The sequence below is a fragment of the Natronotalea proteinilytica genome (assembly GCF_055379935.1).
Genome location: NZ_AP043947.1, coordinates 3,286,184 through 3,401,526 on the forward strand (window position 1 = coordinate 3,286,184; position 115,343 = coordinate 3,401,526).

93 protein-coding genes and 1 tRNA gene (2 of these 94 running past the window's edge) are annotated in these 115,343 nt (G+C 57.0%); 55 read left to right on the top strand and 39 right to left on the bottom strand.

Annotated elements, in window-relative coordinates; translation table 11 throughout:
* On the top strand, positions 1–581 hold the 3' portion of the coding sequence (locus ACZ5AL_RS13075; protein ID WP_464510932.1) for a site-specific integrase. The gene continues 319 nt to the left of window position 1, outside the view; 581 of the gene's 900 nt are visible here — the last part of the coding sequence; its start codon lies off the left edge, out of view; its stop codon occupies positions 579–581.
* A gap of 66 nt (positions 582–647) precedes the next feature.
* Here the strand turns inward: ACZ5AL_RS13075 and ACZ5AL_RS13080 are convergent, their stop codons facing one another.
* Both ACZ5AL_RS13080 and ACZ5AL_RS13085 read right to left on the bottom strand, forming a co-directional pair.
* Entirely contained in the window at positions 648–1,367 is a 720-nt protein-coding gene (locus ACZ5AL_RS13080) for an SDR family oxidoreductase (RefSeq protein ID WP_464510933.1), read from the bottom strand.
* A gap of 129 nt (positions 1,368–1,496) precedes the next feature.
* Positions 1,497–2,348 (bottom strand): LolA-like protein, encoded by an 852-nt coding sequence (locus ACZ5AL_RS13085; RefSeq protein ID WP_464510935.1) that lies wholly within the window; start codon positions 2,346–2,348, stop codon positions 1,497–1,499.
* Between the two features lie 144 nt (positions 2,349–2,492).
* Here ACZ5AL_RS13085 and ACZ5AL_RS13090 point away from each other — a divergent pair, with 144 nt between their 5' ends.
* Together ACZ5AL_RS13090 and ACZ5AL_RS13095 are read left to right on the top strand one after the other, a co-directional pair.
* Positions 2,493–3,302 carry a TrmH family RNA methyltransferase gene (locus tag ACZ5AL_RS13090; RefSeq protein WP_464510936.1) on the top strand — a complete coding sequence of 270 codons (810 nt, stop codon included), beginning with the start codon at positions 2,493–2,495 and terminating at the stop codon, positions 3,300–3,302.
* A 76-nt stretch (positions 3,303–3,378) separates the two neighbouring features.
* A complete protein-coding gene (locus tag ACZ5AL_RS13095; RefSeq protein WP_464510937.1) occupies positions 3,379–3,990 on the top strand; it encodes an SAM-dependent methyltransferase in 612 nt (203 codons plus the stop codon).
* A gap of 3 nt (positions 3,991–3,993) precedes the next feature.
* Here ACZ5AL_RS13095 and ACZ5AL_RS13100 read toward each other — a convergent pair whose 3' ends face one another.
* The gene (locus ACZ5AL_RS13100) at positions 3,994–4,653 is read right to left on the bottom strand and encodes a peptidylprolyl isomerase (protein WP_464510939.1); all 660 of its coding nucleotides are present in this window, start codon (positions 4,651–4,653) and stop codon (positions 3,994–3,996) included.
* 308 nt (positions 4,654–4,961) lie between these two features.
* On the opposite strand from ACZ5AL_RS13100, the gene ACZ5AL_RS13105 reads away from it, so the two are divergent.
* Both ACZ5AL_RS13105 and ACZ5AL_RS13110 read left to right on the top strand, forming a co-directional pair.
* A complete protein-coding gene (locus ACZ5AL_RS13105) occupies positions 4,962–8,105 on the top strand; it encodes a transglycosylase domain-containing protein (RefSeq protein ID WP_464510940.1) in 3,144 nt (1,047 codons plus the stop codon).
* Between the two features lie 75 nt (positions 8,106–8,180).
* On the top strand, positions 8,181–10,424 hold the full coding sequence (locus ACZ5AL_RS13110) for an amino acid permease (protein ID WP_464510941.1): 2,244 nt from the start codon (positions 8,181–8,183) through the stop codon (positions 10,422–10,424).
* A gap of 439 nt (positions 10,425–10,863) precedes the next feature.
* Here the strand turns inward: ACZ5AL_RS13110 and ACZ5AL_RS13115 are convergent, their stop codons facing one another.
* Complete coding sequence (locus tag ACZ5AL_RS13115; protein ID WP_464510943.1) at positions 10,864–11,895, bottom strand: DUF6588 family protein; 1,032 nt, start codon at positions 11,893–11,895, stop codon at positions 10,864–10,866.
* 171 nt (positions 11,896–12,066) lie between these two features.
* Between ACZ5AL_RS13115 and ACZ5AL_RS13120 the strand changes: the two genes are divergently transcribed.
* The 4 genes from ACZ5AL_RS13120 (at position 12,067) to ACZ5AL_RS13135 (ending at position 17,018) form a co-directional block, all read left to right on the top strand.
* Positions 12,067–12,390: a hypothetical protein gene (locus ACZ5AL_RS13120; protein WP_464510944.1), complete on the top strand. Its 324-nt coding sequence runs from the start codon at positions 12,067–12,069 to the stop codon at positions 12,388–12,390.
* Between the two features lie 173 nt (positions 12,391–12,563).
* On the top strand, positions 12,564–14,927 hold the full coding sequence (locus tag ACZ5AL_RS13125) for a TonB-dependent receptor (protein WP_464510945.1): 2,364 nt from the start codon (positions 12,564–12,566) through the stop codon (positions 14,925–14,927).
* Between the two features lie 97 nt (positions 14,928–15,024).
* Entirely contained in the window at positions 15,025–15,681 is a 657-nt protein-coding gene (locus ACZ5AL_RS13130; protein ID WP_464510947.1) for a hypothetical protein, read from the top strand.
* An 86-nt stretch (positions 15,682–15,767) separates the two neighbouring features.
* A complete protein-coding gene (locus ACZ5AL_RS13135; protein WP_464510948.1) occupies positions 15,768–17,018 on the top strand; it encodes a hypothetical protein in 1,251 nt (416 codons plus the stop codon).
* Between the two features lie 116 nt (positions 17,019–17,134).
* Here ACZ5AL_RS13135 and ACZ5AL_RS13140 read toward each other — a convergent pair whose 3' ends face one another.
* The gene (locus tag ACZ5AL_RS13140) at positions 17,135–18,292 is read right to left on the bottom strand and encodes a carboxypeptidase regulatory-like domain-containing protein (RefSeq protein WP_464510949.1); all 1,158 of its coding nucleotides are present in this window, start codon (positions 18,290–18,292) and stop codon (positions 17,135–17,137) included.
* Between the two features lie 235 nt (positions 18,293–18,527).
* Between ACZ5AL_RS13140 and ppc the strand changes: the two genes are divergently transcribed.
* From ppc to ACZ5AL_RS13170, 6 genes are all read left to right on the top strand, one after another.
* Positions 18,528–21,386: a phosphoenolpyruvate carboxylase gene (gene ppc, locus ACZ5AL_RS13145; protein ID WP_464510951.1), complete on the top strand. Its 2,859-nt coding sequence runs from the start codon at positions 18,528–18,530 to the stop codon at positions 21,384–21,386.
* Positions 21,387–21,516: 130 nt separating this feature from the next.
* Positions 21,517–22,086: a Panacea domain-containing protein gene (locus ACZ5AL_RS13150; protein ID WP_464510952.1), complete on the top strand. Its 570-nt coding sequence runs from the start codon at positions 21,517–21,519 to the stop codon at positions 22,084–22,086.
* A 128-nt stretch (positions 22,087–22,214) separates the two neighbouring features.
* Positions 22,215–23,084: a glucose-1-phosphate thymidylyltransferase RfbA gene (gene rfbA, locus ACZ5AL_RS13155; RefSeq protein WP_464510953.1), complete on the top strand. Its 870-nt coding sequence runs from the start codon at positions 22,215–22,217 to the stop codon at positions 23,082–23,084.
* A gap of 96 nt (positions 23,085–23,180) precedes the next feature.
* Positions 23,181–23,624, top strand: coding sequence for a hypothetical protein (locus ACZ5AL_RS13160; protein WP_464510955.1), 444 nt, complete (start codon positions 23,181–23,183; stop codon positions 23,622–23,624).
* Between the two features lie 28 nt (positions 23,625–23,652).
* Complete coding sequence (locus ACZ5AL_RS13165) at positions 23,653–24,843, top strand: NHL repeat-containing protein (protein ID WP_464510956.1); 1,191 nt, start codon at positions 23,653–23,655, stop codon at positions 24,841–24,843.
* Positions 24,844–24,910: 67 nt separating this feature from the next.
* Positions 24,911–25,909, top strand: coding sequence for a YVTN family beta-propeller repeat protein (locus tag ACZ5AL_RS13170; RefSeq protein ID WP_464510957.1), 999 nt, complete (start codon positions 24,911–24,913; stop codon positions 25,907–25,909).
* Positions 25,910–26,007: 98 nt separating this feature from the next.
* On the opposite strand, the gene ACZ5AL_RS13175 is transcribed toward ACZ5AL_RS13170, so the two are convergent.
* Positions 26,008–26,781 (bottom strand): DoxX family protein, encoded by a 774-nt coding sequence (locus ACZ5AL_RS13175; RefSeq protein WP_464510959.1) that lies wholly within the window; start codon positions 26,779–26,781, stop codon positions 26,008–26,010.
* A gap of 252 nt (positions 26,782–27,033) precedes the next feature.
* On the opposite strand from ACZ5AL_RS13175, the gene ACZ5AL_RS13180 reads away from it, so the two are divergent.
* Together ACZ5AL_RS13180 and ACZ5AL_RS13185 are read left to right on the top strand one after the other, a co-directional pair.
* Positions 27,034–27,552, top strand: a complete 519-nt coding sequence (locus ACZ5AL_RS13180) for a hypothetical protein (RefSeq protein ID WP_464510960.1) — start codon at positions 27,034–27,036, stop codon at positions 27,550–27,552.
* 9 nt (positions 27,553–27,561) lie between these two features.
* Positions 27,562–28,509, top strand: coding sequence for a L,D-transpeptidase (locus tag ACZ5AL_RS13185; RefSeq protein WP_464510961.1), 948 nt, complete (start codon positions 27,562–27,564; stop codon positions 28,507–28,509).
* A gap of 141 nt (positions 28,510–28,650) precedes the next feature.
* Here ACZ5AL_RS13185 and glgP read toward each other — a convergent pair whose 3' ends face one another.
* The 6 genes from glgP to ACZ5AL_RS13215 all read right to left on the bottom strand — a co-directional run bounded on the left by glgP (position 28,651) and on the right by ACZ5AL_RS13215 (position 36,161).
* Positions 28,651–30,717: an alpha-glucan family phosphorylase gene (gene glgP, locus ACZ5AL_RS13190; protein ID WP_464510963.1), complete on the bottom strand. Its 2,067-nt coding sequence runs from the start codon at positions 30,715–30,717 to the stop codon at positions 28,651–28,653.
* A 48-nt stretch (positions 30,718–30,765) separates the two neighbouring features.
* Entirely contained in the window at positions 30,766–31,452 is a 687-nt protein-coding gene (locus tag ACZ5AL_RS13195) for an SDR family oxidoreductase (RefSeq protein ID WP_464510964.1), read from the bottom strand.
* Positions 31,453–31,475: 23 nt separating this feature from the next.
* The gene (locus ACZ5AL_RS13200) at positions 31,476–32,930 is read right to left on the bottom strand and encodes a glycoside hydrolase family 13 protein (protein ID WP_464510965.1); all 1,455 of its coding nucleotides are present in this window, start codon (positions 32,928–32,930) and stop codon (positions 31,476–31,478) included.
* A 64-nt stretch (positions 32,931–32,994) separates the two neighbouring features.
* A complete protein-coding gene (locus ACZ5AL_RS13205) occupies positions 32,995–34,017 on the bottom strand; it encodes a ring-cleaving dioxygenase (RefSeq protein ID WP_464510967.1) in 1,023 nt (340 codons plus the stop codon).
* A 55-nt stretch (positions 34,018–34,072) separates the two neighbouring features.
* Complete coding sequence (locus ACZ5AL_RS13210; RefSeq protein ID WP_464510968.1) at positions 34,073–34,522, bottom strand: hotdog fold thioesterase; 450 nt, start codon at positions 34,520–34,522, stop codon at positions 34,073–34,075.
* A gap of 1,105 nt (positions 34,523–35,627) precedes the next feature.
* Entirely contained in the window at positions 35,628–36,161 is a 534-nt protein-coding gene (locus tag ACZ5AL_RS13215; protein WP_464510969.1) for a hypothetical protein, read from the bottom strand.
* 298 nt (positions 36,162–36,459) lie between these two features.
* Here ACZ5AL_RS13215 and ACZ5AL_RS13220 point away from each other — a divergent pair, with 298 nt between their 5' ends.
* From ACZ5AL_RS13220 to ACZ5AL_RS13230, 3 genes are all read left to right on the top strand, one after another.
* Positions 36,460–36,777 (top strand): hypothetical protein, encoded by a 318-nt coding sequence (locus tag ACZ5AL_RS13220; RefSeq protein ID WP_464510971.1) that lies wholly within the window; start codon positions 36,460–36,462, stop codon positions 36,775–36,777.
* A gap of 62 nt (positions 36,778–36,839) precedes the next feature.
* Positions 36,840–37,664: a lipoyl(octanoyl) transferase LipB gene (gene lipB, locus ACZ5AL_RS13225; RefSeq protein WP_464510972.1), complete on the top strand. Its 825-nt coding sequence runs from the start codon at positions 36,840–36,842 to the stop codon at positions 37,662–37,664.
* A 57-nt stretch (positions 37,665–37,721) separates the two neighbouring features.
* On the top strand, positions 37,722–38,078 hold the full coding sequence (locus tag ACZ5AL_RS13230) for a hypothetical protein (protein WP_464510973.1): 357 nt from the start codon (positions 37,722–37,724) through the stop codon (positions 38,076–38,078).
* A 12-nt stretch (positions 38,079–38,090) separates the two neighbouring features.
* Here the strand turns inward: ACZ5AL_RS13230 and ACZ5AL_RS13235 are convergent, their stop codons facing one another.
* Complete coding sequence (locus ACZ5AL_RS13235; RefSeq protein WP_464510974.1) at positions 38,091–38,753, bottom strand: class I SAM-dependent methyltransferase; 663 nt, start codon at positions 38,751–38,753, stop codon at positions 38,091–38,093.
* A gap of 158 nt (positions 38,754–38,911) precedes the next feature.
* Between ACZ5AL_RS13235 and porX the strand changes: the two genes are divergently transcribed.
* The gene (porX, locus tag ACZ5AL_RS13240) at positions 38,912–40,483 is read left to right on the top strand and encodes a T9SS response regulator signal transducer PorX (RefSeq protein ID WP_464510976.1); all 1,572 of its coding nucleotides are present in this window, start codon (positions 38,912–38,914) and stop codon (positions 40,481–40,483) included.
* Positions 40,484–40,500: 17 nt separating this feature from the next.
* On the opposite strand, the gene uvrA is transcribed toward porX, so the two are convergent.
* The 12 genes from uvrA to ACZ5AL_RS13300 all read right to left on the bottom strand — a co-directional run bounded on the left by uvrA (position 40,501) and on the right by ACZ5AL_RS13300 (position 53,465).
* Positions 40,501–43,404 carry an excinuclease ABC subunit UvrA gene (gene uvrA / locus ACZ5AL_RS13245; protein ID WP_464510977.1) on the bottom strand — a complete coding sequence of 968 codons (2,904 nt, stop codon included), beginning with the start codon at positions 43,402–43,404 and terminating at the stop codon, positions 40,501–40,503.
* A gap of 121 nt (positions 43,405–43,525) precedes the next feature.
* Positions 43,526–44,077 carry a cell division protein ZapA gene (locus ACZ5AL_RS13250; protein ID WP_464510978.1) on the bottom strand — a complete coding sequence of 184 codons (552 nt, stop codon included), beginning with the start codon at positions 44,075–44,077 and terminating at the stop codon, positions 43,526–43,528.
* Between the two features lie 12 nt (positions 44,078–44,089).
* Positions 44,090–44,458 (bottom strand): hypothetical protein, encoded by a 369-nt coding sequence (locus tag ACZ5AL_RS13255; RefSeq protein ID WP_464510980.1) that lies wholly within the window; start codon positions 44,456–44,458, stop codon positions 44,090–44,092.
* A gap of 200 nt (positions 44,459–44,658) precedes the next feature.
* Positions 44,659–47,118 carry a phenylalanine--tRNA ligase subunit beta gene (gene pheT / locus ACZ5AL_RS13260; protein WP_464510981.1) on the bottom strand — a complete coding sequence of 820 codons (2,460 nt, stop codon included), beginning with the start codon at positions 47,116–47,118 and terminating at the stop codon, positions 44,659–44,661.
* A gap of 54 nt (positions 47,119–47,172) precedes the next feature.
* The gene (gene pheS / locus ACZ5AL_RS13265) at positions 47,173–48,183 is read right to left on the bottom strand and encodes a phenylalanine--tRNA ligase subunit alpha (protein WP_464510982.1); all 1,011 of its coding nucleotides are present in this window, start codon (positions 48,181–48,183) and stop codon (positions 47,173–47,175) included.
* Between the two features lie 148 nt (positions 48,184–48,331).
* Positions 48,332–48,685 carry a 50S ribosomal protein L20 gene (rplT, locus tag ACZ5AL_RS13270; RefSeq protein ID WP_464510983.1) on the bottom strand — a complete coding sequence of 118 codons (354 nt, stop codon included), beginning with the start codon at positions 48,683–48,685 and terminating at the stop codon, positions 48,332–48,334.
* Between the two features lie 156 nt (positions 48,686–48,841).
* Positions 48,842–49,036 carry a 50S ribosomal protein L35 gene (gene rpmI, locus ACZ5AL_RS13275; protein ID WP_464510985.1) on the bottom strand — a complete coding sequence of 65 codons (195 nt, stop codon included), beginning with the start codon at positions 49,034–49,036 and terminating at the stop codon, positions 48,842–48,844.
* A 228-nt stretch (positions 49,037–49,264) separates the two neighbouring features.
* Positions 49,265–49,849 carry a translation initiation factor IF-3 gene (gene infC / locus ACZ5AL_RS13280; protein WP_464510986.1) on the bottom strand — a complete coding sequence of 195 codons (585 nt, stop codon included), beginning with the start codon at positions 49,847–49,849 and terminating at the stop codon, positions 49,265–49,267.
* A gap of 64 nt (positions 49,850–49,913) precedes the next feature.
* Positions 49,914–51,887 carry a threonine--tRNA ligase gene (thrS, locus tag ACZ5AL_RS13285; RefSeq protein ID WP_464510987.1) on the bottom strand — a complete coding sequence of 658 codons (1,974 nt, stop codon included), beginning with the start codon at positions 51,885–51,887 and terminating at the stop codon, positions 49,914–49,916.
* Between the two features lie 119 nt (positions 51,888–52,006).
* Positions 52,007–52,080 (bottom strand) — tRNA-Val (locus ACZ5AL_RS13290).
* A gap of 353 nt (positions 52,081–52,433) precedes the next feature.
* Entirely contained in the window at positions 52,434–53,048 is a 615-nt protein-coding gene (gene coaE / locus ACZ5AL_RS13295) for a dephospho-CoA kinase (protein ID WP_464510989.1), read from the bottom strand.
* 69 nt (positions 53,049–53,117) lie between these two features.
* Positions 53,118–53,465, bottom strand: coding sequence for a histidine triad nucleotide-binding protein (locus ACZ5AL_RS13300; RefSeq protein WP_464510990.1), 348 nt, complete (start codon positions 53,463–53,465; stop codon positions 53,118–53,120).
* Positions 53,466–53,963: 498 nt separating this feature from the next.
* Here ACZ5AL_RS13300 and ACZ5AL_RS13305 point away from each other — a divergent pair, with 498 nt between their 5' ends.
* The 4 genes from ACZ5AL_RS13305 (at position 53,964) to ACZ5AL_RS13320 (ending at position 56,579) form a co-directional block, all read left to right on the top strand.
* On the top strand, positions 53,964–54,377 hold the full coding sequence (locus ACZ5AL_RS13305; RefSeq protein ID WP_464510991.1) for a 6-pyruvoyl trahydropterin synthase family protein: 414 nt from the start codon (positions 53,964–53,966) through the stop codon (positions 54,375–54,377).
* Between the two features lie 33 nt (positions 54,378–54,410).
* Complete coding sequence (gene folE / locus ACZ5AL_RS13310) at positions 54,411–55,085, top strand: GTP cyclohydrolase I FolE (RefSeq protein ID WP_464510993.1); 675 nt, start codon at positions 54,411–54,413, stop codon at positions 55,083–55,085.
* Positions 55,086–55,139: 54 nt separating this feature from the next.
* On the top strand, positions 55,140–55,841 hold the full coding sequence (locus ACZ5AL_RS13315) for an SDR family oxidoreductase (protein WP_464510994.1): 702 nt from the start codon (positions 55,140–55,142) through the stop codon (positions 55,839–55,841).
* Between the two features lie 186 nt (positions 55,842–56,027).
* Positions 56,028–56,579 carry a YiiD C-terminal domain-containing protein gene (locus ACZ5AL_RS13320; RefSeq protein WP_464510995.1) on the top strand — a complete coding sequence of 184 codons (552 nt, stop codon included), beginning with the start codon at positions 56,028–56,030 and terminating at the stop codon, positions 56,577–56,579.
* 6 nt (positions 56,580–56,585) lie between these two features.
* Here the strand turns inward: ACZ5AL_RS13320 and ACZ5AL_RS13325 are convergent, their stop codons facing one another.
* Genes ACZ5AL_RS13325 through ACZ5AL_RS13340 form a run of 4 tightly spaced genes read right to left on the bottom strand, consistent with a single transcriptional unit; the run spans position 56,586 to position 59,705 of the window.
* The gene (locus ACZ5AL_RS13325) at positions 56,586–57,044 is read right to left on the bottom strand and encodes an N-acetyltransferase family protein (protein ID WP_464510997.1); all 459 of its coding nucleotides are present in this window, start codon (positions 57,042–57,044) and stop codon (positions 56,586–56,588) included.
* A gap of 45 nt (positions 57,045–57,089) precedes the next feature.
* The gene (locus tag ACZ5AL_RS13330) at positions 57,090–57,860 is read right to left on the bottom strand and encodes an aspartyl/asparaginyl beta-hydroxylase domain-containing protein (protein WP_464510998.1); all 771 of its coding nucleotides are present in this window, start codon (positions 57,858–57,860) and stop codon (positions 57,090–57,092) included.
* 33 nt (positions 57,861–57,893) lie between these two features.
* On the bottom strand, positions 57,894–58,751 hold the full coding sequence (locus ACZ5AL_RS13335; RefSeq protein WP_464510999.1) for an aldo/keto reductase: 858 nt from the start codon (positions 58,749–58,751) through the stop codon (positions 57,894–57,896).
* A gap of 60 nt (positions 58,752–58,811) precedes the next feature.
* Complete coding sequence (locus ACZ5AL_RS13340; RefSeq protein WP_464511001.1) at positions 58,812–59,705, bottom strand: 1,4-dihydroxy-2-naphthoyl-CoA synthase; 894 nt, start codon at positions 59,703–59,705, stop codon at positions 58,812–58,814.
* Between the two features lie 255 nt (positions 59,706–59,960).
* On the opposite strand from ACZ5AL_RS13340, the gene leuS reads away from it, so the two are divergent.
* On the top strand, positions 59,961–62,570 hold the full coding sequence (gene leuS / locus ACZ5AL_RS13345; RefSeq protein ID WP_464511002.1) for a leucine--tRNA ligase: 2,610 nt from the start codon (positions 59,961–59,963) through the stop codon (positions 62,568–62,570).
* A gap of 168 nt (positions 62,571–62,738) precedes the next feature.
* Positions 62,739–63,575: a hypothetical protein gene (locus ACZ5AL_RS13350; RefSeq protein ID WP_464511003.1), complete on the top strand. Its 837-nt coding sequence runs from the start codon at positions 62,739–62,741 to the stop codon at positions 63,573–63,575.
* A gap of 434 nt (positions 63,576–64,009) precedes the next feature.
* Here the strand turns inward: ACZ5AL_RS13350 and ACZ5AL_RS13355 are convergent, their stop codons facing one another.
* Together ACZ5AL_RS13355 and ACZ5AL_RS13360 are read right to left on the bottom strand one after the other, a co-directional pair.
* Positions 64,010–65,527 carry a calcineurin-like phosphoesterase C-terminal domain-containing protein gene (locus ACZ5AL_RS13355; protein ID WP_464511004.1) on the bottom strand — a complete coding sequence of 506 codons (1,518 nt, stop codon included), beginning with the start codon at positions 65,525–65,527 and terminating at the stop codon, positions 64,010–64,012.
* A gap of 149 nt (positions 65,528–65,676) precedes the next feature.
* Positions 65,677–65,943: a hypothetical protein gene (locus tag ACZ5AL_RS13360; RefSeq protein ID WP_464511006.1), complete on the bottom strand. Its 267-nt coding sequence runs from the start codon at positions 65,941–65,943 to the stop codon at positions 65,677–65,679.
* A gap of 146 nt (positions 65,944–66,089) precedes the next feature.
* On the opposite strand from ACZ5AL_RS13360, the gene bshB1 reads away from it, so the two are divergent.
* The 7 genes from bshB1 (at position 66,090) to ACZ5AL_RS13395 (ending at position 73,598) form a co-directional block, all read left to right on the top strand.
* Entirely contained in the window at positions 66,090–66,845 is a 756-nt protein-coding gene (gene bshB1 / locus ACZ5AL_RS13365; RefSeq protein WP_464511007.1) for a bacillithiol biosynthesis deacetylase BshB1, read from the top strand.
* Between the two features lie 214 nt (positions 66,846–67,059).
* Positions 67,060–67,626 carry an elongation factor P gene (gene efp / locus ACZ5AL_RS13370; RefSeq protein WP_464511008.1) on the top strand — a complete coding sequence of 189 codons (567 nt, stop codon included), beginning with the start codon at positions 67,060–67,062 and terminating at the stop codon, positions 67,624–67,626.
* Positions 67,627–67,784: 158 nt separating this feature from the next.
* Positions 67,785–68,381: an acetyl-CoA carboxylase biotin carboxyl carrier protein gene (gene accB, locus ACZ5AL_RS13375; protein WP_464511009.1), complete on the top strand. Its 597-nt coding sequence runs from the start codon at positions 67,785–67,787 to the stop codon at positions 68,379–68,381.
* 66 nt (positions 68,382–68,447) lie between these two features.
* Positions 68,448–69,803 (top strand): acetyl-CoA carboxylase biotin carboxylase subunit, encoded by a 1,356-nt coding sequence (gene accC / locus ACZ5AL_RS13380; RefSeq protein ID WP_464513301.1) that lies wholly within the window; start codon positions 68,448–68,450, stop codon positions 69,801–69,803.
* Between the two features lie 73 nt (positions 69,804–69,876).
* Positions 69,877–70,254, top strand: a complete 378-nt coding sequence (gene gcvH / locus ACZ5AL_RS13385) for a glycine cleavage system protein GcvH (protein ID WP_464511011.1) — start codon at positions 69,877–69,879, stop codon at positions 70,252–70,254.
* A 68-nt stretch (positions 70,255–70,322) separates the two neighbouring features.
* Entirely contained in the window at positions 70,323–71,897 is a 1,575-nt protein-coding gene (guaA, locus tag ACZ5AL_RS13390; protein WP_464511012.1) for a glutamine-hydrolyzing GMP synthase, read from the top strand.
* Positions 71,898–71,960: 63 nt separating this feature from the next.
* Entirely contained in the window at positions 71,961–73,598 is a 1,638-nt protein-coding gene (locus tag ACZ5AL_RS13395; protein WP_464511013.1) for an ABC transporter substrate-binding protein, read from the top strand.
* A gap of 152 nt (positions 73,599–73,750) precedes the next feature.
* On the opposite strand, the gene ACZ5AL_RS13400 is transcribed toward ACZ5AL_RS13395, so the two are convergent.
* Positions 73,751–74,542 (bottom strand): queuosine precursor transporter, encoded by a 792-nt coding sequence (locus ACZ5AL_RS13400; RefSeq protein ID WP_464511015.1) that lies wholly within the window; start codon positions 74,540–74,542, stop codon positions 73,751–73,753.
* Between the two features lie 694 nt (positions 74,543–75,236).
* Positions 75,237–76,253 (bottom strand): NAD-dependent epimerase/dehydratase family protein, encoded by a 1,017-nt coding sequence (locus ACZ5AL_RS13405; protein WP_464511016.1) that lies wholly within the window; start codon positions 76,251–76,253, stop codon positions 75,237–75,239.
* 233 nt (positions 76,254–76,486) lie between these two features.
* On the opposite strand from ACZ5AL_RS13405, the gene lgt reads away from it, so the two are divergent.
* Complete coding sequence (gene lgt / locus ACZ5AL_RS13410; RefSeq protein ID WP_464511017.1) at positions 76,487–77,293, top strand: prolipoprotein diacylglyceryl transferase; 807 nt, start codon at positions 76,487–76,489, stop codon at positions 77,291–77,293.
* Positions 77,294–77,313: 20 nt separating this feature from the next.
* Here lgt and ACZ5AL_RS13415 read toward each other — a convergent pair whose 3' ends face one another.
* The 3 genes from ACZ5AL_RS13415 to ACZ5AL_RS13425 all read right to left on the bottom strand — a co-directional run bounded on the left by ACZ5AL_RS13415 (position 77,314) and on the right by ACZ5AL_RS13425 (position 82,501).
* Positions 77,314–78,099: a tetratricopeptide repeat protein gene (locus tag ACZ5AL_RS13415; RefSeq protein WP_464511019.1), complete on the bottom strand. Its 786-nt coding sequence runs from the start codon at positions 78,097–78,099 to the stop codon at positions 77,314–77,316.
* 139 nt (positions 78,100–78,238) lie between these two features.
* Positions 78,239–81,796 carry a chromosome segregation protein SMC gene (gene smc / locus ACZ5AL_RS13420; RefSeq protein WP_464511020.1) on the bottom strand — a complete coding sequence of 1,186 codons (3,558 nt, stop codon included), beginning with the start codon at positions 81,794–81,796 and terminating at the stop codon, positions 78,239–78,241.
* A gap of 48 nt (positions 81,797–81,844) precedes the next feature.
* A complete protein-coding gene (locus ACZ5AL_RS13425) occupies positions 81,845–82,501 on the bottom strand; it encodes an outer membrane beta-barrel protein (protein WP_464511021.1) in 657 nt (218 codons plus the stop codon).
* Positions 82,502–82,740: 239 nt separating this feature from the next.
* On the opposite strand from ACZ5AL_RS13425, the gene ACZ5AL_RS13430 reads away from it, so the two are divergent.
* From ACZ5AL_RS13430 to ACZ5AL_RS13440, 3 genes are all read left to right on the top strand, one after another.
* Positions 82,741–83,406: a sigma-70 family RNA polymerase sigma factor gene (locus tag ACZ5AL_RS13430; protein ID WP_464511022.1), complete on the top strand. Its 666-nt coding sequence runs from the start codon at positions 82,741–82,743 to the stop codon at positions 83,404–83,406.
* A 58-nt stretch (positions 83,407–83,464) separates the two neighbouring features.
* Positions 83,465–85,867 carry a protein kinase domain-containing protein gene (locus ACZ5AL_RS13435; RefSeq protein WP_464511024.1) on the top strand — a complete coding sequence of 801 codons (2,403 nt, stop codon included), beginning with the start codon at positions 83,465–83,467 and terminating at the stop codon, positions 85,865–85,867.
* A gap of 191 nt (positions 85,868–86,058) precedes the next feature.
* Positions 86,059–86,508 carry a hypothetical protein gene (locus tag ACZ5AL_RS13440; protein WP_464511025.1) on the top strand — a complete coding sequence of 150 codons (450 nt, stop codon included), beginning with the start codon at positions 86,059–86,061 and terminating at the stop codon, positions 86,506–86,508.
* A 184-nt stretch (positions 86,509–86,692) separates the two neighbouring features.
* On the opposite strand, the gene ACZ5AL_RS13445 is transcribed toward ACZ5AL_RS13440, so the two are convergent.
* From ACZ5AL_RS13445 to pulA, 3 genes are all read right to left on the bottom strand, one after another.
* The gene (locus tag ACZ5AL_RS13445; RefSeq protein ID WP_464511026.1) at positions 86,693–87,202 is read right to left on the bottom strand and encodes an RDD family protein; all 510 of its coding nucleotides are present in this window, start codon (positions 87,200–87,202) and stop codon (positions 86,693–86,695) included.
* 50 nt (positions 87,203–87,252) lie between these two features.
* Positions 87,253–87,609, bottom strand: a complete 357-nt coding sequence (locus tag ACZ5AL_RS13450) for a DUF5684 domain-containing protein (protein WP_464511028.1) — start codon at positions 87,607–87,609, stop codon at positions 87,253–87,255.
* A gap of 205 nt (positions 87,610–87,814) precedes the next feature.
* Positions 87,815–90,664 (bottom strand): pullulanase-type alpha-1,6-glucosidase, encoded by a 2,850-nt coding sequence (gene pulA, locus ACZ5AL_RS13455; protein WP_464511029.1) that lies wholly within the window; start codon positions 90,662–90,664, stop codon positions 87,815–87,817.
* A 239-nt stretch (positions 90,665–90,903) separates the two neighbouring features.
* Here pulA and ACZ5AL_RS13460 point away from each other — a divergent pair, with 239 nt between their 5' ends.
* From ACZ5AL_RS13460 to ACZ5AL_RS13540, 17 genes are all read left to right on the top strand, one after another.
* On the top strand, positions 90,904–94,668 hold the full coding sequence (locus ACZ5AL_RS13460; protein ID WP_464511030.1) for a multifunctional oxoglutarate decarboxylase/oxoglutarate dehydrogenase thiamine pyrophosphate-binding subunit/dihydrolipoyllysine-residue succinyltransferase subunit: 3,765 nt from the start codon (positions 90,904–90,906) through the stop codon (positions 94,666–94,668).
* Positions 94,669–95,123: 455 nt separating this feature from the next.
* Positions 95,124–96,242, top strand: a complete 1,119-nt coding sequence (locus ACZ5AL_RS13465) for a vWA domain-containing protein (RefSeq protein WP_464511031.1) — start codon at positions 95,124–95,126, stop codon at positions 96,240–96,242.
* Positions 96,243–96,531: 289 nt separating this feature from the next.
* Positions 96,532–98,082, top strand: a complete 1,551-nt coding sequence (locus ACZ5AL_RS13470) for an acyl-CoA carboxylase subunit beta (protein WP_464511033.1) — start codon at positions 96,532–96,534, stop codon at positions 98,080–98,082.
* Between the two features lie 93 nt (positions 98,083–98,175).
* Positions 98,176–98,493 (top strand): ArsR/SmtB family transcription factor, encoded by a 318-nt coding sequence (locus ACZ5AL_RS13475; RefSeq protein ID WP_464511034.1) that lies wholly within the window; start codon positions 98,176–98,178, stop codon positions 98,491–98,493.
* Between the two features lie 268 nt (positions 98,494–98,761).
* Positions 98,762–98,995: a hypothetical protein gene (locus ACZ5AL_RS13480; protein WP_464511035.1), complete on the top strand. Its 234-nt coding sequence runs from the start codon at positions 98,762–98,764 to the stop codon at positions 98,993–98,995.
* 3 nt (positions 98,996–98,998) lie between these two features.
* Entirely contained in the window at positions 98,999–101,722 is a 2,724-nt protein-coding gene (locus ACZ5AL_RS13485; RefSeq protein WP_464511037.1) for an ATP-binding protein, read from the top strand.
* A gap of 12 nt (positions 101,723–101,734) precedes the next feature.
* Positions 101,735–102,097, top strand: coding sequence for a response regulator transcription factor (locus ACZ5AL_RS13490; RefSeq protein ID WP_464511038.1), 363 nt, complete (start codon positions 101,735–101,737; stop codon positions 102,095–102,097).
* A gap of 18 nt (positions 102,098–102,115) precedes the next feature.
* A complete protein-coding gene (locus ACZ5AL_RS13495; RefSeq protein ID WP_464511040.1) occupies positions 102,116–103,099 on the top strand; it encodes a nitrogen regulation protein NR(II) in 984 nt (327 codons plus the stop codon).
* Positions 103,100–103,320: 221 nt separating this feature from the next.
* On the top strand, positions 103,321–105,330 hold the full coding sequence (gene acs, locus ACZ5AL_RS13500; RefSeq protein WP_464511041.1) for an acetate--CoA ligase: 2,010 nt from the start codon (positions 103,321–103,323) through the stop codon (positions 105,328–105,330).
* A 281-nt stretch (positions 105,331–105,611) separates the two neighbouring features.
* Positions 105,612–106,835 (top strand): hypothetical protein, encoded by a 1,224-nt coding sequence (locus ACZ5AL_RS13505; protein ID WP_464511042.1) that lies wholly within the window; start codon positions 105,612–105,614, stop codon positions 106,833–106,835.
* A 70-nt stretch (positions 106,836–106,905) separates the two neighbouring features.
* Positions 106,906–107,205: a DUF4212 domain-containing protein gene (locus tag ACZ5AL_RS13510; RefSeq protein ID WP_464511043.1), complete on the top strand. Its 300-nt coding sequence runs from the start codon at positions 106,906–106,908 to the stop codon at positions 107,203–107,205.
* 50 nt (positions 107,206–107,255) lie between these two features.
* Positions 107,256–108,992 carry a sodium:solute symporter family protein gene (locus ACZ5AL_RS13515; RefSeq protein WP_464511045.1) on the top strand — a complete coding sequence of 579 codons (1,737 nt, stop codon included), beginning with the start codon at positions 107,256–107,258 and terminating at the stop codon, positions 108,990–108,992.
* A gap of 123 nt (positions 108,993–109,115) precedes the next feature.
* Positions 109,116–110,306 carry a hypothetical protein gene (locus ACZ5AL_RS13520; RefSeq protein ID WP_464511046.1) on the top strand — a complete coding sequence of 397 codons (1,191 nt, stop codon included), beginning with the start codon at positions 109,116–109,118 and terminating at the stop codon, positions 110,304–110,306.
* Between the two features lie 588 nt (positions 110,307–110,894).
* Positions 110,895–113,135, top strand: a complete 2,241-nt coding sequence (locus tag ACZ5AL_RS13525) for a TonB-dependent receptor (RefSeq protein ID WP_464511047.1) — start codon at positions 110,895–110,897, stop codon at positions 113,133–113,135.
* Positions 113,136–113,248: 113 nt separating this feature from the next.
* Positions 113,249–114,088: a tetratricopeptide repeat protein gene (locus ACZ5AL_RS13530; protein ID WP_464511049.1), complete on the top strand. Its 840-nt coding sequence runs from the start codon at positions 113,249–113,251 to the stop codon at positions 114,086–114,088.
* Between the two features lie 97 nt (positions 114,089–114,185).
* On the top strand, positions 114,186–115,322 hold the full coding sequence (locus tag ACZ5AL_RS13535) for a sensor histidine kinase (protein WP_464511050.1): 1,137 nt from the start codon (positions 114,186–114,188) through the stop codon (positions 115,320–115,322).
* A gap of 13 nt (positions 115,323–115,335) precedes the next feature.
* Positions 115,336–115,343: the beginning of a LytR/AlgR family response regulator transcription factor gene (locus ACZ5AL_RS13540; RefSeq protein WP_464511051.1), read on the top strand. It continues 742 nt past the right edge of the window; the window shows 8 of its 750 coding nt (coding positions 1–8); its start codon is at positions 115,336–115,338; the stop codon falls past the right edge of the window.

The following is a 115,343-nucleotide window of genomic DNA, read 5'->3' on the forward strand; positions in this document are numbered from 1 at the left end:
ACGAGTGTCTGCTTCAGCAAACAATCCAAGATGACGGTTTCCGGCTTGCCACGCTTACCGATCATGAAAAAGAAAAGCTAATCTCACGACTCGATGGCCCAGAGAACGTCTTGGCTCGCATTGTCTGTAATACCGATTTGAACCTAAAAGAAGCATTGCGCCTACGTGTCGGAGACGTAGACCTTAAGAAGCAGAGTATTTTAGTATCTTCGTCTACTGGTTGTGCTGATCGGGTCGTTTCGTTTCCGGCTTCAATGAAGCCATCGCTTCAACAACAACTGGATCGTGTAAAGGAGTTGCACGAGTCGGACTTAGCAGACGGCTACGGTTCCGTTGATGTACCTACCGAGGTAACACGCCAGTTTCCATGGGCTGCTAAACAGCTTGTGTGGCAGTATCTGTTCCCCAGCCGCGAGCGTACGCTCGACATGCGAGCGGGCACAGAACGCCGTTACCCGATGACTCCCAAACGTATATTCAACGCCATCGAATATGCGGATGCCCCTCTTACCACAGCATTTCGTGCTTTCAAGACCACTAGATATACCAACCCTCCGTCAAGTAACGGTTCATCGGTATGATGGATCTCGTTGCTGCAGTGTGGGTCGTGCTGTATCTCCCCTGCAAGCCTGTTTAGGTTTTGGTGGTTACCCACGTGGGCGCAGCGGACGCAGCACAACTTCGGAGATGAGATGGTTTTCGGGCGCCTGCACAACATGCAATACGGTAGCGGCAACATCGTCGGCTTGTAGCGGCTGATCCGTAATGTCGGCACCCGCACGGTCGAAGAACTCGGTTTCGATCGAACCTGGATACAAACACGATACCCGGATCCCGGCACTACGCACCTCTTTCATCAGCGCCTGACTAAAGCCACGCACACCAAACTTGGTGGCATTATACGCAGAGATGTTGGGGTTTCCAATCAACCCCGCAATGGAGGCAATGTTAACAATGTGCCCGCCAAACCCTGTGTCCTCGTTCTGGGCACGCATAACGGGCACCACAGTCCGCGTGCACAAATACAGCCCCCGCAAGTTGGTATCGTGCTGCACATCCCAATCCTCAACGGGCATCTCATCCACAGCGCCAAAACGCCCAAGTCCGGCATTGTTGACAAGAATATCGAGACGCCCTGCGTCCGACTTGATGCGCTCAACGATCGCTTCAACAGCTTCTTGATCACGCACATCTGCTGGACAAGGGACAAATGCATCGCCGTGGGTATCGTGAAGGCTGTCTAGCCGGTCTTTGCTGCGTGCAAGCCCATATACGGTTGCACCGGCCTCAATGAGCTGTTCAGCGATGGCTTGTCCAAGTCCCGTACTGGCCCCGGTGACAAGGGCAACACGATTTGCGAGCGTCATAAGCAGTGTATAGACAGGTTGTGGAAGAAACACAAAACACATGATGCGCAGCGTCTACGAAGCATACGCTTCATAGATCGCTACGCATCACAAAAATGGCGTAACGGATGCCCAGAATGGATACAGCAGCTATTCGTTTACCGTCAGGCTTTTAACCTCTATACGCATCCCGGTGTCGCCTCCCATCATCGCTTCCATTTGTGCAATCTGATCGCCCATTTGCTCTTCCATCATCTGGCGTTGCTCGGGCGGCATTTGCTCCATCTGCTGCTGAAACTGCTCATAAGCTTGCTCCATTTGTTGCTGCATCTGCTGCCGCTGCTCTGGGGGCAGCTGGTCCATCATGTCGTTTCTCATTTCAGTTACAAACGGGTACGTGAGCCCATCCACCGTACGGTAGTCGCTGAAATCAACCTCGAAGGTAACTGGACCATCGAGTTGAAACGGAGCCCCTTCCATGTCCTCCTCTGACATGGTCGCTACAAACACAAAGCGGACAGGCATCAGGTCGTCTGCACGGATGAAGATGCGCATCGACTCAAGCGACTCAAAGTCTTGGGCGTCCAGATCGGCGTAAGCGCTGAAGGCTTCGGTATCGGCAATGTTCAAGACATGCGTGTCTGCGCCATCTACCGTCTCCATGCCCTCGTACTCGGCGGCTTCTTTCAACGCATTAAGGTATGACGCCTCTAAAAACCCAACCATGGGCATGTCTTCGGCACTGGCACCCGCACCGGCCCCCACATCACGGAATACAAACCGACCGTCTACCTCTTGACGCTCAAACCGATTGGTTTCGTAGTCGGTCTCCACAGTAAAAGATGTCACGTTCTGCGCCATCGCCTGGTGGGCCGCGTCCATCTCGTCGATAATGTCGGCGGCTGACTGGGCCACGCTGGGCGTACTTGCAAAGCCCGTCAGGGCAATTGCAAACAGGCCAATCCATACATATCGAAATACAACTGAAGGGGAAGTTGTCATAGGTACAGGGAAGGTAGAGTAAAAAGGATGCGAACAGGTTGTACTAATCCTCATGTAGTATACGAATGAACCCGGACATATCGTATCACCAAGACGTTATGAGCTCGTATTGAGTCTCGTATTTTCTGGTCTGGCTGTTTTTGTATGCCCGAATCAAACCCGTCTGAAGCACAAAAGACCATGCATCGGCTCATTGGGCCCGATGCCTCGCCCACCCATCCCCCTCGTCCTGATGCGCCCCAGGCGCCTCTTCAGATAGGCGACCATCAACTGGCGCCCGAACGGGTCGTTGAACTGCTTGCGCCGTTCATGCGGGATCGACGCTTAAACGCGCTACGACAGATTGTTGCACAGCGTACACGTACCGTTGTGCCGGTCATTGAAGGCATCGTAAACACGGGCAACGTAAGCGCGGTCATGCGATCGACTGAAGCCTTGGGCTACCAGGATCTACATGTCATTGATACAGGCGGACGCTACAAACATTCCGAGCGAACGGCCAAAGGCGCCCAGCGGTGGCTGGATGTGCATCAATGGCAACACCCCGAGCCGTGTGTATCTCACTTGCAGAAGCATGGATATCGTGTACTGGCTATGCACCTAGACGCCCAAGCGGCGCCTATAGACACCGTTGACTTTACCAAGCCCACTGCTCTTGTGTTTGGAAACGAACGCGATGGCGTATCCGAGGCGTTGCGTGACGCTGCCGATGGGACATGCATCATCCCAATGAACGGGTTCACCGAGAGCTTTAACATTTCGGTAGCCGCAGCAATTGGGCTTTACCATGCACGTCAAGATCGCCTCAAACGGCAAGGCCACCATATCGATCTTTCAGAAGCCGCGCAGCAGCGCTTGCTTGCACGGTTTTGCCTGCGCAGTGTCAACCGGGCTGAGGCCGTACTCAGCCGAGCATTACGCGACGCCGAAGCCGCTTCGGACTCTACTTCATGAGGCCGATGGATCTGTCTGGAGCGGCGAGAATACATTGCCCCCGTGTACTTTTTCGTTTTGTTCAATCAACGTTTATATGGATCCTTCCTTTTGGAATAGCCGCTTCAACCGCGATGAACCGGTGTATGGCACTGCTCCCAATGCGTTTATTGCAAAACACATCGACCGGCTTCCTAAAGGGGGCACGGTGCTTGATTTAGGAGGAGGCGAAGGCCGAAATGCGTTGTTTTTGGGCAGCCAAGGATACGACGTAACACTCCTTGACTATTCGGAGGTAGCCCTCGAAAAAGCAACGACCTGGGCCAAACGCGAAGGCGTTCCTCTTCAAACACTACATGCCGACATCACCACCTGGACTCCCGAACGCACCTGGCAGGCTGTTGTGGCTACGTTTGTGCATCTGCCGGTGCAATGGCAGCCGCGGCTGTACGACATCATGAAAACAGTGCTGGATCCGGGAGGCATCTTGTTGGCCGAATGGTTTCGTCCGGCCCAACGTGCTGAGGGCTACACCAGCGGCGGCCCGCCCGACATCAACATGATGGTAACCGCCAATGACCTGCGTTCGGCGTTCGATCCACAGGGCATTGTGCACTTGAACTCTACCCTGGTTGAGCTTGACGAAGGTCCTGGTCATCAAGGCACCGGGGCGGTGGTGCGGCTGATCTGGGAGAAACCGACCCCATAGCCACTATTCCACAATGCGAGCCCGTTCAATGACATCCAGCTTGGGATGCTCTCGCTCCAGATACGGGGTACCTACCGTACGAATGGAGTCCTGACTGACTGCCTCTCCATACCCACTGTACCACGCGTCAACCGTCTCCATCCCATCGGTTACGCGTCCAAGCGGGGGAAAGCCCACCACGCCGTCAAAATCGACCGTGTCGAGCGGGGCATTATCGGATAGGTTGATGAACAGCTGAGCCGATCGGGTATTCGGACCGCTACGCGCAAAAGCGATCGTTCCGCGTTCGTTGGAGGCGCGTACCGGTTCATCTGGAATACCCGCTTCAGCCCACAGCGAATCGGTCTCCGGATCGCCCGTGAGTCCGAACTGCGCGACAAACCCTTCAACGACGCGAAAGACGGGCAGCCCTTCGAAATGGTTATGCTCCACCAGGCAGTGCATGCGATCGACGCCGGTGGGCGCCCACTCGCGGTATAGTTGAAGTATAACAGGACCCTGAGTGCTTGTCAGTTCCACGGTGAACGAATCGGGGGCAGCAGGGGGGTCTTCGAATGGACACGGTACCAGATTGGACGGGGCTGCATACCAGTGCGCACCAAGCCCGACGAGCAACGCACAGGGCAGAAGCAAGGCGATGATCCAATGAGAGGGCGTAGCCATGTTCGATAAGAGATCGGGTCCGTACATTTGGTGAGGGAGCCTTCAATATCGAACGACTGCCATGAAAGCGCAACTCCAACAGACGACGTTCCATCGGTTTGCATCAACCACTATCGGCCCAAAAGCGTGTCCCAACGTCAAAATACATCGCGCACTATGCAACATCGTCCTTTCTAACGAATAGTGAAGAAAGCATAAACACAATTATATGGGTGCTCCTTGGAGCTTAATAATGGACGAGGTGCCTTCTATACATGCATTTTCACTGTTGGAGGTAGACAGCATTACATGCTGCAGTAAAGGATACCATGAACGAATGGGTAGATGCATCTAAGCACAGGGCATCCGACATATGGGAGGCCCTGTACGTACGGCTTGTCCAGTTTGGTAAGTGGGCGATAGTAGGCGCACGGCGCGTGCCGCGGTGGGTCTGGCTAGCAGGAAGCGGCGTGCTGGTTGTGCTTGTACTCGTACTGTTGATTCGGGCGGAGTTGCGCACCTCGTGGTTGCAATCGACGTGGCTGTCCAGTTATGCTTCCGGGCTCACGTATCAGGTAGAGGCAGGACCGAGTTCCTCGGTTGTGTTTCCGAGCACGGGGCCGTACAACGTACGCCTCGGGTACACCGCCTTTCCAGCTATCATCGACAGTCTTACAACGCGTAACCGCTTTGCCATTGCCGAACAGGCGCGAGCTACGGATGCCCTGGTGACCCACATGGAGCGGGGCCTGTCTCCGCCCTACGTGCCCAAGCAACAATCAGGACTCGATGTGCTAGACCAGCACAGCACCCCCCTCTTCTCGGCTCGCTACCCGCGCCGCGTGTATACCGATCCTGACTCTATTCCGCGCCCCGTGCGCGAAACGCTGCTCTTTATCGAAAACCGTGCCCTGCTCGATACCGATCAGCCCCGCAAAAACCCAGCGATTGAATGGAATCGGTTTGCCCATGCTACGGGTCACCAAATCACAGATGCGTTAGGACTTACCGAAGGCGGCCCCGGTGGCAGCACGCTGGCTACGCAACTCGACAAAGTGCGTCATGCCCCCGGCGGACTCACTACGGGTCCCACCGAAAAGCTTCGCCAGATGGCTTCAGCCTCGGTGCAAAGCTACCTGGACGGTCCCTACACGACTGCGCATCGGCAGCGCCTAGTGGCCGAGTATCTGAATCTGCTTCCGCTTGCAGCCATAGCGGGGCATGGGGAGGTGAACGGGTTGGGCGATGGCCTCTGGGCCTGGTACAACACCGACCTGGATTCGGTAAATGTGCTGCTATCGGATCCTACTTTGGATACTGCTCCGACAGAGGCGCAGGCACGTGCCTATCGGCAGGTGCTGCATCTGGTACTCTCCACGCGTAGCCCTACGCGCTACCTGCGGTCGGAGGCCGGGCACGACGCGTTGCATGCACTTGCTGATGCGCATCTTCCGCTTCTTGTTGAGGCCAACATCATTTCGCCTGAACTCCGGGATGCCGTCCTTGCCGTACGTTTAGACCATCGCAAGCGGGCGATCGATACCCCCAAAGAGTCATTCATAACCCGTAAAGCGGCAACCGCAACGCGCATAGAGATGCTCCAGCAGATGGGACTTCTCTCGTTATCTACGCTCGACCGCTTCGACCTGGCCGCTCACACCCACTACGATGCCGAGGCCCAACGGGCGGCCGCCAAGTTGCTCGAACAACTTAAGGATCCGGCGTTTGTGCGCGCCAATGGATTGATGGCTCGGAATCTTCTGGATCGGGGCGACCCAGCGCTTGTGGAGTACGCAATGGTGTTGTATGAACGTGACTCCACAACCAACGTCGTACGCTTGCAAGCCGACACGTTCGACGGCCCGTTCGACTTAAACCGTGGCTCGATGCTTGAGCTGGGCTCTACCGCGAAGCTGCGTACGCTCGTTACCTACCTCGAATTGATGGAGGAGCTGCACACAGCCTACGCCGGGCAGCCCGCCGACTCGCTGCGCAGCGTGCCCGTGGCCCGCAACGACGCGCTGACCGCGTGGGCTCTGAAGGAGTTGCGCCGCACGCCCAACGTGTCGCGCGTCGATTTCCTGCAGGCCGCCATGAATCGACGGTATTCAGCGAGTCCGTACGAGCGCTTCTTTACCGGCGGCGGCCAGCATCGCTTCAGCAACTTTACCACCAGCAGCGACAGCCTACGCCCCACCGTAACCACCGCGTTTCGGCACTCCATCAACCTGCCGTTCATTCGGATGATGCGCGATATTGTGAACTACCACACCGCGCGGCTGCCGGGCCAGCCCGGCGATATGCTCTACGATGCTTCCGACGAACGCCGTGCCGAATACTTGGCCCGCTTTGCCGATCAGGAAGGACGTGAGTTTCTGCGGCGGTTCTACAACGCCTATCCCGCATCGCCCAACCGTGATGTGCTTGCGGTGTTGGGGGAGCGACACACTCGCTTGTCAGCCCAACGCCTGGCGTGGGCATATCGATCGGTCGATCCGGATGCCGATATAGAAACGATTGTTTCGTTTTTGCAGCGCCACGCAAGCGATGGCGGCGCCCTTACGGAGGCTCAACTCATCGCACGCATCAACCGGGCCGATGCCGAGACATTTTCATGGCAAGACCGAGGCTACCTGGCTGGGATCCACCCGCTGGAATTGTGGCTCGCACATTACCTGCAGAACCATCCTGAGGCCACGCGTACCGACATCTTCAACGCCAGCGCAGATGTGCGTCAGGACGTGTATCAGTGGCTGTTTCAGCGCCGTCCGGCGGGCCAAGACTCGCGAATACGCACCATTCTGGAGCAGGAAGCATTCGTGCAGATCCATGAGCGATGGGCCCGTGTGGGGTACCCGTTCGAGCGGCTCATCCCCACGTATGCCACCGCTATTGGCAGCTCTGCCGATCAGCCCGCGGCGCTTACCGAGCTGGTCAGTATCCTGTTGCGCGACGGGGTGCGGTACCCCACCGAACGTATCCATACGCTGCATATTGGGGCAAACACCCCGTTTGAAACGCGCCTTGCATCTACCCCCGCTGCTCCAGATACTGTGCTTTCGCCCGAGGTGGCGACCATAATCCGCGAGGCGATGATTGATGTGGTAGAGCGCGGCACCGCCGTACGTGCACGCGGCGCAGTGCTGGATGCCGAAAACAATGCGCTTCCAATTGGCGCCAAAACAGGAACCGGCAATAACCGGATTCGCACCGCGCAACGCGATGTGGCGTTGAACCGCACCTCTACCCTGGTTTTTTTCATTGACGATCGCTTCTTTGGCACACTCACCGCGTACGCGCCCGGCGAAGCCTCAGAAACGTACCGCTTTACAAGTTCGCTGCCGTCACAAATTCTAACGCTAATAGGTCCTTCGCTTACATCGCTTGTGGACCCTCAAGCAGATCCTACGCTGCAGGTCCTGGCCCTCGATGACCGTGCCATTCGCTCAACGGCCTACCGGCACATCCCGTAAACGAATCGTGTTGATGGATGCGACGGCTGCCCATCAGAAGCGGCCCAATCATGCATTTTGCCTCCGTACCTTTACATGCCCCCTTCGTCCGAATCAACCGCGCCAGAGGCCCCCTCGGAATCAGACTCGTCCTCCGTTCCAGAATCGTCTATCAATGCAACTCCGGGGCTGGGTACGTTTGCCGGGGTATACCGGCCTACGGTACTCACCATTCTGGGGCTGATGCTCTATGTGCGTGAAGGCTGGGTAGTGGGCCAAGCTGGATTGCTGGGCACGGTGCTTATTCTTGTGGGCATGTTTGTGATTACCGGCACCGCAGCGCTTTCGCTTGCGTCCATCACGACCAACATTCATATTGGGGCTGGAGGTGTTTTCTCGATCATCTCCAAGTCACTCGGACTGGAAACAGGCGGTAGCATTGGTATCCCGCTGTATTTAGGACAAGCGCTGTCGGGGGCGCTGTACATTTATGGCTTCACCGAAGGGTGGGTGTACCTGTTTCCCGAACATCCTCCGATGCTGGTCGCCTACCTAGTGTTTGCCTGCACCTTTAGCATCGCCCTGATTTCTTCGACTCTCGCGTTTCGCGTGCAGGGCGTCGTGTTAATTGTCATCCTGGTATCGATGACCTCGATTGTGCTGGGAGCTACAGAGATCGGCGGCGGCGCGGGAGCGGTGCACACGCCGGAGCTCTGGGGCTCGTTTGAGGAGGTGCCCTTTTGGACCCTTTTTGCCATCTTCTTTCCCGGGGCTACAGGCATTAAAGTGGGAGCCAGCATGTCGGGAGCGCTTGCGGAGCCACGGCGCAGCATTCCACGCGGCACGCTGGCAGCCGTGGCCACCGCGTTTGTGGTGTACGTGAGCATGGCCGTTTGGTACAGTACCGTGGCCACGCCCGAAGAGCTACGTGCCGACCGGCTGATCGTGATCGAGCGCGCGGCTGTTGGCGAACTGGTGCTTATCGGACTCCTCGCCTCCACTTTCACCGCCACCATCAGTTCGATGGTAGCAGCTCCCCGTGTGCTGCAAGCCCTGGCGGAGCAAAAGATCACGCCCCAGCATCACTGGCTGGGTCAACTCACCACGCAAGGCGATCCGCGCAACGCAACACTGGCTACCGGCCTGCTCGTTGCCTCGGCCCTCCTCCTAGGTGGCCTCGATAATGTGGCGGTGCTCATCACCATGTTCTTCCTCGTCATCTACATCACCATCAACTCGGTGGTGGCGCTGGAGCAGAGTCTGGGCCTGGCCTCGTTTCGCCCAACATTCCAGATTCCACGTGCCATTCCGCTGGTGGGTGTGGTGGCCTGCACCATCGCGCTCTTCGTGATAAACCCCCTCTTTGCGATCGCATCACTGCTGATTGTGATGGGTATTTACGCGTACCTGGTGCGCCGTCAGCTTACCACACCGTGGCAAACCGTGCGTAGTGGTATTTTTGTGTCCCTGGCCAACTGGGCCTCGAAGCATGTGGCGCGCACGCTCGACGAACCAAATGAGCGGGCCTGGAAGCCCGACCTGTTGGTGCCCGTTACCTCGCGCACTGAACTCGACGGCGCCTTTCGATTTCTGCGCACCCTGGCCGAGCCCAAGGGTTCGCTGCGCATCATCGGCGTAGAATGTGATAACGCCTCCCCCGATGATGCCGAAAGCCTGTCTCGGCTCGACTCGGTCACGCAAACCTTTCGTAATGAAGAACTGCTCGCGGTGTCGTCGTTTATTCGTGCGCCTTCACTGCTCGAAGGCGTAGACATCAGTGCCTCGGTATTGCGGGCTACCACTGCCCGTCCCAATATCTTGTTTGGACGCGCCCACCGCTACGACGATGCCACGGTTCAGGGTTTCATCGACATTGCCGACCGCCATGACATGGGAACGGCGCTACTGTACGAACACCCCGAAGCGGCCCTCAGTCAGGAACGCCGCGTCAACGTGTGGATCACCGACCAGAGTCCTGGCTGGGAGCTAGGACTTCGGCTACCCAACATTGACCTGCCGCTGCTTATGGCACTGCAAATCCACAGCGATTGGAACTGCGCGCTTCGTCTTGTCACGGTCTGTCAACATGCTGACGAGATGCCGAATGCCCGTACCTTTCACGAGCGCCTGAAGGTTGATGCGCGCCTTCCCGAACACACATCGTCCTTTGTCATGCAAGGCGATTTCTTCGAAAAGCTGCCCAAAGCCCCAGAGGCCGACCTCAACATTGTAGGCTTGGCTCGCACCACCGACCGGACCTTCATGCAACGCGTAGTAGATGTGACCACCACCTCCTGCCTCTTCATCCGCGATTCGGGCCGTGAAAGTGCACTGGCGTAAGACAGGCACACACCACACCTGATTGATAGGGGAGCGGGAGATCAGATCAAGCTCTGCGGCCCATTCCCCTCCAAAAAAACTGTCATGGTGAGCACGCGACGGGCACGCCGAACCATCTCCCCGGCGTTCAGCAGGTTCTGTCGAATCAACGGTTCTACCAGTCTCGGGGGAGATCTTTCGGCTTCGCTCAAGATGACAAGCAATACGTGATGGTGTTGGTAAGTGAATACCAGCGGAGGCGCCCCTCCAAAAAAGCTGTCATGGTGAGCAAGCGAAGGCCCCCCAGGGCCGGAGCGCGTCGAACCATCTCCCCGGCGTTCAGCAGACTCTGCCGGATAAACGGTCCTGCCCATTTCGGAGGAGACCTTTCGGCTTCGCTCAAGATGACATTGTATAAACGGGACAGGTTGTCACCCGACCGTTGACTTGTGACACAGCACTACAACCGCAGTCCCATACCCAGAGTGAACACGTTGTGCGTGCCGATGGCGTAATCGGCATTGATTTGCACAAATGTAAAGCCAAATGACATACCGGCAAGCGCACGAGTTTTGTTGGCTCCCGTCTGGTCGAGGCTGATGTCCTGCTCAACGCCGCCCCGCTCAAAAGTGTAGCTGTAGCTGGTGCTAAACCGCTCATACTGCACGCCTCCGTAAAAGGTGATCGGCAGGAGCGGAACGCTGCGACTAGCATGTAGATTTAGCGCCCAGCTGGTCGCATCAATGACCTCTTCGTTCGATACGCTTCCGTTGGCATCCACCTCGTTTTCGAGGGTGAAGTTATTCCAGGCGCCTTGCACAGCAATCTTGAACGGAATAGGCGCTGGAATCCACTGGTTGATGTCATGCCGCACCGCAACCCCCGCAAGTCCTACACGTCCGTAGCTACCGCCGAAGCCAGACAGGGTGCTGGTTGGAAAGTAGCGCACCAGCACGTCTGTACCGAAAAGCGACCCAACTTGCGCTTGGGGAACGACGAGCGGAGCAACCGAGGCGCTTACGAGTCCTGGAGGCGCTGCAATGCGGTCAATCTCATTACCATTCTCATCACGCAACACCAGAAAAGCATCGTCGGGCGTGTCGGTGGAGCCAACAATGGTAGGGGCCCGATCGCCTTCAAACTCGATGGTGGATCCATCGGACAAGGTTTCGGATGCAGGCGGGGTGAACGTGCTATTGAGCGACCCCGTGGGCACGCCCGATACACTCACGCCCACGTACACGCTCACCGGAATGAGAGGCAAAAACCCGGCATCCACATCGGCATCACGAAAGAAGCCGCTGTTCATGTTGGCGCCAAAGGCATCGGTGATGGGTTGCAGATAGCCATCGGCATACGCGCCCCCCATGAACTCAAGGGTATTGCGCAAATCGCGCAGGTCTTCAAAATCGTCGTACTGCGCCTGGGCCGATGGAGCCGCTGCACATCCAATACAAATGATAAAAGCAAGGGCGTAGCTAAGGCGCGTCATGAAAGCTGGCAGGTTATCGGAAAGGAAACAGGCTACATCATACCACGCGCGAGGCACATCCTCAACCGGCCACCCCTGCAAAGGTGAATACCACGGAAAGTAAAGGAACAGCCGTATGTAGCAGGCATTGAGGAATATGTACGCTCAATACACACTCATGCGCACCTGATCATGTACACGCGCCGCCACGTGCTGGCTACTGTACTGCTTGCCGTATTTACGGTGGGTGGGGTGCTCGTACCCAGTGTGCATGCCGTACATCATATCCACGACGATTCACATGCTCCTGCAACAGCGGTGCATGTGATTGGTGAAGCACACCATCATCTGGCTGATTGCCAACTGTGCGAAGCCGTATTCCAAGGCACCTCTTCTTCGGCGTTGTCCATTTCGATTGTACGCGTTGCCTCCCCATCATGGGTGGAAACGCTGTCTACCCATTGGAATGCTCCTCTCCTGGCGTTACACGCCATCCGAGGACCGCCTCAGGGATAATTGAGCTTGCAGACATGAAACGATGGGCCGGCCCCATTCTGCTCCATCGGTGACAAGCTCAATCCATTACGTAGCATAACACGCCCTAAAGTGTGCAAACGGCGACTCGCGTCGTTATTCTGCACGGATTAGCCTGTTTTGCTACCGCTTTCCTAAGAATAGTTATGTCCAGAATGAGTTGGAATCGATTGGCTTACGCCAGCGCCCTCGCGCTTCTCACCGCTATGATGTGGAGCCTGCCCGCTATCGCCCAAGATACGGGAACGCTGGTCGGGTATGTGTCTGATGCGACCGATGAGTCGCCTTTGCCCGGCGCAACCGTGCAACTGGTAGAGGCAGGCGAGGGGCAGGCTACCAATGAAGATGGCCGCTTTTCCTTCGGACAGGTTGAGGCCGGCAGCTACAATCTGCGGGTCAGCTTTGTGGGCTACCAGTCCCAAACGGTTTCTGTCGACGTGATTGAGGGCCAGGAAACCATCGTATACGTCGACATGGAGCCTTCGCGCACCGACCTGCCCGATGTGGTGGTTACCGGCACCTTTCGAGCACGTGCAGCGTCAGAGGTGTATCGTCCCACTTCTGTATTGACTGGAGAAGCCTTGCAAGAGCGTCTTCAAAGCAGCGTGCCTGCCACGCTGGAGCGTGTCCCTGGCTTTTCGATGGAGTCGTTCGGCCCCGGCGCGGCGCGTCCCAACATCCGAGGCATGGGCGGCGACCGTGTGCTTATGCTTGAAGATGGGCAGCGCACCGGCGACCTGTACGCCACCGCATCCGACCACGGCGTCATGGTCGAGCCTCTCAGCGCAACCCGCATGGAGGTCATTCGCGGGCCTGCCACACTATTGCATGGCCCCAATGCGCTGGGCGGCGTAGCTAACGTAATCCGCAATGACATTCCCCGCGAGCAGCCCGACCGCGTAACGGGCAATGTTTCTGCACAGGCCGAGTCGGTAAACAACGGATGGGCCGGCGGCGGCACGGTAGAAGCACCGCTTGGGCCGCTGGCCGTACGGGCCGAGTTTACCCGGCGGGGTGCAGATGACATCCAAACGCCTCAGGGCCCGCTGGAACGCACAGACATGAACGTGCTCAACTACAGTTTGGGCACCAGTTGGGTGAACAACTGGGGGCTGGTTGGCGCTTCATACCGGTTCTATGACAATGTGTATGGCATTCCCGGCGAGTTCAACGGGGAGTTGATTCCTGGAGGCCATGCCGGTGGAGTAGACATCGAGGTCCGGCGTCACGTGGGACGCTTTCGTGCGCTCTACGACGCTCCCCTCTGGATCTTCGATGGCATCGAGTTCGATGCAAACGTAACGCGCTACATCCATGACGAAATTGAGGTGCGCCGAGACGAAGGGCGTGAAGACTTTTTCGGGGCCCGCTTCGACCAGTATGTGGGCGAGGCCAACCTGCTGCTGCATCACGAGCACACGCCCGGCCAGCTCCGTGCCGAAGGGGCTTTTGGAATGACGCTGCGTGGCGTGGCCATCGACGCGTTCGGCAACTCACCGGGCATGCGTTCTGGATATGAGCAGGAAGCGGCCCTCTACGGATACGAAGAGCTCAGCATAAACGCACTGCGTGTTCAGTTGGGATTGCGCTATGACCACCGGCGTACGGAACCCGACGACAAAAGCACTATCCGGCAATTCACGCGCGAGCAGCGTGCTGAGAGACTCCCTCCTTTCGAAAAGCCGGTGAGCGCGCGCACGTTCAATGGTCTGTCGGGCTCGCTGGCCACTCTTTACGATGTGCACGAAGACTGGACCATCGGGCTGGGGCTGTCGCGTTCATTCCGGAGCCCGCACCTCCAGGAGCTCTACTCGGATGGCCCCCATCTGGCTGACTTCTCGTTCGACATCGGGGAGCCCTCCCTTGACCCCGAATATGGCTACGGAGCAGAACTGTTTGTGCGTAGCCTCCAAGACCGGTTTGAGGTGGAGGTGACCGGATACGTCAATCATGTGCAAAACTACACCTTCTACGAAAATACAGGCCAGACCGTACTGGTTGATCGGCGTGGCGATCTGGAGCGCATCACGCCGGTGTTTGAGGCCGTGGGTACCAATGCTCGTTTCCTGGGAATCGAAAGCCGCGTGGAGTGGGAGGCGCTGCCTAACTTCACGATTGACGCTACGGCTACCTATACACGCGCCTCTCGCATCGAAGACGGAGACGACCCTCTGCCATACATTCCCCCACTCAACGGCGAAGTCGATCTTCGGTACGACCACGATTCCGTCTTCGCAACAATAGGTCTCGAAGCCGCCGCTGCCCAAAATCGCGTCCCCAATCCGGTTCCCATTCCAGGAACAGACCAGCAGGCTACACCGCAATCGACCACCGATGGCTATGGGCTGCTCAATGCAAGCATCGGATATCGCTTTGGGGTACAGAACACTCGCCATACCCTCACCCTGAATGGACACAACCTTGCCGATACCACCTGGCGCAACCACCTTTCGCGCACTAAAGAGGTAGCCCCAGAGCCAGGCCGTAACCTCCGTCTTACGTACCGAGTCGGGTTCTGAGCCTACGTGACCTCCGTTTACCTGTTTATCCGAAAACCCTCATAGCACCCTAAAGAATATCATGCGCTTACATACAACAGTATCCCGTTGGAGCACCATGCTTCTACTGGCTTCCCTGCTTGTCGTCAGCACCGGATGCGACTCGCTCGTTGGCAGTGATGACGACGATGACGTCGGCGAGCACCTGGATGCAGACCGCGTCGATATTTACCTCGATGACGATGGCGAACGCGGCGAATTGATCGCTATCTATTCCGACGATTTAGGCTGGACCGATGCCGACAATGAGCCCATCGATGCACTTGAAAACCCCGTTTTACATGAGAACGGAGAACGGGGTCCGCTGCAAGAAGGCGGCGAGCCTGCCCGCCTGCGCCCGGTTTTTTACGATAACCAGGGCGAGGTTGACAGCTTCGTTGATGAAGTAGTTGCTCTCGATACCGAAGAGCCTGGCGTGCAAGAGCAGTACATCTGCAGCGAATATACCAGTCGATTTGCTACCGAAAATGACCCCGATCAGTTTGCAAAAATTGCATTCCCAAATGAGGTCCATCCTGATGCACAAAACGACCCACAAAACAACCAATTTGCCCAGCTTAGTACCGGCGAGTGGGTCCTCACGCAGGGATGTGACCACGTGAACATCTATCCAGAGGAGGCGGGCGACCTAAACCTGCGCTTCTTGCTCTGGCATGTCGATCACTCGGACGATGACACAGACTTTATCGAAATGACAGTGGAGCCTGCTGAGTAGGCCGGCTCTCTGCATACGACTGCGGAGAAGTCTTCTTCGCAATCAACAATCACTCTTTTTGATCACGATTCTACATTCGTGTAGTTATGGATTACTCTGCATTTGTATCACGCGCTGGGGTTTACGCTACGGCACTCGTGCTGGTGCTTTTCATGGTCGCCTGCGACAGTGATGACGACCCCGTCAGTGACGACCCCACTGAGGATTTTGAAGTCGAAAACCCAGAAGGGGAGCAAATTGTCATTGAGACACGCGGCGACCTCGAATTCATCATCGGTGTGTGGCGCCCTGACACAGGCTGGACTGATGAGGAAGGAAACGAAATCGAGTCGCTAGCTGGCCCGATTGAAGCCGACGGAGGCGAGCTTCAGCCACTCACCGTGGGTGGACAAAACGCATCGTTGACCGTTCGTGTGTTCGACGAAAACGGCGAGGACATCGAAATTTCCACGGATGAACGTCCAGAATTTGAAACACTCTTTGCAGGGGCTACCAGCGTACGCAGTTGTGAATCAAACATGGGCGAAGTGGGCGCTCAGTTTGATATTGTGAGTGGCCAGGACCTGGTTTCGTGGCCCTCAACCTCGCATCCCGATGCCCCGATGGATACAGAGCAGTTCGCCTTCGGGAAAGACGGAAGCTATCCGGCCATTTTCCACTGCGATCACATCCACTTTTACCCCGAGCAGGCTGGTCTTTTTGAAGCCACCTTCTCAACTACCGATGGATCCATCGAAAGCGACCCCATCGCTGTTGAGATCGAAGACACAGACGCCATTAGCCGAGCCGAGATTGAGACGCGCGGCCAGTTTGGCCCAACCATTGCTGTGTGGACTCCCGAAGATGGCTGGACCGATGAAGACGGCACCAGCATCGACACGCTCGAAGACCCAATCGAGCAAGATGACGGCACCCGTCGTCCGCTTGTAGAGGGCGACGACGCCAATGCCTCGCTCACCGTCCGTTTCTTCGATGCTGATGGAAGTAAGTACGACATCGAAACGCTGGGACGTGAAGACATCCCCACCTCTGCGGACGGCGCCGATCGCGAACGCGAATGCAGTGCTGTGGAGTCGCGCTTTGCCATCCCCGGGGGAACCGACGTTCTTTCCTGGCCCTCGCAGGCTCACCCCGATGGCTTTGGTGCCCATCACTTTGCGCAGTGGGCCGCCCAGGGTGACGAATGGATTGCCAACTTCCATTGCGACCATACTCACTTCTACCCTGAAACAGCCGGAAGCGTTGACGTAGAGTTTGCGCTTTACGACAATGGGTTAGGCCGCAGCATCGCCTACACCGATCCGATTACAGTGGAAGTGGTTGACGAGCTTCCGTAACCACGGACTCTTGTGTATAGCTGCTTCGCGTAGCCTATAACAATCAACAGCACGCCACCGGACCGCTCCGGGGCGTGCTGTTGCTATGTTAGGAGCAATGTTGAGGAGCCGACCGCTTAAAACAGTGGACTTACAACCGGTGATTTGGTGCCAACGGGCTGTGCGAACGTATCCATGTCGCTCGATCTGCTGGCCTGAACGTATCCAAGGGTATCGCCATTCGCATCATCAAGCGACACAGAACCGTTGCTGACGTTCAGTTCGAATACGCGCCAGGTGTTACCATCGCCTTCATCGGCAGGTGGGGCCGTATACGAAGCCACACGTCCGTTTTCGTCGTATAGCGACACCTCGGTGGGCGATTCGTAAATACCTACGCCTCCATTTTCGCTCTGGTTGCTAAAGTTATATACCGAATAGCGGTACATGCCATCGCGCAGCGCCGTAATGGTAATGGTTTCAGGGCCGAAACTGCTCACGTCGTCGCGGTCGAGTTCGGCGTTTGAGCCACTCGGGCTACGGTTGGCAAAGTACACATGAAAGCGGCTGTCGGTGTTAGCCAGCGGACCCGTCAGGTGGGCATCCAGATCGCGCGGCTGCTCGCCCCACGACAGTACAATGCGGACTTCGCCCTCTTGCAATGACTCACTGATAGGGCGCGGAGCAATTTCGTTGGAGCCCTCACCTACCACGACGTTGTTGAACACGGCCTCTTGATAGCCATCCCGTCGAATGATAAGCTGAAAGGAGCCCGTTGGGGCATCGGCAATAGTGTACGTGCCGTTTTCGTCGGTTTCAATGAGGAGGTCGGCAATCTCACTGTCGTCAAGCAGCGCCTGTGAGCGAAGCGCCGACGATGAACCGGATTGCTGAATAAAGATGACAGTCGCTTCGCTAGCTCCTTGGCCGGTCTGCGCATCTACTACGGTGCCGCTAATGGTTGCCGATCCCAGCAACGTAACGGCATCGAGCGTAGTCCCCGAACTGCCTACATTGATGGACTCGCTGACCGACGTATAGCCGGGGGCGTCGTAGGTGATCGTGTATGAACCAGCGTCCACATCCGTAAATGTGAATATGCCTTCGTCGTTGGTTGTGGTCTCACGGTCGGCAAGAGACACGGTGGCATTTCGAACGGGCCGATCGGTGGCATTAACCAGTTGCCCTTCAAGAAGAGCGCCATCATCCATCGCATCGGTGGAGTCGCAGGCCGTAATGGCAAACAGGCCCATGAAAAGAAGCGTGCTTAAGGTAATGTATCGGAGGGTATGCATAACAAAGCAACAGTAAAGGTGAGTAATAGAGCTTGCGTACAGGCGGCGCTGCGCCGATCATACATCAGCTTTCCCAAGGTAGCGTATTGAAGTTGAACTAGAGGACACTCCTCGGATCGATTTTTTTGAAAGCAACTCTACACTGCCTTCATGCGTTGGGGCTACGGGTTGTCGTGATGCATTGGTATCATGACACCGCCGCATATTCTTCTGTATATCTGGCTTGCTCCCGCTTATGATACGCTGGCATGGACTTGACATCGAAGCTGAAGGCACTGGCATCTCTAAACCCTTGAGTCGGCAAGTCAACCTGCTCGGCCATATGCTGGGGGAGGCGACCCGTGCGCATCTGGGCGAGGAGGTGTTCGACCGCGTAGAACAGTTTCGGGTAAAGTGCAAGCAGAGCGTCGAAACGGGCACCCCCGAACCGCGTGAAGCGGTAGCCGACGCCATGGCCAACCTCTCTACGCGCGAGCTAAAAGACCTGCTGCACGTCTACACCACCTTCTTCCATCTGGTGAACCAGGCGGAGCAGCGCGAGATTATCCGCATCAACCGGGAGCGCGCACGTCACTCCGGCCCCGCCGACTGGCCGCTGGGTCCGGGATCGAGCAACGGATACACGCCGGAGCCTCGCCCTGAATCCATCGAAGCCGCCATTAAGACGATGGGGAGCGAAGACGTTCCGCTCGACAAGGTCGAACACATCCTCAATCAGATCGATGTGCAGCCTACCCTCACCGCCCACCCAACCGAAGCGCGTCGCCAGACGGTGCTGCACAAGCAGCGCGATATGGCCAAGCAGCTTACGGTGCTTCACTCTACCGAGGCGACGCCCGACGAACGAGCCGAGGCACTCGACACACTCTACGCACACATTGTCTTCTTGCTCGGCACCGACGAGATCCGAGCAGCGCGCCCCACTGTGCACGATGAGGTGCAGCAAGGCCACTACTTCCTCTACAGCACCATCTGGGACACCGTCCCGCGCATCCACCAGGATGTGCACCATGCCCTGCGGAGTCACTACGGCGAGACGACCGAACTCCCGGCATTTATAAAGTACCGCTCGTGGATCGGGAGCGATCGCGATGGTAACCCCAACGTAACGCCCGATGTAACGCGGTGGACGTTCAAACGACAGCGCCTCAAAACACTTACCCACCTACATGACGAACTCAAGGACCTGCGCGACGAACTCAGCCTGTCGGTCCGCCAGTACGGTCTGCCCGAGGTGCTCCGCGATTCGTTGGAGACTGACCGCGCCAATGACCGCTTGCCGGATGCGATTGCCGATCGCTACGATCGCGAACCGTATCGCGAGAAGATCAGCTACATGATGGCGCAGCTCGAACAGCTGCAGGAGGCCACCGAGTACGAAACCCTCGAAGCCTGCCGCCTCGACCCACGCACCTCAGCCTACCGCCCTGACGACCTACTGACCGACCTGGAGGTGCTTGTAGACAGTCTCAATGAGCAGGGCTTTGCTGATGCCGCATACACCGGTCAACTTCATCGTACCCTGGTTCTTGTACGCACGTTTGGTTTTCACCTGGCCGCGCTCGATGTACGACAGCACAGCAAGATCCATGAGTCCGCTGTTGCAGCGATGCTACGGCAAGCCGGCGTTACCGAAGACTACGCGTCGCTTTCCGAGAGCGAGAAGCAAGCCGTTCTTACCGAAGAACTTGCCAATCCGCGTCCGCTCCTGCGTAGCACCGAAAACCTGCCCGATGATGCCGCTACGCTCCTGGAGGTGTTCGACCTACTGCACACCATCCACCAAATCGACCCCAATGCGGTGGGCAGCTACATCGTGAGCATGACGCACTCGATCAGCGACGTGCTAGAGCCAATGCTGCTGGCCAAAGAAACCGGCTGGGGGCAGCATACCGAGTCCGGCTTCCAAGCCCCGCTTGACTTTGTGCCGCTCTTTGAGACCATCGATGACCTCGAACATGCGCACGAACGCATGATCGACCTGTACACGCACGACGCGTATCGCCCCCATCTGAAAGCACGGGGCCGCTTTCAAGAAGTCATGCTCGGTTACTCCGACAGCAACAAAGACGGCGGCTACTGGATGGCCAACTGGGCGCTGCATCAGGCGATCGATCGGCTGGGGCAAACCGCCAACGACCACGATGTGGACCAGCGCCTGTTTCACGGGCGCGGCGGCAGCGTAGGACGCGGCGGCGGCCATACGCATCAGGCCATCCGCGGACTGCCGCAAAGCGTGCATAACGGGCGCATCCGCTTTACCGAGCAGGGCGAGATCATCTCGTTCCGCTACGGACTGCCCGAAATCGCCCGCCGGCATGTGGAGCAGATCGTGAACGCGATGATCACGACCACGGCCGAGCCCGACCGCGACGCCCCGCATCACGATGAGGAGGTTGTTGCCGTGCTCGACACCCTGGCCGAAACCGCCCAGACGGCCTATCGCGACCTGATCGATGATGAGGACTTCTGGTCGTGGTACACGCAAACCACCCCGATTGAGCACATCAGCCAGCTGCCGATTGCTTCGCGCCCGGTATCGCGCTCCGATGAGGGCGACGTGGCGTTCGACGACTTGCGGGCTATCCCGTGGGTCTTTGCCTGGACGCAAACGCGCTTCAACGTGCCGGGCTGGTATGGCACCGGAGCCGGTATCGCCGAAGCAATGCGTACGCACGAAAACGCACACGACATCTTGCAGCGCCTCTACCGCACCTGGCCGTTCTTTCGCGGCACGGTCGATAGCGCTCAGCGCGAAATGGCTCGCGCCCGGCTTGTGATTGCAGACATGTACGCCGATGCAGGCCCCGACGCCCCATTTCCCAACCGACTGCGAAAGGACTTCGACGCCGCGCACGCTGCCCTGCTCGACTTGACAGGACAGCGCAAACTCTTTGACAGCAGTCCTGTACTCAAAAAGTCAATTCGCCTGCGCAACCCCTATACCGATGTCCTTAACCTGATTCAGATTGAACTCATGCAGCGCCACAAAGACGCCTCTAAGAACGGCGTATCCAACGAGAAAGGCCTGCTGCAAGAAGCACTCCTGCTAAGCATTAACGGCATAGCCGCTGCTATGCAGAGTACGGGGTAGGATCTCATTCCCTGCACGAGAAGTACAGGATTGTGCTTGTTCATCACACAATTACTTCGCCATGAACGGTGCAAGCCAGCTTATTCAATATGTTGCCGCGAAGGGCCATTCGTACGGCGACGTTACCCCGATGAAGTTACAGAAGCTTCTGTATTATGTGAAAGTATGGGGCCTGGTCGCCGGATACCAAACCGTGCCTTTGCTCTTCGAAAAGTGGGACTATGGCCCGGTGAATCCCTCTGTTTACTACGAATATCAGGACTACGGCGCCGACTCCATTCCAGTGTCGCAGGTAGTGGATCCGCCTGATACATGGAGCCCGCCGATGTGCGACCTTGCAGATATGGTTATAGTAAGCTATGCGCCATTCAGTGCGTTTGTGCTCTCTGCCATGACTCACGAGGATACGCCCTGGCAGGATACACCCAAAAATGAGGTGATTTCAGAAGCCAAGATGCGGCAGTATTATAAAACGCAGCGGTTTGCTAAAAACTTTCCCTTCGACGCGAAAGAGGGGCCGTTCTACCCCGTCGAAAGCAATCTGACCTATGCCTACATCCTCGACATGAACAAACGGGACGCTGAAGCTGTCACGGTGTATCCCTCCTTTGAGGCGTATCATCGTCATCTCCGCGAGGCGGATTCGCACGCCAAGCAGGCTCTAGCCTCTTTCACCGACGCACTCGCTTCCGGGGAATAGACCAACAGCTATCCATCTCGCACGAACGCAACTATTGACGCCTTTCAGAAAGGAACGTAACCGAAATGCGTGAATCGAGCGCACTGAAGTAGCATCCACTGACCTCTTTCCACTGGTTTCACTTTCGTATGCGTGGCATTGTACTGGCGGGCGGGCGCGGCACGCGTCTGTATCCGGCGACCGAGGCGCTTAGTAAACAGTTGCTTCCGGTGTACGACAAGCCGATGATCTATTACCCGCTGTCGGTGCTTATGCTGGCCGGGATTCGCGACATCTTGCTCATCACAACGCCTCGCGACCGCCCCCACTTCGAGGCGCTCCTGGGCGACGGCACCGATCGCGGGCTTCGGCTGCAATACGCCACGCAAGACGCCCCCCGAGGCATTGCCGACGCCTTTCGCATCGGGGCCGACTTCATTGGGGATGCGCCCGTCATGCTCATTCTCGGCGATAACCTCTTCTACGGCGATGGCTTGCAGCGCCGCTTAATGCGTGCAGCCGATACGCTGCAGGGCGGCACCATTTTCGGATATCCAGTGAGCGACCCCGAACGCTACGGCGTCGTCGACTTTGATGCTGACGGCACGGTGACGGACATCATCGAAAAGCCCGAAACACCACCCTCCAACACGGCAGTCACAGGGCTCTATCTGTACACATCTGATGTCGTGGATATTGCCGCCTCGCTCACGCCCTCCGATCGGGGCGAGCTGGAAATCACCGATGTGAACCGCGCCTATCTGCAGCGCGGCACGCTTACGGTAGAGCGCTTCGGACGCGGCATGGCCTGGCTGGATACGGGCACCCCCGATGCCCTCTGGCAAGCCACCAACTTCATCGCCACGATCGAGCGGCGACAGGGGCTGAAGGTGGCCTGCCTGGAAGAGATTGCCTACCGCCAGGGCTGGATTGATGCAGAGGCCGTTGCGAAACGCGCCGAGATCTGCGGGAATAGTCCATACGGCGCTTACCTGAAGCGGCTCGTCACGGGTACGTGATCGGCGAAAGCATCAGCCAGGCTTGCACTCCAGGTCCGTTCACGCTACATTCTAAAGCATATCGTTCCGCGCGTTCATGCACTGGTTGCCCTACCCATGACATCGATTCGGTACCAACATACGCAAGTCGGCACCGTCATCTTGAGTGTTGTCGGGTTTGCCGCCGTTGGACTGGCCAGCCTGATAACCACAAACGAAATTTCCTGGCTGGTTGGAGGACCGGTGCTTGGGTTGGTCGTCCTTACGCTCAGCATCTTCTACGCGCTGACCATTGAGGTGACGCCCACCACCGTTCGCTGGTATTTCGGATGGGGCGTTTGGTCGAAAGAGATCCCGCTAGCAGCGCTCCGCAAGGTCGAGCCCGTCACGTATCCCTGGTACTACGGCTACGGTATCCGCTATACGCCCGAAGGCTGGCTCTACAACGTATCGGGCACGCAAGCGGTAAAGCTCGTGCTTCGGAATGGCACCCCGCTTTTGGTGGGCACCGACGATCCGGAGGGTCTCGTGCGTGCGGTCCGCCAGCATGCTAACTTATAACTGCTATCGTATTAAAACACCACTTCTCATGATGACTCATTATCACCCTATCAGTATAACGCACTGTTTTTACGTCACGCTCATCCTGGCTTTTGGGGCACTGCTCGTGGTGGGGTGCCAAAGCGACGCGCATGAGGTTTCCATCGAAGAGCGCGATGGGGTGCTTCATATCCGCAATGCCGGGCCTGGACTGTGGGTCGATCGCGACGCATCACCTATCGCCTTCGATCTTGAGCAGACCTACGGCGCCGACGATGGTACCGACGCAATGCTGGGCGATGCACGCACCTTCGTTGCAGACGATACAGGCCATCTGTACGTCTTTGACCGCCAAACCAGCCAACTCAAGGGCTTTGCCCCCGACGGCACGCTCCGCTGGACTGCCGGTCGTCAAGGCGAAGGGCCCGGCGAGTTTCAGAACACATTCCAAGAGCGCGTGCTTGCCCTCGGTGGAAGCAACCTATACGTGCTCCACCAGATGGGCACCCGCATCGAACACTTCGATACCGACGGCTCCTACATCGACTCGTACTCTATCGGTGAAGACACCCAGGTTAACGCGCTTGTAGGGACTTCACCAGAGGGCCACCTTCTGCTGGCTGCTCCTATTTGGGGGCACGTAGGTGAGCACATCTACCGCTTTGATCTTGACACACAAACGATCGTTGATGACACAGAGATCGTGCTCCACGATGACCCCGTTGATGAAGAGGGATTAGCACACAGCGCAGGACTAACGGTCCACGGCGACTCCCTGGTTGGGCGGCTTGGCATTGGCCAGTATGCATTGTGGAGCCTCGACGCTGTGGGCACGCCAGCGCGTACGATCACTCGCGAAGTTGACTACATGGTGGGCGTTGGGCGCTACGACATGGACGGGGGCTTTCGCATCCGTGGATACAGTACCCTGAAGGGCCCCTTCGTCCTACCAAGTGGGCACTGGCTCGCATTTACGTATCACGCGCCCGAAGTGCGCGACCCGGATGAGCAGCTCCAACGTGAGATCAACGAGAACGCTCCGTCCCCCACGTACCGCGCCACCATCGATCTTTTCGATTCAGATGGACGCTTTCTGGATGCAATGGTCTGGGAAGACACGCAGACCCCAGACATTGGCGAGCCTGCTCAGGTGGATGCGGAAGGCCGCCTATACACCATTGCGCAGGAGCCCTATCCGCAGCTGAGACGCTATGCTGTACGCGTGGCCGCCCCGCAATGAATCGACCTGTGCGGTGTTGTGTATGAAACCGTTGTCACAGCATCTATTCTCAAATTGAGTGGTCAGTATGCGATACAGAGCGTTTTTCATTGGTGGACTGTTGCTTTTGTGCGGTGTACTCGTCGCCTGCAACGGGGAGCCCGATCAGGATTCAGAGGCTGATTCGGCAGAGGCGGGCACGGTACTTATTGCCGATAAAGACAACGATGTGCTATACTTTGTGGATCGCGCTACCCGGAGCGCAGAAGACAGTGTAGAGGTGGGGCGCGGTCCGCATGAGGTTGCGGTCCATCCCACGGAGCCCCGTGCTTTCGTAGCCAACTATGAGGGAGAAGGCAGCATCTCCGTAATCGATCTGAAGGAGCGCACCGAGATTGAACGGGTCGCCCTTGAACCCGGTAGTGCTCCCCACGGCATTGAGGTCGGAGCAGACGGCGTAGCGGTATACATTACGGCAGAAGGCATCGATAGCGTGATCGAAATGAATACCGAAAGCCATGAGATTGTGCGTACGATGCCCACCGACCAAGACGGCTCTCACATGCTTACGCTTTCGCCCGATGGCATGCGCGTGTACACGGCCAACCTGAGCGCCGGAACAGCCACCGCGATCGATATTCCATCCGGCGCGATCACAGAGCATATTGAAACTGGCGAGGGCGCTGAAGGCATTGCTATGACACACGATGGAAGCGAGCTGTGGGTATCGAACCGTGCCGAAGATACCGTGTCGATCATCGATCCGCAAACGTTGGAAGTGGTTGACACCTTTGAAGTCGAAGGATTTCCGCTACGCGTGTATATGGCCCCCGATGGACGCACCGCACTGCTTTCGTGTGCACAGGCCAACGAAGTAGCGTTTGTGGACATCGGCACGCGCGAAGTTACCGACCGGGTACCGACCGGCGAAACGCCTGTAGGCATCCAAATCACACCTGACGGCGAAGAAGCCTTTGTGGGCAACATGAACGATGGAACGGTTACCATTATCGATATGGACGCCCGCACCGTTGATGAAACGTTGGAGTTGGGAAGTGGCCCAGACGGGATGGCTTTTGTTGAGTAACAGTGTGCCCCCTGTAATTGGGTGCCTCCATACACCCAGAAAAGGGCCTCGCGACAAGCGAGGCCCTTCTTTTTTGTGTGTGACAAAAAGTAGATACATCAACCGGTGTGCCAGCGGTACTGGCGAAGCATGGCTGGATCTTTCGTCCGCTTCATAATGGTTCCACACTCCTGACAGTAAAACACGACCTCACGCACCGGAGCCGAGATGCCAAGCATGAAGAAGAATCCGGCCCATATCGAATAACGAGGTTCAGCCACCACACGCTCATGGGTTAAGTCGTTTCCACAACTGCACTCTTTGTGTTTGATATCGGCAGTCGAAGTAGAAGCCATAGCCGCGGCGGCCCCTTTTTCGGCCACTTTCTCCTGAAAGCGGCGTGCAGCAGGCTTTACTTTATCTTGTAAGAAAGCCGGCTTCTCCGTTGACTCTTCCTCGGTTTCACGCACGAAAACATAATAATCGAGCGAGAACCGGCCTGCGCCAAAGGCAAACACAGCCACGAGCAAAAAGAGCACCAATGCCGAAAACTCCAACGACTGCCCGGCCGTAAGTAAGCCTTCCTGAATATGAACAAAGCCCACGGCTCCAATCAGCACCGGTATCTGCAGGGCCGCAGCCAGTCGGGTAAGCAATCCCACTGCAAGAAGCAACCCGCCAATAAGGTGAGCAAATGTGACGTAGTGGGCAATGGCCGCAGAGGCCAGCGAGAACTCTGAAAGATCCACAAGGGTAGTTACGCCTTCGGCAAACGAAATGAAGAGCACCCCTCGGATAAAGAGTCCAATTCCCAGATAAATACGCACCAGATCAATCACAGCATCTGGGTTGTCCCGGAGCCAGTTGGTCCAAACTTGAATACGATGCATCATGAGTCTGGTGGATATCAATGGCGTGTGCAGAAATTATGGTGATTCGTTAAAACCTCCTCCCGTGTTTGTGTTTGCTTAGTGAAGGGCATGAGGCCACATGTTACGCCTTATGGACACATTTACACATCGTTCACATAACGGAGTACGTATAGACCATTGAAAAAAGGCTTGTAGTTGCAACCCCGCAGCATTGTATGCTTACTACACGTATACACGCAGCGTAACCCTTTCCTCATTTATTTTGTCTGTTTGATGGCATACACTACGATGTTTCCCGATCAGCCCGATACGGCTCGTTTGTGGATTCAGGGGGCTACGCACTCCGTAGATGCAGCGGTGCAAGAGCGCACGTTAGCTGATCTAAAGCCATTTTTTGACGACTGGACAGCACACGGACATCCCGTTACGGGTGCGGCTCGCTGGCGCGACAATCGGTTTCTGTTCGTGGCTGCGCATTGCAAATCACCCAACGCGTCTATTTCTGGATGTGCTATTGATGCGTTCATGTCGGCCGTTAGAGAGATTACAGCTACCCACAGCATTGCGTGGACTCCCTCGCTATCTGTTATGTATCGTGGCGAGGGTGGAGCAGTAACGATGTGTACGCGTAACGACTTTGCCCAACGGGCAGAGAACGGAACGGTGGATGCCACCACCTCCGTTTTCGATTCCAGCCTCACTCAACTGAGCGAGCTACGTCAAGGCCTGTTTGAGCAACCGGCCTCTGAGACCTGGCATGCTCGTGCTTTTTCGCTTGTTCAACCCGCTTGACTTGTGCCTATGTATCGCTTAGTTTTCTTACTTGCTGGCCTATTACTGCTTCCGCTGTCAGCAGATGCTCAACGGTATATCGACCAGTTCGCCGTTGTTGACCTTCTGGAAAAGCGGGGGGAAGCGTTGAACGCTCTTCCAGAGGTACACTACGAGTACTACGAGTTCGACCATCCTCGCAAAAACTCGGTTGTCGCACGCGCCTCGATGTATCGCGAACTGGGTGAGGGCGACTCGGACCTCGGACGCAAACGAGCCCAGCTGGTAGAGCTTCTTAACCGTACCTCGCTCGGCCAGCTAGCACTTGGCGACACGATCGTTGTGCCTACGGAGTTTGAGGTGGATTTTCGGGCGTACTCGCCCTTTCCGCGGTATTACCCGGGTGCGCGGAATGAAGACAAGCTGTTTGTCATCCACAAAGAGGTGCAGGCGTTTGCTGCGTATGAGTATGGCGAACTACAGCGCTGGGGGATTATCAACACAGGAGACCCGGAAGAGTATCCAACACCCAATGGCCGGTTTAACTTTAACTGGAAAGAGGAATATCGGATCTCCTCGCTGAGTCCTGAAGACGAAGACTGGGAGATGTATTGGGTCTTCAACTTCCACGATGCGCGCGGCATTCATATCCACCAGTACCCGATGCCAACCGGAGGCCCCACCAGCCGAGGATGTGTACGTATGGTGGATGCAGATGCCGAGTGGATATACAATTGGGCCGATGCGTGGACGGTATCGAATGGCCGCACTGATGTTACCTCTCGCCAAGGCAGATTGCTTGAACCTGGATCTATGGTACTTGTGCTGGGGGATGACCCCGAGGGCGACCCTGACATTTTCGAGTATGGACGCCGGTATCCCGTGCTCAATCGCGTTACGTTGCCCCGCAACCCGTACGACGTAGAGCCAGGGACACGTCAGCAAGAGATCACCGATCGCTGGCGCGCAGCAAACTAAATGATGTCTTAAACAAATGATGTCTTAAACATCGGCATTGCCGCCGCGCATTTGTAAACAAGCCTACCCTACAACACAAAAAGGCAGCCCCGATAACGGGCTGCCTTTTTGGATTTTACGTGCTTGGTAGAACGTGTGCAGTTACACCTGTTCTACTGGCTGGCGGTACATGGTATTTACGTAATCAATCACCATGCGCTTAGCCGAGAATGGAGCCGGCAAATCGCCAATAGCGCGTCGCATGCGAGCTACCCACGCTTCTGGAATGCCTGCGCTGTTGCGCGTGTAAAACTCGGGAACGACCGAGGTTTCCAGTTGCGTGTAAAGCGATTCGGCGTCTTGCGCGTCCTCTTTTTTCTGGCCTTCGGGGCCGCGTGGCGCAAACTTGCCGGTGGGTTCTGGACCAATAGCCCAGCCGTTTTCGCCGTCGTAGCCTTCGGGCCACCATCCGTCGAGAACAGACAGGTTCAGGCCGCCATGGGCAGCAACTTTCTGGCCACTGGTGCCGCTTGCTTCCATGGGACGGCGTGGGTTGTTTAGCCACACATCAGACCCCGACACGAGCATACGACCCACTTCCATGTTGTAGTTTTCGAGAATCAGTACGCGTCCGGCAAAGCCTTCTTCTTGACTGATCTCGTAGATCTTTTTGATGAACGCTTGTCCGCCTTCATCAGCAGGGTGAGCCTTTCCAGCAAACAGAATCTGGATGGGCCGGTCTTCATCAGCGAAGAGCGCGCGAGCCCGCTCCAGGTCGGTAAAGATGAGCGGGGCCCGCTTATAGGTGGCAAAGCGCCGGGCAAACCCAATCGTCAGCACATCCGGATCTAAGTCTGGCTGCATGGGCAGCGACTGGCTTTCTGCATGCTCGGTGGCATAGTTGAGTAGACGCGCACGCAGTTTATTACGATACTTCCAGAGCGTGGCATCATCGAGGTCGGCCAGTGGTGCCCAGAACTCGGGTGTATGACGCTGGGTGGCCCAGTCGGCATCGACATGCGTATCAATGAAGTCGCGCGCGGGTGGGGCTGTCCAGGTAGGCAAGTGCACGCCATTGGTGATTGACCCAATCGGCACCTCGTCGACCTCCAGGTCGGGATACATGTCTTGCCACTGCTGCTGGGCTACGCGTCCATTGATCTTGGATACGCCGTTAGAAGCGCGTGCCAGATTCAGTCCTAGCACCGTCATCACAAACTCGTCGGTTTCGTCATCGGGATCGACGCGTCCATAGCGAGCCAGATCCTCCAAATCGAGAGGATGTTCGGCGGCGTACCCCTTCATTTCGGTGGTGAAGAGCTTCGGCGCAAAGCGATCGTGCCCGGCAGGCACAGGCGTGTGTGTGGTAAACACGCAGTCGGCGCGCACAGCAGCTTCAGCTTCGGCAGGAGAGGCCCCGTTTTCGATGTACTCCCGCATCAGTTCGAACATGAGGAAGGCGCAGTGGCCTTCGTTGGCATGGTACACCTCGGGTGTTTCGCCAAGCTCGCGCAGGAGGCGAAGTCCAGCCACTCCAAGCACCAGTTCTTGCCGGATGCGCTCTTGGTCGCCGCCCTGGTAGAGGCGCCGGGTAAGGCTGCGCAGCGGCTCATCATTGCCATCGTGATCGGTATCTAGCAGGTACAGCGGGATACGTCCCAGTTCTACCTTCCAGGCCTGCACCTGCACAGTTTCGCCAGCAATGGGAACGGGAATGCGCAGGGGGGCTCCATTGGCATCGGTGACCAGCGTAAGTGGGTTGTTTTCAGGATCCAGCGGAGGATAATTCGCCTGCTGGTTTCCGTTTTCGTCAAACGACTGGTGGAAGTAGCCTTCGCGTAGCAAGAGCCCAACCGCAGTAAACGGAAGGCCCAGGTCAGAGGCCGCTTTGGCATGATCTCCGGCCAAAACACCGAGCCCGCCCGAATAGAGCGGCATGCTTTCATGCAGGCCATATTCCATACAGAAATACGCCGTATCGGGCGCATCGTCGATTTCAGCAGGGGTGTTCAGATAGTCCTGCAAATCGTCATAGACCGCATCGATATCGCGGCGCAGTTCCGGATCAGTAAGTCGGTCATCATCGGCAGCACGCAACGCGGCATACGGACTATTTCCAGCGGCGGCGTACGCTTCCGGATGCACACGCTCAAAAAGAGCGCGGGCGCGGGGCGTCCAACTCCACCAGAGATTATTAGCGATCGCTTCGAGTTTTTCCGTTGTGGTCATGAGCGAACAAAAATGAGGATAGAATGGCAGTCGAGAAAGCCAAAAGAGTTACGTGGCGGCGTACACCTTAATCGCCGGAATGTGCCCACGGCGCGTGCGGGTAGCCGCATGTAACATGCTTTCGGCCAGTTCAACAGGAGAAATCCAGGTGTTAGGGTCGCTGTCGGGCATTGCCGATCGGTTAGCGGGCGTATCAACAACGCCCATGGGATACAAGGTAGACACACGGATGCCGTCATCGCGTAATTCGGCATCGAGCGATTTTAAATAGGCGGCGACGGCGCCTTTCGAGGCAGCATACAGGCCCATACCGGCGCCTCCATCCTCGGCTGCGGGAGCAGAAACTCCTAGAAAGAAGCTGTTGTCCACAGTTTGAAGATGAGGAAGGGCTCCCTGCGCAGTTGCAAAGAGCGTGCGCATGTTTAGATCCATCATGTGGGCGTAGTCCTGTGCGGTGGCTTCGGTTGCGCCTTGCATGGCAAATCCGCCTGCAATGGCGAGCACCGCGTCGGGGGCGCCAAGCGCATCAGCCAGCGTGGCAAACGCCGCGTTGGCCGCATCCACGTCGGTAAGATCTGCGGAGGCCGTCTTCGCGTTGGGATAGGCCGAAGCGACGGAAGCAAGGGCATCGGTATCGTAGTCAATGAGACCAAGCGTCCATCCGGCATCGGCAAAAACCTGGGCTGTGGCGCTGCCAATGGCTCCTGCAGCTCCAGTAATAAATACAGTAGACATAACCAGTTAAGGGATTAGGGGGATTATGCGATTGATCGGATCCAAACTGCAGCGCTGCGAGCAGGGAGCGAGACGGTAGGATCGGAAGGGTCGAGGGAAGCAGATCGTTCAGGGGGCCACACAGCGCGATATGAGACCCCCTCAAGAGCCGGAGCGGGGAGCGTAAGGTGGGCAAGCTCAGGGGCCGTGTTAAAGGCGACCACCGCTTCATGGGTGTCGGTATGACGCAGAAAGATGGCTTGACGGTCCGTGGTATGGAGCACACGAATATCTCCTACACGTAACACTGGGTGCGCGTGTCGTAGGGCAATGGCTTTCTGAAAGAATGATAGCAACTCCTCATCCCACGCTGAAGGGCGATCCCAGGGGAATGCCTCGCGGCAATGCGGGTCGCCCGCACTGCTCATGCCAATTTCGTCGCCGTAGTAGATACAGGGAGCACCGGGCATGGTCATGAGAAAGAGTACCGCCAAACGCAGCGCTTCTCGGTTCTCGCCAAGGGTCCACAAGGCGCGAGGCGTATCGTGGCTGTCGAGCAGGTTAAACTGGGCTTGCTGGATGGCGCGTGGGTAGCGCGTGAGTGTTGTCATAACCTCGCGCGTAAACTGGTGGCCATTGCGCGGTTCAAAGTCGAAGTGGATGTGGTCAAAGCCGCGTAGCGTGTTAGGGGCCACGAACCCAACGAGTGAGTCTACAAGCGGGTAGTTCATCACCGCATCGAATTGATCGCCCTGCAGCCACCGGTCGGCGGGTGTCCAGATCTCGCCGCAGATGTATGCCTCTGGGTTGACGGACTTTACACGTGTGCGAAACGTGCGCCAGAAATCATCATCGTCGATTTCGTTGGGCACGTCCAGGCGCCATCCGTCTATGCCCTGTTCGACCCAGTGCGTGGCTACGTCGAATATAAACGAGCACACGGCGGGGTGGTTGGTGTTTAGCTTAGGCAGTGCGGGAAGATTGGCCCACGACTTGTATCCACACGAATCGCCATCGGCAGAATACGGGCGGAGCGGATCGCCAGTCAGATAAAACCAGTCGGTATAGGGTGAATCAGTACCGTTTTCCAGGACATGATGAAACGGCCAGAACCCGCGACTGGCATGGTTGAATACACCATCGAGAACGACCCGCATGTCGCGGTGGTGAGCAGCATCAAGCAAGGCATCGAGCGCTTCGTTTCCACCCAGCAGCGGATCTACGGTGTAGTAGTCAAACGTGTGGTAGCGGTGGTTGGCAGCCGAGGCGAAGATTGGATTCAGGTATAGCGCGGTGACGCCCAGCTCTTGCAAGTAGTCTATCCTCTCAATGATGCCCCACAAGTCGCCCCCTTGAAACCCTTGCTCTTCCGGAGGATGCCCCCATGGTTTGAGTGTTACCGTGCGATGCGCATCGACCGTTCCGCTTCGAGCAAAGCGGTCGGGAAAGATCTGGTAGAACACGGCATGCTTGACCCAGTCGGGGGTGGAGGGTGTCATAGAGACAAAGGAATGGAGGGAAGGAATGGAGGGTGAGTATGGCCGAAACGAGCCTGCGAGATGATCAGGCGGTATGGGGGTTTACATCAGGATCGGCAAGAGGGGGATGATCAACCACGGTGCGATCAAGACCAGGGAGAACGGATTCGAGTTCGGGCCGCCGTTCTTCTAAATCGGGCGGCAGTTGAAGAGTGCTTCCTAGTTGCTGGAGCGGTTCATCGACGGTGAACCCGGGCTCATCGGTAGCAATCTCGAATAAGACGCCTCCTGTGCGTGTTCGATCGCGAAAGTATATCGACTTAAAGTAGGTGCGGTCGCGCACATCGCTGACGTCCAGCCCCATGCTGCGCAGATGATCTTGCCACGTGCGCTGCATCGCCGAGGTAGCAACACGAAACGCAACATGATGCACCGTGCCGTATCCATTGCGTCCATCACCGGGCGGAGTACGCGCCGACAGGTCTATGTATCGTCCGGGTTCGTTGCGTGGGGATTGCAAACTCCGGTTCGCAGGCGCCTTCAGACGACGCAGTGTGCCTTGTTCATCTGTAACTTTCCACCCAAAGGTGTCGGTGAAAAAGGAGGTCGTGGCATCCAGATCAGGAGTTGGCAACGTAATGCTGTGTAGGCCCTGCAAGGCAACGGCGTCATTAAATATGGAGCCTGGGCTCCACGGTGTGGAGGTACCTTCCGCAGCCGGTACCAATGCCAGAGAGAGCATGTCGTGGGCCTGAAAGCGAATCACCGAGGTGCCAAATCGATGCGTAGACACGGGGGTGTACCCAAGTTCACTCAGCCGGGTACGCCAAAACATAAGCGCGTCTGGATGAATGACAAAAGCAACAGGAGCGGGGGTTCCTAACCCGATTTGACCAGGCATAGAGCGCGGCCATGGAAAGAGCGTGAGCAACGTACCTGGGGAGCCCTGCATATCCCCAAAGTACAGATGGTGTGTGGAGGGATCGTCAAAGTTGACGGTGGTTTTGACAAGGCGCATCCCAAGGATTCCGGCGTAAAAGTCGATTGCGGTTTGCGCAGCGCCCGTAATCGCAGTAATGTGGTGGAGGCCAGCAATAGGAGCAGGCATGGTGGGGCAAACGCATGGAGGGCAATAGGTGAAAAGGGAGCGTTCCACAATGCTGCTAAGAACCTGTCTCTTGATCGGAGGCGGCCGCGTCTTCAGAGGCCGGTGACGCATTTTGAGCTATAACAGCAAGCGTACAACGGCTCACACAAACGAGACGGTCCGCGTCGTCATAGATCTTTACGTCCCAGACCTGTGTGCTTTGGCCCACATGAAGCGGAGTGGCCTGTGCATGTACAGTTCCATCGGAGACCGCCCGTACATGGTTTGCATTGATCTCAACGCCCACGGCAGTATGGCCGGAGGGAGCCGCCAAATAGCCGCCCACACTCGCTACGCTTTCGGCAAGAACAACGCTTACGCCTCCGTGCAATTGTCCAAATGGCTGATGGTGGCGTGGCGTAACCGGCATTGAGGCGGTAACTTGACTGGAAGTAATCACCTCAAATGTAATGTCAAGAAGTTCGGCGGCACCGCCCATAGAAGACGGAAGCGGCTTTTCGGGCATAGATGCAACAGATGCAAGTAGAAGCATTGTGAAAGACAGCCCACATAACCTACATGATTCTACAGAGAAATGCGACCCCAGGGCTATATCTACCCATGGGCCCTCATTGATGAGGTGGGTTGAGGTGGTACGATTGGTGATGGCAAAGCATTAAATGACGGTAGCGGTAAGGTATTAAGTGATTGACATGTGGTTTACATCATCGCAACCAGTTCAAATCCCCTCTGTCTTCGAGCTTCGCCGCAGGCGTGATCCTGTGGGCACCTCCCACTTGGCCAACTAGTCCTTACACATAACTTTCTCTCTGATATTTCGTTGATGGGAAATTTGACTTCCCCACCGTCTGTTCAATGAGAGACTGGTGGCCCCCACAAAAAGAACCCACCTGAAGAGCCCACCTGAGCGTCTGCTCGGGCGAGTGGATCCTGAATCAAGTTCAGGTACATGTTTAGCGTGTTTCAACGGCCGCCCGGGATATCCGCACCCCAGGAGTACTCGGTCGCGGTGCTCCCAGCGCTCCGCTCCTGATCCCGGGCTACAGAGCGGCTCGGTGTGAGCAAAATCCATAGCCGGGGACCGCTTGCGTCCCCGGCGATCTGGAGCACGTCGCTAAACACGTACAAGTTCAGGATGACGTGTCGGGGGGACGGTGCTGGAGACGAAGGCCCCTTTCAACCCAAATGCCACCCCCTCGAATGTCATCCAGATCCTAAATCGAGTTCAGGACAGGCAAGCGATCATCAACGATTATCACCATCTCAGGTTGTGTGCATAGACTAGCCTTGGCCAAGTGAGAGAAACCCAACACGAGCCCGGAGGGCGACTGATGGAGCGAAGCGGAATAAGGGAGAGGGGGTTAAGCGGGCTCCGATTGATGTTGCGCACGTGACAATCAGAATGCAACCGCCAGAATGCAACCGCTGAGTCAACGACACGAAAACATCAGAAAAGGCAAAGGTGCGGCGTCACCGAAGCTATGTCCATGCACATAGCTCCGGTGACGCTGCATGGTATCGTCGCATAGCACCCAATCAGTGGAGAGCGTAGCGATGATCAGTGGATTGCAGACGTACGTAGAGAGGCAGTTCGTGCGCCCTGGTGTATCCTATTGGTCCTCACTACTGGCCGTATGCTCCCCATTGTCTTCAAGTAAAGCCGTTTGGGCCACTAACTGCATGTCGGGACGTTCGGGAAGTTGAAAGGACTCATTTCCAACCGTGATACGCACCTCATCCGCATTGGCAATGCGCTGAAAGACCGACTGTGAGAAGTGTGTCTCCTTGACCTCCATGATTTCATTGTCATCGAGGGCTCGTGTGCGCGTATTCACTTCTAACGGACGCAATGTGCTACCATTGATCTCAACCGTCACGTCGTTTGAGGTAGAGAGAGTGGTTTCCTCATCGGTAAACCCATACAGAATAAGCATCCACTGGTCGCTCCCCGTCACCGGGTTCGACACGTAACGAGCGATGTACGCCCCGTAGTCGCCAGCATAAGAGTCGATCCAGAGGTCGTTCATGTTGTCACTGGAGATGCGGTACTCTCCTGTCACATCACTAATATCCTCGGTGATTTGAGCCATGCTGACGGGGGCCCACAATAACGCCGCGAAAAATAGTATAAGTAAACGTTTCATAGTATGATATAGGCATGGATGTAGGCATGGAATGAAAACCTGCAGGATGCAAAAGCACAATACCCTTTCGGAAGCGCTTCTGTGCCATGCGTTTTATGTTAATGTTAGGACGCGTAAATGATCCGAAAGTAGACAAGCTAATCATCCAATGGTGCAACGAATCAAGCATAGGCCATCGGATACGTACTTTTTCAACCGTTACCACCCTGACACAAAATGTGGATATTGTGAACCAGAAAGAGAGGCAAATGTGCGAGAACGCGATTCGTGTTTCCGTCTCACTCCCTCTGTCTTCGTTATGACGCTTAATCAACCTGCCCAAACGCTTGCCCAACAGCACAATCTTGACCGGGCTCAGCTGCTGGTTGGCGCGAAAGCCATTGCACAGGAAATCATTGATGAGAGCCAGGCATCCGATGCACCTTTGCAAGGCTTGGTGTATGACGTATCGGGTCTATACAATGAAGGAGAACCGCGTTGTACGTTCGATTCCCCCGATAGCGAGACCTTCTCCTTTACCGGGGAGTTTCGTGCGGCCAATGACGATATTCACAAAATTGAGCGGTCGTCGATTGCACTTGACCGGTTCAAAGAACTGTGTAAGCCGCGGGCCTGAATCCTAAACGACCGGTTTTTGTTCAGAGCCGTCCATTGGCTTTTATTAAACCACGTGCTGTTGTGTCTTCCGAATCCATCGTTGTGTGCCATCTGGGGCGCGTGCCATATACTCGCACATGGTCGCTCCAGCAACATATTCAGGCCGCTCTCATTGCCGCAAAGCGCGCCACGCCACAACGCACTCCTCCGCATGTGCTGCTGCTACTGGAGCATCCCCATGTGTACACGCTCGGAAAAAGCGGCAATGCCGATCATTTGCTCCTTTCAGATGAACACCTGGCTAACGTGGAAGCCACGTTTCACCGCATCGATCGAGGGGGCGACATCACATACCACGGACCCGGGCAGCTTGTGGGATATCCTCTGCTGGATCTTGACCGCTTCTCTACCGATCTGGGCTGGTATCTGCGTACACTCGAAGCAGTGATGATCCGGACGTGTGCAACATACGATGTAACAGCCTCACGCGTGGAGGGACGCACCGGCGCGTGGGTAGGCCCCGATGCGAAGGGGCACGAACGGAAAATCTGTGCCATGGGGGTGCGCTGTAGTCGATGGGTGACGATGCATGGCTTTGCGCTGAATGTAAGCACAAATCTAGACTACTTCGGACATATCGTGCCGTGTGGCATTCAAGATCGAGGCGTTACGTCGTTAGCCCGGGAGCAAGAAGACCCGGTCTCTGTCTCCGAAGTCGCACCGGTGTTGACCGACCATCTAACGAATCTGTTCAAAGCCGTACCTACAACCCTGTATGGACCCGATGCCTGGGATTATCTTCGGTCGTGGTTACCCGAACCAGCCCAAGACGACATTGATGTCCTTGCAGAGACCGCTCGTTTTCCTGCACCATCAACTCAAACAGCGAGCCGTTTGGAATCGTAGACTGGGCTGCGTATCTTACAGCCTGTTTCCCGCTTGCGAACCAACCTCTGTATCCACATGGCCGATTTCGACGCCGAAAACTTTACGCTTCGCCTCCTCACCGAAACGCTTTTCTACGACACCGAATATGGACTGACAGGCATTGTTAGTTTGGTCAACCCGCGCAAACGGCGCGAACAGTACTTGGCGTCTTATTCTCCAGAAGACGATGCTTTTCTTATCGAAGAAGCTACCGCCTGGGAATCCGACGTAGAGGATGAGGACGAAGAGGATGTTGCGTATGCTTTGGCCACCGAAGGGGATGTCCACGGCACGTACGATCTACCCGAAGAGGCGGCTATTGAACTCTTCAAACTCGCAGCTGAGCATGGGCTACTTCCTAGCTTCACACCGTATTACGAGGATGCCGAATGATCATCTGTAGCGTTATTTTTTGAGCGCCAGCGTGATGCCATCCGCGACAGGGATGAGACTTACGTACACCCGGTCGTCGTTGGATAACTTCCGGTTGAGGGCTTGAATCGCCTGTGTGTTATCATCTGAGGCATTGTCATCAATCACGCGTCCCTCTTGCAGCATATTGTCGAATAGAATGAGCCCACCCGATCGCAGCAGCGCCAGGCTGTGCTCGTAGTAGGCGGCATAGGACGTCTTGTCGGCATCGATAAACGCAAAATCGAAGGTACCTTCTGCTTCGTCGGCTCGAAGGGACTTGAGCGTTTCTATCGCTGGAGCTATCCGCAGGTCGATCCGATCGGTCACACCGGCTGCTGCCCAGTAACGTTCGGCAATACCGGTATAGTCGGTGTTTATATCACATGCTACAAGTGTGCCGGTCTCAGGCAGCGCATAGGCAATAGCAAGCGCGCTGTATCCGGTGAACACTCCAATTTCAATCGCCCGTTCTGCCCCCATCAGACGAACCAGCACCTCCATAAACTGGCCCTGCTCTGGAGCAATTTGCATGTCATGGTGCGGGTGTTGCATCGTTTCATGACGCAGCCGCTCCTGCACCTCCGTCTCGTCTACCGACACATCCAACAAATAACGATGAAGCGCATCTGAGAGCCCAATAGATTGGTTTGACATGGAACGTTGGTGACAAGTGAGCAGGACAAACGAATGGACCATTCATTACGCGGAACCAGGCGTACGTATCCAGGCCCCACCGGAAGCGAATCAAAACCATGTAGCGTGGGGTAGGAGCCTGCGTATCCCTTTTCCCCTTGCTTAACGACGAAGTGCGTATGGCTGCTGCACAGCGGTTGCTCTGGATTGACGATGAGGTCGATTTTTTGCGTCCTCACGTGCTCTTTTTGGAGGACAAAGGCTACGAAGTGGAGACGGTCTCGAACGGGGCCGACGCGGTAAGCCTTGTCGAAGACGCGCCTTTTGACCTCGTCTTTCTGGATGAGCAGATGCCCGGCATGGACGGGCTTGACACGCTGGTGCAGCTCAAAGACGCCCGCCCCGAAATGCCGGTAGTCATGGTCACCAAGAGCGAAGAAGAGCAGCTCATGGAAAAAGCACTGGGGCGACAAATCACAGACTACCTAACCAAGCCAGTAAACCCAAGTCAAATCTTGCTTACGTGCAAGCGCGTGTTGGAGCGCACCGAAATCGAACGTGAGTCGCAATCGCAGCAGTACTTGCAATCATTTGGGCAGATTGACCGACGGCTCAACGACGCCCGTTCGTACGACGACTGGGTTGACCTCTACCGGAAGCTCGTCAATTACGATTTGTCGCTCACCGACGACGAGGGCGCCCGTCAAATCTTTACGGATCAGTTCCAAACAGCCAATCGCTTGTTTGGCGAGTTTGTAGAAGATATCTATCCGGAATGGATTGCGGCAGCTGATCGGTCTCCGCACACGGCGGAGCGCCCCGTGCTCTCACACGAGGTGTTACCCGAGTTTGTGTTTCCGCAGCTGGGCGAGAAGCCGGTCATCTTCTTCGTCATTGACTGCATGCGGTACGATCAATGGCTTTCCTTTGAGACAATCCTGCGTCCGCACTTTCACATCGAAACCGCCTTCCACTGCAGCATTCTACCCACCGCAACCCCCTACTCGCGCAACGCCATTTTCAGTGGGATGCTGCCCATTGACTTGGATGACCGCTTTCCGAATCTGCGCCGCAAGGCTGAGGAGGAAGAGCACAGCCGCAATCAGTATGAAGAGGCGCTGCTCCACGACTTTATGGAACGCCGTCGCCTCGACGACATGAGCATGCGATACGATAAGCTGATTGCCACCGAAGACGGACAATCGTTTGCCAGTCAGGCCCAAAACCTAACGCAGCACGACCTGAGCGCTGTAGTCGTAAACTTCGTCGATATTCTGGCCCACAGCCGCTCCGACTCGGACGTGCTGAAGGAGCTAGCTCCCGATGAGGCGGCCTATCGTTCACTCACCCATACCTGGTTTGCCCACTCGTGGCTGCTTGACGCCCTCAAAACGCTTTCGGAACGCGACTGCACCATTGTACTGACTAGCGACCACGGAGCCATCCGCAGCCTGCGCTCCTCTAAGGTGATTGGCGATCGCGAAACGTCCACGGCACTGCGCTACAAGCATGGACGCAACTTGCAGTGCGACGAAGAGGATGCCATCTATGTGGAGGAGCCGGAAACGTACGGCCTCCCTCCCGACGCGCTCAACACCAATTACATCATCGCCAAAGAGGATTTCTATTTCGTGTACCCCACGAACTTTCATCACTACGAAAACCTCTACCGCGACACCTTCCAACACGGCGGCGCCTCGCTCGAAGAAATGGTTCTTCCGGTGGCTACGCTCACGCCCAAAAGTGCGTGAGTCTAGCTGATTTCTGTTTACAACACCTCGCGCAAAAACCGTCCGGTATGGCTGGCTGGATGCGCGGCGATGTCTTCGGGCGTGCCGGTGACGACCACCTCGCCCCCACCCGTGCCCCCATCCGGTCCCAGGTCGATGATGTGATCGGCATACTTGATCACGTCCAGGTTGTGCTCTACGATGACTACCGAGTGCCCGTGCTCCACCAGTTGATCGAAGGCGTTTAGGAGTTTGCGAATATCGTCGAAGTGGAGTCCCGTCGTGGGCTCGTCGAAGATGTAGAGCATACGATCGGTGTGGCGCCCGCTCAAGTGCGAGGCCAGCTTGATGCGCTGCGCCTCGCCGCCGGAGAGCGTGGTAGAGGGCTGCCCGAGCGACAGGTAGCCGAGCCCGATGTCTTGAAGCACCTCCAGCTTGTTCGTCACTGCGCGCTGGCCTTCAAAGAAGTCGGCGGCCTCGTCAACAGTCATTTCCAGCACCTCGGCGATGTTCTTGCCGTTGTACGTCACGTTCAGCACCTCCTGCTTGTAGCGCCGCCCGTTACATGCCTCACACTCCAGGTAGATATCGGCCAGGAACTGCATCTCCACTTTGACAACGCCCTCGCCCTTGCAGGCTTCGCAGCGCCCACCCGCTACGTTAAAACTAAAGAAGCCCCGCTCGTAGCCGTGAATCTGCGACTGCCGCGTTTCGGAAAACAGCTTGCGGATGCCGTCGAACGCTTTCGTATACGTGGCCGGATTCGACCGTGGGGTGCGCCCGATGGGCTGCTGGTCGACCATCTCAACACCATCGACAAATGCATGGCCGCGAATATCGTCGTGCGCGCCGACCGTACCATCGCCGCTGCCTCCTTTGAGGCGGTGCAGTCCCTCGTAGAGCGTCTGCTGTATAAGCGTCGACTTGCCCGAGCCCGACACACCCGTCACACACACAATGCTATCGAGCGGAATCTCAACATCGATGTGGTTTAGATTGTGCTGCCGTGCGTTCGTCACAACCAGTTTTCGGTCGGATTCGGGGGTGCGCCGTGCTTTGGGCACCGGGATGGCCGTGCGACCGCTTAAGTACTTGCCGGTGAGCGAGTCTGCATCGTCGAGCACCTCGTCATAGGTGCCCTGAAACACCACCTCGCCGCCAAACTGTCCGGAGGCCGGGCCCATGTCGATAAGATGATCAGCCGCCTCCATCGTAACAGGGTCGTGCTCAACCACCAGCACGGTGTTGCCCAGGTCGCGCAGGCGCTGCAAAATACCCACGAGCCGATCATTGTCGCGCGGATGCAGCCCGATGGTCGGTTCGTCTAGCACGTAGAGCGAACCCACAAGCGAGGACCCGAGCGAGGTCGACAGATTGATGCGCTGGCTCTCGCCACCACTGAGTGTCTGGGCCAACCGGTCGAACGTGAGGTAGTCGAGTCCTACATCGACCAGGTATTCCGTGCGGGTGCGCAGCTCTTCAAGCACACGCCCGGCTACCTCCTCTTCATAGCCGGAGAGCTCGATACCCTGAAAGAAGTCGAGCGCCTCGCGGGTCGTCATGGCACATACCTCTCCGATCTGCCGGTCGTTGATCTTGACGTAGTACGCATCCTCGCGCAGGCGGTAGCCGTCGCACTCCGGACACGTAGAGTAGCCCCGAAAGCGTGCCCGGAAGATGCGGTAATGCGTCTTGTACGAACGCTCATCCAGAAACTCAAAGAAGCCGTTTAGTCCGATGTAATCGTCCTTGCCTTCCCAAACGATGTCAAGCTCCCAATCGTCGAGGTCGCGGTAGGGGCAGTCGATGTCGAGTCCCGTTTCTGCAGACACACGGATGAGCTTGCGAAAGTGCTTGCTCCACTTATCGGTGCGGAACGGCGCCAGCGCGCCCTCGCGAATCGAGAGCCCTTTGTTGGGCACAATCAGATCCGGGTCGAGTCCGGGTACGCGCCCGAAGCCCTGGCACTCGGGGCATGCCCCCACCGGACTGTTAAAGCTAAACATGAGCGGTGTGGGCTCCTCGAACTCCATTCCGTCGCGCTCAAAGCGGGCACTGAAGTGGAGTTGCGGAGCCGGACCGCTGGCGTCATCACTCCGGCGGCGGGCCACCTGCACGACGCATCGGCCTTCCCCCACATCGAACGCTTGCTCGACGGATTCGGCCACGCGGGTGCGAGTAGACGCATCGCCGTGCTTCACCTTGAGCCGGTCGATAAGCACCAGCAGTCGCTTGCGCCCGTAGTTGTTGACTTTGCTCGGCGGGGTGTCGTTCAGGTCGAGGATCTCGGGGCGCTCGCCACGCTCGGCCTGTTTTTCGGTAGGCATCAATAAAATGCGGAAGAACCCGCGCTCGCGCAGGCTCTTGAGCTCGTCGCGCAGCGCGCGGCTGCGGTCGGGCACCGGGCAGCACAGGTAGTAGCGGGCGCCGTCGTCCAGCTCCTCTTCGATCGAAAGCGCTACGCTCCGCGGCGTGTCTTTGGTGACGGGCTGCCCGCTCACCGGCGAGATGGTCGTGCCGATGCGCGCGTACAGCAGCCGCAGATGGTCGTAAACTTCCGTTTGCGTGGCTACGGTCGAGCGCGGGTTGTTCGCAGTCGTTTTCTGCTCAATGGCAATGGCCGGTGCAAGCCCTGTGATCAAGTCGGCATCTGGCTTGTCCATACGTTCTAAGAACTGCCGGGCGTAGGCACTGAGGCTCTCTACGTAGCGCCGCTGGCCCTCGGCATAGATGGTGTCAAAAGCCAGGCTCGACTTTCCGGATCCCGACGGCCCCGTAATCACCGTAAGGGTTTCGCGCGGCACATCCAGATCGATATCTTTCAGGTTGTGCTGGCGTGCACCGCGCACAATGATATGAGTGCGCGCCTTCTCGCGAGCCTCGGGCGAGGCATTGGCGATGACAGGATCTTGCGGGGGAGCGGTGTCGAGTGTTTTGGTCATGAGCGCAGGCTGAACAGAACAGACGGAGACAACACCGTTCCAAACGACGACGCCGGGAGACAGGTGCCCCGCCTTATCCGTGCGCCTTGACGATGTCGTAATGATGGGTTAGCCGTGCCCGTTAATCCGGCGAGGGCGCGTCGGTGTGCTCGCGGGGTACAATCGCCGGAGATGCATCGGTGTCAGCATGCCCATCGGAGGCCGATGGAGGGAGCCTCGACGGTACAGATACATCAGAGTCCGCATCCGAGTCTTGAAGAGACGAAGCCTCCTCATCCGTCTCGGGGTCAGGTGTATCGGCAGCATCTGTGTCGGATGGCGCCATATCGAGCAGGTCTTTGCGTGGAAGAGCGCCTGCGGGAAGGGCGTCGGTGAGGTGGTCGGAAAGCAGGCGTAACGTTTGGTGGACCGTTTCTCGGTGCGTATGGTCTTGGTTGCGCTCCGTCTCTAACTCGCCCTTCAAGTCGCTAATTTCTTCTGCCATGGTGAGCGCCGTAATAACGGCGGTTGTGAGCTCATCTTGCTCGGGATGAGCATCCTTGAATGCTTCCATGCGCGCGTTTACCTGCGAGGCGAGGTTTCGAGTCGTCTTCTCCTCACCCTCGCGCACACGCAGGGCATACTCGCGGCCCAGGATGTGTACCCGAATGGATTTCATATCATCAGTAGCCATAACCGGACCTTGCTAAGAAGAGGAGGCATCGGTCGCTGAGCGCTCCTTCAGCGGAGGAGGAAGGTCGGCGAGTGCGGTGTCGAGCGCATTGATGTATTGATCGAGCTGGGGACGCAGGTCTTCAGCCGTCGTTTCTTCGAGGGTAATAACGAGCGCGTCTTTCGGTACATCCGGGCGCTGTTCCAGCGTCTGAATGCGCTCACGCAGCGCATTGTTTTCTGCTTCGAGCTCGTGCAACCGTTGTGTGGCAGCATACACTTGGTCAACCAACTGGTTGAGTACACCACGCATATCGTCTGGCAGCTCTTCAAGAGCAGCGCGTGTTTCAGACACGGCTGCGGAATTAGTTTCAGAGGTGTTGTTGGAAGCGGACTGGCTCATAGCGTGTTAGTCACCTTAGAATCCGGTTCGAATCCGGCTGCCCAGAAAGCACGGATGGAAACGCAACATAGTTCAGGGTACAAGGCAGTGCACTCAAACACAAACGAACATGCGGATGTACTGTGCAATCTATACGCTGTTGTGAAGTGGTGTACGCTTTATCGTGCAGTGTGTGCCGATGTTTTTTATAGGTCGCGGCATTACTCTTGGCGCAGGGTAGCACCATGGTTCTCTTGCAACGCATTAAGCACGCGATTCAGGCAGGTTTCGATTTCGTTTTCAGTCAGCGTATGGTCTGCAGCCATCCGCAGGCTTAACGCGATACTTTGTTTCCCTTCGGGGATGCCGGAGCCATCATACCGGTCAAAAAGGTCTACCTGCTGAACGAGAGGGCGTCCGGCCTTCGAGGCCGTATCCAAGAGCGGCCCTACCGATGCATCGGCATCTACCAACACGGCCAGATCGCGCTCTACAACCGGCACACGCGGTACTGCTTCGTAGGTTGTCGTTTCAGCAAGCGTATGCACGACCGCCTCCCAGTCCAGTTCAGCCACCAGCACGGCATCAGTGAGGTCGTACGCGTCGGCGGTATCGGGGTGCAAGCAAATGAGCCTGCCCAGATCGGTATCTGCCGTGTGGATGCGCAGCGCATACGCCACGTAGGACGGCGTGTCGTTCGTCACCGGATCAAACTGCACGGAGGGCGTACCCATTTCTTCGAGCAGATCGGCGACGGTACCCTTCAGATCGTACACATCGGTGCGGCGTGCGGCACGATCCCAATGAAGGGGGGCATGCGCGCCCGTAGCAGCAATCAGCAGCGACTCGTGTTCTACAATGCCCGGAACCTGGGGCGTCTCGTCGGCAGTGGCACGGCGCATTACACGGCCAAACTCGAAGATGCGCTGCGCATCTTGTCCGTGGTTGTGGTTGTGCTGCAAGACATCGAGTGCACCGGGCAACAAACGAGGACGCAGTGCGGCCATCTGACGAGAGATGGGGTTCTGCGTTTCTACTACAGGAGTCTGATGCGGATTGAACTGCTGGGCCGCCTCAAAGGGCAGCATGCTGTTGGTGTAGATCTCGCGGAAGCCGTATCCACGAAGGAGGCTGCGGACTTCCTTGCGACGCGTGCGGGTGGGCGCCTCGCTCTGTACACGAGCGGGAATCTGGATGTGCGAGGGGCGCGGCAGGGCGTCGTATCCGTAGAGCCGCGCAATCTCCTCGATCAGGTCCTCTTCAATCGCCAGATCCGGACGCCATGTTGGCAGCGTGCACTGCAGGGCATCATCTTGCACATCCACCTGAATGCCCAGTGCGGACAGGTGTGCTTGCATGGCATCGGACGATAGATCGGTGCCGAGCAGGGCGTTGGCGCGGTCCGGGCGCACCGTGGCGGTGCGAGGCTCGGGCGGGTGCGGATGCGCGTCGATCATGCCCTCGACGAGCGTGCCGCCCGCGAGTTCGACCATCAGTTCAGCAGCACGGGCAGCGGCCCACACCTGTCCGTCGCGGTCTACCCCGCGCTCGAAGCGATACGACGAGTCGGTCTGCAGCGCCAGCGCTTTGGCGGTACGACGGATGTGCGACGGATCGAAGTAGGCGCTTTCGATCAGTACGCTGGTGGTCGCTGTGGTGACCTCTGTCTCGGCTCCCCCCATAACGCCGGCGATGGCAATGGGGCGTTCGGCATCGCGAATGAAGAGCGTGCCCGCCGGACAGGTGCGTTCCTGGTCGTCGAGGGTCGTGAAGGATGTCTCGATGCTGGCAGTGTCCACGCGGATTTCGTTGCCCTGCAGGGTATCGGCATCGAAGGCGTGCAGCGGCTGGCCACACTCGTGCAGCACAAAGTTGGTGATGTCTACAATCACGTTGCGCGGACGCAATCCGATACGCTCCAGGCGCTGTTGCAACCAGCGGGGCGAGGGCCCCACGGTGACGTCTTCCACACGCAGCGCCACGTAGCGCGGACAGGCCTCGGGGGCATCGAGCGTTACGTTGAACTGGTCGACAAAGGGACCGCCGGGCTCGGGCAGCGACACCGTCGGACGATTCAGCTCCGCACCGGTACACGCAGCCACGTCTCGGGCTACGCCAAGGTGGCTGGCGGCATCTGAGCGGTTGGGCGTCAGGTCAATGTCGAGCACGGTGTCGGTGGGAGTGAGCCCATTCGCCTCCACGTACGAGGCAAACGACGCGCCAACCGGGGCTTTTTCTTCGAGCACCAGGATGCCCTTGGCGTCAGCAAACAGTCCCAACTCATGAGCCGAGCAGATCATGCCATGCGACGTTTCGCCCCGAATCGTAGCAGATTTTATCGTAAACGGGGCACGTGTGTCGCCGCCTTTTTCTTCGGGCAGTTGAAGTGTCGTGCCCACCGGAGCCACCGGCACGTGCTGGCCCGCCGCTACGTTCGGCGCACCGCACACGATTTGCTGCGGCTTGCCATTGCCCAGGTCCACATCGCAAAGCACAAGGCGATCGGCGTTGGGGTGGTCGCGTACAGTGGTGACCTTGCCGATTACGATGTCGTCGAGGGGCTGTCCGTGAGAGGCCACGCCGTCCACTTCGAGCCCGGCCATGGTGAGGGTATCGGCCAGCTCAGCATTGGAGCAGTCTGGATCCACGTAGGAGCGAAGCCAGTGCAGCGAAATATCCATAACAAACAGGGGGATGTGAAGTATCGGGACGTAAGCAGCGGCAGGAGACTCCGTCTAAAACTGCTGCAGGAAGCGGACATCATTTTCGTAGAACACGCGGATATCGTCGATGCCGTGGCGCAGCATCGTCATGCGCTCTACGCCCATGCCGACGGCGTATCCGCTGTACTGTTCGGGATCGACCTCGGCGGCACGCAGCACGTTGGGGTGTACCATGCCACAGCCCAGGATTTCGAGCCAGCGCCCCCCGTCGGGATGATCGGGGTCGGCCCACCAGATATCGACTTCAGCGCTTGGTTCGGTGAACGGAAAGTAGCTGGGTCGAAAGCGCAAGTCTACATCGTCGCCAAAGAGGGCCTGCGCCAGCTGATACAGCACCTGCTTTAGGTCGGCCATGGCTACGTTGGTATCCACATAGAGCAGTTCCACCTGATGAAAGAGGCAAAACGACTTGTATGAGATGGCCTCGTTGCGGTACACGCGTCCGGGCACCATTACGCGAACGGGCGGCTCGGTGGCTTCGAGGACGCGAATTTGGGCAGGCGACGTGTGGGTGCGCAGCAACGTGGGCATATCGGCGGGCGGATCCTTCACGAAGAAGGTATCCTGCATGTCGCGCGCGGGGTGATCGGGCGGAAAGTTGAGTGCGGTGAAGTTGTACCAGTCGGTTTCAACCTCGGGCCCTTCGTATGTGGCAAAGCCCAGGCGCTGCAGAATGTGCAGGATTTCCTCCAGCGTTTGCGTAAGCGGGTGGAGCGAGCCCTGTGGATGCCGGCGTCCGGGTAGCGTAAGGTCAAGATCGGTGCCCGTGCCGCCGGTAGCTTCTTGCTGGAGACGCTCCTGGGCGTCGTCGAGCTTGGCCTGCGCCTCCGCCTTAAGCGCGTTGAGGCGGCGCCCGAACTCCGGACGTTGCTCGGGGGGCTGTTCGCTAATTTGGCCGAACAGGTCGGGGATGCGCCCCTGGTTACGGCCCAGGTATTTGATGCGAAACGATTCAGCTTCCTCTTCGCTGGTGATAGTTTCCGCTTCGAGGTCGGCGCGCAGTGCGTCGATGGGGTCGGCCATGGCAGGTAGGCAATGAGGGTGAGACGAAGACACAGGCGGATGCCGCTGGAGGCACAAAAAATCCCGCCGAGTCTGCAGAACGCAGCGGCGGGATTGATGGGGATGCAGCACAGTATGCACCAACAAAAAGCGGCACCTGAGCCAGCCGTTACGCATGCTCCATGGTGTGATCCACCACTTCAGCAAAGGCATCGGGGTCGTGTACAGCCAGGTCTGCCAGTGCTTTGCGATTCAGGTCGAGGTCTGTTTTCCGGTACGCCCCCATGAAGCGCGAGTAGCTTACGCCATGCTGGCGCGTGGCGGCGTTGATGCGCGTAATCCAGAGCTTGCGGAAGTTGCGCTTGCGCTGGCGGCGGTCGCGATAGGCGTATTGCAGGGCACGTTCAACCGTGTGCTTAGCCGAACTGTATGTTTTGCTTCGGCGGCCCCAATAGCCTTTGGCCATATTCAGAATTTTCTTGCGACGCCGACGCGTGGCCGGCTTATTTGTTGCGCGTGGCATGGTGGATGCGTGGTTAGAGAAAAATACAATGGGGAGTGTACACAGGAGAGGCGCTTGCCCTGCACGCGTCGTGCAAAGCAGCGCCTACAATAGATCCTGTACGTTAGCGATCAACGGCGCAGTGCGCGTTTTTCGCAACCGCAGTGCGGTAGCCATTTAGCTACTCAGCATCTTTTTGATGCGCTTCTCCTGCGTTTCGTCAACCGTGGTGTCTTTGCGCAGTTGACGCTTGGTCTTAGGGGATTTCTTCGTGAGAATGTGACGGCGCCCGGCTTTTTTGCGCTTCACTTTGCCGCTTCCGGTTTTTTTGAAGCGTTTTTTCGCGCCGCTGTGGGATTTCATCTTAGGCATAGTAGGCAGAGGTCATATCAAAAAGAGAGCGCAAACAAAGGCTCCGCCGCACCGAATCGCTCCGTATAACAAAACAGGGAGCATCCGAACAAAACGGATGTGACCGAATGGCCAACCCGAGGCGATCGTTCCCTGGGAAGAGATACCAGAGAAAGCTTCAGCAAAAATGTGCAGAGCAGGGTGCTGCTAAGCAACAGAACCGATGCACTGCTCACTTTTGATGGGCGCCTACTTGTTTTTATGCGGAGCCAGAATGGTCGTCATGCGGCGCCCTTCCATCTGCGGGGCCTGGTCAATACGTGCGATATCTTGCAGATCCTCAATGAGGCGGCGCAGCAAGTCCATGCCCTGATCTTTGTAGATAATATCGCGGCCACGAAATTGGACGTAGGCCTTGACTTTGTTGCCGTCTTCGAGAAAGCCACGCGCATGACGCCGCTTGAAGTTGAAGTCATGGTCGTCGGTGCGCGGGCGGAAGCGCAGCTCTTTCATCTGCATCGACTTCGACCGCTTCCGCTGGCGTTTCTCTTGCTTCTGTTTTTTGTAGCGGTACTTCCCGTAGTCAATAATTTTGCATACGGGCGGGTCGGCATCAGGAGCAATTTCGACCAGGTCAAGGTCGTGCTCGCGGGCGCGTTCCAGGGCCGTATCAACATCAACGACCTTGTGCTCGCCGTCGGGTTCGACGACGCGCACGGTATCTGCAGTAATCTCTCGATTTACGCGAACTTTATCAGCTTTAGCGATGGTCGGGGTTGGGGTTTGTTCACAAGAATAGTTGCGGGAATACGTAAGTTCGCACGCATCCCGCAAAGCGTGGGTTCCACGCAATGCGTAACAGATGTTGTATGAGGAGCGATGCGTGCACGGGGACGTTTTACGACCAGGCCGCCTCCATTTCGGCTTCCATTTTTTCGATAAATGCCTCCACCGAAATAACCTCTTGTTGCCCTTCGCCGTGGGCCCGTACCGCTACGGTTCCGGCATCCCGTTCGCGGGCTCCCACAACGAGCATGTATGGAATCTTTTGTGTTTCGGCTTCTCGGATTTTGTAGCCAACGGTGTCGTCGCTGGCGTCCACCTGAACACGCAGATCGGCATCGCGGAGCTGGTTAGCTACCTTGTGAGCGTAATCGTTAAAGTCGGCCCCCACCGGAATGATAGTAGCTTGCACCGGAGCCAGCCACGAGGGGAAGTCGCCTCCACAGTGCTCGATAAGCACGCCAATGAAGCGTTCCAGCGAGCCAAACGGAGCGCGGTGAATCATGACAGGGCGTTTCCGCTCGTCGTTGGCATCTACGTACGTAAGTTCGAATCGCTCGGGCAGGTTGTAGTCAACCTGAATAGTGCCGAGTTGCCAGGCGCGGCCCAGCGCATCCTCTACCATGAAGTCGAGTTTGGGTCCGTAGAATGCCGCTTCGCCCGCTTTTTCGACGGTATCGAGATCCATCTCGGCAGCGGCCTCTCGAATAGCCTGCTCGGCTTGCTCCCAGAGGGCGTCGTCACCCACATACTTTGCTGTATCGTCGGGATCGCGCACCGAAATCTGTGCCGTGAACTCCTCAAAGTCAAGCGCGCCAAGCACCTTAAGAGTCAAGTCAATAACGTCCTTGAACTCGGCCTTGACCTGTTCGGGGGTGCAGAAGATGTGCGCGTCGTCTTGCGTAAACCCTCGCACCCGCGTAAGGCCGCCCAACTCGCCGCTTTGTTCGTTGCGGTAGACGGTGCCGAACTCGGCAAATCGCACCGGCAGGTCCCGGTACGAATGCATATCGTTCTTGTACATCATCACATGATGCGGGCAGTTCATCGGCTTAAGGAGGTAGCCATCTTCCTCGTCGCCCTCGCCCTCAAACAGAATCGGCGGGAACTGACTTTCCTTGTAATACGGGTAGTGGCCGCTGGTACGATACAGTTCGAGACGGCCGATATGCGGAGAAATCACCGGCTTGTAGCCCCGCTTCAACTGCTCTTTTTTCATCAGATCGGTAAGCGTTTCCCGCAGGGTTGCCCCTTTCGGCAGCCACATGGGCAGGCCGGGGCCTACTTTTTCGGTGTCAAACGTGAAAAGCCCGAGCTCTTTACCCAACTTGCGGTGGTCGCGCTCTTTAGCCAGACGACGTTGTTCTAAGAACGTATCTAGCATCTTCTTCTTCGGAAAGCTGATGCCGTACACCCGCGTGAGTTGCGGGTTCGACTCATCGCCACGCCAGTACGCACCCGCTACCGATAAAAGCTTCGGATACTTGATGCGCTTTGTGGAGGGAATGTGCGGACCACGGCACAGATCGGTAAAGTCTCCTTGCTCGTAGAACGTAATCTCGCCGTCTTCCAACTCCTCGATAAGCTCCAGCTTATACGGATTGTCTTCCTGCTGGTAGTGAGCACGGGCATCCTCTTTCGAGATAGCCTGCCGTTCAAAGCCCACGTCGCGCCGGGCCAGTTCTTTCATCTTATCCTCGATGGCTTCCAAATCATCCACCGAGAGCGTTTCATCGCCCAGATCCACATCGTAATAGAACCCGCGCTCAATGGGCGGACCAATGGTGAACTTGACATCGGGATACAGGGCCTGGATAGCTTCGGCCATCAGGTGGGCTGATGAATGCCAGAACGTCTCTTTGCCCTTGTCGTCATCCCACGTCAGAATAGCGATTTCGGCATCGTGCTCGATAGGACGATCCAGGTCGTACACCGTGCCGTTCACATCAATGGCCAGCGCCGCTCGGGCCAGCCCGGCGCCAATACTCGATGCAACTTCGTATCCCGTAACCCCTGTCTCGTAGGTGCGGGTAGAGCCGTCGGGAAGGGTGATGGTGATGGTGTCGTGGTCGGTCTGGACGTCGGCCATGGGGGTAGAGAAAGCAGGTGATAAACAAAAAGCGCTCCGTCGAAAACGACAAAGCGCTTGGAGGCTGAGACAACGTGTGGTTGTAGAAAGTGGAAGGGGTAGCGTTACCCCGGTAGCAGTGGGTCTAAGTGGATTCGAACCACTGACCTCTACGATGTCAACGTAGCGCTCTAACCAACTGAGCTATAGACCCGATGCGTTTCCCTGACGTGCAGTGTATAACGCGTCCGGATGTACTGTCAATGCATTTAGGCGAAGGGAGATTCCTAAACCAGTCAATTCACGGAAGTTTTGGGATGGACGGCGCTCTGTCACGCCTGAATGTTATGGGCCAACATTGTCATCGCGAGAAGAGAGCTTGCGACCGACGTGGCGCTGTGAGCGCTAGCGAACGAGAACTCCTGGGCTCATGCCGTGGATTGGGCGGCTGCCTCCGGCCTGATAGCATGAGATTGCGTCGCTGCGCTCGCAATGACAAGGGTGTGAGTTATTCTCGATACGTTAGGGAGCAGATGCATCACCCAAAGTTTGACGTATGGCACAGCACTAGCGCTCCGTTTCGCTGTCCGGCTCAGCAAAGCGATCGTATAGCTCAGCAACAGCGGCTTCGAGCGCTTCGATCGACTCGTCGTTTTCGATAACAACGTCGGCACGCTCAACAAGCTCTTCTTGTGAAAGCTGGTGTTGCATGCGGTCGCGCACGGCCCGCTCGCTGATATCGTCGCGCTCCACAACGCGCTGGATGCGAAGAGCATTGGGCGCAGTTACGACAACGGCCTGATCAACATGCGCGTCGGCGCCTGCTTCGAACAAGAGAGCCGCCTCGTGCACAAGAAGAGGGACCTCATCAGACTCGGCCTCTGTCTTTGCGTCCTCAAACGCCTCAAACACGAGTGGGTGGACAATGGCATTGAGCAGTTCGAGTTTATCGGCGTCGGTGAAGACCTGCGCAGCCAGATACGACCGGTTGAGTTCACCCGCGTCGTTGTAGCTGGTTGGCCCAAATGTCTCGCGGATTTGGGCGCGGGCCTCCTTGTTTTCTTGCATAATCGTTTTGGCGACCTCATCTGCATAGAAGACGCGAGCGCCATGCTCCTCTAGTAAACGGCACACGGTCGTTTTTCCGCTTCCGATACCGCCTGTTACACCTAATGTGGTCACAGCACAACAACGAGTTGGTGGGGATGTTATCGAATTGGTTCAGAGCACCCAGACCGGCTCCGAAGCGTGTCATCCGGGAGGCCACTGCAATGGACGCCCGCCCAGCACATGCACATGCAAATGATACACAGTCTGCTGTCCATCATCGCCGCAGTTAATGACCGTTCGGTATCCATTGTCGAGCCCTTCCTGCTTGGCTACGATACTGGCGACGCGAAACAGATGTCCCACAAGGGACTCATGCTCCGGCTCAATATCATCGATCGTTGGAATGGGTGTGCGCGGAATAACAAGTAGGTGCGTGGGCGCTTGCGGGTTCACGTCATGAAACGCAATGCACTTCTCGTCTTCGTATACAATGTCGGCAGGCACATCGCCGTCAAGGATTTTCTGAAAGATAGTGGGTTCGTCAGCCATAAGCACAAAAGAAGCTAAGAGAGACGATGCGGAACCAGCGAATGAGCACACCACCAGGTTGTGAGCAGTTCAATGGCATCAGCAGCTAAGTGTAGTCCCATTCGAGGATGTCATTGCGAGGAGCGCCAGCGACGCGCCAGGGCCACCCCTTCGATCTAACCGCTACCGGACGGTGGTTGTGTCGAGTGGCCCCCTCGTATCAAACAAGGGACAACGCACAACCGACAATACGCTACATCGTTGCATCCCTACACTGGGAGAAGGAATGCCACGAACGTGCAATATAGTAAGCGTTTTCCTCTTCTGCCATGGTAGTGCCCGGTTAAACTGTAACGCTTCCGTGCATCCGGTGAACATCCGTTTGAATGTACGGTCTGATTGTATCCCGAGACGCCTATGTCGTGTGGCTCCATTTTTGCAGCCCACAGCTAAAACTGTACTTACGTTATTAGCTACAGCATGGGCTTGTGCTGACTTGTCGTTGATTGGTTTCTGCTCATGCCCACTGTATACGTAACGCGAAAAACGCACTTTAACGCTGCGCATCGCCTCCACAATCCAGAGAAATCAGAGGAATGGAATGAAGATACGTTTGGGCCCTGCAATCACCCCAACTGGCACGGGCATAACTACGTATTGGAGGTAACGGTAGCTGGCAAACCTGACCCCGACACTGGCTATGTCATCGATTTGGGCGTGCTGAAGCGCATCCTACATGAGCGCGTGGTTGATAAGGTAGACCACAAAAATCTAAACCTGGATGTGGACTTCATGGAAGGCATCATTCCATCCACCGAAAACTTTACGATAGCCATCTGGCATGAGCTTGAAGATGCACTGCCTTCCGGGCGTCTCCACTGCGTTCGCCTGTACGAAACTGAGCGCAACTATGTGGAATATCGGGGGGCGTAAGCGCTTTCGGATTGCTCTCGTTGTTTCTCCTTTTTGTTTGTAGCTGATTCAATGGCTGAAAAGAAAATACTCTCCGATCGTCTTGTGACTAACGGTAGCGCAGAAGGGGATTCCCCTACCCATTACGAGCGCCACGACCTGTACGATGCCGACACAACGCACACCGTCGCCGACCACATGCGTGAAATCATCGGTGCACTAGGCGAAGATGTGGAACGCGAAGGCCTTCTGAAAACGCCGGAACGGGTCTCCAAAGCGTACCAGTTTCTGACGCAAGGGTATGCGCAGGATCCTGAAGAAATTCTGCGCCAGGCTCTCTTTGCGGAGTCGTACAACGAAATGATTGTGGTGAAAGACATTGAGCTGTACTCACTGTGCGAACACCATATGTTACCGTTCTATGGCAAAGCCCATGTCGCTTATATTCCTGATGGCCACATCGTGGGCCTGAGCAAAATTCCGCGCACCGTCGAAGTGTTTGCCCGCCGCCTGCAAGTGCAAGAACGACTTACTTTACAGATCCGCGAAGCTATAGACAACGTACTGCAGCCCAAGGGGGTAGCTGTGGTGATTGAAGCCCAACACTTGTGCATGATGATGCGGGGTGTAGAAAAACAAAACTCATCGACCAAGACCAGCGCGGTCAGTGGGGCGTTTCAGAACCATAGCACGCGTGATGAATTTATGCGCCTGATTCGATCGGACTGACACCATCCGCCGACCCATCACGCTCTTTTTTGACGACTCTCTTCCTTCGGTAGCATGATTGCAGTTGTAACCGGCGCTAGCCAAGGCATTGGGGCTGCTATTGCCCGTGCATTTGCAGCCGAATATGATACGGTAAAGCTTGCGCTTGTTGCGCGTACACCGTCAACGCTCAACGCCGTAGCCAAGACGTGCCGCGACCGGGGAGCCGAAACACTCGTTTGCCCTACCGACGTTACCGACGACGCAGCCGTTGCCACCACCGCCACGCGCGTTACCGAAACATGGGGCACCCCCGATGTGCTTGTCAACAACGCAGGCGCGTTCACATATGCTCCCCTTGATGAACTTACCGCTGAAGGGTTTCGTGAGCAGATTGACGTGAACTTGACCTCTGCCTTTGTGGTCACGCAGGCTTTTCTGCCCGCGATGCGATCGCGCGCGAGCGGCCACATTTTCTACACCGCTTCAGTGGCATCACTACAGGCGTATCCTGGAAATGCGGGCTATTGCGCAGGCAAACACGGCTTGCGCGGGCTGGCTCGCGTGGTGCGAGAAGAAACAAAAGACGAGGGCATTCGCGTTACAACGGTCTTTCCAGGAGCCACGCTGACCCCCACATGGGAGGGAGCCGACCTTCCCGATGAGCGCCTTATGCCAGCGGAAGACATTGCATCGGCGGTCGTGCATGCCCACACGCTCTCCGATCGCACCGTACTCGAAGAAGTGATCCTCCGTCCACAAGAAGGCGATGTTTAATCGCCTTTCAGCAATCCGTTTGGCGGATTGATTGCACAATACCCTTCGTTTGCAACTTTTCTAGCACGTCCCCCCTTCTGCAAAGAACGTGTGAGGGAGTCGGGCGTAGAGGGTAAATGTAACTATTTGCTGTAGCTTCCCTAACCATACACGACGCTTTTGGTCCCTCTTATGTCGAGTCCATCCATGACCGAGCAAGCTTTGGAGCACTTGGAGCAGCTCATCGTGCAGGAAATGCCGATTACTGAGCATCTGGAGTTTTCCCTTTCGCCTGAAGAGGACGGGCGACTGTGCGCCTCCGCTCCTCTTCAGCCCAATGCCAACCACATGGGCACCGCGTTTGGCGGCAGCCTAAGCATGCTAGCCACCCTTACCGGCTGGGCTATGATGCATCAGTTGGTCGACAACATGAAGCAGCAGGTTGAGGTCATCATACAGGAGAGTGACATTGAATACCTGAAGCCGGTCTGCGACAACATTTCAGTCGTGTGCGAACGTCCCGATGAAGACGCGCTCGACCGCTTCCAAAATATGCTTGACCGATGGGGGCGCGCACGCCTTGATCTGCAGTGCAAAATCGAGGCAGCAGGGGAGTGTGCTTTCACCTTTATGGGACGATACGTAGCGCTAGCCCATGACGAAGCGCCAGCAGCAGCTCCTGAAGGCGCTTCGTCGGGCGATGGGGAAGCCATCCCTGCCGGTGATGTTATGCCAAATGGACAAACAAGCACGTCGTAGCACGCGCTACCCCCACTCTGTCTCGTACATTGCGTATGCTGTCCGCTCCATGCCAAGGGCGGCGTAGGTGGATTGGGCCGCCTCGTTGTCTTGCTCCACGTACAGGCGCAGCCCACACACATCGTCCGCTGCCTGAGCGGCTTGTTTGACATGTTTGTACAGCGCGGTGAACACCCCCTTTCTGCGATGGGTCGGACGCACGTACACGCTCTGGATCCACCAGAACGTGCCGCAGCGCCAGTCGCTCCACTCGGTCGTGCACATCAGCGCCCCCACCACCTTGCCGTGATAATCGGCCACCCAGTAACGCCCCTTTCGCTCATCGCGTAATGCCGTACGCACCCCGCGCCGCAGCGTCTCTTCATCGAGGGGTTTGTCTTCGGTTTCGCGTGCCATAGCAGCATTGAACGCTACCAGCGTATCAAGGTCGTCGGTACCGGCGCGGCGAATGGTATAGTCAGACATATACGGTGCTTGAAAAAGCCAAGCTGTTCAGTCTACCGGAAAAGGCTACGCTTCTACAGGAACATCAGCCGTGTTCTGGGCCAGTTGGCGCTCCCACTGCTCCTGATTTTCCTTCGCGTTTTGCACAAACGGCGACTTGCTAATCAGGTTGATGATTGCTTGGTTGATCCGATCCAACGGCGGATCCAACGGACGGACCACATCCAAGAAGAGCACAACCCGCTCGCCATCGGTGTCATTCCACACTTCATGATCATGGGTGTCGTCGAAGAGCATCACCTCACCCTCGTCCCAGTGACGATAGTCACTGCCCACCCGAATGCGGCATTGCTCTTTCGGTTCGGGCACTTTTAAGCCCAGGTGCGCACGAATCACTCCCTTGTACGGACCCCGGTGCGCGGGGATGTGCTTGCCGGGCGACAGAATCGAGAAGAACGCTGTCTTCATTCCAGGAATCTGTTCAATGATCTCAGTGGTCTTGGGGCACCGAGCGGCATTCTTTTCGGCCTTGTGTCCAAATCCATACAGAAAGAAGGTTTTCCAGTCATCGTCATTTGTGATCGCCGTTTGATCCTCCGAAATGTCCTGAAAGTTTGGAAGCTGATCGCGGTGCTGGAGGACCACTTCATCCAACTCCTCTCGGATGGTTTCCCAATTATCTTCGAGCGTTTTCGTCCACGCAAAATCGTCGTTGTCGAAAAAGGTAGGGTTGCCATGCGGAGAATACCGCACAACAATCTGCTCAATCAATTGGATGAGCGCAAAGCCCAGCTTCTTAACCGTTGTGTCGAACGTTTTCTTGACAAGATTAGCCATCGTGATTTGGAGTCAAATTGGAAGTACAAGTGATTAGATGGGCTCGGAAACATCCCAGTTGGGAGCAAATCCGGGATCTACCTGCCGCCTATCGTTCCGCAAGTCGTTGATGGCATCCATCGCATCATCAGACAACGTGAAGTCGAAGATGTCCAGATTATCTATGCGATGGGTAGCCTGACTGGCTTTCGGAATCGTCGTTACAGGCGTTTGTTGGATGAGCCATCGGAGCGTTACTTGTGCCGGTGTTTTGCCATAGCGCGTGCCGATGGCTTGTATCGTCTCGTTTCGCGTCACGGCGGCTCCGGCCAGTGGGCGATATGCAGTGAACATGTATCCATGGTCGCGGGCATGGCGGAGCAGCAGAGCCTGGTTCAAAAACGGATGATACTCGGCCTGATGCGCAAACAGCGGTGCTTCATCGGGGAGGTGAGCAAGCGTCTGGTTGAGCAGGTCGATGGGAAAGTTGCTTACGCCAATGTGACGGGTGTGGCCGTCTTCCTTTAGGGCGACAAACGCATCCAGTGTGCGTTTCAGTGCATCAGGGTCGCCCTCTAAGTGAGCAGGCCAGTGGATGAGAAGCAGATCCACATAGTCGGTACCCAGGCGTTGCAGGCTCTTTTCGGTGGAGCGGCGCACATCAGCAGGGGCCAGATTAGTGTGCCACACCTTGGTAGTCACGAAAACATCCTCTCGATGAACGGGTGCATCGGCAAGGCCGGCCCCGACCTCCGATTCGTTTTGGTACATCTGCGCAGTATCGATATGGCGGTAGCCCATAGTGAGCGCATGGGCTACGCCTTCACGGCAGGCAGATCCAGTGAGCTTGTAGGTACCCAATCCCAACGCAGGGACGCTATGGTCGTGCACCGGTTGCATAGAAGCATTCATAGTCGGACGTCAGTAGGTGAGAGGGAAGCAGCGCGGCGTGAAAATGCGAAGACGGATGCCTTAGTAGTGCCAGGGAAAATCGCTGTAGTCCTGGTCGCGTTTTTCAAGAAACGCATCGCGGCCTTCTTGGGCTTCGTCGGTGCCGTACGCCAGACGCGTGGCTTCGCCCGCAAAAAGCTGCTGGCCTACCAGGCCATCGTCGGCGGCATTAAATGCATATTTGAGCATGCGGATGGCCGTCGGGCTCTTGGTGTTGATCTCTTCAGCCCACTGCAGGGCCTGCACTTCCAGATCTGCATGTGGAATGGCGGCATTGGCCATGCCCATCTCTACAGCCTCTTCAGCAGAGTAGTTACGCCCCAGAAAGAAAATCTCGCGAGCGCGTTTTTGTCCGACTTGCCGTGCGAGATAGGCCGACCCAAATCCGCCATCGAAGCTGGCCACATCGGCATCGGTTTGCTTGAAGATGGCATGCTCGGCACTGGCCAGTGTAAGGTCACACACCACGTGTAAGCTGTGTCCGCCGCCCACAGCCCAGCCGGGCACTACCGCAATGACCACCTTCGGCATGAAGCGGATAAGACGCTGCACCTCCAGAATGTGCAAGCGTCCGAGGCGGGCCGGATCGGTCTCGCCATCGTCGTCGGCATACTGATAGCCGTCTTTTCCACGAATCCGCTGATCTCCGCCAGAGGAAAACGCCCACTTGCCATGCTTGGCGGAGGGTCCGTTGCCCGTAAGCAGCACAGTGCCCACATCAGACGTTTGACGGGCGTGATTGAGCGCCCGGTACAACTCGTCTACCGTTTGTGGACGAAACGCGTTGAGCGAGTCGGGCCGGTCAAACGCGATGCGCACCGTTCCTTGTACCGTAGCCCGGTGATAGGTGATATCGGTAAAGGAAAAGCCTTCCACTGGGTGCCACTGCGACGCGTCGAAGAGTTCAGAGACCATAAGAGCAGATGCTGAAGAAACAGAGAACAAGCGGCACATCCCAAAAGATGGAGCAGGATCTACCGGCTCCCATCATAAGAGCCACCCACGCTAACGAAGCTCATCCGCCACCGTGCCGATGAAGCTTAACAAAGTTGCGACGGGTTGCCCGGCTCCTGCACAGTGCAGTCCTGTGCGTGGTGAACCTTCCGGAGCACGCATCGTAGGGGCAGGCGTGCCGTTTTTTCTGACGAATCTAGCCTGCTGCGCTTTCTTATGCCCGCGTATCCCTTCAACGAGATCGAACCCAAGTGGCAACGCTATTGGGAGGAGAACGAGACCTTTCGCACACCCGATACGGTAGACCCTGAGGCCGAGAAGTATTATGTGCTCGACATGTTTCCGTATCCCAGCGGGGCCGGGCTGCACGTAGGACACCCTGAGGGGTACACCGCCACCGATATTGTGGCACGCTACAAGCGAATGAAGGGCGTAAACGTACTGCACCCGATGGGATGGGATGCGTTTGGCCTGCCGGCCGAACAGTACGCTATCCAGACCGGCACGCACCCGCGAGATACGACCGAGCGCAACATCGACAACTTTCGATCGCAACTCAAACGGCTCGGGTTCTCGTACGACTGGAGCCGCGAGCTCAACACCACCGATCCGGATTACTACCGCTGGACGCAGTGGATCTTTTTGAAGCTGTATGAGCGCGGCCTGGCATATCAGGCGGAGGTGCCGGTATGGTGGTGCGAAGAATTGGGTACCGTGCTGGCTAACGAGGAAGTCATCGATGGCAAGAGCGAACGCGGTGGCTACCCATGTGAGCGCGTGCCCATGCGCCAGTGGATGCTCAAGATCACCGAGTATGCCGAACGCCTGCTTGATGGCTTGGACGACCTTGACTGGCCGGAGAGCACCAAGCGCATGCAGCGCAACTGGATTGGGAAGTCGGAGGGCGCCGAGATTCGCTTTCCTGTCCGAGGACACGACACCAAGATAGAAGTCTTCACAACGCGCCCCGACACGCTTTTCGGCGCCACGTACATGGTGTTCGCTCCTGAGCATCCGCTGGTTGATACCATCACAACGGAAGAGCATGCCGACGACGTAGCTGCCTATCAAAAGCAGGCGCAGCAAAAAAGCGAGCTGGAGCGTACCGAGCTACAAAAAGAGAAAACCGGAGTGCCCACGGGGGCGCATGCTATCAATCCGGCAACCGGGAAGCCCATTCCAATTTGGGTGGCCGATTATGTGCTAGCTTCCTACGGGACGGGCGCCATCATGGCGGTACCGGGGCAAGACGAACGCGACTGGGCGTTTGCCGAGACGTACGACCTGCCGATCGTTCGCACCGTGCAGCCTCCCGCCGATTTTGAGGGCGATGCATACACCGGCGACGGCCCCGCCATCAACAGCGGCTTTTTGGACGGGCTTTCGGTGCCCGAGGCTAAGCAGAAAATCATCCAGTGGCTGGAGGAGCACGGCCACGGACAGGCGAAAGTCAACTACAAACTACGCGATTGGCTTTTCAGTCGGCAGCGCTACTGGGGCGAGCCGTTTCCGATTATCCATGTGGATGGAGAGGCCAAGCCGGTGCCCCAAAACGACCTGCCCGTTGAACTGCCCGCCATCGAGTCGTACGATGAAATCCTGGAGCAAGACGCCGCGCTGAGTCCGCTTGCAGCGCTGGACGACTGGGTCGAAACGACGGATCCCGAAACAGGCCAGCCCGCACAGCGCGAGACCAACACCATGCCGCAGTGGGCCGGCTCCTGCTGGTACTTCTTGCGCTTCATCGATCCACACAACGAAGAGAAGCTGGTTGACCCCGAAAAGGAGAAGTACTGGATGCCGGTCGATCTGTATGTAGGAGGCTCTGAGCACGCGGTGCTACACCTGCTCTATGCACGCTTCTGGCACAAGGTGCTGTACGATGCCGGGGTGGTGTCTACCCGCGAGCCATTTCAGACGCTCGTGCATCAGGGGCTGATTCTGGGCGAAACAGAGTACACTGCTTACGTTGATGCCGACGGTGCATACGTATCCGCCCAATACGTGGACGATGACACCGACACGCGCACCGACAGCGCGGTTACACCGCAGTCGGTTGACGAGGACGCCATCGAGAAAGACGGCGATCATTTCGTGCTGCAGAGCGATCCGTCGATTCGGGTAGATGCACGTTCTCATAAGATGAGCAAAAGCCGCGGCAACGTGGTCAACCCCGATGATGTGATCGATGCGTATGGCGCCGATGCGCTGCGCCTCTACGAAATGTTTATGGGTCCGCTGGAGCAGGTGAAGCCGTGGAGCACCAACGATGTAGAGGGCGTGTTTCGCTTCCTGAACCGCGTGTGGCGCCTCCTCACCACCGAAGACGGAGAAGCAGACGTGAGCGAACAAGCACCGACGCGCAATCAGCTGCGCGTGCTGCACAGCACCATTCAAAAGGTGACCGACGACATTGATACGCTCAGCTTCAACACAGCCATCGCTAAGATGATGGAGTTTGTCAACGCAGCGAACAAGTGGGATCAGGTGCCGCGTGCCGTGGCCGAGCCGTTTGTGAAGCTGCTCAGTCCGTTTGCCCCACACATCACCGAAGAACTGTGGAGCCGGCTTGGATACGATGAAAGCATTGCGCATGCCGATTGGCCGCGCTTCCGTGCCGACTACCTGAAGCGTGAAGTCGTGGAGATGGCTGTGCAGGTTAATGGTACCGTGCGTGCCACCATTGAAGTGGATACCGATGCCAACGAAGACGATGTGTTAGAGGCCGCCCGCACCGAAGACAACGTAGCGCGCTATCTCGAAGACGGCACCATCCAGCGCGAGATTTATGTGCCCGGACGTATTGTCAACTTTGTGGTGAACTGATTGGTCGTGCGTTGAGGGCGCTGCTCGAACCGGTCTATCAACCCAAGGACTCGGGCTGTTCTGGTTTCGGTTGCGAGCGACGCGCCCCAACCGCTTCCCATTGGAGTTTAATGCCTGCAGGCCCTACTTTGTAGTCCGTTGCTTGCGTTCACGGACTCTACTGCTGCTATGCGTGTCCTTTCCGCGTTACTGATTCTCGTACTTTTCTGTGCATTGCCTGCCCAGGCCCAATCCGATGAGATTGAGACCATGCGCACCTGGAGCAGTGCGGTGGGCCAACAAATGTACAGCTACTTTCAGGCGCAACACCGGGCCATGGAAGCAATCGAAGAGCATGTAGACGCGCCTGATTGGCCCGACTTGCATGCAGCCACTCCCACAGACGGCGGGTGGACCTTCAGCTTTGGGCACCTTGATGACGACGGCACCTACTTCCTGCGCTATGGCATCGTGGTGGAGGAAGACGGCACAACGAAAGACGTTAGTCATTTCGAGGAGGCGTACGAAGCATCAACGGCGCATACGCTGCAGGCGCGGGCGCTGGCAGCAGTCATCGACACGTTTCAAACGCACATCCGCACTGACCCTAGCTTCCGAGCCCCAAGCTACCGGGTTGCTGTGTTGCCGTTTCCAAGCGGCGAGGTTACAGCTATCGTAGCGCCCACGCAAACCGACGGCTCCGTCATTCACGCAGGCAACGACATGATGTATCGCCTTGACCGGGCCGAGGCGTCTATTACTAACGAGATGCGCTTCCATCATCGTCTGATTGAGCTCCCTGTAGACGCTTCCGAAGGCATATCGGAAGAGGTGCGCCGCCCCGCGTTGATCGTACCCGATGCGCCGTTTCCATCCCCTGTAGACGTACTCAACGCGATGGAGCACGAAATTGAAATGGTGGTGCTTACGCAGAACGGCGTTGTGACAATTTCCGAGACGGGCACTATTAACGCCGTTCCTGATGAAGACCCTTTAGCCGAGGCGTTGTACGAACGAGCCGACTAAGTAGACCCACAAAAGCATCTTTGATTATGTCATTGCGAGGAGCGCTGCGTCAGTCGCAGGCTCCTTCCTCGCGATGACAAGGTGTTGAATCCTCGTCGCGATGCTCCGCGTCGCGACGGAATGCGGACGCTCTGCGTCCTTCTGCTTCCCCGTGTTCTCTTTGAAGGGGAGCGGGGTGATTTCTTATGCGCAGTGTCAGATGGGCGGACGGCAGGCATTGAGACTCCTCCGCCGGGGAAGCGAGAGAAGGAAGGCTGCCCACTCGACCGTAGCTGCTGAACGTCGAGGAGATGGTTCGACGTGCTCCGGGTGGGGCCCGTCGCGTGCTCACCATGACAGATTTTTTGAAGGGGGTGGGACCCAGAGGTTGGCACGGTCTCCGTACCCTAACCTTCAGGTGTAACAAAACACCAGTAAACCTCCTCTGCGACGGGCTACAGCGACACGGTTTCGCGATATGTACGTCCGAAGCGGTCTGTGGCCTCTACGGTGACTTCTGATGCAGTGGCAGAGGGTGTGGCGGCAAACATGTGAGCTGTTGGGATCGGTTCAACCCATGTGCGGCGCTCGGGCTTATCATCGCCGCGGTGCAGCTCCTCCGATTGCGGATCAGTGCCCACATACTGCTCCATGCCCCCCTGCGGCTCGCCATCCTCGTACCACTGGATCTCCCAAGCGTCATCAGCATCCCAGATGTTCGCGATGACCTGGTCGGAACGGTCAGGATCGGCGCCGGGAGTATAGACCCGCATCTGGTGATGGGCGTCCTGCTCCGAGGCCTTGTAGCGCCACTGAATGGTGGTGCCATCGACCTCGTACACCGCATATCCATTGGGCGTACCATCGCGTGAGATCGGGCCCGTCCACCAAGCCCCGCAGGCCGTACCTACAATGTGCTCATGCATGCCGTCGAAAAAGCGGTGTTCGTTTTCGTGCACATGCCCGCTAATGAAATGCACATCGGCGAACGGCTCCAGCATGCGATAGAGCGCATGGCGGTTGAGCGTCATGTTTTGGGGCATGGGGCGGTCGTCGCCCTGCCGGTCGTACAGCGTGCTGAGCATCGGGATGTGTGCAAAGACCACGACGGGACGGTCGGAATCGACCGTAGCTAAATCATTGGCGAGCCAGTGGAGTTGCCGATCGGGCACATGGCCAAAATACGAATCGGTGTCGCGCCCGTACCCGTCCATTCCTGGCCAGTACGAATTATTGAGCACTACATAGTGCACAGCGCCGCGGTCAAACGAATAGTACCCCGGTCCGAAGTAATCGCGAAAGGTGGCGTACGACCCACGGTGGGCCGGACTGTCGAAGTTCAGGTCGTGATTGCCAACGACTTGCAGAAAAGGCACGCCCATACGATTTACAGCGCGCTCATAGTCGGGGAAGAGCGAGAGGTCGTCGAACATGAGGTCGCCGTTGCCGACGCCAAAGACCGGCGTATTGCCCAGCGCACGTACGGTGTCTTGTACGGCTGGGACCGTTTCTTCATGGAAGCGCTCCATCTCATACGCATCTTCGGTTTGCGGATCTGCCAGGACCACGAATGCATGACGGGACTCGTCATAAGAGAGGGGCTCCAGCTCAAAGGTAACGTCCTGTTCAGGGGCGTCACCGAGCGGTTCAAAGAAACGGGCGGTACCCGTTTCGTGCTGCGGAATGGCATACCCGGCGGGCACCGAAAGGTACACAAACGGCTGACGGGCATCGGCAGGCAGCGTGAACGTGCCATCGGCATCGGTCTGCACAACGGTAAGGCCGTCGGTCACCAACACATCCGCAACCCCTTCGCCTTCGCTGATCACCTGGCCTGATACGGTGATAGCTGCATGAGCCGCGGCGGCCGAAGACGTGCATCCTGGCGCAACGGTAGCCACGCCCAGAGCACCTCCAGCAAGCCCGGCTCGTTTGAGAAACGAACGACGATCCAGCGATCCTTCATTGCTCATGGGAGGGCAGGAGTGAATGATACAACACAAATGCGTATCTCCAATATGCAAGGGAGCGCCCTCATATGCATAACGGATATGTTATGCACCGGGTGGCTCCGCGCAATGATCAGAGTCACGGACGGACGTCCGGCGAGACAGGGCCTCTGTTAATTGCAATGGACCGTGGTAAGATCGTAGTCTGCTCCGGGTTGAAAGGTGTACCACACAATCATGGCTTCATCGGAAGAGCCGAACGGCATGCCGGCCTGGCGGTACTCATCCCATGCACTGCAGTAAATACGCATGCCCAGCGACCACGTGGTTTCAGAAAGAGGTTCTGGAGGGGAGGCCGGGCGAAACGGCATTACGAAGGGCTGCTCGTTGTTGGAACCAGCATTTGAGCCAGCGTTGTTGCTCGACGGTGAGCTATCCATAGTCGGGAAGGAGATCAGTCAAAGACACATACATAAAAGCGAATCGTACGTACTGCACAGGTCATTCCAGCATCCGTAACGGAATGACGCGGCTTGTTCTTGGTCCCAAAACCATACCACAAACGCATAAACCAGCCTACGCCCCTATGAAAGTTGATATTCTGGCCCTTGCGGCCCATCCAGACGATGTTGAGTTGTGTGCAGGAGGCATTATGTGTACGCTGGCAGGGCAAGGCTATACCACCGCAGTGGTAGATTTTACACAAGGAGAGTTGGGCTCGCGAGGAACGCCAGCTGGTCGCTTGGAAGAGGCCAAGGAAGCAGCAGCCATCATGGGGCTCTCCGACCGCCACAATCTGGGAATGCCTGACGGCGACATTCGCAACACGCCCGACAACCGGAACGCACTCATTCGGCTGATTCGTTACCATCGCCCGAACATTGTGCTTATCAACGCGCCGGAGTGTCGTCATCCCGACCATTGTGATGCCGCCGAACTGGCCACCGATGCTCTTTACTATAGCGGGCTTCGCAAAATTGAAACCATGGGCCCGAATGGCTCCGAACAGGCGCCCTGGCGCCCTCATCATGTGCTGCACTACATGCAGGCGATTCCGTTTGAACCCACCTTTGTGGTGGATGTGTCGGACGTCTGGGAGCAACGCATTGAAGCGCTTCAGGCATTTGCCTCGCAGTTCTACAATCCGGAGTATGAGGTGAGCGACGATGAACCCGAAACCTTTGTATCCAACCCCACCTTTTTCAAGTGGGTAGAAGCCCGAGCGCGCACGTACGGATATCGGATTGGCGCGACGTATGGAGAGCCCTTGCTCTATCGTCATGGACCGGTAGGCGTACGCGATTTGCCCCAAGCCCTTTCGATGGAACGTCCATTTCGATAGCAGAGCCTGTGAATTGTTGGCATTGCATAACGGAAGTGCGCTCTACTGCGTAGGCAATGCAACAATTAAGGGGATCGCATTTTTAGACAGGTTGCGCTCTTTTCGCACCTATTGACACCCACCGTGCACGTGTTCTATATTGCGGCTATACGCGTTGTTGGATGTGCACGGCTCGTATCCTACCGTATTTTGTTTACCGTATTAGCAGCATCTTATGGCGAGTACAAGCGACTTTCGAAACGGCCTAACGTTCATCTGGAAGGACGATCTGTGGCAAATTGTTGACTTTCTGCACGTAAAACCGGGCAAAGGGGGGGCGTTTGTGCGCACTACCCTCAAGAACGTCCGCGACGGGCGCGAGCTCGAAAACACGTTCCGTGCCGGAGCGAAAGTTGATGAGGTGCGCGTCGAAAAACGGGCTCACCAGTTCCTCTACGAGGACGACCTGGGCTTGCATTTCATGAATACCACCACCTACGAGCAATTTTCAATGCCTCCTGACCAGGTGGATGGCCGTGAGTATTTGAAAGAGGGCGCAGAAGTTGATATTCTGTTCCGCACCGATACCGAACAACCGTTGCGCACCGACCTGCCGCAAAAGATGGATCTGGAGGTCGTCGAGACTACGCCCGGCGTAAAAGGCAACACCGCTCAGGGTGGATCGAAACCCGCCACTCTCGAAAGCGGAGCCACGGTTGATGTACCGCTATTCGTCAATGAAGGCGATGTGGTACGGGTAAACACCCAGACCGGAGGTTACGAAACCCGCGTTACCGACTAACGCGGCCCTCTATTAATTACCCTCTATTAATTAATTGTGTGCGCCCATCGCTCGTATGCGGTGTCGTGCTCCCTTTTTTCTGCAGCGCGTTCACCGGCTTGTAACGGGCGTGTCCTTGCGCAGCGCTGTGCCGTTTGTTTCACCCAGCCCCCAAACGCATGAAACTGTCTAAGATTCAAGAGTTGCTTCAGATGGTCGCCGAAAGCGGTCTCGCTGAGGTTGAAGTGGAAGACGACGACTTTAAAATCACCATCCGGCAGAACGCGCCAACGGTGATGATGCAGCCGTCGCAGCCCAGCTATACGCCTCCTCCCGCCTATCCGCCGTATGGAGGCGCCCCTCAGCACGCTGCCCCGCAACCGCCTGCCCCTCAACAAGCGGCTCAGCAACCGCACGCAGCGCCTTCTCAACCACAAGCTCCAGCGGCGTCTGGCTCGGCAAGCGCTTCCACGCAAGCACCGCCCGCCACAGATGATAGCGCAGAGGACGCCGACGATGGCGAACTTGGCGCCAATGAGGTGCTCGTGAAGGCTCCAATTGTTGGCACCTTCTACCGCGCGCCCTCGCCCGACTCCGATCCATTCGTTGAAGAGGGCGATGCTGTCAGCGATGGCGATGTGCTCTGCATCATCGAAGCAATGAAGCTAATGAACGAAATAGAGTGCGAGACCCCCGGCATCATCAAAGAGATTCTGGTGGAAGACGCCGAGCCGGTGGAGTTTGACCAGCCGCTCTTCATTGTGGACCAGAGCTAACCCTGAGCGGGCGCGTTTTTGTAGCCCGCCTGTGTTCCTTATCGTCGCCTGTTCACTGACTGCCGCCTGTTTGTTTTGAAGAAAGTACTGATCGCTAATCGCGGAGAAATTGCCCTCCGCATCATTCGTACGTGTCACGAAATGGGGCTCCAAACCGTGGCGGTCTACTCCACCGCCGATGCCGAGTCGCTGCACGTTCGATTCGCCGACGAAGCGGTGTGCATTGGGCCGCCGCCCTCCAACGAGAGTTACCTGCGCCCCGATCGCATCATTGCAGCTGCCGAAGTAACCGGGGCCGACGCCATTCACCCCGGTTACGGATTCCTGTCAGAGAACGCCGAGTTCAGTCAGATCTGCAAAGACAACGAGATCACCTTCATCGGGCCCAAAGCGGAAACCATTCGGGTGATGGGGGAGAAGAGCCTGGCTAAGGAAACGATGGCCGATGCCGGGGTACCCGTAGTGCCCGGCTCCGATGGCATTGTGGCCTCGCTCGAAGATGGAAAGCGCATTGCCGACGAGATCGGCTATCCCGTGATGGTAAAGGCCAGTGCGGGAGGCGGCGGACGCGGCATGCGCATGGTACACGAACCCGAGGACTTTGCCCGCCTCTATGAAGGCGCACGTTCCGAGGCCGATGCAGCGTTTGGCAACCCCGATATTTATATCGAAAAGGTGGTGCAGCAACCACGCCACGTGGAAATCCAGCTGCTGGGCGATGGCAAAGGCAACGTGATGCACTACGGCGAACGGGAATGCTCCATTCAACGCCGTCACCAAAAACTTGTCGAGGAGGCGCCGTCTCCGGTTGTAGACGAGGACCTGCGTGCCCGCATGGGCGAGGCTGCCATTCGAGGCGCAGCTTCCGTAAACTATGCGGGAGCAGGCACCATCGAGTTTCTGGTGGATGCCGAGCAAAACTTCTACTTCATGGAAATGAACACGCGCATTCAGGTCGAACACCCCGTTACCGAAGAGGTAACGAACTGCGATCTGATCGAGCACCAGATTCGCGTGGCCATGGGAGAAACCGTAGAGCACGAAGCCCAGGCGTTGCAGGGCCACTCCATTGAGTGCCGTATCAATGCCGAAAACGCGGCACGCAACTTCAGCCCGTCGCCAGGAAAAGTGACAGCATTCCACCAGCCCGGTGGCCTTGGCGTGCGCGTAGACACCCATGCCTACACCGGATACCTCATCCCCCCCACCTACGACTCCATGATCGCCAAGCTGATCGTGCATGCCGACACGCGCGAGCGGGCGATCAAAAGGATGAAGCGGGCCCTCGATGAGTTTGTTATTGAAGGCGTGCACACAACCATTCCCTTCCATCAGCAGCTGATGGAAAATGAACAGTTCAAAGCGGGTACGTTCGACACACGCTTCATGGACTCGTTTGAATTCGATGAGAACGCCACCTAACCCAACGTGAGGGTTTTCCAAAAACGGCGGGCCTCCCGTCTTCAGTTTTTTCTGTCTCACCCCCCCTGACTTTATGAGCTACCCGAATGACCTCTACTACACCCAAGATCATGAATGGCTGCGCCTCAACGACGATGGCACCGCCGAAGTAGGCATCACTGACTTTGCACAGGGCGAACTTGGCGACATCGTGTTTGTGGAGCTGGAGCCCGAGGGCACCACACTCAATGCCGGCGATATTTACGGCACCGTGGAGGCTGTAAAAACGGTGTCTGAACTGTTCATGCCCGTGTCGGGTACGATTGTAGAGGTTAACACCAGCCTCGAAAGCACCCCCGAGCACGTCAACGACGATCCGTACGGCGACGGCTGGATGGTTGTTATTGAACTGGAAGATGAGTCGGAGTTGGAAGATCTGCTCGACTCAGATTCGTATGCCGACATCGCATAACCCTAACGCAAGTCCCACTCGTGTCTTCGTGTGGGCACCTATTTTTCTCACATGCCTCTCCGTGCCGCATGACCGACGAGCACATTCTCATCGTTGACTTCGGATCGCAGTACACCCAACTCATTGCGCGGCGCATCCGCGAGGCGGGCGTATACTCCGAAATCCACCCCTGCACACGCCCGACCGAAGAACTCGCCGCGCTTCGTCCGGATGGCATTATTCTTTCCGGAGGACCGTGCTCGGTCTATGATGATCATGCGCCGCAACTCGACCCGAATTTACTAAAGCTAACCGGCAAAGACGGCGCTCCGGTGCCGGTGCTTGGCATCTGCTACGGACTGCAGTCGATGGCGCAAAACGCAGGAGGAACGGTCGAGCAAGCCGACCGCCGCGAGTTTGGACGCGCAACGCTGCGCATCCCCGATACCAACGAACCGCTCTTCAATGGCATTCCCGATGGTGCCACCGTCTGGATGAGCCATAGCGATCACCTGGCGGAGCTACCCGACACATACACGGTGCTTGCCCGCACGCAAAACGCTCCCATTGCTGCGGTACGGCATAACGACCATCCGCACTACGGCGTACAGTTTCATCCAGAGGTAGTACATACCAATTATGGAAGCCGCCTGCTCGAAAACTTTGCACTGCGCATCTGTGGCTGCGAAGGCACATGGTCGCCTGCCTCGTTTGTAGAGACGCAGGTGGCCGAAATCCGCGAGCGCGTCGGGGCGCAGCACGTCATCCTTGGCCTGTCGGGCGGCGTAGACTCGTCGGTGGCCGCAGCGCTTTTGCACAAAGCGTTAGGCGATCAGCTCCACTGCATCTTTGTGAACAACGGCCTGCTGCGAAAAGGCGAATGGACGCAGGTGCAGGATACGTTCCGCGGGCACTTTAGTATGGATCTGCGGGCAGTCGACGCCACCCCGCGTTTCCTGGATACGCTAGAAGGCGTAACTGACCCCGAGGAAAAACGTACGCGTATCGGGAATACGTTTATTGACGTGTTCGAGCAAGAAACAAAAGCGCTCACCGATGACTTGGGCGAGCGCCCCGCATTCTTGGCACAGGGCACCCTCTATCCCGATGTCATTGAAAGCGTGTCGTTTAAAGGACCCTCGGTAACCATCAAAACGCACCACAACGTAGGCGGACTGCCCGACCGGCTTGGCTTTGAGTTGCTGGAGCCCTTCCGCGAGCTGTTTAAAGATGAGGTGCGCGAGATCGGTGAACTCTTAGGTGTGCCTCCGGCCATTGTGCACCGGCATCCCTTCCCGGGACCGGGACTGGCCATTCGTATCCTTGGCGAGGTTACCCCCGAGCGCCTGGCCATTGTACGCGAAGCCGATGCCATCTTTATCGAAGAGCTGCGTGCTCATGATTTGTATGATGAGGTGTGGCAAGCATTAGTTGCCCTCTTACCCGTGCAAACCGTGGGCGTGATGGGTGACGAGCGCACCTATGAACATGTATGTGCCCTTCGAGCCGTTACTAGTGTGGATGGCATGACCGCCGACTGGGCGCACTTGCCGCATGACATGCTGGGCCGCACAGCCAACCGGATCGTAAACGAAGTGCGCGGCATCAACCGGGCCACCTACGATATTACGTCGAAGCCGCCGGGTACGATTGAGTGGGAGTAACTCGTATATTATGGGGCGCGCACGTTGCGGCTTTTTGTTTTACCACGATTCTCTATGATCTCTATGTGGCGCTGCATCCTGATTGTTCTTGTGCTTAGCCTTGGTGCCATGCCCGCTGTGCATGCGCAAACCGATAATGGCATTCCCGAAAATGAGGATGCTGAGCTGCTCTTTGAAGAGGGGGTGGCTGCATTTGAAGCGGGCAATTACACTGAAGCCTATGATCGTTTCCGGGCAACGGTTGAGTATCCGCTGCACCGCAAAACAACGGCGGCCTTACTGATGGGCGGACGCGCTCTGTTTCGAGCCGGGCGCTATGCAGATGCCGTCAGTATTCTTGAAACCCTGCTCGACCGCTACCCCGACACAAGTTATCGGTCGGATGCAACACGGCTCATCAATCTGTCCGAAGATGCGCAGCGCGAAGGGCATGCCGCTCCAGATACACTGCGCATTGGCATGATGCTCTCGCTTGAGGATGACGATGCTCCCCTCTCCCAGGCCTTCTTTAACGGCGTACGCCTGGCCGTAGACACACACAACGGAGTAGAGCGCCGGTACGTCGTGCCCTCCGCGTTTCGCGACCGCGACTTTTCAGTTCATGAAACCGCTGACCTCTTAGGCAGCGACCGGGCCGACTCCGAAGGGGCTACGACACTCACCACAGAGCGCGACACGATGGTCATCGACTCGCTTGAAGTGGTGACAGAACAAACTGGCCCCGCCCCCGACCGAGTGGCCAAGATGTACGTGCGCCACCTGGCTACCGAAGACGACCCCAGCGAACGATCGATTACAGCCGCGGTGGACTCACTGGTGCGCCATGACCGCGTCGATGTAATCATTGGACCGTTCTACAGCGATCAGGCGGAAATAGCCGGTGCCGCTGCCGACGATTCGGATGTGGTGCTCATCGCTCCCATGGCGACCGAAGAGAGCGTCTCTGCCGGGCGCGAGTACGTGTTTCAAGCCAACCCGTCGATTGAAATGCGTGGACGTGTTATGGCACGCTACGCAGCTGAGGGCCTGATGGTGCGCTCTAGCGGTATCGTCTATGAGCAGGGCAACACCTTAAGCCGTCGCATGGCCGATGGCTTTCGGGAAGAGGCCCGGTCCATCGGAATTGACGTGCCGTACACCGTGGAGGTGGAAAGCCCACGCCTATGGTCGCGCCTATCCAATGTGATGGAATCGGATACCACCATTACCGACGAAATGCGGGCTGCCACACAGGCGATGTACATTCCGTTTTCAGGGCGCAACGCTCGCGGACGTATCCAAGAGGCACTTACTGGCATGGAGCGTACCCAGATGGGCGTACGCGTACTTGGTAACTCCGAATGGCATAACCTGAACATTGCCCGAGAAGCAAGTCGCTTTAGCACTACGTACACCAACGACTTTTACGTAGACACCGAGCGCGAGGACGTGCAATCGTTCATTCAACACTATGAGATCTTAACGGGAGAGGCGCCTGATGCCGATTCGCCTACAGCAAAGCGGTTAGCCTACACCGGCCACGATGTAGCAGGATATGTGCTGAATACAGATGCCGGTGCTCCGCGACTACGCCCACACGTGCTGCGCAATGCCGGACGATACGATGGACTAGGCATCCGTATTGACTTCAGCAATGGCAATATCAATCAGGGCATGTTTATCCATCGCTATCGCAACAACCAACTCGAACTGGTCCGGTAAGGAAATCGCAGGTTGGTGTTGTTCGGCCCCGTTGGCGACACGTCCTCGACACGGCGCGCTGTGTCGCTACGTTGCATTTCCCCAACTCTCTCTCGTGGCGATGCTCCAACGTCCTCAAACCGCCCCCATCGCGTGGCACTGCATTTTCCAATCTACGCTGATACGGTTGATTCGGCCCCTTCTTCTTGAATGGGTGGTGCCTCGGTCGCCGGGTCGTTGCGAATCCACCGACGGAGCCCGTAAGTGAACAGATACAAGAAGGGCGTATCGAAGGCCGCAATGGCGACCTTGAACACGTACTGGCCAAACACAATGCCTTGCCAGGTAGACCACGCAATGGCTTCTGTCTGTGGGTTGCCGTCAATTTGGGGCCACCACACCAGCGCAATGGTCACCACCATAACGGTATCCACCCCTTGACTGAAAAAGGTGGACCCGTTGTTGCGCAGCCACATGTACTTGCCATCAGTAAGGTTGCGCCAGAACTCAAAGATCTGCACATCAATGTACTGAGCTGTCAGGTAGGCGGTCATCGAGCCCAGCACAATGCCAGGCATCAGCCCAAAGACCATGTCAAACGCCTCTTGCGAGACCGGCGACTCGGCATAAATTGGAGCGATGCCCGCTAGCCACACCACAAGCGTGACGAATACGCTCACTACAAAACCTACGCCCACCACAACACTCGCGCGCTTACGCCCGAACAGTTCGGAGATCAGGTCGGTGACAAGAAACGTGATAGGATAGGCGATAATGCCCGCGGAGAGTTCCTGCCCAAAGAACACGAAAAACTTTCCGGCAATGGCATTGGTCATGACCAGCGCCCCAATGAACACGCCAGCAAGCAATAAAAACACGACCTCGGCGCGGGTTGTGCCTGACTGGCGCAGGACTTCGGTGTCTGCCGCGGTGAAATGACTGGGGGGCAACGAAGAGTCGGCCATGAAAGCGCACCGGAAACAGGTTAAAACACGACGAATCCTGCACGAGTTCTCCGTCCTGCTGTTCCGGCAAAGTAGAGTGCAACCTCATCATGTATCCTCATGGGCAAATTCGCACGCCCATGAGCTATTACTGTGTCACACGTCAAACTTCGGGTAGAAAACGCCTCTCGTTAAATGATGTCATCTTGAGCGGAGCGGCTCCGTCTAGGAGACGTGGAGTCGGACACGAGCGTAGCGACTGATGAGCGAAGCGAATAAAGATCTCCCCCGAAATGAGCAGGGCCGTTCAATCGTCCAGCGCCTGCTGAACGCCGAGGAGATGGTTCGGCGTGCTCCGGGCTGGGCCCGTCGCGTGCTCACCATGACAGGTTTTTTGGAGGGGGGTGGCACACAGAGTTTGGCACGGTCTCCGCACCCTAATATTCAGGCGTGACAGAGTACTACTGCTGTGTCACAGGTCAATGTTTGGGTAACGCATGTGCCCCCTAACGTACCGAGAATAACTCACAATCTTGTCATTGCGAGCGCAGCGACGCAATCTCATGCTATCAGGCCGTATGCAGGCGCCCAATCAACGGCATGAGATCGCACCCCAAGAGTACTCGTTCGCTATCGCTCACAGCGCCACGTCAGTCGCAGGGCTCCCTCCTCGCGATGACAATGTTGGCCCCTAACAATCAGGTGTGACAGAGAACTACAGCCATTCTTGTTCACGATACCATGCGATGGTTTCGGCGACCCCGTCCATCAGGTCAATGGTTGGGGCATAGCCTACTTGCTCCATCGCCTTCTGACTACTGCACATGGTGGCGGCATATCGGATTTCACGAGCTTTCTCTCGGTTTAGTGCAGGATACGATCCCGATATCTTCCCCCACAACTCCGCGGCAGCCCCGACTGCACCAACGAAGAATGTAGGCACCGGTACCGTAAGCGCCCAGGTATCTAGCGCCGAGGTGGACGCCTCTTTCACGTCGTTCCAGGCATACGGAGTACGGCTCCCCAGGAAAAAGACCTCACGTACTGCCTCGGAAGCACGGGCACACTGAATCATCCCCTGAACCAGGTCGCGCACATGTACCAGGCTTACGGCCGGATCACGGCCTCCCCCCACAACAGGACACACATGACTGTTCACGGCCTGAAAAAACGTAAGGATGTCGCGGTCGCGCGGGCCATACACGGCAGGGGGACGCACCACCGTAATGGGCAAGGTGTCCCAGTACGAGGTTGTCATCTGATGTGTGCTACGCAGGGCCGATTCCATTTCGGCTTTACTTCGGCCATAACGACTCACTGGCTCCAACGGATCGTCTTCCGTCGCAATGCCGTCGGCTCCGCGCCCTACGGCAGCCAAACTGCTTGTAACAAGTACCCGATCTAGATTCGGGGCAGTTTGCTGGATCGCACCCAGTAGATTAAGGGTGCCGCGTACGTTGGCCCGATAAAATGCATCCCACGTCTGCGCTCGGGTGATACCTGCAATGTGATACACCTCGTCTACGCCCTTCAGGCCGTCCCACAGCACCTCAACGTCGGTTAAGTCACCTCGTATGGGCGTAATATCGAGCGGGCCCAGCCATTTTTGGCGACTTCGAACCAGGCAGCGCACCTCGTGGCCTTCTTTGAGAAGGGCCTCTACCAGATGGCTTCCGACAAAGCCTGTGCCACCTGTTACGAAAATGGTTTTGGATGATGCCGGAGATGTCATATAACACGCAGCGTGTGGCTAAGAGAGAAACGAGAACGTTAAAAAGGAGACTATCGCTTTCCACATGTAGGAGGAATCCGCGTAGATCATAGCCGTTTCGCATGGCCTCGTTCGGCTCCAACTCGGATGAGAGATCTCTTCACTGAGGAAGATGGAACGTATCCGCTAGGGCAAGCCGTTGCACAGGCTGTATTCATTGCTTTGTTCTGTGAACTTCGTATCCCCCTGTATTTATGCCGATACGCACCCAGATTGAGTGGGATGTTAGTCCAGTGTTGGTTGACCTGGGCCCGTTTCAGATCCACTGGTACGGGCTGCTGTTTATGACCGGCTTTGTGATCGGGTATTTCATTATGCGGTGGATGTTTAAGCAGGAACGCAAACCCCTGCGCGACCTGGATCCGCTGCTCTATTACATGCTGGGCGGAACGATCATTGGAGCACGACTTGGGCATGTCATTTTCTACAACTTCGATTATTACCTGCTGAACCCGATCGAGATTTTATATGTGCATCAGGGCGGGTTAGCAAGCCATGGGGGAGGAATTGGAATTATTGTAGCGCTCTACTTCTACGCCCGCTCCCGACGCGATCAACCGTTTCTTTGGGTAACGGACCGGGTGGTGGTGCCTATGGCGCTGGCCGGTATGTGCATCCGAATCGGTAATGTGTTTAACTCGGAGCTGTACGGCATGGAGGCCGAGGTACCGTGGGCATTTATCTTTACACGGATTGATATGGTGCCTCGCCATCCCGTGCAACTCTACGAGGCACTGGCGTACGGGCTTATTTTTGTGGTGCTGTTTGCCGTCTATCGCTGGTACGTGCAGCCTCGTGCCGTTCAGGGCACCGCCAAACACGGACTCCTTTCGGGCTTATTCCTGATACTGATTTTTACCGCCCGATTTGGATTGGAGTTTTTCAAGGCACCCGTTTCCGATATTGCTGCCACGCTCCCCATTGACATGGGACAATTACTTAGCATTCCCGCTGTGCTGTTGGGGCTGTGGACACTTTGGTACACGCAACGTGAGTCGTGAGGTCGAGCGCTGCAGCAATGCTATAACCGTTCAAGCAGGCGCGCCGCCCGCTCTTTGTAGATCGGATCGGTGACATCGCCAATGGGCAGATCGAGTACGCGTTTGAGTTGGGCGCGAGCGCTATCGGGCCGGTTCATTTCGATAAACGTACGCGCAAGCTCAAACCGGTGCACCACGCGCTCTTCAAGAGCAATGGCCTGCTCGTAGTCGGCAGCGGCGTCGGCATACGACGCATTGGGGAGTCCGCCATAGACGAGTCGCACCACGCGGCGAGACACAAATCCGAGTCCAGCCACCTCGTACGCCCAGCGTCCGCGTACATGATAGGCAAGATCGTTCTCGGGGTTGAGTTCAATCGCCCGGTTGGCGTAGGTATGCACGGTGCGCGATAGCTCGACGCGCTCCCGGGTTCCTGCCACCAGCGCGGCCCGACCTGCAGCCACAGCTTTCGTGAGATGCGCGTTTGAGTGGTCAGGGAGCAGTTCAACGGCTCGCTCGGCATCGGTTACGGCTTGACGCAGAAGCTCCTCGCGGCGGGGTTCATCGCTTTCGCGTTCGGCAACGTCGGTACGGGTGCGCGCCAGTCGCCACAGCACCTCACCATTGTCGGGAAATGCCTCGGCTAACGCTTCCAGCTCATTCATGATGCGCACAAATTCGCCCGTGTGGCGCTCGTCTTCTAAACGCGTGAGTTGCGTATCCACCCAGGCATCGCTGGGAAGGGCAATGCCCCGATCTACCATGAGATCGTGAGTTGTCAATACGTCGGTGGTGTCGGGCTGCGCTTTGATTGGAAGCGCGGTCATCCCCATCCATAAAAGACTAACAACGAAAGCGACACGCAACGGCATTTTGTATGACATGCAATCAGTGCAACTATGCAAGGAGGAGCGATGAATTGCGTATGGCTGCACCAAGAAATGGTTCGTTTTTAGGAGAACAGTTCTATTCCGTAAGAGCCACCGCCTCGTCAAACTCTACACCTACCAGCTTCGACACGCCGTTTTCTTCCATGGTAACGCCGTACATCCGGTCGGCTAGCGCCATGGTGCGCTGGTTGTGGGTGACCAGAATGAACTGCGTATCCGAAGCGAACCGGCGGATCACGTCCATGAACCGTTCTACATTGGTATCGTCGAGAGGAGCATCTACCTCGTCTAAAATGCAGAATGGGCTCGGCTTAACCAGGTAGATAGCGAACAGCAAGGCAATGGAGGTCAGGGCTTTTTCACCACTGGAAAGCTGTTCAAGCGTTTGGGGCCGTTTCCCCGGCGGACGAGCGTGGATTTCGATCGGAGCATCGAGCAGGTCGTCGGCATCTTCGAGAGCGAGGTCGGCTTCGGCGGAGTCACCAAAGAGCTCGGCAAACAACTCCTGAAAGTTTGTGCGTATCGCCTCGAACGTTTGTTCAAACCGCTTGGAGGCCGCTGTATTGATTTCCTCGATGGTTTCAAGCAGCGTCGCTTCCGCCTCCGCCAGGTCCTCTTGCTGTTCGAGTAAGAAGTCGAGGCGCTCTTTTTCTTCCGCGTACTCCTCCACTGCAAGCGGGTTGACATCGCCGATGCGGTTGCGTTTGCCACGAAGCGAGCGGACCTCTTTTCGGGCGTCGTCTACGTCGAAGTCATCAGGAATATGGACTGGATCGTCGTCTAAGTCACGCTCAAAATCCTCTTCGATAGCCGACTCCAATTCCTCGATGCGTGTGTCGATTTCGGCACGGCGAACGGCTGCTTTGTTCTCTTTGGCAATAGCCTGTTCGCGTTCCTGGCGCAAGGTGCGCAGGGTGCGCTCCACCTCGCTCACGTTTTGCTTGGTAGCTTGCAACGCCTCGTCGGCTTCATCCACCGCCTCTTGATAGGCTGATCGTTCGTTGCGGGCCGCTTCAATCTTTTCGTCGAGGTCGTGCTGCGCATCAAGAGCATCGTCAATCGTATCGGCCAACCGACTGATACGTTCTTCGCGTTCGGCCTGCCGTTCGGTAATCGATTCGCGCTGCTCGCGGGTCTGGTCTTGTTCGCGCTTGAGTGACTTTACGCGGTTGCGCGCCTCCACGGCCTCCACCTTGGCGGTGCTATGTGCATCTACAGCGGTTCGCTCGTCGGTTTCGGCATCGCTGACGGCTTCTTGAAGGGTGTCGCGTTGGGCGCGAAGGGTAGCGAGTTTAGATTCGGCCTCTTCGACCGCATCGCGCACGGTTTCAATTTTTGATTTGAGCGCCTCTATTTCATCGGTGTGCTCGGCGACTGACTCGGCATGCTCATCACGGCGTTCAATGGCCGACTGTTGTTCGTAGGTGGCTTGCTCGTAGCGAGCCTCGGCCCGATCAAACGCACGCTCGGTTCGGTTAACGGCAGCCCGGGCATCGTTGAGGTCCGTTTCGGCCTGCTCAAACGCCGTTTCTACGGCCGCATGTTCTTCACGCAGCCGCTGGCAGGCAGCCTGGGCGTCGGCAAGGGTCGCCTTGGCCTCATCCAACTGCTCGCGCCGCCCCACGCGTGAAGCCACCGGCGAAGCATGCTCCTGCCGGCTGCCCCCCCGACGGCGCCCCTGCGTGTCAATCCAGGTACCGGTGGGCGTAAAAATTTGCGCCTGGGACGGTGCTATGTCGATGGCGCTGCTGGCTGCTTCTATCGAGTCGGCGACGAAGCAGTGGCGAAGTAGCAAGTCGGCCAGCGGCGCATACCGATCGTCGGTAACGCGCACATAATTGCGCAGCAGGGTCGTATCCGCAGGCGCGGTGGCCGGTTCAGAGGGATCGGGCAAAGCATCGAGCACAATGAATGTAGCCTGCCCCGCTTCATCGGCTTGGAGTGTTTGGATGGCCGCTTGTGCATCGGCGGCGGTGGGTACAATCACACAGGCCGCCCAATCGCCCAGTGCACCATCTAGTGCAATCCGCCATTCATCGGCACAGCTGAGCACATCGGCTACGGTGGTAAGAGGGTCAAACGGACCGTGCTCGGCCAGATGCTGCACCGCGTCGGAGAACTCGTCGTAGCTAGACACGAGGCTCTGCAACAACTCGACCTCGGCCTCGGCAGCATCCCGGCGGCGCTGCGCCTCGCGATAGGCCTCTTCGACGGCATCCAGCGCTTCGCGTTGCTCGATGTGTTCGCGTTTCGCTGAGGCCAGTTCGTCTTCGGCGGTAGCCAGTTCAGACTCGGCCTGCTCCATCGCCTGACGTGCCTCCTGGGTTTGTTCGGCGGCGGCCTCGGCGTTTTTGGTGAACCGCTCTTTTTGGTCTTCGGCGCGTGCGCGAGCCTCCTCCACCATTTCCAACCGATTTGTATGACGGTCTAGCGTACGGCGGCGCGCGGTCTGTTCCTTTTCGAGTGTAGATAGCGTAGAGCGCAGCGTATTGAGCTCCTCGCGCTGGCCCTCGGCCTTTTGCTCGGCGGCCTTGCGCTTGCGTGCGGCCTCCTTTAACGCCGACTCGGCCTGCTTTTGGGCAGGACGAGCCGCTTCAAGCTGTTCAGCGAGGGCTTTGGCTCGCTCGGTGAGTTCATCGAGACGTTCCGCATCCCGCTCCTGATTGGCCTGCGCTTCCTTACGATCGTCGCGGGCGGTTTTTAGACGTTCGCGGTGCAAGCGTTGCTCGGCCTCCATCTCACTGATAGCTGCCCGATGCTCCTGGAGCGCCTCACGGCGATTGGCCCGTTCCGTCTCTTGCTGGTCTAAGGTTTCGCGCAGCGCTTCGTATCGATCTTCGGCATCGTCGTGCTTTTGATCAAGCGTATCGGCGCGCATCTGGGCCGCCTCTTGCTCGGCGAGCACCTGCGTCCGTTTGTCTTGCAGATTGTCGTACTCAATTTGGGCCAGCCGAAGCTCCAGCGTATGCAGTTCTTCGGAAAGCTCCCTGTGTTGCTTGGCTTTTTTGGCTTGCTTTTTTAGGCGTTTGACTTGCGTGCTAATCTCATCCGTCAGGTCGCGGATGCGTTCTAAGTCGTCTTGGGTATTGTCGAGCTTGCGAAGGGCCTGGCGGCGGCGCATCTTGTAGCGCGTAATGCCCGCGGCCTCTTCAAACATGCGACGGCGGTCGGCAGTGCTGCCCGATACGATTTCGTCGATCATCTTGAGCTCGATGACCGAGTAGGCATCGGCCCCCATGCCCGTATCCATAAACAGGTCGGTGATATCCTTTAGGCGGCATGTGGTATCGTTCATTAGATACTTCGAGGTACCGTCTTGGAACAGCCGCCGCCCAATCGTGACCTCGGAGTATTCGGTAGGAAGCACATTGCGGTTGTTCTCGATCGTGATCTTCACCTCTGCCATCCCCAGTGGCTTGCGGTTCGCTGTGCCGTTGAAGATGACATTTTGCATCTTCTCAGACCGAAGCACGGTGGGGCGTTGCTCGCCAATGGCCCACCGCACGGCGTCTACAATGTTGGATTTACCACATCCATTTGGACCGACAATGGCCGTAATACCGGGGTCAAAGTCTACCGTGGTGCGGTCGGCAAAACTTTTGAATCCGTGCAGTTCAAGGGTGCGAAGATACATAGCACAATCAAGACATCACAGAAAACGAGTTGGCACCGCTGTATAAGGTTAGATACCCAAATACACGCCAACCATGACAGCACGAATCGAGGCGCTCTGCGGAAAAGGGTTTTGCACAAATGGACTGTTTTCAGGCCCCTCCAAAGAGCGCCCTTGCGACACATCTTGAAAGCCGTGCATGTATCGAATGAACACGCTAAGCGGAGTTGGCCCCTCGTCGAGGGTGGCCCCCACCCCTATGAGCCCACTCACATCGGATCGCGTGTAGAAGGTTTCGCTGCTGGGGACCTGCGCCTGAAGAGTGCCACCAATGCTCTGGTTTTCGAACAGCTTCAGGCCATACGAACCGCCAGCTAGAGCAAACAGGTCGAGCCGCCAAACAGAAAACAGATCGGTGCGGAGCTGAAGAGGTACTTCCAAGTACCAGGCACTATAGTTGGTTTGGCCCGTGCCTTCTGTAATCGCTATCGCCTTTTCAGTGATCGCCAGTTCGGGCTGTAGCCCAACCGGTCCAAACAGCTCCAAATGCATCACCCCGCCAATCGACACGCCGGTACGAATAGCGGTGGCCAAGTCGTCGCTGGTTGTTGCCGAGCCAATGTTCGCCCCTACACTTCCACCAAACGAAACCGACTGCCCATGGGCGATGGGAGGAGCGCTCATAAGGGCGAGCACGAGCGTAAGCCATCCAAGTAAGCGCGCCATAAACCTTATTCTTTTGAGACATACTTATAACGGGTGGTACACGCAAACACGCATATCAGTGATCCATAAGACGCGCATGAGAAACAAAATAGCAGAACACAGAAAGGCGGGTCAGGCTGTTTTCCGATCCCGGTGATACTATTACTGAACTTCATGCGTCTACATGTAACGAAGCGGACGTTGCGTTTCTAGCGCTTCATGTTGTACGTTATTACTCTAGCATAGCTTTATTCCACGCCATGCCTACCCGTAGCGATTGGCCGTCTCGAACTGCCACCCGCCTGCGCCGAGCATCACGCGCTGGCACCGTTCCCCACCCAGCAACTGGTCGTCCCTCTATGGATGATAACGTAACCCAGCTCCTTGTCGAATATCAAGAAGGTGAAGACGGTGCTGCCGAACAGTTGTGGGCGGCGGTATACGACGAGCTCAGACAACTGGCGCGTCACCGCATGAAACGGGAGCGCCAGGGGCATACACTAGGCACCACCGCCTTAGTGCACGAGTGCTACCTGAAGCTCATTGATCAAACCCAGGTGGAGTGGGAAAGTCGGCTCCACTTTTATGCAATGGCCTCACGCATCATGCGCAACATTTTGGTGGATTATGCGCGCCGTCGTACCGCCCAAAAGCGGGGAGGCGGAGCCCCGCATGTTGACCTGGAAAAAGTCCAGCTTTCCGACCAGCACGAAACGGCGCATCTCTTTATTGCGCTAGACGAGGCTCTTGCCCAGCTTTCTGCAATGGACGAACGCCTTGCTAAAGTGGTTGAGTATCGGTTCTTTGGCGGAATGACCGAAAAGGAAATTGCACAGTTGCTCGATCTGTCGCCCCGCACAATACGGCGCGATTGGCGCAAAGCAAAAGGCTGGCTAGCCCGAGCGCTGTCTGAACCCAAAGCCTAACCGGTAAGGGATGGCCGCCGTGGCGTATCCTCCCCGTTCTATCTTGTAGCTGTGTCTCATGTCATTGGTTGAAACTCATTGGTCGGCCTTAAGCGATGCCCTCGATGCGGCCCTCGATGCGCCGCCCTCGCAGCGCAAAGCCGTTATCGAAGATGCTTTTCCAGATGCCTCCGACCTTCGTGAAGAAGCGCTTGCGTTGCTTCAAGCAGCTACCGGAGCCCCTACCGTACTTGATGGAAATGCCTGGGATTGTGCGGCATCGTGGGTAGAGGGCAGCGAGCTTGTACCGTCTGAATCGTCAGCCTCGCTAGCACCTGGAACGGCGTTGGGGGCCTACACAATAGACTCGATTATTGGCACGGGCGGAAGCAGTCACGTGTACAAGGCCCAGCGCAGCGACGGTCTGTTTGAACAAGTCGTGGCCATTAAGGTGTTGCGCGACAATCGCATGGCGCACTTTGCAGAGCGCTTTGTGATGGAACGCCAGATCTTGGCCGCCCTCGACCACCCTAACATTGCGCGTGTATTCGACGGCGGTACAACACCCAATGGCTATCCGTACTTCGTAATGGAGTACGTAGACGGCACCCCCATCACCGAATACTGCGACACGCATGCGGCCTCCGTCGACGAGCGGCTTGCGCTAATGCAACAGGTTGTTGATGCGGTGCAGTACGCCCACCAACAGTTGGTCGTCCATCGGGACCTCAAGCCAACCAATATTCTGGTTACGAAAGACGGCACGGTGCGCCTGCTCGATTTTGGGATTGCCAAGGTGCTTAAGGGTGCCAGTAGCGAGCATGCCCCTCCGTTTCCGATGTTCGAGACGCAGACCGGCTATCATCCACTGACTCCGGGATATGCCGCGCCCGAACAGATAGAACAAGAGGCCATCACTACGCGCACCGATGTCTACGCGCTTGGGCGGGTGTGCTACGAACTGCTCTGTGGATGCCGCCCCGTTGATGTCGACACCACCGGTCCCTATGCGTTGATGCAGGCGGTATGCGAAGGCGATCTCGACCCAATGCACATTGCGTTCGACCGGAAGCCATCGGATGTACAGGAAAAATTGGCCACCCAGCGTAGCACCGACCCTACAACGTTACGGCGAACCCTGCAAGGCGATCTGGAGGCTGTGGTTCAGCAGGCGCTTTCTTGTGCGCCAAGCGATCGATATGGCACGGCTGCAGACTTTGGACAGGATGTGCAGCGGTTCCTCGATGATCGTCCCGTGCATGCACGTACGGCAACCCCATGGTACCGAGTCCAACGATTCATAAGCCGCAATCGGTGGAGTGTGGCAAGCACGGCCTTGGCATTGATCGTGGTGCTAGGCTACGCACTAACCATCACGCTGCACTCGCAGCAACTGGCTGCCGAACGCGATAAATCGGAGGCAGTGACCACCTTTCTGACGGATCTTTTTGCGTCGTCTAATTTGCAAGCGGCTCCCGGGAATCCTGATATTACTGTACGTGAAGTCGTAGACCGAGGGGCCGCCCGGTTGGATACAGACATGGACGCGGCTCCGCTCATTCAGGCCGATTTGCAAGCCACGCTTGGCGAAGTCTACAACAGCCTGGGCTTGTATGATGATGCAGAGGGATTATTGCGCAATGCCTTGGAGACGCGAATCGACGCATCTGCCTCCTCCGAAGATATAGCCGCAAACAAGCGGTCTCTCGGATATCTGCTGTTCCGTACCGGAGCATACGAAGAGGCCGACCACTACCTTACCACGGCACTGCGCCAGATGGAGCAAACGTATTCGGATCAAGACCCCGAGCTTGGATCCTACCTCAACAGTTTGGGGCTACTTTATAATCAAACCGGCCGGGGTACAGAGGCCGAGTCGCTGTTTCGGCGTGCCCTTGCACCGGACTCTGAAGAGCAGGCTGCACCACAGGCAACCTATCGACACAACCTGGCGATTTCGCTGCAGCAACAAGGCCGCTTTGACGAAGCAATTCCTGTGCACGAAGAGGCCATCGAAGCATTTCAAGAACACTACGGAGAAAATCACCCCTCCTATGCGTCGGGCCTTGCTCGATATGCCTTTACGCTGCATTTGACAGGACGTCTTGAAGATGCTGCGGCTTACCATGAAGAGGCACTAGCACTGCGGCGTGACCTGTTACCGGCAGAGCATCCACATATTGCGTCGTCTCTTATCCGTATGGGGTGGGTCGAAGTAGAGCGTGGGCGAGCAGAGATCGCCGAGCCGATGATTCGCGAAGGGCTAGACATGCTGCAGCGCTTTGTACCCTCAACGCATTGGGAGATGCAAGCCGGGCGAGGCATTCTGGGTATTGCTCTCGCAATGCAAGGAGATGTCGACACCGGGCGCGCTTACCTCGAAGAGACGTATAATCGTTTCAAGGAAGATTTTGGGGCTGATGATTGGCGAACCCAACGCACACGACAAGCGCTTGACCAGATTTCTTTTTTCATGCCGTAGCGCCACATAGAATAGATCCGTACATCACTTTTTACTAACGGAGTACGAAGTTACGAAGAGAGAAAGCGTTATTGGGTTAAAGCGTAATTATGTAACGCAATTGCTTTCGGGCGTCCGGTATATGTACCATTTCTCGCATATATCAATCCCCACCCATCATTCCACTTTCGCTGCATGGCCAATCGGTGCTTATGAATCAATCAGAAGAGGCTTACTGGAAATCTGTTCATGCTCATATCGATGCGTTATTAGACCGTCCGATTGAAGAACACGACGCCTATCTCCAGGAGCACTGCGAGAATGCTCAAATGCGCCGCGACGTGAAGTCGTGGCTCGGATATATTTACGCTCCCACGCAAGTGCTCGATGCTTCGGCGGTTTCGTATGCGCACGCGCTCTTAGACGACCATCAACCTCCGGATCGTCCTCCACTGTGGAGCAAGGCATCGGGAGACCGTTCGAAGCAAAACGGAAAAGCGTCTGATGAAACGCCGGAATTGCCGTCGGGCGGGGCACCTGATACGTGGAACGCGGAAGCTACTGAGGTGCCGCCTCGAAGGTCACGCACAAGTTCGTTTGGGCGATGGGCTGCCGTTGTTGTGTTTGGGGTGGTGTTGTATTTGCTCTTCTGGAGCCGTTAACAGTGGTGGGCAAGGGAGATATGCGATCCGTGCAGCGTGTTCAAAACCCATCTTGACAACACAGCCACCCAAACACAGTCACCCAAACACAGTCACCCAAACACAAAAGCCAGTGCCCCATAGAAACACTGGCTTCGCCGTCGCTGAGACAGGCGGTGGCAATCCGGCAATCGCATCCGCTGTTTCAGGAACGGACCACGCGGGTATCGGCAAAGTCATCACCCCAGCGCTGCTGGTCGTCACGCGTGATTACGCGGTAGCCTTCGTACAGAACGAGAGCCAGCCCAACCAAGCTGACTGGGAGAGCAAGGAGCCATCCAATAAGCGGGATAGCGCCTACAAGAGCACTTACCACTCCCAGGGCAAAGACCCAGTTTCGACGTGCTGAGGTCTCAATGTTCATAGGAGCCCCATCAACACGCTCGACCTTCAGGTTCATTATGTGCTTGCCAAGCGAGCGCTGGTTCATGAAGTCCAATTCAAGCCCATCGCGGACAAGAAAATAGATGCCTCCCAGCAAGCTCCCTAGAGCGGCTGAAAGCGGAGCTAAAACTGCACTTACCACCGCAACCAGCACGCCATCAATCAGGAAAGCCAGAAAGCGCGTTGTTTTGTCGGGGGGCGTATCATTGGATGGAGAATCCGCATTAGGATCAGGGGAAGTAGGGGATGGACCGGAGAGCGTATCAGACATAAGCTATGGAACCAAGTTCAACAGGGTAGCACGATGATCGACACGGCCCGTTATTCAGCAGCGGCAGGTCCTTCGTAGGAGGCTTGGCCAAAGGCGAGCATGGGCAAAAAGATGATACCCAGGAAGGTAATCCCTAGGCCGTATAGGACATCCTTCCCAAAGCTTTTTGCTAGATCAATGTTAATGATGATAGCAATAATAAAGTTAACGACCGGGATAATTAAAAGGATCAGCCACCAAATAGGCCGCCCGATCATTCTGAGCAACACGACGATGTTATAGATTGGGATTAGTACAGCCCAACCAGGCTCGTCGGCTTTCTGATAGATTTTCCAGCCCACCGCGATAAAAAACAGCGCGATCAAAGCCGAGATTAGTAATCCAAAGACGCCAATAGCTTCTTCCATAACGCACAGTAATTAGTTTGTGGGGGTAGAGGAAGGAAAGCCTGCAGACAAACTGGACACTTCACACAGGCTCATTATAACTAAGCGCAAGCCGTAACGGTATCCGGACACTTCATCGCAGAATATCTTTTCGAACCGTTTGCTCGTCCGCTTTGGTGGGCAAAACGGACGAGCACGCGGAGTGGGACTATCAATCAGTTGCCAATCAGTTGCACGGAATCCCATCACGGTCACTGGTGGCTGGCGCCCCGAACACCGCAGCACTAAGTGCGGGCACCGATATCGTGCCATCTGCTTCAGCGATGGCATCGCGAAGCTGTGTATCGGTGCTGTTGGCATGCATAGGGTGCAGTTCCAGCGCAGAGAGCCCATCAAGCGTGATGGACTGCGTATCATCATCTGCATTGAACACAACAACAAGTCCATCCCAGTCGTCGTCGAGCGCAGGACCAGCGCAGGCGCCATCCGAAATGGTCATGGCAATGATACCGGGCGTTTGGTCGGGCCCGGTGTTATGGAAGGCGACACGCTCCTTAATCTCGGCAGCGCTGGCAAGACGAAAGAGCGGACTGCTGTAGCGCATTTGCAATTGCTCAAGAAACAGTTCGTGAGCAGTTTCCATGTGGTCGGTCTGTACTGCAAAGCGGTCATCGCGCAGGAAGTCACGCATGTCATCCCAGCGGTCTTCGTTGTCCCACGCCGGCGGTAGCCCCCGTGCCCACCCATGTTCAGACAGGCTAAAGTCCACGAGATTGAACCAGTCGCCCGAGTCGAAGCTGTTGCGATCGAGCGACTTTGAGCGCAGGATGTCGCTGCCCATCTGGTAGAAAGGCACCCCCTGTCCATAGTTGATGAATGCGTTGCTTAGCATGTGCACACGCACGCGGTCGTCCATCGACAGGTCGCGGGGGAGCTTGAGTTGCGTGTTATCCCACAGTGTCTCGTTGTCATGCTTGTCGATGTAGTTCACCGACTCCTGCGGCTGCTCGGCATAACCGATCATCTCGTGGCTGCCCTCTACGGTTTGTCCTTCGCGGTTTTCGTAGGTGTACGAGGCCAGATTGCCCGTCATACCCACGCGGATGCGATCGCCGGCGTCGAGGAGTGCATTGAGTGACTCTTCATCGGCATCTTCGTTGGGGAAGAGGTGCAGGCCGTTTGCAAAGCCTTGCTGGCGTCCGGTATCGGTGAAGTTGCCCCCACGGATGGCATCGCGCATTCGGTCGTTAAAGTTGCCGATGCCCGTGCTTCCCATGTTGAACTGCGTGGCCTGATCGAAAATACGATCGTCGGCCACCTCACCGAAGTTCCACCCTTCGCCATAGATGTAGATGTTTTCGCCATCTACGCCATGCTCTTCAAGGGTAAGCTCCGCAAGCGCATCGCTTACGTTCTCCATCGTGGAGCGCGGATGATGCCCCATCAGGTCGAAACGAAAGGAGTCGATCTTGTAGTGCTTGGCCCAAAGTACGATCGAGTCGACGATCAGGCGCTCTACCATTTTGAACTCTGCGGCGGTGTTATCGCAACAGGTCGAGGTTTCGATGTCTCCGGTCACGGGATCGTAGCGGTGATAGTAGCCCGGCACCACCTTATCGAGAACCGACTCGGGATTGTCAACAGAGGCAAAGGTGTGATTATACACCACATCTTGCACCACATGTAGATCGATATCGTTAAGCGCACTCACCATTTCGCGTAGCTCCAGCACGCGTTGCGATCCATCGGGATCGGTGGAGTAGCTGCCTTGTGGCGCGTTGAAGTGGAACGGGTCATATCCCCAATTGAACCCTTCGTAGATAGCCATGCCGTCCATGCGCCCGGGATCTCCGTAAGGCGCCTGAATCGCTTCGGTCGCAGGGTCTTCGTCAGCCAGCTCGGCGAACACATCTTGGATAATGCGGTCGCCATGCTCTTCACAGGCAGCTTCGAGGCCATCGTAATCGACCAGTTCGCAGATACGCTCATACGGATCGGTGATGTCGACGCGGTCGTCGAGGTCTTCGTTGACGGTGGCAATGTCATTGAAGGGCAGCAGGTGGAAATGCGTAAGCCCCGCTTCGCTCAGGCGTTGCAAGTGCTGCATTCCGTCGGAGTCGGCGTGCGTGAAAGCGCGGTAGGTGCCGCGATGCTCTTCGGGAACGGTGGCATCGTGCACGCTAAAGTCGCGCATGTGGCCTTCGTAGGCGGTGATGTCGGTAGGACGAGGCTGCTCTTTCTGGATGGCATCCCACCCGTCGGGTTTGAGGGATTCGTCATTTTCCAGGTCGACAAACTGGCTGTATTCGCTATCGGTAGACAGGCTGACCGAGTAGGGATCGGTGACCTCGAAGGTGTGCATTTGGTTTGTCGTAGGATGATACACCTCAACGTGGAAGCGATAGAACTTGCGATCCCAGTCTGCGTCGCCGTCAAATCGCCAGACTCCATCTGAAGGCGGCTCTTTGGAGGGCTCAAGAAGATCGATGCTATTTTTGTCGGCATCGAAGAGCTCCAGCTTAACCGATTGCGCAGTAGGCGCCCACAGGTATACAGATATGGAATCATTGAAGCCTCCATACTGCGGACCAAGCGGTCCTTGAGGCCCGTCGTCGTAAAGTTCTTCGTCGTAGGCAAAGTAATAGTCGATGGCACCATGGCGCTGTACGAGGGTCGCATCGATCACCTCATCGTTTTCATTGTAAGCCACCGCTACGAGTTGTCCGCGTAGAGCCTCGGTGGCCGTGGCTCTGTCGGCGTCGAGTTCGAAGGCAGGCGCGTCGGCAATGTGGCGGTACGGGGCATCGATCTCCAGGTCAATGCCCGCCGTGAGTGCAAGGGGGTCTCCGCCCGATACGGCTCCGTTTTCCACCTCTACATCAGCATCGAGACTATACCGCAGTTCGTAGGAATCGGCATCTGGAGCATCGACCCAGAGCAGATGGGTGCGGTCAATCCAATGAGCAGCAGCTCCGTCTATGGCATCAGACGGCGCCTCGGCATCGGGCGACACGTCGCAGGCGGTAAGCCCTAGCAGGGCAAGGGTGAGGAAAAGCGAAAGCAGGCGGGGCATCATAATCAGAACAAAAACAGAAGGTACACGAAGGCAGCACAAGCGCCTGCCTATATGAAACGGAAACGAATGGGCAATGTCCAGCACGATTCAACTGTAGAGAATACCTTTACACCGTATCAACACCCTGTGAACACCGGAAGCGCTTCGGTTGACGTGGTGAACCCTTTGCCCGCATGCATCGTAGGTCGTACCTACCCCCGCAGCCGCGCAATCTTCACCACAAATCTGACGGTCTACCTGTGAGCTCTCTCGGTTTCAATACCGGCTACATCGAAGAAATCTACAAGCAGTATTTGGATGATCCGCAGAGCGTGAGCGAAAGCTGGCGCGACTTCTTTGCGGATTACGAGCCGGATGCTTCGTTCGTAGCCGCCCCCCCTTCTCCTTCTGACCCGGCTGACGTTTCAGCTGATTCTGATTCGGCAGAGCCGTCGGCTCCCGAATCGGCCTCGGACGGTGCGCCAGCGTCTAAGCCTACCTCGAAAACGCCGGATGTGGACGTGCCCGAAAAGCCAGCGCGTCCGGCTGGCGATGGAGCCGTGCAGCCGATTCGTCCAGCTTCGGCGCCCACAGTAGCCGACGATGTAGAGGTGCACGCCATGCGCGGTGCCTCCGCTAAAATCGTTGAAAACATGGAGAACAGCCTGGGGGTGCCTACCGCTACGTCGGTACGCACCATGCCGGTGAAATTGCTCCTTGAAAACCGGAAGCTGCTGAATGACTACCAGCGGCGTGTAGGCGGCGAAAAAGTGTCGTTTACGCACATCATTGCGTATGCGCTGGTGCAGTCGATGAAGAAGTACCCGGATATGTACAGCACCTTCCAGCGCGACGAGGAAGGCACGCCGCAGCATATTGTGCCTGGGCAAATCAACCTGGGGCTGGCTATCGACATCGAGCGGCGTGGCAAGCGGACGCTGCTCGTGCCCAACGTGAAAGATGCGGGCAGCATGACATTCGCCGAGTTCCTGGGCACGTACAACGACCTGATTGATCGTGCTCGCAACGGCGACCTGACGCTCGCTGACTTCCAGAACACCACCGCCACTCTCACCAACCCGGGCATGATTGGCACGTCGATGAGCGTAGCCCGTCTGATGCCGGGGCAGGGCGTGATTGTAGGGGCAGGCGCCATTGGCTATCCGCCTGAATACCGTGGATATCCCAGCGAAGTCGTGAGCAAAACCGGCGTATCTCCGGTTATGACGCTCACCTCCACGTACGATCACCGCGTCATTCAGGGCGCTACCAGCGGCAAGTTCCTGAACTACATCGAACAGCTGCTTAGCGGCGAAGATGAGTTCTATCAGCAGCTTTTTGCCGACCTGAGCGTCCCGTATCAGCCGTTTGGTATGACGGCAGACACGACGCCGCAACTCGGTGCGCACGAGCCGGGAAGCGATCTGGACATGACCGAAAAGCAGGCGGCTGTGCTGCAGCTCATTCGAGCATACCGCGTGCGCGGCCACCTACAGGCCGATGTCAATCCGCTCGGCTACCAGTGGCGCTACCACCCCGAACTCGATCCGGCGACCTACGGACTTACCGTGTGGGACCTCGACCGCGAGTTCATTACCGGAGGGCTTGGTGGCGAAGACATGCTGCCGCTGCGCGAAATCCTGAGCATCCTGCGTGAGGCGTACACCCGCAAGGTGGGCACCACCTTCATGCACCTCTCGGATATTGAGGAGAAAAACTGGATTCAGGATCGCATTGAACCGATGCGCGACGCCGATCCGCTTTCGAATGAAGAGCGGCGGCACATCATGAAGAAGCTCAACGCCGCCGAAGCGTTTGAGCGCTTCTTGCACACCAAGTATATTGGTCACAAGCGCTTTTCTCTGGAAGGCAGTGAAACGATGATTCCGATCATCGACACACTGCTCTCCGATGCTGCGGCCGACGGCATGGAGGAGGTCGTAATCGGCATGGCCCACCGCGGACGTCTGAACGTACTCGCCAACATCATTGGCAAACCGTACGAGCAGATCTTCTCCGAGTTTGAAGGCAACATCGATCCGAGCACAGCGCAAGGATCGGGCGATGTAAAGTATCACCTGGGCTCTGAAGACACCTTCACCGGATTCACTGGCGAGGATATCCGCGTCACGCTGGCCTCGAACCCGAGTCATCTAGAGGCTGTCAATCCCGTCGTACAGGGTACCGTGCGAGCGAAGCAAGATCGCCTGCGCGACTACGATCCAACCTCGGAAAACAACGCCCGGAACGGAGTCTTTCCGCTCCTTGTGCACGGCGATGCGGCGTTTGCCGGACAGGGCGTGGTGGCCGAAACGCTCAACTTGAGTCAGCTGACCGGCTATCAGACAGGCGGTACGGTGCACCTGGTCATCAACAACCAGATTGGCTTTACGACGGTGCCTGCGGACGCGCGCAGCTCGACTTATGCCACCGACATTGCCCGTGCTATTGAAGCCCCCATCTTCCACGTTAACGGCGACGATCCCGAAGCCTGCGTGCGCATTGCCCGCTTGGCTCTAGAGTACCGCCAGCGGTTCAACAAAGACGTGGTCATCGACTTGATGTGCTACCGGGTCCACGGCCACAACGAGGGCGATGAACCGACCTTCACCCAGCCGCTGCTCTACGAGAAAATCGAGGAGAAGCGCTCGCCCCGTAAGCTGTACACCGAGCAGCTATTGCGACGTGGTGAGGTGGAGCCCGACGAGGCCGAGCAAATGCTCGACGACTACCGCGGACGGCTGCAAGAAGCGTTCGAGCGCACCAAAGATCTAGAGGAAAAGGATGCCGAGAAGATCATTGATCAGCGCGCGCAACGTAAAGGAGACGACCTGCTTCCCTCGGTAGATACCGCTGCTGAGCGCCCCCACCTGGAGCGGGTGGTCGAGGCGCTCACGAATCGACCCGACGATTTCAACGTCCATCGCAAACTGAAGCGGCAGTTCGACAAGCGTGACGACCTATTCTTCAAACAAGAGCGTATCGACTGGGCGTTTGCTGAGTCACTCGCTTTCGGGTCGCTGCTGCAAGAAGGAACGCCCATTCGCATGAGCGGACAAGATACGCGCCGGGCCACGTTCAGCCAGCGCCACGCGGTGCTTATTGATCAGGAAGATGGCAGTGAGTACACGCCGCTCAACAACCTGGCGGATGAGCAAGCCCGCTTGCTGATTTATGACAGCCTGCTTTCGGAATACGCCGCGTGCGGATTTGAGTACGGGTATTCCGTCGAAGACAAGGATGCGCTTGTTATTTGGGAAGCGCAGTTTGGCGACTTTGCCAACGGCGCGCAGATTGTTTGGGACCAGTTTGTGTCCTCTGCTGAACAGAAGTGGGGCGACACCTCCAGCTTGGTTGCTCTCTTACCGCATGGCTATGAAGGGCAAGGCCCTGAGCACTCCTCGGCCCGCCTGGAGCGTTACCTACAGCTTTGTGCCGAACAGAACATGATCGTGGGTAACTTTTCGACGCCTGCGAATTACTTCCATGCGCTGCGACGCCAGGTGAAGCGGGACGCGAAGAAGCCGCTTATTGTCATGACGCCGAAGAGCCTGTTGCGGCATCCGAAATGCGTATCCACGCCTGCCGACCTGACGGACGGCGGCTTTCAGGAAATCATTCCTGCCACCACAGATCCCCTTGGCGTAAAACGTCATGTCTTCTGCAGCGGGAAGGTGTATTACGACCTGCTCAAAGCACTTGAAGATGATGACGAGTTGCGCAGCCAGATTGCGATTACGCGGGTCGAACAGTTCTACCCCTTTCCAAAAGAAGCCGTGCGGGAAGAGATGAAGCGATATCAGTCGGCCCAAGATGTGGTGTGGCTACAAGAGGAGCCCGCCAATATGGGCGCGTGGACGTTCCTGCAGCCTCGCTTCAACGAGCTACTGGAAGCCCTACACGGCACCTGCGAGGAACGCATTCACTATATGGGACGTCCGGCCAGTGCTAGCCCGGCTACCGGCTCCGCGAAGGTCCACAAGCGCGAGCAAGAGATGTTCATCAAGGACGTGCTCGACATTTAGTGCCTGTTTGCCTTCGCAAGAAAGCTGCAGAAATGTAGAAAGGGATGCCCTCGAAAGAGGGGGTCCCTTTTTGCGTGGTAGACAGCATGCATGTCATTGACCAACGCAAAGGATACTGACGAATCAAAGGGCCTCCCCAGAGCTCGGGGTGTGCTTTCGGCTTCAATCGAAATGACGGCATTTGCAAAAGGCACGCTGCCTCAACAATAGCCCCCATCCACCGAATACGCGTCGCGATGCCCCCAAGATCATGGCTGCCGTGCATCCATGGTTCATTCGAACTTTGCAGGATAACATGTCCGGTCCGATTCGGTCTTTCCGCTTACCTAAACACAAGACGAACGGGCAGTCTAGCAGGCACCCTCTTCTTTCTTGCTGAACGAGTTCTTTCTTGCTGAACGAGCACGTTGTTACAACCAACTGTTTCGCACGATACTTCACAACCACACAGTACCATGTTATACAAACGCACCAAAACCTCTTTCCTCATTCTTTCTATTGCAGCACTCGCTGTAATGGTAACGGGATGCGACTTATTTGGCTCGGATGATGATGAACCCGAAGCAGAGAATGTTGTCATTGTTGGTACCGAGGTAAGTGGCGACTTTCTAACGACCGGTCAGTTTGGCCTTTCGGCTACACCGGTCGATGTGGATGGCGAAGCCATTTTGCGTGAAGACCTCGAAGCCGATGTCGAAATGCGTGTCGCATCGTCTAGTGACGCAGCCAGCCGACTGGAGCAAGACATCGAAATCATTGCCAGCGTGGAAGCGAATCGTATACGTCAGCCGTCTGGAGATGACCTGGCTATTCCGGTTAACCTGGATGGAAGCGGAAGCATGTCGTGGACCGACCCCGACCGGAACCGTGTAGATGCCACGCGCGCCTTCTTCGATGAACTGGAAGATGGCAACGTAAACTTTGAGTCGGCGGTAGTAGAGTTTCCTGGATCCAACGCCGATCCGGACTGGAGTTGGACCGTCATGTACCAAGACTTTACGAGCGATGCCGACGCGCTACGCGAAGCCGTTGATGAGTCAACCGCCGGTGGTGGAACGCCAATGTGGGAGTCGATGCTCGAGATAATCGAATACTCAGAGCAAGAGCGCCCGAACAGCAACTACGAGAAGGGCGTTATTCTTCTTGGCGATGGATTGAACAATCGGGGCACTGCAACCCTTCAGGAGGTATGCGATGCCGCTAACGCGAACGATTCGCCAGTTTTTGGGGTTGGATTTGGCCCAGCTTCCGATGTATCTGATTCAGCTGAGAGCGACGCCGTGGAAGCTATGCGCGAGGTTTCAGAATGCACGGATGGCGATTACCTGGGAGTACCCGATGACAATGTCGAGGAAACCTTTGCCAATGCCTTTTCTGCATTCGGAACGTCTACGTCTCTGGGCGCTGTACGATTCGATGTGCAAATTGAATCGGGCCTCGAAGAAATCCAAGAGCAAGGCGTTGAGCGTCTTGAAGGCACTCTGAGCATCACATCGGGAGGCCGCACAGTAGAAGGCGACTTCATCTTCGGCGTACCGGAGCCTTCTTCCTCGGGCGCGTTCATCCTGCGCTAACAGGTTCTTTCCTACAACGAGAAGTTCTTTTCTTGGAGGTATTCCAAGACGGCTGCTGCGTCTCCATTTGCGGAGGGGCAGCAGCCTTTTTTGTGCCATAGCCTCACGCATCTTCCCATGCCTTCATGATATCATGCCTTCATGATATATAGAGTGGTCTCATCAGGTCTACAAGAAACCCACCCCGCGCCTGATGCGTGAAGCACGGGGCACGCGCAGCTCCGGGTTGTTCACCGAGAGCGAAAGCGCTTCCCACTCGCTGTTCGTTTGTTCGCATCTACCCGCCTTTATGCCCGACTCCGACGACCGTTTTTCCGATCTTGACCGCCGCCGTCACGAAGCCCAACAAGGCGGAGGCCCCGAACGCATCCAACGTCAGCACGACAAAGACAAACTCACCGCCCGCGAGCGCATCGACATCTTGCTCGATGACGACTCATTCGAAGAACTTGGCACCTTCGTGCGCCACCAGTCCACTGCGTTTGGACTCGACGAAAAGCGGCCCTACGGCGATGGCGTGGTAACGGGCTACGGCACCATCGAAGGGCGGCTCGTATACGTGTTCAGCCAGGATTTTACGGTGTACGGCGGTTCGCTTGGACGCGCGCATGCCGACAAGATCGTGCGTCTCATGGAGTTGGCCCTCGAAAACGGCGCGCCCCTCATTGGACTCAACGACTCGGGCGGGGCACGTATTCAAGAGGGCGTCGTGTCGCTGGGCGGATACGCTGATATCTTCAAGATGAATACCGATGCCTCGGGCGTTATTCCGCAGATCTCCGCTGTGATGGGCCCTTGTGCCGGAGGAGCCGTCTACAGTCCGGCCATCACCGACTTCACGTTTATGGTGGAGGGCACCAGCTATATGTTTGTGACAGGGCCCAACGTAGTAAAAACGGTAACCCAGGAAGAGGTCACCAGCGAGGAGCTTGGCGGCGCCCAAACGCACGGATCCAAAAGCGGCGTCTCGCACGTTACCTGCAACAACGATGTGGACTGCCTCCTACGCATCCGCGAGTTGATGGGGTACCTGCCTCAAAACTGCGAGGAAGATCCGCCTCGCATCAACGCCCCTGAGCCGAATCGCGACCCTGAAGCGATCGACGCCCTCGTGCCCGACGAGCCCAACAAGCCGTACGACATGCGCGACGTCATTACGCATGTGGCCGATGACGGCGATTTCTTCGAGATCCAGCCCGACTACGCCGAAAACCTGATCGTTGGCTTTACGCGCATCGATGGGCGCTCGGTGGGGGTCGTGGCCAACCAGCCCGCTGTACTTGCCGGGGTGCTCGACATCGACGCCTCGCTCAAGGGGGCGCGCTTCGTTCGGTTCTGTGATGCGTTTAACATCCCCCTGCTCGTGTTTGAAGATGTACCCGGCTTCTTGCCTGGCACCGACCAGGAGTGGAACGGCATCATTAAGCACGGAGCCAAGCTGCTCTACGCCCTGTGCGAAGCCTCCGTCCCCAAGGTTACGGTCATTACGCGCAAAGCCTATGGCGGCGCCTACGATGTGATGAACTCGAAGCACATAGGTGGCGACCTAAACTTTGCCTGGCCGACTGCCGAAATCGCGGTGATGGGGCCCAAGGGCGCTGTTGAGATCATCTATCGCAAGCAAATCCAGGCCGCTGATGATCCCGAAGCCGTCAAAGATGAGTTTATCGAGCGCTACCGCGAGCAGTTTGCACATCCATACGTAGCCGCCGAGCATGGGTACATCGATGACGTCATCAAGCCGCACGAAACGCGCGAGCGCCTCATTCGCGGATTCGACATGCTCGAAAACAAGGTCGATAACCCGCCCAAGAAAAAGCACGGCAACATTCCGTTGTAGCGTCTAACAGAGCCTAGTCAAGTGTGAGCGAAACGTAAAGTTGGACGGCTCGTACAGACCCACGTAGTGTTCTTCTGAATGGCTATAGAGTGCATGTCCGATACCCCCAATCCGCCCCTGGTTCCCGATTCGAAGCTCAAACGCGTAGCGCGTCGCCTCAAAATCATCGGCGATCCGGTACGGCTGCAACTCCTGAACTTGCTTCGGGTGCACACTGAGCTTAGCGTACAGGAACTGGTTGACGCCTCCGGACAGCGCCAGGCCAATGTAAGCAAACACCTTGGCATTATGATGCGCGAGGGGCTGGTAAAGCGCCGGAAGGAGGGCGTCAACGCTTTTTATTCGCTTGACGACCCTAGCCTCCCCGGCATTTGCGTGTTGGTTGCCAATCAGGTTGAAGAGCCCGAGTAGCCCTGCACATTCCGCCCATCAACCCTATTGTTGTGTCACACGTCAATCTTCGGGTAACGCATGTACCCTCTAACGTACCCAGAACTAACTCACGTCCTTGTCATTGCGAGCGGAGCGAAGCGCCCCGACCGCAGGGAGGAAGTGCTCCTGGAGTGCAATCTCATTGCTGTCAGACCGGATGCAGCCGCCCAATCAACGGCATGAGATCGCCACGTCGGTCGCAGGGCTCCCTCCTCGCGATGACAAGTTTGGACCCTAACAATCACGTGTGACAAAGCACTATACTATGGATGCCGTTGAGCTACAGCGCTGGTTAGGGGTGGTGTTTATCGTTGGATGTGTGCTGTTGAGTTACCCCATCATGACGGTGTACAGTGTGCCCGCCACAGTGGGGGGCATTCCCGTGCTCTATCTCACACTGTTCAGCATCTGGGTGGCACTTATTGCCGCCACTGCACTACTCATGCACCAGGCCGCCCCCTCTGCCACCGTGGATGAGTAGCCGATGGATCCAACGGTTCTTCTCTTTGCTGCAGCTGCCTACCTCGGGCTTCTCTTTGCCATTGCCTACTACGGCGACGAGCGCGCCGACCATGGGCGCAGCCTGGTCAACAACCCGTACATCTACGCGCTGTCGCTGGCCGTTTACTGCACCGCCTGGACGTTCTACGGCAGCGTCGGCTTTGCTGCAACTGAGGGCATCAATTTTTTGCCCGTCTACATTGGTCCCACTCTCATTGCCGTGCTGTGGTGGGTCGTTATGCGCAAAGTTGTGCGGATCAGCGCGTACGAACGCATCACCTCCATCGCCGACTTTATCGGCGCCCGGTACGGAAAAAGCGCGCTCCTGGCCGGGCTCGTCACCGTCTTTGCTGTGATTGGCATTGTGCCGTATATAGCGGTGCAGCTCAAGGCCATCTCCACTAGCTTTGGCGCGCTGAGTGCCCCACTGGAACCGACCGGTCCGTACCCGCCCATCTGGCTGGATACCGCCTTCTATGCTGCTCTCGCACTCGCACTGTTCACCATTCTCTTTGGCACCCGTCACCTCGACGTCACCGAGCGCCACGAAGGACTGGTTGTAGCCATCGCGTTCGAGTCGGTTGTGAAGCTGATTGCATTCTTGGCTGTCGGGCTATTCGTAACCTTCAGCCTCTACAATGGGTTTGGCGACCTCTTTCAACAAGGCGCCACCGTGCCCGATATCCGCGCGCTCTATACGGTAGATGCCGAACAGGGCGCCTACGCCGACTGGATCTGGCTGACTGGGCTGTCCATGCTCGCCGTGCTCTTTTTGCCGCGCCAGTTTCAGGTTACGGTTGTCGAAAACGTCAACGAAGACCACTTGCGCAAAGCCGCCTGGCTGTTTCCGCTGTACCTGCTGCTCATCAACATCTTTGTGCTGCCCATTGCCGTTGCCGGGTTGCTTCAGTTTGGGGATGCCACGCAGGCCGACATGTTCGTACTCGCGCTGCCCCTGCACGAAGGCCAATCCGCTCTGGCGCTGCTCGCGTTTATCGGCGGACTCTCGGCAGCCACAGGCATGGTCATCGTCGCCGCCACAGCCCTTAGCACCATGATCTGTAACGATCTGGTGGTTCCGCTGCTGCTTCGCATACCCGGCCTCAAGCTGAATGAGCGCCGCCGCGTAACAGGACTTATTCTCGGCATCCGGCGTGTGGCCATCGTCGTGGTTATCCTGTTGGGATACCTGTATTTGCGGGGCCTGGGCGATGCGCCGTCTCTTGTGGCCATCGGACTCATTTCGTTTGCGGCGGTGGCACAATTTGCCCCTGCCATTTTGGGCGGGCTTTTTTGGAAGCGAGGCACTCGGGCCGGAGCACTGGCCGGACTCCTTGCCGGCATGGTCGTCTGGACCTACACGCTCCCTTTGCCCGGCCTGACTGAATCAGGACTTATCAGCACCTCGTTCGTCACAGAAGGTCCCTGGGGACTGTCGATGCTGCGTCCGCATGCGCTTTTGGGGCTCACTGAATTGAATCCGGTGCCGCACACGCTGTTTTGGACACTCCTGCTGAACGGAGGGCTCTACGTGGTGGTGTCGCTCTTCACCCGGCCTTCCGTGCTAGAGCAGAGTCAAGCTGCCCGTTTTGTGGATGTGTTTCGATATGCGCGGCCCCGCAGCGGCGCATCGTGGCGCGGTACGGCGCAGATGAGTGATCTACGGGCGCTCCTGACTCGCTTTCTGGGGTGGACTGCCACCGAAGAGGCTCTCGAAAGCTACTGCACGCAGAATCAGATGGAGAGGCTGCCCGATACCGCCAACGAGGAGCTTGTCGACTACGTGGAGACGCTTCTTTCGGGTGCCATTGGAGCTGCCAGCGCTCGGGCCGTGGTCGGGTCGGTTGTACAGGCCAAACCCTTGCATATCAGCGAGGTGATGGACATTCTCGATGAAGCCCAGCAGGTGATGGCGTATAGCCGCGAACTGGAACAGAAAAAGGCCGAACTCGAAGCCGCCACCAACGAGTTGCGGGCCGCCAACCGCACGCTCAAGGAGATCGACCAGTTGAAAGACGACTTTGTCTCGACCGTATCGCATGAGCTGCGCACCCCACTTACATCCATCCGGGCGATCTCTGAAATCATGCACACCACCACCGATCTCGCGCCCGACCAACAGCGCGCGTTTGCGTCCACCATCTTGCGTGAAACTGAACGGCTTACACGGCTTGTAAACCAAGTGCTCGACCTGCAACGACTAGAAGCAGAGCCCGAGCTTGATCGCATCGTAACCGATGTGCGTCCGGTCGTAGAAGATGCGCTCGATGCCGTGCGCCCCCAGTTCGCCCAGCAAGACATTGCGCTGCACGTGGCATGGCCCTCAAAAGCCTGCCCTGTACACGTAGACAAAGACCGGCTTACGCAAGTGCTGCTCAACCTGCTCTCCAACGCAGCAAAGTACAGCAGTTTAAACGCCCCACAGGCCCAGGTGGCAGTGCAGATTCAGCAACACAACGCGTCTGTCACGATTGCCGTATCAGATAACGGACCGGGCATCCCTCCAGACCAGCACGAAGCCATCTTTGAACGCTTTCGGCAGGCCCCAAATCGGGTGGGCCCGCAAGCGGGGAGCGGTCTTGGACTTGCTATCGCACGCCATATTGTGGAACGCCATGATGGAACAATTACCGTAGAAAGCACGCCGGGCGACGGTGCAACATTTCGCATCCGCCTCCCCCTAACCCAAGCCAACATAGCCACCTAAGGCCCTTTCGATATGCCGCATGTGCTGATTGTTGAAGACGAGCCCAGCATTGTTACGCCGCTGCAGTTTTTGATGCAGCAAGAGGGATGCTCGGTGCAGGTCGTGAACGATGGTGCCGAGGTACTCTCGGCCATTGAGGCAAAGCGCCCCGATCTGATCTTGCTCGATGTAATGCTGCCTTCACGGAATGGCTACGACCTGTGTCAGGCTATTCGCAAGCGCGATGCATGGAACGATATCGCGATTATTATGCTTACGGTGAAAGGCCGCGATGTAGACATTGAAAAAGGATACGCAATGGGCGCAAATGATTATATTACCAAGCCTTTTGCCGTAGCCGATGTGGTGTCTACCGCTCGGAAGCACTTGTCCTAACGCCTCGTTTTTGCTGATATGATTGGGTCTGCGTTCATGACAACACCCCGGCAACGTGCCCTGCTCAATGCGATGGATGATGCCATACTGGTGTGCAAGCAAGACGGCACCATAACGGCATGGAACGAGCAAGCTTCTGTGGCGCTTCAGGTCAACTCCGATCAGCTTCAGCATGCCTCGCTCACACAATGGATCCCCGAAGCCACCTGGCACCGGCTGCGTACGGACACCGTCCCCATCATTGTACCGATCCACGACACCTCATACCGGATGCATGCCACCGCGTTGGATCAGCACGCGATGGATTCGCCCCACTGGCTGCTCCACTTGAAGACCACCCCGTCGCCGTCCTCCGCGCCCAGCCACGACCTGCTGCGTGACCTGATCGAGTCGATGCGGGCGCCACTCGCCAGCATCCGAGCTGCTGTTGAAACGATGCAGCAGTACCCGCAGATGGATCCCGACGCTGCAGCACAGTTCACCGATGTAATTGCCGAACAGAGCGTGCGCCTAACGGACATACTTGACGCCACAGGCGAAACATACACCCACCTGTACCACAAGCACCAAACCCTCGAAACCATGGACGGGGCAGCGCTGCAACGCTGGGTGCCCACCGTGCTACGTGACGTGCTGGATATCCCCATTTGCACCACGGAGGAGGCCGCGAGCGGTTCGCATGTACGCGTAGACCCACACACGCTGGCACAGGGCCTGGCTTTCGTCAGCGAGCGATTCGTGAATGCCACACGCTGCAAGGCGCTCGATGTTGACGTGTGTGCCTCCGATAAGGTTGTGCATCTCGACCTCACCGGACGCGAAGGACGCGCGATTACCGATGCCCGTCTCGCCAGTTGGAAGGCCGACACGGTGCCCTGGGGCGCCTCTGTCATGCAAGTCACGCTACAGGCGGTGCTCGACCAGCATGATGCCCAACTGTGGACCAACGCTACCCAAGACATCCCTTCTCTGCGACTGGCCTTTCCACGCTCGCTTTCGTAGCGGCATATCTGCATGAACGACACTTAGCTGTAACGAGCATCGCAAAAAAAATATCGGCTGGCCCTTGACAGTCCCTTCTTTAATTATTACGTTTTGGTAGACTATTCAAGGAAGCGCTTCCGCTGGAGGCGCCCAAAAGGGGTTTATCGGACTGAACCCCACCTTCTATTACTAACGAGTAATAACTTGTTGTCTCTTTTTCGACTATCCCTGTATCCGCTATGAGTAAGGAAACTTCGCAAGTAACGGCGGCCTATTCGGGCCGCGACGACCAGTATCCGCCGTCTGATTCCTTTCGCGCCGATGCTCATGTGGGATCGGAAGCCGAGTACGAGGCCATGTACCAGCGTTCCATTGAAGACCCCGAAGGCTTTTGGGGCGAGCAGGCCACACGCATCGATTGGTTTACCCCGTACGATACCGTCAAAAACGTGTCGTACGAGCCCGGCAACGTCCACATTGAGTGGTACGCCGGCGGCGTAACCAATGCATGTTACAACGCGGTTGACCGCCATGTTGAAGACGGTAAGGGCGATCAAACGGCCATTATTTTTGAGCCGGATGATCCCGACAAGGCCGATCCGGAGCACATCACTTACAGCGACCTGCAGGAGCGGGTAGCCACCTTCGCCAATATCTTGAAGTCGCATGGCGTCGAGAAAGGGGATCGCGTCACCATTTACCTGCCCATGATTCCAGAGGCGGCCTACGCGATGCTGGCCTGTGCCCGCATTGGCGCGCCCCACTCGGTAGTGTTTGCCGGGTTCTCGCCCGATGCCTTGGCCGACCGTATCCAGGATTGCGAATCCCACTACCTCATCACCGCCGATGAAGGCAAGCGCGGCGGCAAGCGCGTTCCGCTCAAAAACAACGCCGACAAGGCGCTGGAGCGGTGTCCCGACGTTGCCCATACACTGGTGGTGCAGAATACCGGCGGCAACATTGACTGGGACGACGACCGCGACGTGTGGTATCACGAGGCGCGCGAATCGGTTGATGCCGACTGCCCCTGCGAGCCGATGGATGCCGAAGACCCGCTCTTTATTCTCTACACATCGGGCTCTACTGGCAAGCCCAAGGGCGTTATGCACACCACGGCAGGCTACCTGGTGTACACCAGCATGACGCACGAGTACGTGTTCGATCTGCACGACAATGACGTATTCTGGTGCACCGCCGATGTCGGCTGGATTACGGGCCACAGCTACATGGTGTACGGTCCGCTCATTAACGGTGGCACCCAGGTTTTCTTTGAGGGCACCCCCACGTATCCCGATGCCTCGCGACTATGGCAGGTGGTGGACAAGCACGACGTGAGCATCTTCTACACCGCCCCCACAGCCATTCGTGCGCTCATGCGTCAGGGCGAGGAGTTTGTCGAAAAGACGGACCGCTCCTCCCTTCGCGTGCTGGGCACCGTGGGAGAGCCGATTAATCCTGAGGCATGGCGGTGGTACTACAACGTGATTGGCAATGGAAACTGCCCTATTGTGGATACGTGGTGGCAAACTGAAACCGGCGGCATTATGCTCACCGGTCTGCCCGGTGCCGTAGCGCAAAAACCAGGCTCGGCCGCCAAGCCGTTCTTCGGCATCGAACCGCAGGTGCTCGACGCCGCCGGAAAGGAGCTGGAGGGAGCCTGCGAAGGGTTGCTCGTTATCAACGACTCGTGGCCCGGACAGATGCGCACGGTGTACCGCAATCATGAGCGGTTCCAGAACACCTACTTCTCGCAGTTTGCGGGCAAGTATTACACCGGCGATGGATGCCGCCGCGACGAAAACGGCTACTACTGGATTACCGGACGCGTTGATGATGTGCTCAACGTAAGTGGTCATCGCCTGGGAACCGCTGAGCTTGAAAGTGCGCTTGTGGCTCACGACAAAGTGGCCGAAGCAGCGGTGGTTGGCTATCCGCACGAAGTGAAAGGCCAAGGCATCTACGCATACGTCACGCTCATCAAAAGCGTGGAGCCCTCCGATGCGCTGCGCGATGAACTGGTGCAGTATGTGCGCCAGCAAATCGGCCCCATCGCCACGCCCGACCATGTGCAGTTTACGTCGGCGCTCCCGAAAACGCGCTCCGGCAAGATCATGCGGCGCATTATCCGCAAGGTCGCCTCGGGCGAGTTTGATGATCTGGGCGATACCAGCACGCTCGCCGATCCCGATGTCGTCGATACGCTCATCGACAAGCGCAAACGCGTGGAACTGGACGGCAGCGACGCCTAATTCTGGCATGCGCCTCCCAACCACCGAACGCTCAGCCTTTGGGATGGAGCCCGACGGCTGAGCGCTCGAAAACCAATCATCGACGTGCCCGGCTACGGGATGGAGCCCTACCGCCCGGCCTTCGATGCCATACATTCTATCAACAGACGAACTCCGCGTATCTGCGAGCGGCTGATGGAGCAGCCTCACGCAGTGCTAGCATACACGCTAACATACTCGTAGCGCAGCCGCTGCTGACGCTATCCTGATCGGATTCCCCAATCGAACCTGAAGGAGCATCTATGACCCGAATAGCTTTATCCCAAACGTATGCCCTATGGACGGGTTTCTGTGGAGCCCTTGCCCTACTGGCGATGGCCTTGGCTCCATCCCCGGCCACAGCGCAGTCCTTTGACCTGAGCGGGTTTGTAAAGTCGGAGTATCTGTATGACTCGCGTCAGGTTGTAGCAGCCCGTGAAGGAGAGTTCCATCTCTATCCAGCGCCCGAGTCGGAAGAAACCGACGTGAGCAACCTGGGCTCGTTTCAGTTCTTCTCCCGATTCGGGCTTACCATCGGCGATTTGCCCGACGCCCTTGGCGCTGAAGTCAGCGGCTACTTTGAGTCCGACTTTTTCGGCGCCTCCGATGCCAACGTAAGCACGTTCCGCCTACGCCGCGCTTTTGCCAAAATGACGTGGGACGACCGCGAGGTGCTCTTTGGACAGGAATGGTCGCCGCTCTTTACGCTGGCCTCGTTTCCCCAGACGGTGGCTACAACCACCGGGGCACCGTTTCAGCCGTTTGCGCGCCAGCCACAGATTCGTTTTACCTACAAGCCGGGCGACTTCCGCCTGATCGGCGTTACGGCATGGCAACGCGATGCTTTTTCGGATATCTCGCTTCGTGGGGTGTCCGGCGTCAAGCAACAACAGCAGGCAGCCCTTCCGGCCCTGCATGGACACGCCCAGTATCACGGCGAAAATGTGATGGTAGGCGGCGGGGCCTACTTCAAGGCACTGCGCCCCATCCTCACCGAAGATCGGTTTTACACCGGGGCCGGACAGATCTACACCACCATCACGACCGAACCGGCCACCCTTCGTGCCAAGGCCACCTACGGCGCCAGCCTGTCTGATCATCTTATGACAGGTGGATATGTGTACAACGATTTTCGTGGCGAATACTACCCGCTCGACATTCTATCTGCCTGGATGGATGTGAACGGCACCGGCACCGTAGCCCCTGGCCTGTTTGCGGGATACCTTACCAACGAGGGCAGCCGCAATGAAGTCGGATCAGCCTCCAATCTTGAGGTGGCCGCCCGTGGAGCCGACATCGACTACGTGTGGCGCCTGGCCCCACGCCTGGCCCTCAACTACGATGCCCTCCGGTTTGCATTCGAGTTGGAGGTCACCTCTGCCAAGTACACCAGCAATCTCGATGACAACTACAAACCCGATGCCGTCAGTGGCGAAGACCCCGTCACCAACGTACGCGGCAACCTCTCGGTGTTTTTGTTTTTCTAGCGCGCTCAAGCGTCTCTTACCAGGGCACGTATGCCCACTCAACCACCCTGTACACTGACCCGATAGCCCCATGGCAGACTCCCCTTCCATCGATCGCGAAACGTACTGGCGCACGCTCATGCGTCGCACCCTCATTTTGCTCACGGTCTGGTTCATTGCCGGATACGTAATGAGCATATTCTTAGCTGAACCGCTTAACACCATTGACTTTGGCGGCATTCCCTTTGGTTTCTGGATGGCCCAGCAAGGGAGCATCTTCGTCTTCGTTAGCCTGGTGCTCATCTACGCCCTGGCAACCGACCAGCTCGACAAACAAGCGGGCGTGCAAGAAGACGACGACAGCACCACCGCGCCCAGCGCAGCCCACTAACACACCGGCACGCTCCTGCTCTCCCCTGTTGAACAAAACTCTCTTTAACCATGGGTATTCTTGGTTGGACCACCTTCTGGGTCGTTGTGACCTTTTCACTCTACATCGGCATCGCTATCTGGAGCCGCGTCACCAGCACGAAGGGCTTCTACGTAGCGGGCCAGGGCGTGCCTACCGTCGCCAATGGCATGGCTGTAGGCGCCGACTGGATGAGCGCCGCCAGCTTTATCTCAATGGCCGGGCTCGTATCGTTTATGGGATTCGACGGCTCTGTCTATCTGATGGGCTGGACCGGCGGCTACGTGCTGCTGGCGATCCTTCTCGCGCCGTTTCTCCGTAAGTTTGGCGAGTACACCGTGCCCGACTTCGTGGGCAAACGCTACTACTCAAACTACGCCCGTGTCATTGCTGCTATTGCCGCCATCTTTGTCTCGTTCACATATGTGGCTGGCCAGATGCGCGGTGTTGGCGTGGTGTTCAGCCGCTTCCTCGGCGAACTCGTTGAGCCCCTGGCCACTGGCATCGGAGTGGAAGTCATTACCATTGGCGTGGTCATCGGTATGACCATCGTAGCAACGTACGCCGTACTGGGCGGCATGAAGGGCATCACCTACACGCAGGTCGCACAGTACTGCGTGCTGATTGTAGCTTACACCATTCCAGCCGTTGCCATTGGGTTTACCCTGACGGGCAACCCCATTCCGCACGTAGCTATGGGCGAGGTACTGCCGCAACTTGATGGCCTACAGCAAGAGCTCGGGCTCGATATGTACAGCGGGCCCTTCGCCAATTTATCGATGCTCAATGTGTTTGCAATCACCTTCGTGCTAATGGCCGGAACGGCTGGGCTGCCGCATGTTATTGTCCGCTTCTACACCGTTAAAACAGTAAAGAGCGCCCGCTGGTCGGCGCTCTGGGCCATCGTGTTCATCGCTATTCTGTACACCATTGCCCCAGCAGTGGCGATGTTCTCGCGCTACGAGATCCTACAGTCGTTTGCCGATCTGGGCGCTATGGGCATGCTCGAAAGCCCACGTACCAGCTGGATTCAAACCTGGGCGGCCACGGGGCTCATTGAAACGGGGCAGTGGAGCGAAGGCATGTCGGCGAACGCGCTGCTCGACACCATCGACCGCGACATTATTGTACTGGCAACACCAGAAATTGCCAACCTGTCCCCCTGGGTTGTTGGATTAGTGGCGGCTGGTGGACTTGCCGCTGCGCTCTCTACGGCCTCGGGACTCATGCTCGTCATTAGCTCCTCGCTGGCCCACGATGTGTACGGCGAAATCATTAACCCCGAAGCCTCCGAAGAGAAGCGCCTACGTGTAGGACGCTTCATCATCTTCATTGCCATCATCGGGGCCGGGCTTTTGGGCATCTATCCGCTGGGCTTTGTGGCCGAGGTGGTTGCCTTCGCCTTCGGACTCGCCGCTGCCAGCTTCTTTCCGATTCTGGTGCTCGGCATCTTCTGGAAACGATGCAACAAAGAAGGCGCGATCGCCGGGATCCTCACGGGGCTCATCTTCACCTTCAGCATGATTGTGATGATGCGTGCCCATGTGGCCCTGGGCGAATTCGGCATCACAGAGCCAGTCTTCGAAAGCTTCTTCGGCATCGAGGCTCAGGGGATTGGGCTGATTGGTATGATTCTGAACTTTGTAGTCACCTACATCGTGTCGATTAATACCAGCGAGCCGCCCCAAGAGGTGCAAGACCTGGTAGAGCAGATTCGCTACCCCCGCGAACTCTCCGCCGAAGAACTACGCGAAGCCTCAGAGTCCTGATGGAGGCATGCCGGTACCGTGTACTCATGGCAGCGCGGTCGCCCCAGGTGACCGCGCTGCACGTGAATACAGCCATGCCAACCCTTTTTCGCCATCCCCCTTCCACCCACTTTTTGCTTCTTCATGAGTCGTTCTGGCATCGGATGTGGCACCCATCTACTTATTGCATTTGGCCTCTTTGTGGCTGCGCTGGGCGTTATTGCATACCAGAACCAGGAGACCGTGGTGATGATGTGGGACAACGTCACGGCCATGAATGAGGGCATGGACCTGACTGACGAACTGCGGTATCCAGAGGATGTGCTTGACTACATTGCCGCTCATCCCGAGACCGTTTCGCTTGTGGCCTACGATGTGGGCGCCAAAGACCAGGGCATTCACCTTGGAGCCGATACCGACCGCCCCATGATCAACCTGGACACCCTGCCGTTGCTTGTGGCCTACACAACAGCGGTGCACACCGGTACAGTGGATCCGGAGGCGCGCGTTTCGCTGATAGAACTAGGCCAGCACACGCTTCCCGCAGTCAACCAGTCGGCCCACGAACGGATGGTGCAGCAATGGGCCTCCGACGAACAGATCGATGCGGACAGCACCGTTGCGCTATCAGCCGTCGCCGTGGCCGTGGCCCGTCACAACGACGATGCCTCTGCCGACTGGCTACTCGACAAGATGGAGCGCGCTGCCACCGAAGAAGCCACCGAAGTCATAGGCCTTCGTCCCACAGCCCGCCCAATGCCACGCACAGGACGCTACCTCGGCTGGGTCAACACGCACGAGTCGCTCAACCTTGCGGATCCTGAGGTGCGTCTTGCCCCCGATACGATGTATGCCGCCGCCGACCGCTACGTCAGCGATACCACGTATGCCCGCGACGTGCGCGAGACGTTCCAAGCACGCGGCTCCAACCTGACCCTACGCCAGCAACAGCGCATGGCGCAAGCCACCGCCCCCCGCGCCTCTGTTGACGATGCTGCCACCGCCTTGCTACACATGGAAGCCGCCTCCGAAGCCCCGATAGCCGATGCTTACGCCGTACTCGATCGCTCGCGCGGGCTCGATTCGCTTGACACCCATCTGCAGGGGATTGCCTCGAAGGGCGGCGCCATGCCGGGTGTGATCAGCTTTGTGGGGGTGGCCCGCTTCGAAGACGGACGTCCGCCCCGCGTGGTCGCCCTATCGATGGAAGAGGTGCCGCTGGCTGTGTTCTACCACCTCCTGCAGTCGGGCCTCGACCAAGGGCTGGCACTGCAACTGCTGGGTGATGATGCGTTCTTCGAAGAGACCGCCGAACGCTTTCGGGAGACGACCTGAAAGCGCTCCCCATATGCTCGCTGCTGCTCTGTCACAGGTCAATCTTCGGGTAACGCGTGGCCACCTAACGTACCGAGAATAACGCACAATCTTGTCATTGCGAGCGCAGCGACGCAATCTCATGCCCTCAGGCCAGGTGCAGCCGCCCAATCAACGGCATGAGATCGCACCCCTAGGAGCACTCGTTCGCTAGCGCTCACAGCGCCGCGTCAGTCGCAGGGCTCCCTCCTCGCGATGACAATTTTGTCCCCTGACCGCAAGGACAGCGTATATTCAGTGTGGAAGGGCTCGTAACGTCACAGCGTAGCGTGCTGTGACGCCTGCTTCGCGTGTTCTATACCCGCCCGGGATATCCGCTTCGCTTCTGATCCCGGGCTAAGGAAGCCCACAGCCGGGGACCGCTTGCGTTCCCGGGCGATCTGTGGCAAATTGCTAAACACCTACATATCGAAGGCCCATTGGACCTGTAGTAGAGCATCTTCTGTGGTTCACCGTCTCTGTCCGTGACTCGTCGAACCCTCTCAAACGGTTGCCTGCTCATGCAATAGAGACCGGTGCATAGAATCTCACAGCAACCAGGTCTCAACTATGAAATATCGTGTTTGGGCGATTGCCGTTGTGCTTCTATTCATGGGAGCGCCCCAACTTTTGTACGGCCAGGAAGAGCCACCCGCTGTTGTAACAGGAACGGTTCTTACGCCCAGTGGCGATCCCTTGCCGTACGTCAACGTGTACATAGAAGGATCTACCGTTGGGGCGGCATCCAATGAGGAGGGCTCCTTTCACTTCACTACAACACAGACGGGCGAGCAATCTATTCAAGCCACGATGGTGGGGTACGCGACGGCCGAGCGTACCGTCTCCCTTTCCCATGGTGAGACAACGACCATCGAGCTTGTGCTTCATCCCAACGAGGTCGAGTTGGCAGAAGCCGTTGTTACCGGGCGTAGCTTCACAACCGGTGTGGCTGAAAATGCCACCTTGCAACCACTCGACATCGTTACCACGCCCGGTGCGGCAGCCGATATTTTCCGGGCATTCCAGACACTCCCCGGCACAGCACGTGTCGATGACGGCGCGGGCCTTTTTGTTCGCGGCGGCGATGTGAGCGAGACCGCCGTCCTTCTCGACCGAGCAACGGTGCATCATCCCTACCGTTTTGAGTCGCCCACAGGCGGTGCATTCGGTACCATTCCGCCCTTCCTGACTGAAGGCACCGAGTTCTCAACCGGCGGTTTCTCGGCACGGTACGGAAATGCCCTGTCAGCAGTACTGGCCATGGAGACGCCTTCGCGTCCAGAGCGGCATCAGCAGTACGTGAATCTGGGGCTGGCTGCAGCCTCGCTTCGTCTTGACGTGCCACTTATTGATGGCACACTGGGGCTTCGCGCCTCCGGCAACCGGTCGTTTACAGGGCTGCTTTTTCGGGTGAACGGCCATCAGGATGACTTTACGATTACGCCGCAGGGCACCAATGACAACCTAAGTCTTATTTGGGACTACAGTGACGCCGGGCAACTGAAGTTCTTCAACCATATCGACACGCACCGCCTTGGCGTTGAGGTTGACGAGCCGTCGTTTACGGGCACCTATCGCGGACGGGCCACAACCCACTTCCACAACCTACAGTGGACACAGGTCTACGACAGCGGTGTGGTTCAGACCAGCCTTGCGGTTAGTCGCCACAGCGCGCGCCGCTCGCTCGGTTCGATGGATCTACGCCCGACAACCCAGATCGCTGCCTTGCGCTCGGATGTTGAGCACGACCTTTCACAAAATGTCCGGGTGCTTACAGGAGCTATTATAGAGCGTCAAAGCCGGGGGTTCGAAGGAACGGTTCCCCAACACACCCCCGTGCTCGATCCCAATGCAGACGAACAAGTGATCGAGGACACGGAGCATGCAACACGCGGGGGCACTTACGCCGAACTGGAGGTCCGCCCCGTCTCAGACCTCACGCTTACAGCCGGTATTCGCGCCGATGCACAGTCGCCGACTCACCAACTCGTCGCCGATCCCCGCCTCTCGCTGCAATATGCTCTTACCGAAAACACAAGCGCTCGTCTGGCTTGGGGCATCTACCATCAGTTTCCAGATCCAGGCGTTTACGATGCGCTTCCCGATGCGCTTCCCGATGCGCCCGTCCAACGAGCCCAGCAAGCGCGTCATTGGATTGCCGGTCTACATCACGAGCGCGACCTGTGGCAACTTCGCATGGAAGGCTACTGGAAGCCGTACCGCAGCCTAACCGTAACGGACGGCGAGCGGCGCTATGCGAACAACGGGACAGGGTATGCGCGTGGCATCGATCTTTTTGCCAAGTACGGTGGGTTTCTGGAGACGCGCCTCAACGGATGGCTTAGCTATAGCCTGCTTGAATCGAGACGCACACAGGTGCGCCGCAAAGGAACGGATGTCGCGTTCGAAGAGGGGCCTTCTCCGTTCGACATCACACACAATCTGGAGGTCGTTGGCAAAGTGCGCCTTGTCGATCAACTGCGCGCGGGCGTGACGTGGACTCTCGCGTCTGGACGCCCCCACACACCGGTGACCAACGCGGTTCCGCAGCACGACGGGGCCTTCTATTTGCCCGTTGAAGGACCGGTTGGATCCGAGCAGTTATCTCCGTTCCACACCCTTGACCTTTCGGTTAGTTACCATTGGCCATTTGGCGACGAGCGAAACGCCGTCTTTTACGTTTCCATCGACAACGCCCTCGATCGGGCCAATGTAACCGGTGTCAAATATAACCGCGACTACTCCATGCGAACCGAACGCACCACCAATTTTCGGCGGTCGATCTACGTGGGAGTGTCTTTCACGCTGTAGCGATCGTGCGTCTTACCGATGCGACACACGACTCGTCGACCTTCTGCGAACGCATACCCGCTTTCGTCATGATGAGAATCCCCTGTCGAGCACTCAAAACCAGCCGGAAAATTATGATGCGATACGTGTCAACAGGATACCTGCTTATTTCTTTGCTACTGCTTGGCGTGTCTCTACCACTCAGCAACGAGGCCTCGAACGTAAGCCCAGATCACAAGAGTCCGGATGCGAAGGCTACTGCAACGCCAACTGATTCCCTTATTATCGAAGCGCGATCGTTGCTTCAGGAAGGCGTTAACACTGCCGACCGAGGCATGATGGAGCGCGCCCGCGCGCAGTTCGAACGGGCCACGGCGGATGATACCTATGCGGCGCTTGCTCATTACTATGCCGGACTTGCCAATTATAGGCTCGCCTCGATTTTTATGGAGGCCGACGACATCCCTATCAGTACTTATCTGGATGCCGCAGACCATCACTTGGAGACGGCGATCCACCTCGACGCTCAGTTTGCCGATGCCTATGCGCTTCAGTCGAGCGTCTACGGACTTAAGATCAGCCACCGTCCATGGCGTGCTGTTACGCTTGGGCGTGCCTCCGGCACCCTTATGGAGCAGGCGCTCGAATTGGAGCCCAACAACCCCCGCGTCGTGCTCCTCAAGGCCCAGTCTGATTTCCACACGCCCAGTGCGTTCGGCGGCGATAAAGACAACGCGCTAGAAGGGTTCAAGAAAGCCGCCAAGCTGTTTGAAGACAAAGAAAACGGCGATCCGCTCCAGCCTCAGTGGGGACACGAGGAGGCGTATGCCTGGATCGGCATTGCACATGCTGAAGAAGAACGGCATGCTGCCGCCCGAACAGCTTTTAAGCGCGCCCTAGAGATCAACCCGGACTACGGATGGGTCAAGTACGAGTTGCTTCCCGAAATGACCCGTGCTGACGCGGATTCGTAACGCGCTCCCGCTGCGCCTCCATGGACATCCATCCAAACAAAAGAGTACGCACGGATCCCAGAGCCCTGATTTCGCTTCGTAATCCTACCCGCTTACCATGCCTGCAATTGCTGACCAGATTGCACGCTTTTCCGACAACGATGCGTCGTTGCCCCACACTGGCAAAGCGCCTCCACCACGCATCACGTGGCGGGGCGTGCTAATAGCAGGTACCCTTTGGGGCCTTTACGCGCTTTTCTATACAGCTGTAATTTCTGCAGCCGAGCAAACGCCCTTTGCCTCACTCTTAGTGGGTCAGGTTGTAAGCACCGCTATTTTGGCGCTCTACAGCATCCCCATTTGGTGGCTCACCGTGCGTAAGATGGATAGCTGGGCCTGGGGATGGGTGCTGGGGGTGCATCTGGTTCTGGCTCCTGCCTACGCGTGGGGAAGCCTGGAAAGCTATTTTATAATTTCTGATACGGTATTTGAAGTCGGTCTTCGTGAAGAACTTACTGAAGAGTATATATTCATCGCCGTCACGCATCTCACAATTTATGCGGTGCAGTTCGCAATCTATCACTTAGTGCGCACCCGGCAGCGAAAACGGTGGCGCGAATGGCAAGCGATGCAAGGGTGGGCACGCGCTCGAGAACAGGAACTCGCCGCGCTCAAAGCGCAAATCAACCCACACTTTCTGTTCAACACGCTAAACTCGATTAGCTCCACCCTGAAGCAATATCCAGACCGTGCCCGCGAGATGATTGCAGGGCTATCTCAGATGTTGCGCTACGTGCTTGACGCATCCGACCACGATCTGGTGCCGCTTCGCGACGAGATTACGTTTGCACAGACGTACCTTAACCTCGAAAGGCATCGCTTCTCTGATCGGCTCCAAACGCGCTATGATATTGCAATCAACGACGCCGAGTTGAACACGCCCATCCCCCCGATGACGCTGCAGCCGCTCGTCGAAAATGCGATCAAGCATGGCATTGCCCCCCAAGAAGAAGGCGGAACGGTCACGCTTCACGTCACATCCGACAATGGATGGCTCCACGTAACGGTAGATGACACCGGTGCAGGATCCGATACCGACAATCCGGTGGAAACCAGCAAGGGGACCGGCCTACCCAATACAAACGAACGTCTGGTTCATGCCTACGGCCCAGAAGCGGCCTTGCACACAGAACCCCTTCAGAACGGCGGATTTAGCATCAGCTTTTCCGTCCCCAAGTCGGCACCTACTGATTAAAGCAATTGTTGCTATGCACGC

Excerpts from the sequence above, each read along its gene's own strand:
- ACZ5AL_RS13080 (WP_464510933.1), bottom strand. The coding sequence starts at position 1,367 with ATGACGCTCGCAAATCGTGTTGCCCTTGTCACCGGGGCCAGTACGGGA.
- ACZ5AL_RS13085 (WP_464510935.1), bottom strand. The coding sequence starts at position 2,348 with ATGACAACTTCCCCTTCAGTTGTATTTCGATATGTATGGATTGGCCTG.
- ACZ5AL_RS13090 (WP_464510936.1), top strand. The coding sequence starts at position 2,493 with ATGCCCGAATCAAACCCGTCTGAAGCACAAAAGACCATGCATCGGCTC.
- ACZ5AL_RS13095 (WP_464510937.1), top strand. The coding sequence starts at position 3,379 with ATGGATCCTTCCTTTTGGAATAGCCGCTTCAACCGCGATGAACCGGTG.
- ACZ5AL_RS13100 (WP_464510939.1), bottom strand. The coding sequence starts at position 4,653 with ATGGCTACGCCCTCTCATTGGATCATCGCCTTGCTTCTGCCCTGTGCG.
- ACZ5AL_RS13105 (WP_464510940.1), top strand. The coding sequence starts at position 4,962 with ATGAACGAATGGGTAGATGCATCTAAGCACAGGGCATCCGACATATGG.
- ACZ5AL_RS13110 (WP_464510941.1), top strand. The coding sequence starts at position 8,181 with ATGCCCCCTTCGTCCGAATCAACCGCGCCAGAGGCCCCCTCGGAATCA.
- ACZ5AL_RS13115 (WP_464510943.1), bottom strand. The coding sequence starts at position 11,895 with ATGACGCGCCTTAGCTACGCCCTTGCTTTTATCATTTGTATTGGATGT.
- ACZ5AL_RS13120 (WP_464510944.1), top strand. The coding sequence starts at position 12,067 with ATGTACACGCGCCGCCACGTGCTGGCTACTGTACTGCTTGCCGTATTT.
- ACZ5AL_RS13125 (WP_464510945.1), top strand. The coding sequence starts at position 12,564 with ATGAGTTGGAATCGATTGGCTTACGCCAGCGCCCTCGCGCTTCTCACC.
- ACZ5AL_RS13130 (WP_464510947.1), top strand. The coding sequence starts at position 15,025 with ATGCTTCTACTGGCTTCCCTGCTTGTCGTCAGCACCGGATGCGACTCG.
- ACZ5AL_RS13135 (WP_464510948.1), top strand. The coding sequence starts at position 15,768 with ATGGATTACTCTGCATTTGTATCACGCGCTGGGGTTTACGCTACGGCA.
- ACZ5AL_RS13140 (WP_464510949.1), bottom strand. The coding sequence starts at position 18,292 with ATGCATACCCTCCGATACATTACCTTAAGCACGCTTCTTTTCATGGGC.
- ppc (WP_464510951.1), top strand. The coding sequence starts at position 18,528 with ATGATACGCTGGCATGGACTTGACATCGAAGCTGAAGGCACTGGCATC.
- ACZ5AL_RS13150 (WP_464510952.1), top strand. The coding sequence starts at position 21,517 with ATGAAGTTACAGAAGCTTCTGTATTATGTGAAAGTATGGGGCCTGGTC.
- rfbA (WP_464510953.1), top strand. The coding sequence starts at position 22,215 with ATGCGTGGCATTGTACTGGCGGGCGGGCGCGGCACGCGTCTGTATCCG.
- ACZ5AL_RS13160 (WP_464510955.1), top strand. The coding sequence starts at position 23,181 with ATGACATCGATTCGGTACCAACATACGCAAGTCGGCACCGTCATCTTG.
- ACZ5AL_RS13165 (WP_464510956.1), top strand. The coding sequence starts at position 23,653 with ATGATGACTCATTATCACCCTATCAGTATAACGCACTGTTTTTACGTC.
- ACZ5AL_RS13170 (WP_464510957.1), top strand. The coding sequence starts at position 24,911 with ATGCGATACAGAGCGTTTTTCATTGGTGGACTGTTGCTTTTGTGCGGT.
- ACZ5AL_RS13175 (WP_464510959.1), bottom strand. The coding sequence starts at position 26,781 with ATGATGCATCGTATTCAAGTTTGGACCAACTGGCTCCGGGACAACCCA.
- ACZ5AL_RS13180 (WP_464510960.1), top strand. The coding sequence starts at position 27,034 with ATGGCATACACTACGATGTTTCCCGATCAGCCCGATACGGCTCGTTTG.
- ACZ5AL_RS13185 (WP_464510961.1), top strand. The coding sequence starts at position 27,562 with ATGTATCGCTTAGTTTTCTTACTTGCTGGCCTATTACTGCTTCCGCTG.
- glgP (WP_464510963.1), bottom strand. The coding sequence starts at position 30,717 with ATGACCACAACGGAAAAACTCGAAGCGATCGCTAATAATCTCTGGTGG.
- ACZ5AL_RS13195 (WP_464510964.1), bottom strand. The coding sequence starts at position 31,452 with ATGTCTACTGTATTTATTACTGGAGCTGCAGGAGCCATTGGCAGCGCC.
- ACZ5AL_RS13200 (WP_464510965.1), bottom strand. The coding sequence starts at position 32,930 with ATGACACCCTCCACCCCCGACTGGGTCAAGCATGCCGTGTTCTACCAG.
- ACZ5AL_RS13205 (WP_464510967.1), bottom strand. The coding sequence starts at position 34,017 with ATGCCTGCTCCTATTGCTGGCCTCCACCACATTACTGCGATTACGGGC.
- ACZ5AL_RS13210 (WP_464510968.1), bottom strand. The coding sequence starts at position 34,522 with ATGCCCGAAAAGCCGCTTCCGTCTTCTATGGGCGGTGCCGCCGAACTT.
- ACZ5AL_RS13215 (WP_464510969.1), bottom strand. The coding sequence starts at position 36,161 with ATGAAACGTTTACTTATACTATTTTTCGCGGCGTTATTGTGGGCCCCC.
- ACZ5AL_RS13220 (WP_464510971.1), top strand. The coding sequence starts at position 36,460 with ATGACGCTTAATCAACCTGCCCAAACGCTTGCCCAACAGCACAATCTT.
- ACZ5AL_RS13230 (WP_464510973.1), top strand. The coding sequence starts at position 37,722 with ATGGCCGATTTCGACGCCGAAAACTTTACGCTTCGCCTCCTCACCGAA.
- ACZ5AL_RS13235 (WP_464510974.1), bottom strand. The coding sequence starts at position 38,753 with ATGTCAAACCAATCTATTGGGCTCTCAGATGCGCTTCATCGTTATTTG.
- porX (WP_464510976.1), top strand. The coding sequence starts at position 38,912 with ATGGCTGCTGCACAGCGGTTGCTCTGGATTGACGATGAGGTCGATTTT.
- uvrA (WP_464510977.1), bottom strand. The coding sequence starts at position 43,404 with ATGACCAAAACACTCGACACCGCTCCCCCGCAAGATCCTGTCATCGCC.
- ACZ5AL_RS13250 (WP_464510978.1), bottom strand. The coding sequence starts at position 44,077 with ATGGCTACTGATGATATGAAATCCATTCGGGTACACATCCTGGGCCGC.
- ACZ5AL_RS13255 (WP_464510980.1), bottom strand. The coding sequence starts at position 44,458 with ATGAGCCAGTCCGCTTCCAACAACACCTCTGAAACTAATTCCGCAGCC.
- pheT (WP_464510981.1), bottom strand. The coding sequence starts at position 47,118 with ATGGATATTTCGCTGCACTGGCTTCGCTCCTACGTGGATCCAGACTGC.
- pheS (WP_464510982.1), bottom strand. The coding sequence starts at position 48,183 with ATGGCCGACCCCATCGACGCACTGCGCGCCGACCTCGAAGCGGAAACT.
- rplT (WP_464510983.1), bottom strand. The coding sequence starts at position 48,685 with ATGCCACGCGCAACAAATAAGCCGGCCACGCGTCGGCGTCGCAAGAAA.
- rpmI (WP_464510985.1), bottom strand. The coding sequence starts at position 49,036 with ATGCCTAAGATGAAATCCCACAGCGGCGCGAAAAAACGCTTCAAAAAA.
- thrS (WP_464510987.1), bottom strand. The coding sequence starts at position 51,887 with ATGGCCGACGTCCAGACCGACCACGACACCATCACCATCACCCTTCCC.
- ACZ5AL_RS13300 (WP_464510990.1), bottom strand. The coding sequence starts at position 53,465 with ATGGCTGACGAACCCACTATCTTTCAGAAAATCCTTGACGGCGATGTG.
- ACZ5AL_RS13305 (WP_464510991.1), top strand. The coding sequence starts at position 53,964 with ATGCCCACTGTATACGTAACGCGAAAAACGCACTTTAACGCTGCGCAT.
- ACZ5AL_RS13315 (WP_464510994.1), top strand. The coding sequence starts at position 55,140 with ATGATTGCAGTTGTAACCGGCGCTAGCCAAGGCATTGGGGCTGCTATT.
- ACZ5AL_RS13320 (WP_464510995.1), top strand. The coding sequence starts at position 56,028 with ATGACCGAGCAAGCTTTGGAGCACTTGGAGCAGCTCATCGTGCAGGAA.
- ACZ5AL_RS13325 (WP_464510997.1), bottom strand. The coding sequence starts at position 57,044 with ATGTCTGACTATACCATTCGCCGCGCCGGTACCGACGACCTTGATACG.
- ACZ5AL_RS13330 (WP_464510998.1), bottom strand. The coding sequence starts at position 57,860 with ATGGCTAATCTTGTCAAGAAAACGTTCGACACAACGGTTAAGAAGCTG.
- ACZ5AL_RS13335 (WP_464510999.1), bottom strand. The coding sequence starts at position 58,751 with ATGAATGCTTCTATGCAACCGGTGCACGACCATAGCGTCCCTGCGTTG.
- ACZ5AL_RS13340 (WP_464511001.1), bottom strand. The coding sequence starts at position 59,705 with ATGGTCTCTGAACTCTTCGACGCGTCGCAGTGGCACCCAGTGGAAGGC.
- leuS (WP_464511002.1), top strand. The coding sequence starts at position 59,961 with ATGCCCGCGTATCCCTTCAACGAGATCGAACCCAAGTGGCAACGCTAT.
- ACZ5AL_RS13350 (WP_464511003.1), top strand. The coding sequence starts at position 62,739 with ATGCGTGTCCTTTCCGCGTTACTGATTCTCGTACTTTTCTGTGCATTG.
- ACZ5AL_RS13355 (WP_464511004.1), bottom strand. The coding sequence starts at position 65,527 with ATGAGCAATGAAGGATCGCTGGATCGTCGTTCGTTTCTCAAACGAGCC.
- ACZ5AL_RS13360 (WP_464511006.1), bottom strand. The coding sequence starts at position 65,943 with ATGGATAGCTCACCGTCGAGCAACAACGCTGGCTCAAATGCTGGTTCC.
- bshB1 (WP_464511007.1), top strand. The coding sequence starts at position 66,090 with ATGAAAGTTGATATTCTGGCCCTTGCGGCCCATCCAGACGATGTTGAG.
- efp (WP_464511008.1), top strand. The coding sequence starts at position 67,060 with ATGGCGAGTACAAGCGACTTTCGAAACGGCCTAACGTTCATCTGGAAG.
- accB (WP_464511009.1), top strand. The coding sequence starts at position 67,785 with ATGAAACTGTCTAAGATTCAAGAGTTGCTTCAGATGGTCGCCGAAAGC.
- gcvH (WP_464511011.1), top strand. The coding sequence starts at position 69,877 with ATGAGCTACCCGAATGACCTCTACTACACCCAAGATCATGAATGGCTG.
- guaA (WP_464511012.1), top strand. The coding sequence starts at position 70,323 with ATGACCGACGAGCACATTCTCATCGTTGACTTCGGATCGCAGTACACC.
- ACZ5AL_RS13395 (WP_464511013.1), top strand. The coding sequence starts at position 71,961 with ATGTGGCGCTGCATCCTGATTGTTCTTGTGCTTAGCCTTGGTGCCATG.
- ACZ5AL_RS13400 (WP_464511015.1), bottom strand. The coding sequence starts at position 74,542 with ATGGCCGACTCTTCGTTGCCCCCCAGTCATTTCACCGCGGCAGACACC.
- ACZ5AL_RS13405 (WP_464511016.1), bottom strand. The coding sequence starts at position 76,253 with ATGACATCTCCGGCATCATCCAAAACCATTTTCGTAACAGGTGGCACA.
- lgt (WP_464511017.1), top strand. The coding sequence starts at position 76,487 with ATGCCGATACGCACCCAGATTGAGTGGGATGTTAGTCCAGTGTTGGTT.
- ACZ5AL_RS13415 (WP_464511019.1), bottom strand. The coding sequence starts at position 78,099 with ATGACCGCGCTTCCAATCAAAGCGCAGCCCGACACCACCGACGTATTG.
- smc (WP_464511020.1), bottom strand. The coding sequence starts at position 81,796 with ATGTATCTTCGCACCCTTGAACTGCACGGATTCAAAAGTTTTGCCGAC.
- ACZ5AL_RS13425 (WP_464511021.1), bottom strand. The coding sequence starts at position 82,501 with ATGGCGCGCTTACTTGGATGGCTTACGCTCGTGCTCGCCCTTATGAGC.
- ACZ5AL_RS13430 (WP_464511022.1), top strand. The coding sequence starts at position 82,741 with ATGCCTACCCGTAGCGATTGGCCGTCTCGAACTGCCACCCGCCTGCGC.
- ACZ5AL_RS13435 (WP_464511024.1), top strand. The coding sequence starts at position 83,465 with ATGTCATTGGTTGAAACTCATTGGTCGGCCTTAAGCGATGCCCTCGAT.
- ACZ5AL_RS13440 (WP_464511025.1), top strand. The coding sequence starts at position 86,059 with ATGAATCAATCAGAAGAGGCTTACTGGAAATCTGTTCATGCTCATATC.
- ACZ5AL_RS13445 (WP_464511026.1), bottom strand. The coding sequence starts at position 87,202 with ATGTCTGATACGCTCTCCGGTCCATCCCCTACTTCCCCTGATCCTAAT.
- ACZ5AL_RS13450 (WP_464511028.1), bottom strand. The coding sequence starts at position 87,609 with ATGGAAGAAGCTATTGGCGTCTTTGGATTACTAATCTCGGCTTTGATC.
- pulA (WP_464511029.1), bottom strand. The coding sequence starts at position 90,664 with ATGATGCCCCGCCTGCTTTCGCTTTTCCTCACCCTTGCCCTGCTAGGG.
- ACZ5AL_RS13465 (WP_464511031.1), top strand. The coding sequence starts at position 95,124 with ATGTTATACAAACGCACCAAAACCTCTTTCCTCATTCTTTCTATTGCA.
- ACZ5AL_RS13470 (WP_464511033.1), top strand. The coding sequence starts at position 96,532 with ATGCCCGACTCCGACGACCGTTTTTCCGATCTTGACCGCCGCCGTCAC.
- ACZ5AL_RS13475 (WP_464511034.1), top strand. The coding sequence starts at position 98,176 with ATGTCCGATACCCCCAATCCGCCCCTGGTTCCCGATTCGAAGCTCAAA.
- ACZ5AL_RS13485 (WP_464511037.1), top strand. The coding sequence starts at position 98,999 with ATGGATCCAACGGTTCTTCTCTTTGCTGCAGCTGCCTACCTCGGGCTT.
- ACZ5AL_RS13490 (WP_464511038.1), top strand. The coding sequence starts at position 101,735 with ATGCCGCATGTGCTGATTGTTGAAGACGAGCCCAGCATTGTTACGCCG.
- ACZ5AL_RS13495 (WP_464511040.1), top strand. The coding sequence starts at position 102,116 with ATGATTGGGTCTGCGTTCATGACAACACCCCGGCAACGTGCCCTGCTC.
- acs (WP_464511041.1), top strand. The coding sequence starts at position 103,321 with ATGAGTAAGGAAACTTCGCAAGTAACGGCGGCCTATTCGGGCCGCGAC.
- ACZ5AL_RS13505 (WP_464511042.1), top strand. The coding sequence starts at position 105,612 with ATGACCCGAATAGCTTTATCCCAAACGTATGCCCTATGGACGGGTTTC.
- ACZ5AL_RS13510 (WP_464511043.1), top strand. The coding sequence starts at position 106,906 with ATGGCAGACTCCCCTTCCATCGATCGCGAAACGTACTGGCGCACGCTC.
- ACZ5AL_RS13515 (WP_464511045.1), top strand. The coding sequence starts at position 107,256 with ATGGGTATTCTTGGTTGGACCACCTTCTGGGTCGTTGTGACCTTTTCA.
- ACZ5AL_RS13520 (WP_464511046.1), top strand. The coding sequence starts at position 109,116 with ATGAGTCGTTCTGGCATCGGATGTGGCACCCATCTACTTATTGCATTT.
- ACZ5AL_RS13525 (WP_464511047.1), top strand. The coding sequence starts at position 110,895 with ATGAAATATCGTGTTTGGGCGATTGCCGTTGTGCTTCTATTCATGGGA.
- ACZ5AL_RS13530 (WP_464511049.1), top strand. The coding sequence starts at position 113,249 with ATGATGCGATACGTGTCAACAGGATACCTGCTTATTTCTTTGCTACTG.
- ACZ5AL_RS13535 (WP_464511050.1), top strand. The coding sequence starts at position 114,186 with ATGCCTGCAATTGCTGACCAGATTGCACGCTTTTCCGACAACGATGCG.